This window comes from Sphingomonas sp. jy18, from assembly GCF_056931895.1.
On sequence record NZ_JBXPBT010000004.1, the window covers coordinates 223,094 to 335,221 of the forward strand.

General features: G+C 66.2%; 107 protein-coding genes, 1 tRNA gene and 1 pseudogene (2 of these 109 only partly in view). 62 read left to right on the forward strand and 47 right to left on the reverse strand.

Going from position 1 to position 112,128, the window contains the following annotated elements; translation table 11 throughout:
- Nucleotides 1-1,253 carry the 3' portion of a Na+/H+ antiporter NhaA gene (gene nhaA, locus AC0QC4_RS11865; protein ID WP_483660109.1) on the forward strand. It extends 28 nt beyond the left edge of the window, so the window shows 1,253 of its 1,281 coding nt (coding positions 29-1,281); its start codon lies off the left edge, out of view; the stop codon is at nt 1,251-1,253.
- Nucleotides 1,250-2,635: a hypothetical protein gene (locus AC0QC4_RS11870; RefSeq protein WP_483660110.1), complete on the forward strand. Its 1,386-nt coding sequence runs from the start codon at nt 1,250-1,252 to the stop codon at nt 2,633-2,635. Before nhaA ends, AC0QC4_RS11870 begins: the two co-directional genes overlap by 4 nt.
- 19 nt (nt 2,636-2,654) lie before the next feature.
- Here AC0QC4_RS11870 and AC0QC4_RS11875 read toward each other — a convergent pair whose 3' ends face one another.
- Complete coding sequence (locus AC0QC4_RS11875; protein ID WP_483660111.1) at nt 2,655-3,467, reverse strand: universal stress protein; 813 nt, start codon at nt 3,465-3,467, stop codon at nt 2,655-2,657.
- A gap of 147 nt (nt 3,468-3,614) precedes the next feature.
- On the opposite strand from AC0QC4_RS11875, the gene AC0QC4_RS11880 reads away from it, so the two are divergent.
- The 3 genes from AC0QC4_RS11880 to AC0QC4_RS11890 are packed head-to-tail and all read left to right on the forward strand — an operon-like array spanning nt 3,615 to nt 5,867.
- Nucleotides 3,615-4,322 (forward strand): CoA transferase subunit A, encoded by a 708-nt coding sequence (locus tag AC0QC4_RS11880; RefSeq protein WP_483660112.1) that lies wholly within the window; start codon nt 3,615-3,617, stop codon nt 4,320-4,322.
- Nucleotides 4,319-5,221 carry a hypothetical protein gene (locus tag AC0QC4_RS11885; protein ID WP_483660113.1) on the forward strand — a complete coding sequence of 301 codons (903 nt, stop codon included), beginning with the start codon at nt 4,319-4,321 and terminating at the stop codon, nt 5,219-5,221. Before AC0QC4_RS11880 ends, AC0QC4_RS11885 begins: the two co-directional genes overlap by 4 nt.
- Nucleotides 5,222-5,231: 10 nt before the next feature.
- Nucleotides 5,232-5,867: a CoA transferase subunit B gene (locus tag AC0QC4_RS11890; protein ID WP_483660114.1), complete on the forward strand. Its 636-nt coding sequence runs from the start codon at nt 5,232-5,234 to the stop codon at nt 5,865-5,867.
- Nucleotides 5,868-5,874: 7 nt separating this feature from the next.
- Here the strand turns inward: AC0QC4_RS11890 and AC0QC4_RS11895 are convergent, their stop codons facing one another.
- The gene (locus AC0QC4_RS11895) at nt 5,875-6,534 is read right to left on the reverse strand and encodes a DUF4166 domain-containing protein (protein ID WP_483660115.1); all 660 of its coding nucleotides are present in this window, start codon (nt 6,532-6,534) and stop codon (nt 5,875-5,877) included.
- Nucleotides 6,535-6,710: 176 nt separating this feature from the next.
- Here AC0QC4_RS11895 and AC0QC4_RS11900 point away from each other — a divergent pair, with 176 nt between their 5' ends.
- Together AC0QC4_RS11900 and AC0QC4_RS11905 are read left to right on the forward strand one after the other, a co-directional pair.
- Entirely contained in the window at nt 6,711-7,394 is a 684-nt protein-coding gene (locus tag AC0QC4_RS11900; protein ID WP_483660296.1) for a glutathione S-transferase family protein, read from the forward strand.
- Between the two features lie 48 nt (nt 7,395-7,442).
- A complete protein-coding gene (locus AC0QC4_RS11905) occupies nt 7,443-7,823 on the forward strand; it encodes a VOC family protein (protein WP_483660116.1) in 381 nt (126 codons plus the stop codon).
- Nucleotides 7,824-7,843: 20 nt separating this feature from the next.
- Here the strand turns inward: AC0QC4_RS11905 and AC0QC4_RS11910 are convergent, their stop codons facing one another.
- The gene (locus AC0QC4_RS11910; RefSeq protein ID WP_483660117.1) at nt 7,844-8,497 is read right to left on the reverse strand and encodes a c-type cytochrome; all 654 of its coding nucleotides are present in this window, start codon (nt 8,495-8,497) and stop codon (nt 7,844-7,846) included.
- 147 nt (nt 8,498-8,644) lie between these two features.
- On the opposite strand from AC0QC4_RS11910, the gene AC0QC4_RS11915 reads away from it, so the two are divergent.
- On the forward strand, nt 8,645-9,532 hold the full coding sequence (locus tag AC0QC4_RS11915; protein ID WP_483660118.1) for a prephenate dehydratase: 888 nt from the start codon (nt 8,645-8,647) through the stop codon (nt 9,530-9,532).
- Between the two features lie 36 nt (nt 9,533-9,568).
- Here AC0QC4_RS11915 and AC0QC4_RS11920 read toward each other — a convergent pair whose 3' ends face one another.
- From AC0QC4_RS11920 to polA, 3 genes are read right to left on the reverse strand one after another with little or no spacing between them, the layout of a single operon-like run.
- A complete protein-coding gene (locus AC0QC4_RS11920; RefSeq protein ID WP_483660119.1) occupies nt 9,569-10,453 on the reverse strand; it encodes a peptidase associated/transthyretin-like domain-containing protein in 885 nt (294 codons plus the stop codon).
- 58 nt (nt 10,454-10,511) lie between these two features.
- Complete coding sequence (locus AC0QC4_RS11925; RefSeq protein ID WP_483660120.1) at nt 10,512-11,846, reverse strand: cation:proton antiporter; 1,335 nt, start codon at nt 11,844-11,846, stop codon at nt 10,512-10,514.
- A gap of 45 nt (nt 11,847-11,891) precedes the next feature.
- Nucleotides 11,892-14,717, reverse strand: a complete 2,826-nt coding sequence (polA, locus tag AC0QC4_RS11930; RefSeq protein ID WP_483660121.1) for a DNA polymerase I — start codon at nt 14,715-14,717, stop codon at nt 11,892-11,894.
- Between the two features lie 97 nt (nt 14,718-14,814).
- On the opposite strand from polA, the gene thrS reads away from it, so the two are divergent.
- From thrS to infC, 4 genes are all read left to right on the forward strand, one after another.
- Nucleotides 14,815-16,818, forward strand: coding sequence for a threonine--tRNA ligase (thrS, locus tag AC0QC4_RS11935; RefSeq protein ID WP_483660122.1), 2,004 nt, complete (start codon nt 14,815-14,817; stop codon nt 16,816-16,818).
- A 57-nt stretch (nt 16,819-16,875) separates the two neighbouring features.
- The gene (locus AC0QC4_RS11940; RefSeq protein WP_483660123.1) at nt 16,876-17,538 is read left to right on the forward strand and encodes a hypothetical protein; all 663 of its coding nucleotides are present in this window, start codon (nt 16,876-16,878) and stop codon (nt 17,536-17,538) included.
- Between the two features lie 193 nt (nt 17,539-17,731).
- A complete protein-coding gene (gene copM / locus AC0QC4_RS11945; RefSeq protein ID WP_483660124.1) occupies nt 17,732-18,178 on the forward strand; it encodes a CopM family metallochaperone in 447 nt (148 codons plus the stop codon).
- 207 nt (nt 18,179-18,385) lie between these two features.
- Nucleotides 18,386-18,904, forward strand: a complete 519-nt coding sequence (infC, locus tag AC0QC4_RS11950; protein WP_483660297.1) for a translation initiation factor IF-3 — start codon at nt 18,386-18,388, stop codon at nt 18,902-18,904.
- Between the two features lie 93 nt (nt 18,905-18,997).
- Here infC and msrA read toward each other — a convergent pair whose 3' ends face one another.
- From msrA to AC0QC4_RS11975, 5 genes are all read right to left on the reverse strand, one after another.
- A complete protein-coding gene (gene msrA, locus AC0QC4_RS11955; protein ID WP_483660298.1) occupies nt 18,998-19,690 on the reverse strand; it encodes a peptide-methionine (S)-S-oxide reductase MsrA in 693 nt (230 codons plus the stop codon).
- The gene (locus AC0QC4_RS11960) at nt 19,690-19,821 is read right to left on the reverse strand and encodes a hypothetical protein (protein WP_483660125.1); all 132 of its coding nucleotides are present in this window, start codon (nt 19,819-19,821) and stop codon (nt 19,690-19,692) included. Before AC0QC4_RS11960 ends, msrA begins: the two co-directional genes overlap by 1 nt.
- Before the next feature lie 139 nt (nt 19,822-19,960).
- A complete protein-coding gene (locus AC0QC4_RS11965) occupies nt 19,961-21,166 on the reverse strand; it encodes a pyridoxal phosphate-dependent aminotransferase (RefSeq protein WP_483660126.1) in 1,206 nt (401 codons plus the stop codon).
- 105 nt (nt 21,167-21,271) lie between these two features.
- Nucleotides 21,272-23,047 carry an aminodeoxychorismate synthase component I gene (pabB, locus tag AC0QC4_RS11970; protein ID WP_483660127.1) on the reverse strand — a complete coding sequence of 592 codons (1,776 nt, stop codon included), beginning with the start codon at nt 23,045-23,047 and terminating at the stop codon, nt 21,272-21,274.
- A 139-nt stretch (nt 23,048-23,186) separates the two neighbouring features.
- Nucleotides 23,187-23,723 (reverse strand): hypothetical protein, encoded by a 537-nt coding sequence (locus tag AC0QC4_RS11975; protein ID WP_483660128.1) that lies wholly within the window; start codon nt 23,721-23,723, stop codon nt 23,187-23,189.
- A gap of 209 nt (nt 23,724-23,932) precedes the next feature.
- On the opposite strand from AC0QC4_RS11975, the gene AC0QC4_RS11980 reads away from it, so the two are divergent.
- The 5 genes from AC0QC4_RS11980 (at nt 23,933) to AC0QC4_RS12000 (ending at nt 28,122) form a co-directional block, all read left to right on the forward strand.
- Nucleotides 23,933-25,117, forward strand: coding sequence for an acyl-CoA dehydrogenase (locus AC0QC4_RS11980; protein ID WP_483660129.1), 1,185 nt, complete (start codon nt 23,933-23,935; stop codon nt 25,115-25,117).
- 112 nt (nt 25,118-25,229) lie between these two features.
- Entirely contained in the window at nt 25,230-25,757 is a 528-nt protein-coding gene (locus AC0QC4_RS11985; protein ID WP_483660130.1) for a GNAT family N-acetyltransferase, read from the forward strand.
- Nucleotides 25,754-26,917, forward strand: coding sequence for a CaiB/BaiF CoA transferase family protein (locus tag AC0QC4_RS11990; protein WP_483660131.1), 1,164 nt, complete (start codon nt 25,754-25,756; stop codon nt 26,915-26,917). The genes AC0QC4_RS11985 and AC0QC4_RS11990 overlap by 4 nt, the downstream gene beginning before the upstream one ends.
- Before the next feature lie 37 nt (nt 26,918-26,954).
- Nucleotides 26,955-27,377, forward strand: coding sequence for an RrF2 family transcriptional regulator (locus tag AC0QC4_RS11995; protein ID WP_483660132.1), 423 nt, complete (start codon nt 26,955-26,957; stop codon nt 27,375-27,377).
- Between the two features lie 88 nt (nt 27,378-27,465).
- Entirely contained in the window at nt 27,466-28,122 is a 657-nt protein-coding gene (locus AC0QC4_RS12000) for a hypothetical protein (protein WP_483660133.1), read from the forward strand.
- A gap of 25 nt (nt 28,123-28,147) precedes the next feature.
- Here AC0QC4_RS12000 and AC0QC4_RS12005 read toward each other — a convergent pair whose 3' ends face one another.
- The 7 genes from AC0QC4_RS12005 to AC0QC4_RS12035 form a co-directional block, all read right to left on the reverse strand.
- Complete coding sequence (locus AC0QC4_RS12005) at nt 28,148-28,615, reverse strand: DUF2721 domain-containing protein (RefSeq protein ID WP_483660134.1); 468 nt, start codon at nt 28,613-28,615, stop codon at nt 28,148-28,150.
- A complete protein-coding gene (locus AC0QC4_RS12010; protein ID WP_483660135.1) occupies nt 28,612-29,010 on the reverse strand; it encodes a gamma-glutamylcyclotransferase family protein in 399 nt (132 codons plus the stop codon). Before AC0QC4_RS12010 ends, AC0QC4_RS12005 begins: the two co-directional genes overlap by 4 nt.
- A gap of 24 nt (nt 29,011-29,034) precedes the next feature.
- Complete coding sequence (locus AC0QC4_RS12015) at nt 29,035-30,246, reverse strand: LL-diaminopimelate aminotransferase (protein WP_483660136.1); 1,212 nt, start codon at nt 30,244-30,246, stop codon at nt 29,035-29,037.
- A gap of 208 nt (nt 30,247-30,454) precedes the next feature.
- Entirely contained in the window at nt 30,455-31,081 is a 627-nt protein-coding gene (locus AC0QC4_RS12020) for a LabA-like NYN domain-containing protein (RefSeq protein ID WP_483660137.1), read from the reverse strand.
- 92 nt (nt 31,082-31,173) lie between these two features.
- Nucleotides 31,174-31,740, reverse strand: a complete 567-nt coding sequence (locus tag AC0QC4_RS12025; protein ID WP_483660138.1) for an HNH endonuclease — start codon at nt 31,738-31,740, stop codon at nt 31,174-31,176.
- Between the two features lie 158 nt (nt 31,741-31,898).
- On the reverse strand, nt 31,899-33,071 hold the full coding sequence (locus tag AC0QC4_RS12030) for an acyltransferase family protein (RefSeq protein WP_483660139.1): 1,173 nt from the start codon (nt 33,069-33,071) through the stop codon (nt 31,899-31,901).
- Nucleotides 33,072-33,120: 49 nt separating this feature from the next.
- Nucleotides 33,121-34,791, reverse strand: a complete 1,671-nt coding sequence (locus AC0QC4_RS12035) for a thiamine pyrophosphate-binding protein (protein ID WP_483660140.1) — start codon at nt 34,789-34,791, stop codon at nt 33,121-33,123.
- Nucleotides 34,792-34,873: 82 nt separating this feature from the next.
- On the opposite strand from AC0QC4_RS12035, the gene AC0QC4_RS12040 reads away from it, so the two are divergent.
- Nucleotides 34,874-35,674, forward strand: coding sequence for a dienelactone hydrolase family protein (locus AC0QC4_RS12040; RefSeq protein ID WP_483660141.1), 801 nt, complete (start codon nt 34,874-34,876; stop codon nt 35,672-35,674).
- Between the two features lie 43 nt (nt 35,675-35,717).
- Here the strand turns inward: AC0QC4_RS12040 and AC0QC4_RS12045 are convergent, their stop codons facing one another.
- From AC0QC4_RS12045 to hisS, 4 genes are all read right to left on the reverse strand, one after another.
- Nucleotides 35,718-36,602, reverse strand: coding sequence for a DUF4167 domain-containing protein (locus tag AC0QC4_RS12045; protein WP_483660142.1), 885 nt, complete (start codon nt 36,600-36,602; stop codon nt 35,718-35,720).
- Between the two features lie 230 nt (nt 36,603-36,832).
- Nucleotides 36,833-37,651, reverse strand: a complete 819-nt coding sequence (prmC, locus tag AC0QC4_RS12050; protein ID WP_483660299.1) for a peptide chain release factor N(5)-glutamine methyltransferase — start codon at nt 37,649-37,651, stop codon at nt 36,833-36,835.
- Nucleotides 37,652-37,770: 119 nt separating this feature from the next.
- On the reverse strand, nt 37,771-38,841 hold the full coding sequence (gene prfA, locus AC0QC4_RS12055; protein WP_483660143.1) for a peptide chain release factor 1: 1,071 nt from the start codon (nt 38,839-38,841) through the stop codon (nt 37,771-37,773).
- Complete coding sequence (gene hisS / locus AC0QC4_RS12060) at nt 38,838-40,148, reverse strand: histidine--tRNA ligase (RefSeq protein ID WP_483660144.1); 1,311 nt, start codon at nt 40,146-40,148, stop codon at nt 38,838-38,840. The genes prfA and hisS overlap by 4 nt, the downstream gene beginning before the upstream one ends.
- A gap of 112 nt (nt 40,149-40,260) precedes the next feature.
- On the opposite strand from hisS, the gene AC0QC4_RS12065 reads away from it, so the two are divergent.
- Nucleotides 40,261-42,174 carry a M61 family metallopeptidase gene (locus AC0QC4_RS12065; protein ID WP_483660145.1) on the forward strand — a complete coding sequence of 638 codons (1,914 nt, stop codon included), beginning with the start codon at nt 40,261-40,263 and terminating at the stop codon, nt 42,172-42,174.
- A 131-nt stretch (nt 42,175-42,305) separates the two neighbouring features.
- The gene (gene ppa, locus AC0QC4_RS12070) at nt 42,306-42,842 is read left to right on the forward strand and encodes an inorganic diphosphatase (RefSeq protein WP_483660146.1); all 537 of its coding nucleotides are present in this window, start codon (nt 42,306-42,308) and stop codon (nt 42,840-42,842) included.
- An 82-nt stretch (nt 42,843-42,924) separates the two neighbouring features.
- On the opposite strand, the gene AC0QC4_RS12075 is transcribed toward ppa, so the two are convergent.
- The 5 genes from AC0QC4_RS12075 to AC0QC4_RS12095 form a co-directional block, all read right to left on the reverse strand.
- Nucleotides 42,925-43,821 (reverse strand): mechanosensitive ion channel family protein, encoded by an 897-nt coding sequence (locus AC0QC4_RS12075; protein ID WP_483660147.1) that lies wholly within the window; start codon nt 43,819-43,821, stop codon nt 42,925-42,927.
- Nucleotides 43,818-45,062: a cystathionine beta-lyase gene (gene metC, locus AC0QC4_RS12080; protein ID WP_483660148.1), complete on the reverse strand. Its 1,245-nt coding sequence runs from the start codon at nt 45,060-45,062 to the stop codon at nt 43,818-43,820. The genes AC0QC4_RS12075 and metC overlap by 4 nt, the downstream gene beginning before the upstream one ends.
- Nucleotides 45,017-45,859: a 3-mercaptopyruvate sulfurtransferase gene (gene sseA / locus AC0QC4_RS12085; protein WP_483660149.1), complete on the reverse strand. Its 843-nt coding sequence runs from the start codon at nt 45,857-45,859 to the stop codon at nt 45,017-45,019. Before sseA ends, metC begins: the two co-directional genes overlap by 46 nt.
- Before the next feature lie 102 nt (nt 45,860-45,961).
- On the reverse strand, nt 45,962-47,500 hold the full coding sequence (locus AC0QC4_RS12090; protein WP_483660150.1) for a cryptochrome/photolyase family protein: 1,539 nt from the start codon (nt 47,498-47,500) through the stop codon (nt 45,962-45,964).
- Nucleotides 47,501-47,574: 74 nt separating this feature from the next.
- The gene (locus tag AC0QC4_RS12095; RefSeq protein WP_483660151.1) at nt 47,575-48,843 is read right to left on the reverse strand and encodes an LPXTG cell wall anchor domain-containing protein; all 1,269 of its coding nucleotides are present in this window, start codon (nt 48,841-48,843) and stop codon (nt 47,575-47,577) included.
- 76 nt (nt 48,844-48,919) lie between these two features.
- Between AC0QC4_RS12095 and queF the strand changes: the two genes are divergently transcribed.
- Entirely contained in the window at nt 48,920-49,378 is a 459-nt protein-coding gene (gene queF, locus AC0QC4_RS12100; RefSeq protein ID WP_483660152.1) for a preQ(1) synthase, read from the forward strand.
- A 50-nt stretch (nt 49,379-49,428) separates the two neighbouring features.
- Nucleotides 49,429-49,842 (forward strand): acyl-CoA thioesterase, encoded by a 414-nt coding sequence (locus AC0QC4_RS12105; RefSeq protein ID WP_483660153.1) that lies wholly within the window; start codon nt 49,429-49,431, stop codon nt 49,840-49,842.
- A 21-nt stretch (nt 49,843-49,863) separates the two neighbouring features.
- Here AC0QC4_RS12105 and AC0QC4_RS12110 read toward each other — a convergent pair whose 3' ends face one another.
- Nucleotides 49,864-50,481: a DNA-3-methyladenine glycosylase family protein gene (locus AC0QC4_RS12110; RefSeq protein ID WP_483660154.1), complete on the reverse strand. Its 618-nt coding sequence runs from the start codon at nt 50,479-50,481 to the stop codon at nt 49,864-49,866.
- A 123-nt stretch (nt 50,482-50,604) separates the two neighbouring features.
- Here AC0QC4_RS12110 and AC0QC4_RS12115 point away from each other — a divergent pair, with 123 nt between their 5' ends.
- On the forward strand, nt 50,605-50,922 hold the full coding sequence (locus tag AC0QC4_RS12115) for a 2Fe-2S iron-sulfur cluster-binding protein (RefSeq protein WP_483660155.1): 318 nt from the start codon (nt 50,605-50,607) through the stop codon (nt 50,920-50,922).
- 25 nt (nt 50,923-50,947) lie between these two features.
- Here the strand turns inward: AC0QC4_RS12115 and AC0QC4_RS12120 are convergent, their stop codons facing one another.
- A complete protein-coding gene (locus AC0QC4_RS12120; protein WP_483660156.1) occupies nt 50,948-51,700 on the reverse strand; it encodes a TrmH family RNA methyltransferase in 753 nt (250 codons plus the stop codon).
- Between the two features lie 120 nt (nt 51,701-51,820).
- Here AC0QC4_RS12120 and AC0QC4_RS12125 point away from each other — a divergent pair.
- Together AC0QC4_RS12125 and AC0QC4_RS12130 are read left to right on the forward strand one after the other, a co-directional pair.
- Nucleotides 51,821-51,906, forward strand: a tRNA-Tyr gene (locus tag AC0QC4_RS12125).
- Nucleotides 51,907-52,357: 451 nt separating this feature from the next.
- On the forward strand, nt 52,358-55,480 hold the full coding sequence (locus AC0QC4_RS12130; RefSeq protein WP_483660157.1) for a TonB-dependent receptor domain-containing protein: 3,123 nt from the start codon (nt 52,358-52,360) through the stop codon (nt 55,478-55,480).
- 69 nt (nt 55,481-55,549) lie between these two features.
- Here the strand turns inward: AC0QC4_RS12130 and AC0QC4_RS12135 are convergent, their stop codons facing one another.
- The 4 genes from AC0QC4_RS12135 to AC0QC4_RS12150 all read right to left on the reverse strand — a co-directional run bounded on the left by AC0QC4_RS12135 (nt 55,550) and on the right by AC0QC4_RS12150 (nt 58,927).
- On the reverse strand, nt 55,550-55,984 hold the full coding sequence (locus AC0QC4_RS12135) for a DUF4112 domain-containing protein (RefSeq protein WP_483660158.1): 435 nt from the start codon (nt 55,982-55,984) through the stop codon (nt 55,550-55,552).
- A 73-nt stretch (nt 55,985-56,057) separates the two neighbouring features.
- Nucleotides 56,058-57,557 carry an ABC transporter substrate-binding protein gene (locus tag AC0QC4_RS12140; protein WP_483660159.1) on the reverse strand — a complete coding sequence of 500 codons (1,500 nt, stop codon included), beginning with the start codon at nt 57,555-57,557 and terminating at the stop codon, nt 56,058-56,060.
- A 47-nt stretch (nt 57,558-57,604) separates the two neighbouring features.
- Nucleotides 57,605-57,988, reverse strand: coding sequence for a response regulator (locus tag AC0QC4_RS12145; protein ID WP_483660160.1), 384 nt, complete (start codon nt 57,986-57,988; stop codon nt 57,605-57,607).
- A 30-nt stretch (nt 57,989-58,018) separates the two neighbouring features.
- The gene (locus AC0QC4_RS12150; protein ID WP_483660161.1) at nt 58,019-58,927 is read right to left on the reverse strand and encodes an SMP-30/gluconolactonase/LRE family protein; all 909 of its coding nucleotides are present in this window, start codon (nt 58,925-58,927) and stop codon (nt 58,019-58,021) included.
- 116 nt (nt 58,928-59,043) lie between these two features.
- On the opposite strand from AC0QC4_RS12150, the gene AC0QC4_RS12155 reads away from it, so the two are divergent.
- The 5 genes from AC0QC4_RS12155 to AC0QC4_RS12175 all read left to right on the forward strand — a co-directional run bounded on the left by AC0QC4_RS12155 (nt 59,044) and on the right by AC0QC4_RS12175 (nt 63,543).
- The gene (locus tag AC0QC4_RS12155) at nt 59,044-60,198 is read left to right on the forward strand and encodes an acyl-CoA dehydrogenase family protein (RefSeq protein WP_483660162.1); all 1,155 of its coding nucleotides are present in this window, start codon (nt 59,044-59,046) and stop codon (nt 60,196-60,198) included.
- Between the two features lie 107 nt (nt 60,199-60,305).
- On the forward strand, nt 60,306-61,478 hold the full coding sequence (locus tag AC0QC4_RS12160; RefSeq protein WP_483660163.1) for an acetyl-CoA C-acetyltransferase: 1,173 nt from the start codon (nt 60,306-60,308) through the stop codon (nt 61,476-61,478).
- A 174-nt stretch (nt 61,479-61,652) separates the two neighbouring features.
- On the forward strand, nt 61,653-62,435 hold the full coding sequence (locus tag AC0QC4_RS12165) for an SDR family NAD(P)-dependent oxidoreductase (RefSeq protein WP_483660164.1): 783 nt from the start codon (nt 61,653-61,655) through the stop codon (nt 62,433-62,435).
- 156 nt (nt 62,436-62,591) lie between these two features.
- Nucleotides 62,592-63,104, forward strand: a complete 513-nt coding sequence (locus AC0QC4_RS12170; RefSeq protein ID WP_483660165.1) for a DUF1993 family protein — start codon at nt 62,592-62,594, stop codon at nt 63,102-63,104.
- Between the two features lie 4 nt (nt 63,105-63,108).
- Nucleotides 63,109-63,543, forward strand: coding sequence for an acyl-CoA thioesterase (locus AC0QC4_RS12175; RefSeq protein ID WP_483660166.1), 435 nt, complete (start codon nt 63,109-63,111; stop codon nt 63,541-63,543).
- Nucleotides 63,544-63,576: 33 nt separating this feature from the next.
- Here the strand turns inward: AC0QC4_RS12175 and gmk are convergent, their stop codons facing one another.
- The gene (gene gmk / locus AC0QC4_RS12180) at nt 63,577-64,248 is read right to left on the reverse strand and encodes a guanylate kinase (RefSeq protein WP_483660167.1); all 672 of its coding nucleotides are present in this window, start codon (nt 64,246-64,248) and stop codon (nt 63,577-63,579) included.
- A 56-nt stretch (nt 64,249-64,304) separates the two neighbouring features.
- Here gmk and AC0QC4_RS12185 point away from each other — a divergent pair, with 56 nt between their 5' ends.
- Nucleotides 64,305-64,910, forward strand: a complete 606-nt coding sequence (locus tag AC0QC4_RS12185; protein WP_483660168.1) for a DUF2585 family protein — start codon at nt 64,305-64,307, stop codon at nt 64,908-64,910.
- On the opposite strand, the gene AC0QC4_RS12190 is transcribed toward AC0QC4_RS12185, so the two are convergent.
- The 3 genes from AC0QC4_RS12190 to fumC all read right to left on the reverse strand — a co-directional run bounded on the left by AC0QC4_RS12190 (nt 64,885) and on the right by fumC (nt 68,608).
- Nucleotides 64,885-65,190, reverse strand: a complete 306-nt coding sequence (locus tag AC0QC4_RS12190) for a hypothetical protein (RefSeq protein WP_483660169.1) — start codon at nt 65,188-65,190, stop codon at nt 64,885-64,887. The two genes, AC0QC4_RS12185 and AC0QC4_RS12190, sit on opposite strands and share 26 nt — an antisense overlap.
- A 101-nt stretch (nt 65,191-65,291) precedes the next feature.
- Nucleotides 65,292-67,139: a DUF885 domain-containing protein gene (locus tag AC0QC4_RS12195; RefSeq protein ID WP_483660170.1), complete on the reverse strand. Its 1,848-nt coding sequence runs from the start codon at nt 67,137-67,139 to the stop codon at nt 65,292-65,294.
- An 80-nt stretch (nt 67,140-67,219) separates the two neighbouring features.
- The gene (gene fumC / locus AC0QC4_RS12200) at nt 67,220-68,608 is read right to left on the reverse strand and encodes a class II fumarate hydratase (protein ID WP_483660171.1); all 1,389 of its coding nucleotides are present in this window, start codon (nt 68,606-68,608) and stop codon (nt 67,220-67,222) included.
- A gap of 82 nt (nt 68,609-68,690) precedes the next feature.
- On the opposite strand from fumC, the gene AC0QC4_RS12205 reads away from it, so the two are divergent.
- Nucleotides 68,691-69,275: a YdcF family protein gene (locus AC0QC4_RS12205; RefSeq protein ID WP_483660172.1), complete on the forward strand. Its 585-nt coding sequence runs from the start codon at nt 68,691-68,693 to the stop codon at nt 69,273-69,275.
- A gap of 6 nt (nt 69,276-69,281) precedes the next feature.
- On the opposite strand, the gene AC0QC4_RS12210 is transcribed toward AC0QC4_RS12205, so the two are convergent.
- Nucleotides 69,282-69,767: an SspB family protein gene (locus AC0QC4_RS12210; RefSeq protein ID WP_483660173.1), complete on the reverse strand. Its 486-nt coding sequence runs from the start codon at nt 69,765-69,767 to the stop codon at nt 69,282-69,284.
- 76 nt (nt 69,768-69,843) lie between these two features.
- On the opposite strand from AC0QC4_RS12210, the gene hisB reads away from it, so the two are divergent.
- The 24 genes from hisB to AC0QC4_RS12330 all read left to right on the forward strand — a co-directional run bounded on the left by hisB (nt 69,844) and on the right by AC0QC4_RS12330 (nt 93,423).
- Entirely contained in the window at nt 69,844-70,479 is a 636-nt protein-coding gene (hisB, locus tag AC0QC4_RS12215) for an imidazoleglycerol-phosphate dehydratase HisB (protein ID WP_483660174.1), read from the forward strand.
- Complete coding sequence (gene hisH / locus AC0QC4_RS12220; RefSeq protein ID WP_483660175.1) at nt 70,480-71,103, forward strand: imidazole glycerol phosphate synthase subunit HisH; 624 nt, start codon at nt 70,480-70,482, stop codon at nt 71,101-71,103.
- Nucleotides 71,091-71,825, forward strand: coding sequence for a 1-(5-phosphoribosyl)-5-[(5-phosphoribosylamino)methylideneamino]imidazole-4-carboxamide isomerase (gene hisA, locus AC0QC4_RS12225; RefSeq protein ID WP_483660176.1), 735 nt, complete (start codon nt 71,091-71,093; stop codon nt 71,823-71,825). The genes hisH and hisA overlap by 13 nt, the downstream gene beginning before the upstream one ends.
- Nucleotides 71,822-72,610 (forward strand): imidazole glycerol phosphate synthase subunit HisF, encoded by a 789-nt coding sequence (gene hisF / locus AC0QC4_RS12230; RefSeq protein WP_483660177.1) that lies wholly within the window; start codon nt 71,822-71,824, stop codon nt 72,608-72,610. Before hisA ends, hisF begins: the two co-directional genes overlap by 4 nt.
- A 10-nt stretch (nt 72,611-72,620) precedes the next feature.
- Entirely contained in the window at nt 72,621-72,938 is a 318-nt protein-coding gene (locus AC0QC4_RS12235; RefSeq protein ID WP_483660178.1) for a phosphoribosyl-ATP diphosphatase, read from the forward strand.
- Nucleotides 72,939-72,998: 60 nt separating this feature from the next.
- A complete protein-coding gene (locus AC0QC4_RS12240; protein WP_483660179.1) occupies nt 72,999-73,376 on the forward strand; it encodes a histidine triad nucleotide-binding protein in 378 nt (125 codons plus the stop codon).
- A 78-nt stretch (nt 73,377-73,454) separates the two neighbouring features.
- Nucleotides 73,455-74,645 carry a BaiN/RdsA family NAD(P)/FAD-dependent oxidoreductase gene (locus tag AC0QC4_RS12245; protein ID WP_483660180.1) on the forward strand — a complete coding sequence of 397 codons (1,191 nt, stop codon included), beginning with the start codon at nt 73,455-73,457 and terminating at the stop codon, nt 74,643-74,645.
- Nucleotides 74,646-74,801: 156 nt separating this feature from the next.
- Nucleotides 74,802-76,667, forward strand: coding sequence for a DEAD/DEAH box helicase (locus tag AC0QC4_RS12250; protein WP_483660181.1), 1,866 nt, complete (start codon nt 74,802-74,804; stop codon nt 76,665-76,667).
- A 120-nt stretch (nt 76,668-76,787) separates the two neighbouring features.
- The gene (locus AC0QC4_RS12255; protein WP_483660182.1) at nt 76,788-77,264 is read left to right on the forward strand and encodes a YaiI/YqxD family protein; all 477 of its coding nucleotides are present in this window, start codon (nt 76,788-76,790) and stop codon (nt 77,262-77,264) included.
- Between the two features lie 152 nt (nt 77,265-77,416).
- Nucleotides 77,417-78,769: a phosphotransferase gene (locus tag AC0QC4_RS12260; protein ID WP_483660183.1), complete on the forward strand. Its 1,353-nt coding sequence runs from the start codon at nt 77,417-77,419 to the stop codon at nt 78,767-78,769.
- Nucleotides 78,757-79,347, forward strand: a complete 591-nt coding sequence (locus AC0QC4_RS12265) for an NIF family HAD-type phosphatase (RefSeq protein ID WP_483660184.1) — start codon at nt 78,757-78,759, stop codon at nt 79,345-79,347. Before AC0QC4_RS12260 ends, AC0QC4_RS12265 begins: the two co-directional genes overlap by 13 nt.
- A 31-nt stretch (nt 79,348-79,378) precedes the next feature.
- On the forward strand, nt 79,379-80,665 hold the full coding sequence (locus AC0QC4_RS12270) for an acyl-CoA dehydrogenase family protein (RefSeq protein ID WP_483660185.1): 1,287 nt from the start codon (nt 79,379-79,381) through the stop codon (nt 80,663-80,665).
- A complete protein-coding gene (locus AC0QC4_RS12275) occupies nt 80,662-81,159 on the forward strand; it encodes a hypothetical protein (protein ID WP_483660186.1) in 498 nt (165 codons plus the stop codon). Before AC0QC4_RS12270 ends, AC0QC4_RS12275 begins: the two co-directional genes overlap by 4 nt.
- Nucleotides 81,156-82,109, forward strand: coding sequence for a cyclic nucleotide-binding domain-containing protein (locus AC0QC4_RS12280; protein WP_483660187.1), 954 nt, complete (start codon nt 81,156-81,158; stop codon nt 82,107-82,109). The genes AC0QC4_RS12275 and AC0QC4_RS12280 overlap by 4 nt, the downstream gene beginning before the upstream one ends.
- A complete protein-coding gene (locus AC0QC4_RS12285) occupies nt 82,109-83,005 on the forward strand; it encodes a class II glutamine amidotransferase (RefSeq protein ID WP_483660188.1) in 897 nt (298 codons plus the stop codon). Before AC0QC4_RS12280 ends, AC0QC4_RS12285 begins: the two co-directional genes overlap by 1 nt.
- Before the next feature lie 232 nt (nt 83,006-83,237).
- Nucleotides 83,238-84,308 (forward strand): hypothetical protein, encoded by a 1,071-nt coding sequence (locus AC0QC4_RS12290; protein WP_483660189.1) that lies wholly within the window; start codon nt 83,238-83,240, stop codon nt 84,306-84,308.
- A gap of 121 nt (nt 84,309-84,429) precedes the next feature.
- The gene (locus tag AC0QC4_RS12295) at nt 84,430-86,178 is read left to right on the forward strand and encodes an N-acyl-D-amino-acid deacylase family protein (protein WP_483660190.1); all 1,749 of its coding nucleotides are present in this window, start codon (nt 84,430-84,432) and stop codon (nt 86,176-86,178) included.
- Nucleotides 86,179-86,353: 175 nt separating this feature from the next.
- Nucleotides 86,354-87,085: a DUF4129 domain-containing protein gene (locus tag AC0QC4_RS12300; protein WP_483660191.1), complete on the forward strand. Its 732-nt coding sequence runs from the start codon at nt 86,354-86,356 to the stop codon at nt 87,083-87,085.
- Nucleotides 87,082-88,470, forward strand: coding sequence for a DUF4350 domain-containing protein (locus AC0QC4_RS12305; RefSeq protein WP_483660192.1), 1,389 nt, complete (start codon nt 87,082-87,084; stop codon nt 88,468-88,470). Before AC0QC4_RS12300 ends, AC0QC4_RS12305 begins: the two co-directional genes overlap by 4 nt.
- Complete coding sequence (locus tag AC0QC4_RS12310) at nt 88,457-89,413, forward strand: AAA family ATPase (RefSeq protein ID WP_483660193.1); 957 nt, start codon at nt 88,457-88,459, stop codon at nt 89,411-89,413. Before AC0QC4_RS12305 ends, AC0QC4_RS12310 begins: the two co-directional genes overlap by 14 nt.
- A 56-nt stretch (nt 89,414-89,469) precedes the next feature.
- Nucleotides 89,470-90,801 (forward strand): DUF58 domain-containing protein, encoded by a 1,332-nt coding sequence (locus AC0QC4_RS12315; RefSeq protein WP_483660194.1) that lies wholly within the window; start codon nt 89,470-89,472, stop codon nt 90,799-90,801.
- Nucleotides 90,801-91,826, forward strand: coding sequence for a stage II sporulation protein M (locus AC0QC4_RS12320; protein WP_483660195.1), 1,026 nt, complete (start codon nt 90,801-90,803; stop codon nt 91,824-91,826). The genes AC0QC4_RS12315 and AC0QC4_RS12320 overlap by 1 nt, the downstream gene beginning before the upstream one ends.
- Nucleotides 91,823-92,725 (forward strand): RDD family protein, encoded by a 903-nt coding sequence (locus AC0QC4_RS12325; protein ID WP_483660196.1) that lies wholly within the window; start codon nt 91,823-91,825, stop codon nt 92,723-92,725. Before AC0QC4_RS12320 ends, AC0QC4_RS12325 begins: the two co-directional genes overlap by 4 nt.
- Before the next feature lie 2 nt (nt 92,726-92,727).
- Entirely contained in the window at nt 92,728-93,423 is a 696-nt protein-coding gene (locus tag AC0QC4_RS12330; RefSeq protein WP_483660197.1) for a nitroreductase, read from the forward strand.
- A gap of 86 nt (nt 93,424-93,509) precedes the next feature.
- On the opposite strand, the gene AC0QC4_RS12335 is transcribed toward AC0QC4_RS12330, so the two are convergent.
- From AC0QC4_RS12335 to AC0QC4_RS12350, 4 genes are all read right to left on the reverse strand, one after another.
- On the reverse strand, nt 93,510-94,508 hold the full coding sequence (locus AC0QC4_RS12335; protein ID WP_483660198.1) for an NADPH:quinone oxidoreductase family protein: 999 nt from the start codon (nt 94,506-94,508) through the stop codon (nt 93,510-93,512).
- A gap of 106 nt (nt 94,509-94,614) precedes the next feature.
- Nucleotides 94,615-95,211: a 3-isopropylmalate dehydratase small subunit gene (gene leuD / locus AC0QC4_RS12340; protein WP_483660199.1), complete on the reverse strand. Its 597-nt coding sequence runs from the start codon at nt 95,209-95,211 to the stop codon at nt 94,615-94,617.
- A gap of 209 nt (nt 95,212-95,420) precedes the next feature.
- Entirely contained in the window at nt 95,421-96,875 is a 1,455-nt protein-coding gene (cysS, locus tag AC0QC4_RS12345; RefSeq protein ID WP_483660200.1) for a cysteine--tRNA ligase, read from the reverse strand.
- 52 nt (nt 96,876-96,927) lie between these two features.
- A complete protein-coding gene (locus tag AC0QC4_RS12350; protein ID WP_483660201.1) occupies nt 96,928-97,308 on the reverse strand; it encodes a hypothetical protein in 381 nt (126 codons plus the stop codon).
- Nucleotides 97,309-97,568: 260 nt separating this feature from the next.
- Here AC0QC4_RS12350 and AC0QC4_RS12355 point away from each other — a divergent pair, with 260 nt between their 5' ends.
- Nucleotides 97,569-97,979, forward strand: a complete 411-nt coding sequence (locus AC0QC4_RS12355) for a glycine zipper 2TM domain-containing protein (protein WP_483660202.1) — start codon at nt 97,569-97,571, stop codon at nt 97,977-97,979.
- A gap of 100 nt (nt 97,980-98,079) precedes the next feature.
- Here the strand turns inward: AC0QC4_RS12355 and AC0QC4_RS12360 are convergent, their stop codons facing one another.
- The 4 genes from AC0QC4_RS12360 to AC0QC4_RS12375 form a co-directional block, all read right to left on the reverse strand.
- A complete protein-coding gene (locus tag AC0QC4_RS12360) occupies nt 98,080-102,738 on the reverse strand; it encodes an NAD-glutamate dehydrogenase (RefSeq protein ID WP_483660203.1) in 4,659 nt (1,552 codons plus the stop codon).
- 162 nt (nt 102,739-102,900) lie between these two features.
- Nucleotides 102,901-104,277: a PAS domain-containing protein gene (locus AC0QC4_RS12365; RefSeq protein WP_483660204.1), complete on the reverse strand. Its 1,377-nt coding sequence runs from the start codon at nt 104,275-104,277 to the stop codon at nt 102,901-102,903.
- A gap of 90 nt (nt 104,278-104,367) precedes the next feature.
- Nucleotides 104,368-105,519: a kynureninase/PvdN C-terminal domain-containing protein gene (locus tag AC0QC4_RS12370; RefSeq protein ID WP_483660205.1), complete on the reverse strand. Its 1,152-nt coding sequence runs from the start codon at nt 105,517-105,519 to the stop codon at nt 104,368-104,370.
- On the reverse strand, nt 105,516-106,277 hold the full coding sequence (locus AC0QC4_RS12375) for a tryptophan 2,3-dioxygenase (RefSeq protein ID WP_483660206.1): 762 nt from the start codon (nt 106,275-106,277) through the stop codon (nt 105,516-105,518). The genes AC0QC4_RS12370 and AC0QC4_RS12375 overlap by 4 nt, the downstream gene beginning before the upstream one ends.
- Nucleotides 106,278-106,645: 368 nt before the next feature.
- On the opposite strand from AC0QC4_RS12375, the pseudogene AC0QC4_RS12380 reads away from it, so the two are divergent.
- A pseudogene (locus AC0QC4_RS12380) lies at nt 106,646-106,732 on the forward strand (toxin-antitoxin system HicB family antitoxin); the annotation flags it as partial.
- A 38-nt stretch (nt 106,733-106,770) separates the two neighbouring features.
- Entirely contained in the window at nt 106,771-107,583 is an 813-nt protein-coding gene (locus tag AC0QC4_RS12385) for a hypothetical protein (RefSeq protein WP_483660207.1), read from the forward strand.
- A 78-nt stretch (nt 107,584-107,661) separates the two neighbouring features.
- On the opposite strand, the gene AC0QC4_RS12390 is transcribed toward AC0QC4_RS12385, so the two are convergent.
- Nucleotides 107,662-108,414 carry an SDR family NAD(P)-dependent oxidoreductase gene (locus AC0QC4_RS12390; protein WP_483660208.1) on the reverse strand — a complete coding sequence of 251 codons (753 nt, stop codon included), beginning with the start codon at nt 108,412-108,414 and terminating at the stop codon, nt 107,662-107,664.
- Between the two features lie 273 nt (nt 108,415-108,687).
- Here AC0QC4_RS12390 and AC0QC4_RS12395 point away from each other — a divergent pair, with 273 nt between their 5' ends.
- The 3 genes in view from AC0QC4_RS12395 to AC0QC4_RS12405 are tightly spaced (at most 2 nt apart) and all read left to right on the forward strand, a layout consistent with a single transcriptional unit that may run on beyond the window.
- On the forward strand, nt 108,688-110,061 hold the full coding sequence (locus tag AC0QC4_RS12395; protein ID WP_483660209.1) for a M20/M25/M40 family metallo-hydrolase: 1,374 nt from the start codon (nt 108,688-108,690) through the stop codon (nt 110,059-110,061).
- A 2-nt stretch (nt 110,062-110,063) separates the two neighbouring features.
- Entirely contained in the window at nt 110,064-111,239 is a 1,176-nt protein-coding gene (locus AC0QC4_RS12400; RefSeq protein WP_483660210.1) for an aromatic ring-hydroxylating oxygenase subunit alpha, read from the forward strand.
- Nucleotides 111,236-112,128 carry the 5' portion of a phytoene desaturase family protein gene (locus AC0QC4_RS12405; RefSeq protein WP_483660211.1) on the forward strand. Its footprint extends 715 nt past the window's final position, so only the first 893 of its 1,608 coding nucleotides appear in the window; the start codon lies at nt 111,236-111,238; the stop codon falls past the right edge of the window. The genes AC0QC4_RS12400 and AC0QC4_RS12405 overlap by 4 nt, the downstream gene beginning before the upstream one ends.

The following is a 112,128-nucleotide window of genomic DNA, read 5'->3' on the forward strand; positions in this document are numbered from 1 at the left end:
CCTTCCTTTCGAGCGAAGCCGCTGGCGGCATCGTGCTGATGCTTGCTGCCGCCCTTGCGATGATCGTCGCCAACTCGCCGCTGGCCGATGGCTACCACAGCCTGCTGCATACGCCGGTCAGTCCGGCGCTGACCGACAAGCTTGGGCCGATGACCGCGCATCTGTGGATCAACGACGGGCTGATGGCGATTTTCTTCCTGTTCGTCGGGCTGGAGATCAAGCGCGAGCTGGTCGACGGGCGGCTGTCGACCTGGAGCCAGCGGCGGCTGCCGGTGCTGGCGGCCGCCGCCGGCATGGCGGTTCCGGCGCTGATCTATCTGGTCATCACCTCGGGCGATCCGGCGCTGGCCAACGGCTGGGCCATCCCGGCGGCGACCGACATCGCCTTTGCCATCGGCGTGCTGGCGCTGCTCGGCCCGCGCGCGCCGACCTCGCTCAAGCTGTTCCTGGTCACGGTCGCCATCGTCGACGACATGGGGGCTGTGGCGATTATCGCGCTATTCTATACCGCCGGCCTCAAGATCCCGGCCCTGCTGGCTGCGGCGGCGATCCTCGCCGCCATGCTGGTCGCCAATCGCATGGGCGTACGGCAACTCGCCTTCTATCTGATCGGTTTCGCGCTGCTGTGGTACGCCACGCTGCTGTCGGGCGTGCATGCGACCATCGCAGGCGTGCTGGCCGCCTTTGCGGTGCCCATCGTCCGCACGCCGGGCAGCCCCGATTCGCCCGACTCGCCGTTGCACAAGCTGGAACATGCGCTCGATGCGCCGGTCGCCTTTCTGATCGTGCCGCTGTTCGGATTTGCCAACGCCGGCGTCAGCCTGGCGGGCATGACGGTCGACGATGCGCTCTCGCCGCTGCCGCTGGGCATCGCCGCCGGGCTGTTCATCGGCAAGCAGCTGGGCATATTCACGGCGGTGTGGCTGGCCGTGAAGAGCGGCTTCGCGGCCAAACCGCGCGGCGCGACCTGGCTGCAGATGTACGCGGTTGCGGTGCTGTGCGGCATCGGCTTCACGATGAGCCTGTTCATCGGCGGCCTCGCCTTTCCCGATCCGTTGCTGATCGAAGAGGCGAAGCTCGGCACGCTGGCCGGATCGGTGGTTGCGGCGCTGCTCGGCTACGCCCTGCTGCGGGTCGCCCCGCTCGCTGCGGATCATGACCGGGAGGAAGCCGAGCAGGCCGAAGAGATTGCGCGCGACGGGGATGTCGAGGATATCTGCGACGATGGCGCCCAAGGAGAGATGGCCCGATGACCCGCTTGACCCCGCTGGCGTTGCCGCTGGTTGCCCTCGTCGCGCTGGCGGCCTGCGCCGCGCCGCGCAATGCCACCGACGCCGATGTCGCCCGCCTCGCTGCGCAGTCGGACGCCTGGCCTTCGGCCCGGCAGACCGCCGACGCGCTGGCGGCCGCCTATGTGCGGCTCACGCTCGAAGCGGGCACCTATGAGGCGGAATATGTCGACGCCTATTATGGTCCCGCCGAGCTACGCGACGAGGCGACGGCATCGCCGCGCAGCCGGGAAGCGCTGATCGCGGAGGCGCGGGCGATGGTCGCGGCCATCGACCATCATCTCGGACGGCCGGCCTTCGCTGCCGCTGCGATGGCCGGTGGCCCGGACCAGCGGCAGCGCCTGCTCGCGCTGCGCGGCATGCTGGTTGCCGCCGATACCAGGCTGCAGATGATCGGCGGGACGCGCTTTGCCTTCGATGCCGAGGCGCAAGGGCAGTTCGCCACCGTGCCCACGCTGCACCCGCTGGGGCATTATGATGCGATCCTCGCCGATCTCGAGACGCTGATCCCCGGTACCGGCCCGCTTGCCGCCCGGGTCGACGCCTTCAACGAACGCTACACCATCCCCGCCGACCGGCTGCGCCCGGTGTTCGATGCCGCCATCGCCGAATGCCGTCGGCGGACTGCGCAATATATCGCGCTGCCTGTGGGCGAGAGCTTCACGATGGAATTCGTCACCAACAAGCCATGGTCGGGATATAATTATTACCAAGGCAATTTCCGCAGCCTGATCCAGATCAACACCGATCTGCCGATCCGCATTTCCCGCGCGGTCGATCTGGGCTGTCACGAGGGCTATCCCGGTCATCATGTGCTCAACCTGATGATCGAACAAAATCTGGTGCGCGGGCGCGGCTGGCGCGAATATGAGGTCAACCCGCTCTATTCGCCGACCAGCGTGATCTCCGAAGGCAGCGCCAACTACGGCATCGATCTCGCCTTTCCGGGGGAGGAGAAGCTCGCCTTCGAACGCGACGTGCTCTACCCGCTGGCCGGTCTGGATCCCGCGACCGCCGCCGATTACGCGCGGGTGCAGGCCGCGACCGAGGCGCTGGGCGGAGCCCGGCTGACCATCGCCAAGCTGTATCTCGACGGAGAGATCGATCGCGCCCGCGCGGTCGAGCTGACCCAGCGCTATCTGCTGCTCAGCCCAGCGCGCGCCGAGCAATCGGTACGCTTCACCGACCATTACCGCAGCTATGTGCTCAACTATGGCTGGGGCAAGGATCTGGTCCGTGCCGCCATAGAGGCCGGCAATCCCGACCGGGCGACTCGCTGGCGCCGGATGGAGGCGATATTGAGCGAGCCGACGCTGCCGGCCGACCTGGTCGCCGCCGCGCGCTGACGGCGGCGGCCTGCCCGTGTCAATGCACCAGCAGCAGCGGGTATCGGGCGCCATCGATGAAATAGCGGGTGACCCCGCCGAACATCGTCTCGCGCAGGCGGCTGTGGCCATAGGCGCCCATCACCACCAGATCGGCGCGCAACTCCGCCGCGACCGCGTCGAGCGTTTCCTCGATGGTCGGGTGGGTGCGCGGCCGCTCATGAAGTTCGGGACGCAGGCCATAGTGGCCGAGATAGCGCAGCGCTTCGGTTGCGGGAAAGCGGGTCTGCTTTTCCGTGATCGTCACCAGATGCACCTGCTCGGCACAGGCCAGTATCGGCACTGCGGCGCGCAGGGCGTGGGCCGATTCGTGGCTGCCGTCCCAGGCGACCATCGCCACGCCGCCGAGCGTGAAGCGCTGAAGGTCCGATGGCAGCGCCAGCACCGGCGACCGGCAGTTGACGACCAGTCCGCCGACATCCATCCGCGCCGCCACTGCGTCTGGCAGGAGCGGTGCCGGCATGCTCACGATCACGACATCGGCCAGCCGCGCCGCACTGGATAGTGCGTCGACCGGTTCGGCACTGCTCGATTCGATCGACCAGGGCACGTCTTCACCGCCCATCCGCTCGCTCAGCCGGTCGGTCAGCGCCGCGTCCTGTTCGGTGGCAGCGCGCAGGGCGGCTTCGGCCAGATAGGCGCCGCCGAACGGATCCATTGCGACGAAGCGCTGGAAGGGCGTGTTGATGTGCAAGGTGACATGGCCGCTGGCCGTGCGTGCGAGGTCGAGCCCCGCCTGCAGCCGGGCTTCGAAGGCCGGACCGGTGTCGGCATGGATCAAGATCGAACGCATGGGCTTCTCTCCTCGGGTTGATGGCCGGATGCTGCGCCGATGCGGCTGTGCCGTCCATGACCCAGATCAAAAGCACACGTTGCCGCGCCAGCCCGCCGGGCCTATGGACAGCGCTGCCGGACATGGACCGACCGAAAGAGGCAGCCGATGAACAAGCTCTTCCCCGATGCCGCCGCCGCCCTCGACGGGCTGCTCAGCGACAACATGCTGATCGCTGCCGGAGGCTTTGGCTTGTGCGGGATTCCCGAACGGCTGATCGATGCGATCGTTGCATCCGGCGTGACCGGCCTCACCGTCGCCAGCAACAATGCCGGCATCGATGGCGAGGGGCTCGGCAAGCTGCTGCGCACGCGGCAGATCGCCAAGATGATTTCCAGCTACGTCGGCGAGAACAAGGAATTCGAGCGGCAGTATCTGGCCGGCGAGCTGGACGTGGAATTCTGCCCGCAGGGCACGCTGGCGGAGCGGATGCGTGCCGGCGGCGCAGGCATTCCCGGTTTCTACACCCGCACCGGCGTCGGCACGCTGGTGGCAGAGGGCAAGGAGGTGAAGACCTTCGACGGGCAGGACTATATCCTTGAGCGCGGCATTTTCGCCGATCTCGCCATCGTCAAGGCATGGAAGGCCGATGCCACCGGCAATCTGGTGTTCCGCAAGACCGCACGCAATTTCAACCTGCCTGCTGCGACTTGCGGCAAGGTCTGCGTGGTCGAGGTCGAGGAGGTGGTGCCGGTCGGCGCGCTCGATCCGGACAGTATCCACCTGCCCGGTGTCTATGTGCAGCGGATGATCGTTGGCGCGCCCTACGACAAGAAGATCGAGTTCCGCACGGTGCGTGAGCGGGAAGCGGCATGATGCGCCGGTCGGCCGTGATTGCCGCCTCGCTCGGCATCGCGCTGAGCCTGTCGGGCTGCGTCGCCGCGCTGATCCCCCTGGCGGCGATGGGCACGGTGACGGCCACCAGCCGCAACCAGATCCGCGAAAGCCGCGAGCAGCGCTTTGCCGAACGGCTGGCGCGCGAGGCGCGGGAGGAAGCCGCGAATGGAGAAGCGGCGCTGGCAAGGCCGCTCACGCCTGCGCCTGCCGGTTCTTCGCCCGGTCTCGCCGCGCTGGAGGCGATGGGCGGGCCCAGCCGCTATGGCGAGCTCACCCGCTTCGCGCTCGACCGGCTGGCGCGGCGCAATGCCGGAGAAGCGCTGACCTCCGTGGTCACGGTCGAAAATTTCGACATTACCCGTCCTGCCTTCATCCCCTGCGGCAACCTGCCGCCTGCGGTGGTGATCGATCTCGACGATGCCAATGCCGGGCTCGATCCCGCGCTGGCGACCAACCAGTCGGCCGAGCGCCTGCGCGCCGAGCCCGGCCTCGCCGCCGAGCTGGCGCGGCTGCGTGCGGCGGGTATTGCGGTGTTGTGGCTGTCCGATCAGGGGTTCGAGGTCGACCACGCGGTCTATGCCAATCTCCAGACCAGCGGTCTCGATGCGGACGGCCGTGACCCGCTTTATGCCCAGATGGTGCCCGACGATCGCAAGCAGGGGCGGCGGCAGGAAATCGCCTCGCGCTACTGTGTCCTTGCCATCGCGGGCGACAAGCGCGGCGATGCCGAGGAAGCCTATGACTATCTGGTGCGGCCCGAGCTTGCCGCGCCGCTGGAATCGCTGTGGGACAATGGCTGGTTCATCCTGCCGCTGCCGCTACGCACGCTTGCCGTCGATCCGCCCGCGCCGGCGCAGACCCCCGCTCCCCAACGCTGAGAGGTAAATCATGCCCTGGACCCGTGACGACATGGCCGCGCGTGCGGCCAAGGAGCTGCAGGACGGCTATTATGTCAATCTTGGCATCGGCATACCGACCCTGGTCGCCAACCATGTACCGGCCGACATCACCGTCACGCTCCAGTCGGAAAACGGCATGCTGGGTATCGGCCCCTTCCCCTACGCCGGGGAAGAGGACCCGGACCTGATCAACGCCGGCAAGCAGACGATCAGCGAGCTGCCGCACAGCGCCTATTTCGACAGCGCTGCCAGCTTCGCGATGATCCGCGGTGGCCACATCGACCTGACGGTGCTCGGCGCGATGGAGGTCGCGGAAAATGGCGACATCGCCAACTGGATGGTGCCCGGCAAGATGATCAAGGGGATGGGCGGCGCGATGGACCTGGTCGCCGGGGTGAAGAAGATCATCGTCGTCATGGAACATATCGCCAAGGACGGCAGCCCCAAGTTCATCCCCGCCTGCACTCTGCCGCTCACCGGGCGCAATGTGGTGGATATGATCATCACCGATCTCGCCGTGTTCCAGCGCCCCGATCACGACAGCCCGTTCCGGCTGATCGAATTGGCGCCTGGCGTCAGCGCGGAAGACATCGCGGCGAAGACGACGGCGCATTACCTCATCTGATCGCGGGTCAGGGCCGGTCGCTGAATTCGGCGCGCTGATGGACCAGTTCGCCCAGCCAGGCATGGGTCAGGGTGAGGTCGAAGGCGAACCGGCCATCGCCGAGGTCGCGGTGGATGACGAGGGTTCTGCCGGGCGCCAGCCAGCGGGGCAGCCTCAGCCGCCAGCGCCCGACTCGCCAGGCATAATGGTCGCTTGTGAAGCGCAGCTCGGTGGGCGTCGCATCGATCCGCAGCGCCATGATCATGCCGCCGCCGACATGCTCCTCGATCCCGGTCGGACCGGCGAAGACCTTGGCGGTGACGATGACCTGCGGCGGGCCGCGATGGCGCTGGTAGATGCGCGTCCAGCATTGGCCTTCGCCACCTGCATCGCGGCTGACGACGACGGTCGCGGGCACGCCCGTGTCGCCGTGCAGCGGCAGGGGGCCGCCGATCAGGCGGCATAGCTGGCACAGCAGCCAGCCGATGACGCTGGTGCGCGTGCTGACGATCCTGCCGCAATAGACGATCGGCGCGGAGTCTCCCAAATGTCCGCTGAAGCGCTGGCGGATGGCCGGAGCCAGCCGATCCCACGCAGCGCGTGGCAACAGCCGCCGATATCGGTGATCGCGCGGGGCTTCCGGCGGATGCAGGGGTCTGTCGAACAGCCGCTCGATGTCCAGTCGCATTGCGTCGCCTCCTGGATGGCCACGTCAGGCAGGTGCAGCATTGCGCGTCCGATGAACGCAGACTGCGTCGGCTAGGCGGGTCTGATTTCAATCATTCCGTCATTTCTGTCATGACAGAATATACGGCAATGTTTGCAGCTTTGCAATCCATGATCGGCTCACGCTATGCCGCGCGCATGCAGACCATATTGATCACCGCCAATCGCAATTATTCGAGCTGGTCGCTGCGGCCCTGGCTGCTGATGCGCGCGCTCGGCATAGCGTTCGAGGACCGCATCGAGCCCTTCACCAAGCCGAGCAACTATGCCGAGTTCCGGGCTTTTTCTCCCACCGGGCAGGTGCCGGTGCTGCTGCACGATGGCCGCACCATCCATGATTCGCTGGGGATCGTGCTGTATCTGGCGGACCGCTACCCCGCGGTCTGGCCGCAGGACGGCGATGCCCGCGCCTGGGCGCAATGCGTTACCGCCGAAATGCACAGCGGCTTTTCCGCCCTGCGCAACCAGTGCACGATGAATGTCGGGGTGCGCGTCGCGCCCAAGCCGATGACGGCCGCGCTCGAGGCCGATGTGACGCGCATCCGCGAGATTTTCGAACAGGGACTGGCACGGTTCGGCGGGCCGTGGCTGGCGGGGACGGCATTCAGCGCGGTCGATGCCTTCTATGCGCCGGTCGCCTTCCGCATCCGCACCTATGGTCTGGACGTCGGTGCGGGGCAGGCGTGGGTCGAGCAGATACTGGCTCACCCGGCGATGCGCGACTGGGAACAGCAGGCCCTCGCCGAAAGCTGGCGGGAGGAGAGCCACGAGGCAGAACTGCTCGCTGCCGGGCGACTGGTCGCGGATTACCGCAGCGTGTAGCCTGCGTCCCGCGACTCGCATCCGCGAAACGCGCAGGGAGGGCCGGTCATGCTCGGCACTGCAGCTCCGATATGCTTTGTCCTGTCAGCCGACATGGCCAAGGCGCGGCATTTCTATTCCGATATCCTGGGCCTGACCGAAACCGGTGAGGATCCGTTTGCGATCAGCTACGATCTTGCCGGCACGCGGCTGCGGCTGACGCAGGTCGACGGGCATCAGCCGGGGCCGCACACCGTGCTCGGCTGGGCCGTTCCCGATATCGCGGCGGCGATCGATGCGCTGGCGACCAAGGGGGTCAGCTGCGCCATCTACGAAGGCTTCGGGCAGGATGCGCGCGGCATCTGGACCGATCCGGGGAGCGGCACCCGCATCGCCTGGTTTCACGATCCCGAGGGCAACAACCTCAGCCTGACGCAATTCCCCGGCTAGGCCCGGGGAGTCCGGACCGTTCAGTTGGTGGTGGCGGGCTGGTTGGTCTGCGTGGCGGCACCGCTGGTCGCGTCGGCGGCCGCAGCGGCGTCAGCCGGCGGCGCGGCGCCTTCGGCAGCTGGGGCACCTTCGGCCGGAGCGGCAGCGGCGGGCGCGGCCGGCAGCGGCAGGTTGGACCCCTGCGCGTTCAGATAGGCGATCAGGTTGGCGCGATCCATCGGATCGGAAAGGCCGGCGAACGACATTTTTGTGCCGTCGGCAAAGCGGCGCGGGCTGGCGAGCCAGGCATCCATCTGTTCGAAGGTCCAGGTGCCGCCGACCGCCTTGAGTGCGTCGGAGAAGGCGTAGCCGCCGCGGCCGGTGGCGATCGATTCACCCATGACGGCATAGAGGTTGGGGCCGATGCCGTTGGCGCCACCCTGGTTGATGGTGTGGCAGGCGGCGCACTTCTTGAACACCTGCTCGCCAGCGGCGACGGCCGCAGACTGCATGCGCACCGCAATCGGATCGACCGCAGCAGCGGCGCTGCCGCCTTCGGCTTCACCGGCGACGGCATAGCCCGGTGTTTCCGGTTCATGGGCTTTCCACAGATGACCGGTCAGGCTGCCGAGACCCAGGGCGACGATGCCCGCACCCAGTACCCATCCCATGATCGTGTTGTTCCGGTCGTCCATGCCCGTTGCCATCTCTTTGCGATAAGAAGGCGCAGGGTCTGGACCGCTGCGCCCGGTGGAATCTGCGGCTCCCTTAATGGCACCACCGCATGGGTGCAAGCATCAAGCCTTGCCTGCCCGCGCCGTGACGCGTAAGCGCGCCAGCCCATGGGCAGCTATTCCCCTTCCGCGCAGAAACTGGTCGACACCATGGTCGCTGCGGCCCAGGCGGCGCCGGCCCGGGCCATGGCGTTCCAGGGCGCGCCGGGGGCCAACAGCGACATCGCCGTGCGGCAATATGATGCCGATGCGCTGCCGCTGCCCTGCTACAGCTTCGAAGATGCGATCGATGCGGTGCGTGGCGGTGCTGCGGCGCGGGCGATGATCCCCATCGAAAACAGCCTGCATGGCCGGGTGGCGGATATCCATTTCCTGCTGCCCGAATCGGGCCTGTCGATCGTCGGCGAGCATTTCCTGCGCATCCGTTTTGCGCTGATGAGCCGCAATCTGGCCGCGCCGACCCGGGCCATGAGCCACGCGCAGGCGCTCGGCCAGTGCCGGCGCTGGCTCAGGGCGCAGAATATCGCGCCGCTCGCCTATGCCGACACCGCCGGGGCCGCGGCGCTGGTGGCTGACTCGGACGAGCCCGGGCTGGCCGCCATCGCCCCGCCGCTCGCCGCCGACATCTATGGCCTGACCGTCCATGCCGACGGCATCGAGGATGCCGATCACAACATGACCCGCTTCGTGGTGCTGGCGCGCGAGCCACTGCAGCCCGTACCACCGGCCCCGGTGATGACCACATTGGTGTTCCAGGTGAAGAATGTGCCCGCTGCGCTCTACAAGGCGATGGGCGGCTTTGCCACCAACGGCGTCAACATGACCAAGCTCGAAAGCTACCAGACCGGCGGCAGCTTTGCCGCGACCGAATTCTACGCCGACATCGAAGGCGCGCCCGGCGATCTCGGTGTCGACCGCGCGCTCGAGGAATTGCGCTTCCACTGCAACAGCGTACGCCTGCTGGGCAGCTATCCGCAGGCCCGCAAGCGCGGCTGAGGCGCCTGTCCGGTCGAGGGCGCCCCTCGCCGCCGCTCAGGTAGCAGCGGGGCCGGGAATGCCGATGACCAGGCTTGCGGTAAAGCCGCTGCCGGTCCCACCGTTGAAGCTCGGCGTCAGCAATGCGTTCTGCGCGCTGCTATTGTCTCCGAATACCGGATCCGCCGCCAGCGACACAGCCGCCAGGCGCGTCGCCTGACCGCCATAGTTGGTCGGATCGGTGTAGGAAGCCTGCGCGACGCTCAGCGGCACGATCAGCTGGGTGGTGAGGATGGCCTGCGCACCCGACGTTGCTTCGGCTGCGGTCCGGAAGACCTGGATGTGGAAATGCGGGAAACGGTTGGTTTCGACTCCGGGGATGATGGTGGTGAAGGTCACCTGCCCGCTGCTGTTGGTCACCTGCACCCCGCGCAGCCAGCTTTCGGCCGGCACGTCGTACAGCGAATACTGGCCTTGCGCGTTTGCCGACCAGATATAGACCGCATAGCCCACCAGCGCCGCGCAGTTGGCGTTGTTGTTCTGCAGCGCCAGCGTCAGCGCGACCGGGATGCCCGGCGTCGCCGTGGTCGATCCGATGAAGCTCGCGCGGACGTCGGTGCGGGTCACGCCGGTCTGGGTCAAAACGTTGGATGTGGCGCCCGGCGCGGTGTTGGTGCCATTGGCCGGGAAGGGACCGGCGGCCTCACCCGGCGTGGTGACGCAAGTCGGCGTCGGCGTCGGGGTCGGCGTGGGAGTCGGCGTCGGGGTAGGGGTTGGCGTCGGTGTCGGTGTCGGGGTGCCGCCGCCATTGCCGCCGCAGGCAGACAGCAGCGCCGCGGTGCTGGCGGCGGTCAGAAAGGTCAGCGCCTGACGGCGACCGATGACGCTGCCCATGGCCAGCGGGGTTGCAGCCTTGCCCTGGCCATGATTGTCGTTGCTCACCGTGCGTCCTTTTCAAATTCCCTGTCCTGCCAGCCGTTAGCCGCTCGGGCCGCAAGGTTCAATCCGGCGGGGAGCGGTTCGTCGCAGCGCCATGCATCCGGTCCAGCCGCCGCATCGCCGGGGTGACGAGGATGCCGTGCAGCAGGATCGAGGCGAGGATCACCAGCGCCAGTGTCGCCCACATGCTCTCAGCGCCGGCAAAATCGGCGTGGTTGAGCCCGTAGGCGAGGTAATAGACCGATCCCAGCCCGCGAATGCCGAAGAAGGCGATGATGCCCTTTTCGAGCCGGGGACGGTCCACCCCGGCCATGCCGATCAGCGCGGCGAACGGACGCACGACCAGCAACAAGGCAATGGCAAAGGCGACATGGCCGGGCCCCAGCCCTGCGAAGATATCGTCGGATGCCAGCATGCCACCGAACAGGATGAGCAAAAGCAGCATCAGCAGTCGCTCGGATTCGTCGGCAAAGTCATGCATGCGATGGTTGTAGCCATCGTCGGGCGCCGCGCGGCGCAGCATCAGGCCGGCCACGAATACGGCGAGGAAGCCATAGCCGTGCAGCAGCTCCGTGCCGGCATAGACCGCGAGGGTTGCACCCACCGCGACGAAGCCGGCGCCGGACCTGGCAAGCCGGCTGTGCGAGGGCAGGCGGTAAATGACGGTGCCGAGCAGCTTGCCGGCGGCGATCCCGACCAGGCTGCCGACCGTCAGGCGTAGCAGCACCGCATCGAGCGCCCATTCGCTCCACATCGCCACGCTCCATCCCGAAAGACTGGCGGCGATGGCGAGGTGGACGAAGGGAAAGGCGAGTGCATCGTTGAGGCCTGCCTCCTTGGTCAAGGCAAAGCGTGCCTCGTCGTCATATTCGCTGTCGGGTCGCTCGACCTGGATGTCGGAGGCCAGCACCGGGTCGGTCGGCGCCAGTGCCGCAGCCAGCAGCAGCGCTGCGGGTAGCGACAGAGCGAGCAGGCCGACGCCCAGCGCCATCGCGGCGAGGATCGTCAGCGGCATGGCAATGGCCAGCAGCCGCACCGCTATGCCCCAATTGGCCCAGGTAAAGGCGCGATCGATCTTCAGGCCAGCGCCGAACAGCGAGACGATGACGATCAGTTCGGCGGCGCGCTCGATCATCACCGGCGAGCGCAGCGGGTGCAGCGAAAACCGCGACAGCGCCGTCCATTCGAACAGCGCCCAGCCCAGCCCGACGCAGACGATCGGCACCGACAAGGGCAGGCGTTTGAGGATCAGCGGCAGCCATGCGATCAGCAGGATCAGCAGGCCGATCAGGCCCAGCGCCTCGACATAATGGGTCTCGAGGAAGCGGCCGCCCTCGGACGTCACCAGCGTGTCGGCAATACCGCCGACCGGTTCGGCGTCGCGTCTCGCCTGCATTGTCGCCCCTTGTCGCTTCGGCACAGCCGAAGGGGCGGCGCACGGTCAGTGGGCGCTGCCCCAGCTTGCGCCCATGCCGATCTCAACGTCGAGCGGCACGGACAGTTGCACCGCAGGCGTGGCGGCCGACATCATGACCGACCGGATCACCGGCATCGCCGCCTCGGCCAGGCCTTCGGGCGCTTCGAAGACCAGCTCGTCATGCACCTGCAGCAGCATGCGCACCTGTTCCAGCCCGGCGTCGGCCAGCGCCGCGTCCATCCGCGCCATGGCCCGCTTGATGATGTCGGCGCTGGTCCCCTGGATCGGGGCGTTGATCGCGGCGCGCTCGGAACCGGCACGTTCGTTCTGGTTCTTGGAATTGATACGCGGGAACCAGGTCTTCCGGCCGAACAGGGTCTCGGTATAGCCCTTGCTGCGCGCATCCTCGAGCGTGCGCTGCATATAGTCGCTGATACCGGGGAAGCGTTCGAAATAGCGGCTGATGATCGCCTGCGCCTCGTCCGAGGGGATTTCGAGCCGGCTGGCTAGGCCGTAGCGCGAGATGCCGTAGAGAATTGCGAAATTGACGGTCTTGGCCTTGCCGCGCGTGTCACGATTGACCTCTCCGAACAGTTCGATCGCGGTGCGGCTGTGGATGTCCGCGCCTTCGGCAAAGGCGTCCTTGAGCTGCGGCACATCGGCCATGTGTGCCGCCAGGCGCAGCTCGATCTGGCTGTAGTCGGCAGCGATCAGCACATTGCCCGGCGCGGCAACGAACGCCTCGCGGATCTGTCGGCCGGTTTCGGTGCGGATCGGGATGTTCTGCAGATTGGGATCGGTCGAGGACAGGCGCCCGGTCTGCGCGCCGACCAGACTGTAGCTGGTGTGCACCCGCCCGGTCACCTTGTTGATCTGCTGCTGCAGCGCATCGGTATAGGTGGACTTCAGCTTGGCCACCTGTCGCCACTCGACGATCATCCGTGCGATCGGGACGCCATCGCGCTCGAGCCGTTCGAGCTCGCTCTGGTCGGTCGACCAGTCGCCCGACTTGCCCTTGCGCCCGCCCTTCAGGCCGAGCTTGTCGAACAGCACCTCGCCGAGCTGCTTGGGGCTGCCGATGGTGAAGGGCCCGCCCGCTTCGGCATGGATCTCCGCCTCCAGCCGCGCCATGTCCTGCGCGAACGTGCCGGACAGGCGCGACAGAACATCGCGGTCGACCATGATGCCGCACCGTTCCATGCGGCAGATCGCGGCGACGACCGGGCGGTCGACCATCTCGTAGACGCGCGTGCCGCCCTCCTGCCACAGCCGGTGCTTGAGCAATTGCCACAAGCGCAGCGTCACCTCGGCATCTTCGGCAGCATAGTGGGTGGCGAGATCGAGCGGCACTTCGGCGAAGCTGATCTGCGCCCTGCCGGTGCCGCACACGTCCTTGAACGCGATGCAGTCATGGTCGAGGTGCAGCTTGGCGAGTTCGTCCATGCCATGGCCATGTGCGCCGGCATCGAGCGCAAAGCTCATCACCAGCGTGTCGTCGAACGGCGCGATGTGGACGCCATGCTGCGCCAGCACCGCCATGTCATATTTGAGATTGTGGCCGATCTTGAGCACCGCATCGTCGGCGAGCAGCGGGCGCAGCGCGTCGAGCGCCTGCGTCATGTCGAGCTGCTGCGGGCGTTCGGAGAGCAAATCGTGTCCGCCATGGCCGAGCGGGATGTAGCAGCCATTGCCCGGCGCAGTGCACAGCGACACGCCGACCAGCGCGCCGGTGATGCAATCGAGGCAATCGGTCTCGGTATCGACCGCGAGGACCCCGACCCGGTATGCCTCGGCGATCCAGCGTTCGAGCGCGGCCATCGTCGTCACCGTCTCATAGACGCTGCGGTCGATCGGCGGGTGGCTGGGCAGGGCCGGCGCAGCCGGAGCGATGGCCGTTGCCTTGGGCTGCCATGCCTCGCCCAGCACCCCGCCCGACTGTGCGGCGGAGCGATTGGCTGGCGCAGCGCTACCACCGCCGACCCGCGCGGCCATGCTCTTGAAGCCATGCTCCATCAGGAAGGCGTGCAGCGGCTCGGGCGGGATGCCATCGAGCTTGAGCGAATCCAGCGTGTCGGGCAGCGGGCAATCGCGGCACAGTTCGACCAGCTGGCGCGACAGGCGCGCCATTTCCGCCTGCTCGATCAGGCTGTCGCGCAGCTTGCCGGCCTTCATCTCCGGCGCGGCGGCGAGCGCGCCTTCCAGGCTGCCATGCTCGACGATCAGCTTGGTCGCAGTCTTGGGGCCGATGCCGCGGATGCCGGGGACATTGTCGACCGCATCGCCCATCAGCGCCAGCACGTCACCGACCAGTTCCGGCCCGACCCCGAATTTCTCGAACACCGCCTCCGGCCCCAGCCGCACATTCTTCATCGTGTCGAGCATGTCGACCTTGGGGGCGACGCCGTCGGGGGTGACGAGCTGCATCAGATCCTTGTCGGAACTGACGATGGTGACATCCCACCCCTGCGCGGTCGCGGCGACGGCGTAGCTCGCGATCAGATCGTCGGCCTCATAGCCTTCCATCTCGATGCACGGCAGCGAGAAGGCGCGGGTGGCATCCCGGATCAGCGGGAATTGCGGGCGCAGGTCCTCCGGCGGCTCGGGCCGGTTGGCCTTGTACTGGTCGTACAACGCGTTGCGGAACGACTGCGACGAATGATCGAGGATCACCGCCAGATGCGTCGGCCCCTCCGCCTTGTCGAGCCCGTCCGCCAGCTTCCACAACATCGCCGTATAGCCATAGACCGCCCCGACCGGGGTGCCCTGCGGGTTGGTGAGCGGCGGGAGGCGGTGATAGGCCCGGAAGATATAGCTGGAGCCGTCGACGAGGTAGAGGTGGTTGCGCGCCATGCGGGCGGGATAGCAGGGGGTGACGGGGCGGGGAAGGGTGGCAATATTCGACCCTCTGACTTGACTAAACGCCCCTCCCCCCGCCATGCGCTCGCGCATGAACGCACCTGCACATATTCGCATCACCCTGCCCGATGGTTCCGTCCGCGAAGTGCCAAGCGGGACTACCCCGGGGGATATTGCGGCGGCGATCGGGCCCGGCCTTGCCAAGGCGGCGATTGCGGCGCGGGTGGACGGCGAGCTGGTCGATATCTTCCGTCCGTTGGAGGCCGATGCATCGCTCTCGCTGGTAACGGCGCGCGACGAGGCGGATGCGCTGGATCTGGCGCGGCACGATTTCGCGCACATCATGGCCGAGGCGGTGCAGTCGCTCTATCCGGGCACGCAGATCACCTTCGGTCCGTCCACCGACGACGGTTTCTACTATGACTTCGCCCCGGCACCCGATCGCGGCCCGTTCACCGACGAGGATCTGCCCGCAATCGAGGCGGAAATGCGCCGCATCATCGCCGCAGACCAGCCGCTGCGCCGCGAGGTGTGGAGCCGCGCCGACCTGATCGCGCGCTGGCAGGCGCAGGGCGAATCGTTCAAGGCGGAGTGGGCCGCCGAACTGCCCGAGGGCGAGGAGCTGAGTGTCTATTGGTCCGGTGACCAGTGGATGGACATGTGCCGCGGCCCGCACCTCGCCTCGACCGGCAAGCTCGATCCTGCGGCGTTCAAGCTGATGCGCGTCTCCGGCGCCTATTGGCGCGGCGACCAGAAGAATGCGCAGCTTTCCCGCATCTACGGCACCGGCTGGCTCAACAAGAAACAGCTCGACGCACATCTTACCCGGCTGGAGGAAGCGGCCAAGCGCGACCATCGCCGGCTGGGGCAGGAGATGGACCTGTTCCACCTCCAGTCCGAAGCACAAGGCTCGGTGTTCTGGCATCCCAAGGGCTATGTCATCTACCGCGCGCTCGAGGACTATATGCGCCGGGCGATCAAGGCCGCGGGCTATGACGAGATCAAGACCCCGCAGTTGATGGACGTGCGCCAGTGGGAGCAATCGGGCCACTGGGGCAAATATGCCGAGAATATGTTTGCGGTGCCCGACATCGTCCCCGATGGCGAGGGCGCGCCCTCAGTCGCCGCCGACGCCGACTGGATGGCGATGAAGCCGATGAACTGCCCGGCGCACATCATGGTGTTCCGCCAGGGCATCAAATCCTACCGCGACCTGCCGCTGCGTTTCTACGAAAATGGCTGCTGCCACCGCAACGAGGCGCATGGCGCGCTGCACGGCATCATGCGCGTACGTCAGTTTACTCAGGATGATGCGCACATCTTCTGCCGCGAAGACCAGATCGTCGACGAGGTGCGGGCCTTCTGCGCGCTGGTCGACCGCATCTACAGGGACTTCGGCTTTACCTATGCGATCAAGCTGGCGCTGCGCCCCGAAAAGCGTTTCGGCAGCGATGCCGACTGGGACAAGGCGGAGAGCGAGCTGCGCGACGCGGTGACCGCCGCCGGGCTTGCCACGTCCGAATTCGGCTGGGAGGAACTGCCCGGCGAAGGCGCTTTCTATGCGCCCAAGCTGGAATGGCATCTGACCGACGCGATCGGCCGCACCTGGCAGGTCGGCACGCTGCAATCGGACCGGGTGCTGCCCGAACGGCTCGACGCCAGCTATGTCGGAGAGGATGGCGCACGCCACCGCCCGGTGATGCTACATCGCGCGATCTTCGGCACCTATGAACGCTTCATCGGCATCCTGATCGAGGAATATGCCGGTCGCTTCCCGACCTGGCTCGCACCCGTGCAGGCGGTGGTGGCGACCATCGTCTCCGACGCCGACGATTATGCGCGCGAGGTGGCTGCAAAGCTGGAAGCCGCCGGCATCCGCGTCGAGGCCGATCTCAGGAACGAGAAGATCAACTACAAGGTGCGCGAACATTCGCTGCAAAAGGTCCCCCACCTGCTGGTGGTGGGCAAGCGCGAGGCCGAGGAAGGCAAGGTGGCCATCCGCACGCTGGGCAGCGAGGGGCAACGCATCATGTCGGTCGACGAAGCGCTGGCGATGCTGCGCGCAGAGGCGACGCCGCCGGATCTGCGGGGGTGAGCATCGCTTTCTGGTGACGGAGCGAGGTCATTACAACGAAAATGGGGGGTAAGAGGCATGTTGATCTGGGGTTCGGGCGGCAAGATCGTTGCCACCGGTGAGAGCGCAACAGCCTATTGCGACCTGTGCAAGGAACGGCGGAGCTTCACCTATTTTGTCAGCTATACGGTGCGGCATATCTGGTATCTGATCCGCTGGTCTACCGGCCTGCGCTGGCATCGGCGGTGCGGTACCTGTCACAATATGTTCGACATGGATCCGCCGACGGCTACCGATCTGCTGTCCGGCGAACCCGCCAAGCGCAAGAGTCCTATCCCGGCCTTTGACCGCTGGGGGTGGGCATTCGCGCTGGGCGGTCTGGCATTGCTCATCGGCCTGGGCGCCATCGCCAGCAATCAGGACAAGGCGGAAGAGGCCGAGTTGGTTGCGAACCCGCAACGGGGCGATCTCTACGAGGTGGCGGTCGACCGTTTCCTGCCGGGTGCGGAAAGCCAGAGCGTCGGATCGGACTATGGCGTTGTACGCGTCGAACGCGTGAGCGGCGGGACAGTAACATTGGCGCTGCCGCGCATGGTATATAGCCGGATGCGCGGGACGAGCGAAGACATTCGAAACGGCGATGCCCGAGCCGATAGCTATTATGACGGCACCATCGATCTGCCGCTGAGCACGATCCAGGCGCGCCACGCCGACGGCAGTATTAGAGACGTCGTGCGTTAGCGGCAGAGAACAGGGCATATCGGGCGAAGAGGTGCACGCGATGTTGCGCACCGTCGCCCGGCATTCTGGGTCCGCGAGGGGAAGAACCCGGTTCGACGCAAACATGCAATTCTGTGCGCCGCCCGATGTGTGGCTGGTGACTTTGGGGCCTGTCGGCGCTAATCCCTCTCGCCGACAGTAGACGGAGAGAAAGATGCGCACCATCATCATTGCCGGATTGCCGATGCTTCTGGCGCTGACCGCCTGCGGCGCGGCGGCAGACAGCTTCAATGCGGTGGGCGAGGAGATGGAGGCGCAGGCAGCGGCCGATGCCAAGCGTGCGGCCTATACGCCCGCGCAGGCCGCTTATGCTGCCGCCAATGACCGGATGCACGCCGGCATGGGCGCGGACATTCCGGTTGATCCCGACGTCGCCTTCATGCGCGGCATGATCCCGCACCATCAGGGCGCGGTCGATATGGCGCGGGTGGTGCTGGAGCATGGCGACGATCCCGAAGCCAAGGCGCTGGCCGAGCGGGTGATCGCGGCGCAGGAAGCCGAGATTGCCGAGATGGAGGCCTGGCTGGATCGCAAGGACGAGGCGGCGCCTGCTCCTGCGAGCGATGCTGGTGCGGTCGATCACAAGGCGATGGGCCATTAGGGCTGCGGCCACTGCGGCACCGGTTCCAGCTACGCGCAGGGCCACAGGCGTGGCGGCAGCGCAACAGGGGCGGCGCGATTTGCGGCGGGCCCCCTCGCACAAGCTTTGCCCTTTCCCCATATTGCATTATGTAAGCGATGAGATCGCCCAGAGTTCAACCATGCAGGAGTCACTCCTATACCACCGCCACCCGTTCGCCGTCCGATGATGTCCGCCCCGCCCCGTGGCGGCCCGCGTTTCAACCATTTCATCACCGTCCCCAAGGTCCGCGTCATCGACGATGAAGGCGAGAATCTGGGCGTGATGCTGACCGCCGAAGCTATCGAGGCGGCTGCCGACGTCGGACTGGATCTGGTGGAAGTGTCTCCCAACGCCGATCCGCCGGTGTGCAAATTCCTCGATATCGGCAAATACAAGTACGAAGCCCAGAAAAAGGCGAACATCGCCCGCAAGACCCAGAAGACGCAGGAGATCAAGGAGATCAAGATGCGTCCCAACATCGATGATCACGACTTCGACACCAAGATGAAGAAGGTCATCGATTTTCTGGAGGAAGGCGACAAGGTCAAGCTGACCATGCGTTTCCGCGGGCGAGAGATGTCCCACTTGGAGCTCGGCCTTGCCGTGCTCAAGCGCGTCGCCGAGCAGACCGAAACCATCGCCAAGATCGAGGCGCACCCGCGCACCGAGGGCCGTCAGATGCTGATGGTCATCGCGCCCAAATAAGCGTCGTCATCGCAAGGACAGACAAACACCCAGGGGGGGCTTCCTCCCTGGGTGTTTTCGTTCGTCGACAATGCGGCGGGGCGTGCGCGGCGCTCATGGCGCCCAGCGGTTGCTCACCAGCTGCGGATAGAAGCGCTGCAGCGCCGCCAGCTTCGGCGCGTCCCATGCGCGGATATAGCCATGGTTGGGGTTCAGCCGCATGAAATCCTGGTGATAGGCCTCGGCCGGATAGAAGGTGCGCGGTTCTTCGATGCGGGTGACGATCGGCGCGTCGAAATGGCGGCCGCGTGTCAGTTGGGCGATGTAGGCGCTGGCGACCCGGCGCTGGTTCGCGTTCACCGGCACGATGGCGCTGCGATACTGGGTGCCATGATCGGGACCCTGATAGTTGAGCGTGGTCGGGTCCATGCCGACCGAGAACAGGACGCGCAGCAAGGTGCCGTAGCTGACGACGCGCGGATCGTAGGTGACGCGCACCGATTCGGCATGGCCGGTGGTACCGGTGCCGATCTGGCTGTAAGTGGCGGTCGCCGCCGTTCCGCCATGGTAGCCGGATTCGACCCGCGTCACGCCGCGGACGCGGCTGAACACGCCTTCGATGCCCCAGAAACAGCCGCCCGCAAAGATGGCCGTGGCGCTGGTGCGCCCATCGGCCGGATCGAGCGTCGGCGCGGGCAGGCGGACCGGCTCTTCGGCGGCAACCATCACCGGTGTGACGGTGAACATCGTCCCGATCACCGCCGTGGCGAGACCGCCGGCAGCAACCACCGACAGCAGTCGCCGCATCATCGCGACACCTCGGCGGCCTGCGCCGTGCCATCGTGCGAAACGATATTGGTCAAGCCGATTGCCACCGAGCCCAGCATGAAGCCGGCCAGAATCAGCAGCGTCGGTTCGGAACGGAAGAGACGGAACATGGGGGGTGTCCTGATCGATTGGCTTGGTCATGCCGCTCTATTCGCTGCCGCGCGCCTGTCAGTGACAGGTCGCACAGCAGCAGGAGCATTTTTCTTTTTTCGACCGTTCAAGCTGAGCGAGGCGTGAATGGCGCCGCCGTCAGCCCTTCAGCGCGGCACACGCGCGCTGGATGCGCCGGCAGGCTTCCTCGAGAATGTCGAGCGAGGTCGCATAGCTGATGCGGAACGCGGGCGAGAGGCCGAAGGCATGGCCGGGCACCGCTGCGACGCGGGCGCTGTCCACGAAATAGTCGATCAGCGCCGAATCGCTGTCGATCAGCGTGCCATCGGGTGTGGTCTTGCCCATGCAGCCCGACGCATCGGGATAGACATAAAAGGCGCCTTCCGGCGTCGGGCAATCGAGCCCCGGCGCGTCGTTGAGCATCGCCACCACCGTGTCGCGCCGCTGCTGGAAGGCGATGTTGCGCTCTTCCAGAAAATCCTGCGGACCGTTGAGCGCCGCAGTGGCCGCCGCCTGCGCGATCGAGCAGGGGTTGGAGGTCGACTGCGACTGCAGCTTGGCCATTGCCTTGATGATCCACTGCGGGCCGCCGGCAAAGCCGATGCGCCAGCCGGTCATGGCAAAGGCCTTTGAGCAGCCGTTGACCGTCAGCGTGCGCTCGTAAAGGTCGGGGCACACCTCGGCGATGGTGGCAAAGGGCGTGTCGGCGTACCAGACATGCTCGTACATGTCGTCGGTCAGGATCAGCACCTGGGGGTGACGGCGCAGCACCTCGCCCAGCGCGGCAAGCTCGCTGGCGCTGTAGGCGGCCCCGGTCGGGTTCGAGGGCGAGTTGAGGACCAGCCAGCGCGTCGCCGGCGTGATCGCGGCCTCGAGCTGTTCCGGGCTGATCTTGTAACCCTGACGCGCGCCGGCCGCGATGAACACCGGCGTGCCGCCTGCATAAGCGACGATATCGGGATAGCTTACCCAGTAAGGCGCGGGGATGATCACCTCGTCACCGGCATCGACGGTGGCGCACAGCGCATTGAACAGCGTGTGCTTGCCGCCGACGCTGACGATCACCTGATCGGTCGAATAGGTCAGCCGGTTGTCGCGCAGGAACTTCGCCGCAACGGCTGCGCGCAGCTCCGGGGTGCCACCGACATCGGTATATTTGGTCTTGCCGGAACGGATGGCGGCAATCGCCGCTTCCTTGACGAAATCGGGGGTGTCGAAATCGGGCTCGCCCGCCGACAGGCCGATGATGTCGATGCCCGCCCGCTTCAGTTCGCCGACGCGCTGGGTCATCGCCAGCGTGGCAGAGGGCTGGATGCGGTTCACGGCGGTCGACAGGCGGGTCATCGGCAAAGGTCCTCAGGGGCGCGCCCGCAAGCACAGGCCGGGCGCTGCAACGCGGCGGGCCTTACCGGCGATGATGCAATGCAGCAAGCGTGAGCGGGGCCATTCTCACAACAAAGTTGCGGGAATCAGGTCGCGCAGGGAATTGCCGATCAGGAAGCCGCCCGCCAGATCCTCGCGCCGCACCTCGTGCTCGACCGCGCGGCCTTGCGCGATCAACTCGGCGCGAAGCACCCCTGCCTGCAAGCCGCGCGCCAGCGGCGGCGTCAGCAGCATGCCATCGCGCTCGACGAACAGGGTGGTGAAACTGCCCTCGGTCAGGAAGCCGTCGCTATCCTCGAATAGAGTCTCGAACGCGGCCGATCGGATGCGCGCGCTATCGTAAAAGGCGCGGTCGCTGGTCTTGTGGCGCAGCCGGAAATCGGCCGAAGTGACCGGCAGGCGCACGATTGCGACCGGTACCGGCGCGTCCGGCATCGGCGGCAGCGGGTCAAGCGCGACGGCGATGTTGCCGGCGGGCGAGAGGCGCAGGCGAATGCGCGCCGGGGTCTTCTGCCGGAAGCTCGCCTGTTGCAGCCGGTTGCGGATCAAATGGCGGTCGAAGGCGAACCCGAAGGTGCGGGCGCTCGTCCCCAGCCGTTCGAGATGGTGGTCGAGCCGTATGACGCCATCGAGCGGATCGAAGCGCATCGTCTCGATGAGGTCGAAGCTGTCGCGGCCCACGCGGATATATTCCCCCTTGGCCAGGCATTCCTGCCATTCCGCCGCCGCATTGCTGTCCGCGACGATGCCTGAGCCCAGCCCCACGGTGGCGCAACCCGCGCCGTCGCGCAACGCCAGCGTGCGAATGGCGACGTTGAACGCCGCTTCACCGCCCGGTGCGATGAAGCCGATCGACCCGGTATAAGCGCCGCGCCGTGCCTGCTCCAGCCGGTCGATGATCGCCATCGCGCTCAGTTTCGGCGCGCCGGTGATCGATCCGCACGGGAAGATGGCCGACAGGATTGTGCCGATGCCGGTTCCTTCGGGGATCGTCGCCGAAATGTCGGACACCATCTGGTGGATGGTCGGATAGCTCTCGACCCGGAACAGTGCCGGCACCGCCACGCTGCCGGGTGCGGCGACGCGCGACAGATCGTTGCGGATCAGATCGACGATCATCAGATTCTCGGCGCGTTGCTTGGGGTCGCCGGCGAGGCCGGCCTGCGCGGCCGTGTCGGCGACGGGATCGGGCAGCCGGGCGGCGGTGCCCTTCATCGGCCGGGCGACGATATGCCCTTCACGCAGGGAAAAGAACAGCTCGGGGGACAGCGACAGCAGCCAGTGCGTTCCCGTCCACACCACTCCGCCATAGCCCGCCCGGGCGGAGGTGCGCAGCCGCCGGTAGACGGCGAGCGGATCGCCGGCGATAGCCACCGATGCGGCAAAGGTGACATTGGCCTGATAGATGTCGCCAGCGCGGATATGCTCCAGCACCTCCTCGATCATCCCGGCATAGTCGGCAAAACCGATGTGCGGTTCGGGCATGCCGACCCATGCACCGGCAGGGTCGGGCAGCAATCGAGGCACGGCATCCGATGGCAGCCGCTCGCACCGGGCAAAGCGTGCGAACCAGGCCAGCGGCCAGCCATCGGGCAGCGGTGCCGCCAGCGGGGCCAGCTTGGCATCGAGCGCATGGCCGGCCTCATAGGCAAGAAAGCCGGCGGCGTGCGCACCGTCCGCCTGCCACCGGTCGAGCGTGGCGAGCAACGCGGGCAGTTCGTCGGGCTGCAATGCGACAGCGATGTCGAGCGGATCGCACAACAGCCGCGCATCGACGGCACCCTCCACCCGCGCATCGTCGAGCAGCACGAACGGCTGCGAAGCGTGAATCGAAGAGGCCATGGTCTCTAACCCTTCGTCACTTCCGCGCAGGCGGGAATCCAGCTGTTGGTGGTGCCAGATTGCACCGACGGGCGATGGATCCCCGCCTTCGCGGGGCTGACGACTGAAAGTATCGCGGCACCGCCAAAAGCGTGATGCACTATTGTTGGCGCAGCACGCGAACGGCCGGTCGGTCGTTGATGTTGGCCAGATAGCTGCCCAGCGTGCCGCGCCGGATGGTGATCGTCATCCCCACCTGCGGCCGCCGCCCGCGCGGGGGGTCGGTCTGCAGCCAGCGCTGCTCGTTGGCGAGGGTGAAGACGAACTTGCCCTCGCTGTTGGTGGCGATGCCGGTGATCGTCGAATCGATCTGGGTGACCGCCTCTGCCTCTTCCTCATCGTCGTCGCCGCCACCGAAGATGTTGAGGTTGCCCAGGCTGAAGCCGAACAGACCACGCCGTGTCTCGCGCACCGCCTCGCGGTCGACGATCCGGATGTCCCGCGCGCCCTCGGCGGTTTCCATGGCGGCGACCTGCCGGTCGTAACAGGCAAGCCGCTCGTTGGGGTCGGTGATGCTGCGGCAGTCGTAAAGCTGCTGGATCAGCGGCACCCGGCGCGGGGCGTCGTCATCGTCCTGGGCCGTCGCGGGGCTGGCAATGAGGATTGCGGCCAGAAGAGCAGCAGTGAAGCGGGCCATGACAATGATCTCCCTTTTGGCGCGGTCATAACTCGTAGCCCTGAGCTTGTCGAAGGGCGTTTCGCGTAACTGCCTGACGCCCTTCGACAAGCTCAGGGCTACGGGATTTTCCCGTGGTGTGCTGGGGCTAGACGCCCGCGCTACAGGCTGGCAACAGGCACCGCATTTCAGGGGCGAGAGAGACCCCGGCACACGCAAGGAACATGGAAATGGCGGGCATGGGCAGTTTCGACTGGGCGGATCCCTTTCTGCTGGAGGACCAGCTGAGCGAAGAGGAGCGGATGATCCGCGATGCCGCGCACGGTTTTGCGCAGGAGGAATTGCAACCGCGTGTGATCAAGGCGTTCCGGGAGGAAGTCGACGCGCCCGAACTGTTCCCGCTGATGGGCCAGGCCGGGCTGCTCGGTGCCACCATTCCTGAAAGCTATGGCGGTGCCGGCGCCAGCTATGTCGCCTATGGCCTGATCGCGCGCGAGATCGAGCGCGTCGATTCGGGTTATCGGTCAATGGCCTCGGTGCAGTCCAGCCTCGTCATGTATCCCATCCATGCCTATGGCTCGGAGGAACAGCGCCGCAAATATCTGCCCGGCCTCGCCGCCGGCACGCTGATCGGCTGCTTCGGCCTGACCGAGCCCGATGCGGGCAGCGATCCCGCCGGCATGCGCACCGTCGCGCGGCGGGTCGAGGGCGGCTATGTGCTCAATGGCAGCAAGACCTGGATTTCCAATGCGCCCTTCGCAGACGTCTTCGTTGTCTGGGCCAAGAGCGAGGCGCACGGCGGCGGCATTCGCGGCTTTGTGCTGGAAAAGGGGATGAAGGGGCTGTCCGCACCCAAGATCGAGGGCAAGCTGAGCCTGCGCGCTTCGACCACCGGCATGATCGTGATGGACGATGTCGAAGTGGGTGAAGAGGCGCTGCTGCCGGATGTGCAGGGGCTAAAGGGCCCGTTCGGCTGCCTCAACCGCGCGCGCTACGGCATCAGCTGGGGTGCGCTGGGTGCGGCGGAATTCTGCATGCACGCGGCGCGGCAATATGGGCTCGACCGCCACCAGTTCGGCAAGCCGCTCGCTGCCAACCAGCTTTACCAGAAAAAGCTGGCGGACATGCTGACCGACATCGCGCTCGGCCTGCAAGCGTCGCTGCGCGTCGGCCGGTTGATGGATGAAGGCCGCTTCCATCCGGACATGATCTCGATCGTCAAGCGCAACAATGTCGGCAAGGCGCTAGATATCGCCCGTGCCGCGCGCGACATGCATGGCGGTAACGGCATTTCGGAAGAATATCAGGTGATCCGCCACATGGTGAATCTGGAAACGGTCAACACCTATGAGGGCGCGCATGATGTCCACGCACTGATCCTCGGTCGGGCGGTGACCGGGATTGCCGCGTTCTGATGCTGAATCCATGCTTCACTCCGTCATTGCGAGCGCAGCGAGACAATCCAGGGTCGGCGCAAACCGCCCTGAATTGTCTCGCTGCGCTCGCAATGACGAGGGAGCAATGAGGGTGTCTTTCGACATGCAGCCGACTTTGGTCGGCCCGACGGTGACGCTGTCGCCGACCGTCGAAGCCGACTGGCCCGAACAGTTCGCGGTCGCTGCCGACCGCGAACTGTGGGCCGGGCACCCCGCTTCGGACCGCTGGCAGGAGCCGGTTTTCCGCGCCTATTTCGAGGATAATTTGTCGAGCGGCGGTGCGCTCACCATCCGCACCAACGATGGCGGCCGGGTGATCGGCCACAGCCGCTTCGATGCGCGCAAGGTCGAGCCCGGAGAGATAGAGATCGGCGGGACCTTCCTTGCCCGCAGCCACTGGGGCGGCGCCACCAACCGCGAGGTCAAGACGCTGATGATCGCGCACGCGCTCGCGCATTTCGACCGGGTGGTCTTCTACATCGGCGAGGACAATCTGCGCTCGCGGCGTGCGATGGAAAAGATCGGCGGACGGCTGATCGAAGGTCGCATCGAGCGCTTTGCGATGGCCGGCGTGGTGCGCGACCATCTGGTCTATGCCATCGAGGCACCACTGGCATGACCGACCCCCGCACCCCGCTCGCCGGTATCAAGGTGCTCGAACTCGCCCGTATCCTCGCCGGACCCTGGGCGGGGCAGCTGCTGGCCGATCTGGGCGCGGAAGTCATCAAGGTCGAAAGCCCGGCGGGGGACGATACCCGCACCTGGGGGCCGCCCTTTGTCGACAATCCGGACGGCAGCCGCGACAGCGCCTATTTTCATGGCTGCAACCGCGGCAAGAAAACCATCATCGCCGATTTCACCAATGCTGACGACATCGCCCGCGTCACGGCGCTGGCGGCCGACGCCGATGTCCTCATCGAGAATTTCAAGCTCGGCGGGCTTGCCAAATATGGCCTCGATTATGCGAGCCTGTCCGCGCGCAACCCGGGCCTCATCTATTGCTCGATCACCGGCTTCGGGCAGGATGGCCCCTATGCCCCGCGCCCTGGCTACGACTTTGTCGTGCAGGGCATGTCCGGCCTTATGGACCTGACCGGCGACCCATCAGGCGAGCCGCAGAAGGTTGGCGTTGCCTTTGCCGACGTCTTCACCGGCATGTATGCGACGGTGGCTATCCAGGCTGCGCTGCTGATGCGCACCCGCACCGGCACCGGCCAGCATATCGACATGGCGCTGCTCGACGTGATGACCGGGGTGCTCGCCAACCAGGCGATGAACGCGCTGTTCGGTGCGCATCCGACGCGGATGGGCAATGCCCACCCCAATGTAGCGCCTTATGCGGTGTTCCCGGTCAGCGACGGCTGGTTCATTCTCGCCGTCGGCAACGACAGCCAGTTCCGAAGCTGCTGCGACGTGCTGGGGCTCGCGGCAGAGCGGGACGATCCGCGCTATGCCACCAACGGCGGGCGCATCGAGCATCGGGCGTCGCTGACGGACGCCATCGCCGCTGCCACCCGCCAGTGGAAGCGCGACGAGCTGCTTGCCGCGCTGGAGGCGGCCAATGTGCCCGCCGGTCCCATCAACACGGTCAACCAGGCGCTGGCCGATCCGCATCTGGTGGCGCGTGGCATGGTGGTGGAAAGCATCGCTGCCGATGGCCGCCGCTTCCCCGGTATGCGCGCACCGATCCGTTTTTCCGACGCGACGCTGGCCGAAGGGCGCGCTGCGCCGGTGCTGGGTTGCGACGATGCCACAGTGACCGGTTTTTCGTCCACGTGACGTTGCACTGACACAATGTCGCGCCCATAGGTAGACAATGCTGTCGCAGAAAACCCGCTACACGATCCGCGCGCTCCAGCATCTCGCCGATCATTATGGCGAGGGGCCGATCCAGCTTACCGCGATAGCAGAAAAGCAGAATATCCCGGCCAAGTTCCTGACCGTCATTCTCTCCGAGATGGCGCGCGCGGGCATCGTCGCGTCGATGCGCGGGCGCGATGGCGGGTATTGGCTCGGCGTGCCGCCGGTCGATGTGCGCTATGGCGACATTGTCCGTTTGACGCGTGGATCGCTGGCCCTGGTGCCCTGCGCCAGCCGCTTTGCCAGCGAAACCTGCAAGAACTGCCTGCCCGAAGAAGAATGCCGGCTGCGGTCGCTGATGCTGCTGGTGCGCGACGAAACCGCAGCGGTGCTCGACCGGCTGACTCTGGCCGATCCGATCGCCATCGCCGACGACTGACCGGCCGTTTCCGGCAACGTGACAAACATCACGTCCGATTGCTGGTGCATCGTCTATGCGTAGGCTCGAGTGAGCGAGGGAGGTGGCCATGTCGCTGCAAAAGAAATTCGATAGCGCCTTGAGGAATGCCATCGGAGCAAGGGCGGTCTGGTTGCCGGGCTCTCCGATCACCGTCGGGGATATCCTGGTCCGCCGCGATGGTGGCTTCAGCGAAGGCGGGTCGCTGGCCGATTTCGGCATCGAGCCCCGGATTGCCGCCCATGCGCCGATCAACGGAGTCAATCTGCGCTCGACCAAAACGCGACAGTCGATATTTCAGCTCGGTGCGGAAGTGACCAATATCGAGGCAATTGCCGAGGATATCGAGGCCAAGGTGAAATATGAATTCAATGGCGAAACCGAATTCATTGCCAAGACGCCGAAACTAACCGGCGACTCAATCCAGAACATGATCGCCATCGCCGCCCAGTTGGCAGGCGACTCCCGCTGGAAGCACGATAAGTATTTCATTGTCGAGCAGAGTCTGGGCGCCGAAGACTGGAGCTTCATCGGCACCGACAAGGCCAGCAGAAACTTCGAGTTCAGCGGCAAGGGCAGTGCCATCAAGCAATTCCTGACCGTCGGTGCCAGTCTCGGTTTGTCGAAAACCACCAACGTGACGCTCGATCTGTCCGGGGTCACCGGGAACATCGGCATGAAGCTGGTGCGCATCAGGAAGGACGGCACGCTCAATCACGGCAACTGATCGGCTGCTTTGGCGCAGGGTGGTGTCAGAGCCCGAGCAGCCCGCGCCGCTTGCGTTCGGCATCCTCGCGTTCGAGCAGTTCCATCGGCACGTGGATGGTCTTGATGGCGAGCCGCACCTCGAGGAGGAAGGCGACCAGCCCGGCCATCAGCAGCAGCATGGCGATGATGAAGGCGGCGGCAATCGGCACGCCCAGTCCGTCGCGTCCGCTGCCGGCAAAGAAGATCATCGCTACCAGTACGCACACCACGATTCCGCAGGCGACGCACAGCGCGATCGACCAGTTGATCACTGTCATCCGCCGGTCGAGCCGACGCAGTTCGGTGACCACCCGTTCATGCTCCAGCCCCTCGGTCTCGGCATGGCGCTGCTGCAGGGTGCGCGCGCGGTCGATGACGCGGGCGAGGCGCCCGGTGATGACGTTGAGGATGCTGCCGGTCGCCACCAGCAGGAAGGCCGGGGCGAGGCTGAGCTGGATGGTTTCCGCGATCATCGCCGATCCGCCGGTGTGCCGGGGTCGATTTCCTCGCTGACGCGCAGGCTCCAGTCATTGCCCGGCACCGGTGCCGCGCCGTCGATGCTGCCTTGCCACAGCCACACCAGCGCCTCGCCGGCCGGTTCGATCAGCCGCACGGTGGCACGGGCATAGCCGTCGCCTTCATAGGCATCGAGCTCGTCGAGCAGCGCCGGATCGTCGAAGGCGAGCAGATCGCCGGCCACCGCGTCCTCTCCGGCGACCAGCCCGGGGTAGCCACCCAGGTCGACGATGCGCCCGGCAATGCGGCACGGGCCGACATGGCGCGTACGCTCGGCCAGGCGAAAGGCGGCGTATGCGCGCCCGCCCGGGCGCAGGGTGCCGTAGACGGCGAGTTGCGTCATGTCAGTCATGAGCCGCGCCATTTCCGCTGCGCCTTAGGCCGCATCCCTCGCGCCCGCGCTGTTCACCCCGCGCGACTGGAACCAGCGCTTGATGTTGCGCGCGGCCTGCCGGATGCGCTGCTCATTCTCGACCATGGCGATGCGGACATGGCCTTCGCCTTCTTCGCCATAGCCGACACCCGCCGCTACCGCGACGCCGGCTTCGGTCAGCAACTGCTTGGAGAACTCAAGGCTGCCCATGTCCTTGAAGGCGGGCGGTAGCGGGGCCCAGGCGAACATCGATGCCTTGGGTGCCGGAATATCCCAGCCGGCGCGGCCGAAGCTTTCGACCAGCACATCGCGGCGCTTGTGGTAGAGCAACCGGTTGGCCTCGACGATATCCTGCGGCCCGTTGAGCGCGGCGCAGGCCGCGGCCTGGATCGGCGTGAACGCACCATAGTCGAGATAGCTTTTGACCCGCGTCAGCGCGGCGATCAGTTGACGGTTGCCGACCGCGAAGCCGACCCGCCAGCCGGCCATCGAAAAGGTCTTGCTGAGCGAGGTGAACTCGACCGCGACATCCTTGGCGCCCGGCACCTGCAGGATCGACGGGGTCGGGTTGCCGTCGAAATAAAGCTCGGAATAGGCCAGATCGGACAGCACCCACACCTTGTTCTCCCGCGCCCAGGCGACCAGCCGCTCGTAGAAGGCGAGGTCGACGGTCTCGGCGGTGGGGTTGGAGGGATAGTTGACGATCAGGATCGACGGGCGCGGCACGGTGTAGGCCATCGCCCGCTCGAGGCTGCGCCAATAGTCCTCATTGGGTGTGGTGGGCACGCTGCGGATGGTGGCCCCGGCGATGATGAAGCCGAAGGTGTGGATGGGATAGCTGGGGTTGGGTGCCAGCACCACGTCGCCCGGCGCGGTGATCGCAGTGGCCAGGCTGGCAAGGCCCTCCTTCGATCCCATGGTCATCACCACCTCGCTGTCGGGGTCGAGATCGACCCCGAAGCGGCGCTGGTAATAGGCCGCCTGCGCCTTGCGGATGCCGGGAATGCCCTTGGACGCGGAATAGCCATGCGCATCGGGTTTCATCGCCACTTCGCACAGCTTCTCGATGACGTGCGGCGGCGGGGGCAGATCGGGATTGCCCATGCCCAGATCGATGATGTCCTCTCCCGCAGCCCGCGCGGCGGCCCGCATCGCATTGACTTCAGCGATGACATAGGGCGGCAGGCGCTTCATGCGGTAGAATTCGTCGGACATTTTTCCCTCTGACCTTCCCCCAGCGCAGGCGCTGGCGGCAGTTTTCCTCTGACCTTCCCCCAGCGCAGGCGCTGGCGGCTGGTATGTTCGCCCTTGGCTGACTGTAGCGTCAGCGGCGGGGCCCTGACCGGGATTGGTCAGGTACCGGGGCTATACGCCGGAATTGCGCCAGCACAAATCCTCCCCGCCAACGCCAGGGCGACGAGCCTCAATCCTCGTCGTCGTCCCAGTCGTCGTCTTCGTCGTCCCAATCATCGTCGTCGTCATCATCGTCGATGTGACGCTGGCCTTCGGTGACGTCGGGTTCCAGCTCGCGGAAGAAGGGCTTGAGGTCGATTGCCTGGTTGACCGCGCGCTTGAGTTCGGCGGACATCGTCCCGGGAAGGGCGGCGGCCTCGACGCGGATGCCGCGGCGGCGCAATTTGGTGGCGAGGTAGGAGAAATCGCCGTCCCCGGTGACGAGCACGACCACGTCCGGCCGCGCCTCGATGGAAAATTCCAGCGCGTCCATTGCCATCAGCATGTCGATGTTGGCGCCGAAGCGCGGCGGCTCGTAGCCGAACAGCTGCTTGCCGCGCCAGGCGATGACCATGATGCCATGGTTCTCCAGCGCCATCCGCAAGCGGTGCTTGCTGTCATAGGCGCGGGCCCAGTTCTCGGGCATGTCGTCAGGTCGCCGTTCGGGAGGGAGGCCCAGATAGACGACCATCTCGACAATCTGCCGCCGCCCGCCGTCGCGCAGCCAGTTGCGCAATGCGACGATGTCTGGGCGGTAGCCTGCGGCCCTCGCGCCTTTCTGGAAATTGGCTTCGTCGACGAAAATCAGCGTGCGCATGACAATGGCTCCTGAGGACAATCACGTAGGAAAGATCCCCAGAATGGCGCGGCCAGCGCCAAATGAAAAGAGGGCAGTCCCCCCCCCGGTGCTCAGGCCTGCAATTCGACGTCCCAGTAGAGCCAGTCGACCCAGCTATCGTGCAGATAGTTGGGCGGGAAGCGCCGTCCATGGTCCTGCAACTGCCAGCTGGTCGGCCGGTAGGGCGTCTCGTGCAGATGCATATGCGCCTGCTTGGGCGTGCGGCCGCCCTTCTTGAGATTGCAGGGCGAGCAGGCCGTGGTGACGTTTTCCCAAGTGGTCCGGCCGTTGAGGCGGCGGGGCACGACATGGTCGAACGTCAGATCCTTGTGGCTGCCGCAATATTGGCACTGGAAGCGGTCACGCAGGAACAGGTTGAAGCGGGTGAAGGCCGGATATTCGGACGGTTTCACATACTGCCTCAGCGCGATCACCGACGGGATCTTCATGGTCTGCGTCGGCGAATGAATCTCGCGCTGATAGGTGTCGACGATGTCCACCCGATCCAAAAAGACCGCCTTTACGGCGGTCTGCCAGGGCCAGAGGCTCAGCGGGTAGTAAGAGAGCGGCGTATAGTCTGCATTGAGGACCAGCGCCGGGCATTGTTCGGGATGTCGGATGAGGTCAGGATGGAACATGGCCGTCGCGCGCGCTGCCTCCCAGGTGCGTCCTCTTGCGGCGGGAGTGCCACGCCGCTGTGACAGCCTCTTTACAGCGCATCGGGAATCATGACGTCAAGGGGGATTGCGCAGGGCAGGGCACAATATGTTGTAGCCTCAAGTCCCCTTGTGGCGCTTCATGCGGTGAGCGGTAGCGCCGAAGGCTTATGTACGCCCGCCGCCTCATAGCCCAGGACCATTCCGGCCCACCTGTTGCTTCGGGCCAACGCCCAGGTCGCCCCGCAGGCGGCGACCGTGCCCGCCAGAACCAGCATGGCTTCGGCGGCAGCCGGCAGTCCCCGATCGCGCAGGGTGTATACCAGCATCACTATGGCGGTCTGGTGGATGATATAGGCGGGGAACACTGCCTGCGACAGCGGCCGGCGCCAACGATGGTCATGGTTCAGGAACCGGTCGGCCAGCACCGGCAGGATCAGCAGCATCGCCCAGGCAAAGCCGCTGTCGGCGCTTTCGAACAGGATCATTTGCGCATCCGACCACAGCCGCTTGTCCGGCGTGTCGATCTCGATGGCCAGCACGGTAGCGAACAGCACTGCGGCCATCGCGGCGGCGATCGGCAGGCACGCATGCAGCGTCGTCCACAGGCTGCGGTCGCGCGCCAGCACGAAGCCCAGCATGAAGGGCGGGATATAATGCAGATGTCCCAGCCAGTCGTCGAACAGTCCATGGTCGGTGCCGATGGTTGCATCGAGCAACAGCCTTCCGCCGGCCAGTCCCGCTATCGGCAGGGCAAGCAGCAGCGCAGGCCGACGCAGCCAGTCCGGCAGCTGCAACTTGGCACCGAGCGCCAGCAGTGCGACCAGCCCGGCGGTATACAGCCACAGATAGCCGACGAACCACAGATGCTCCCAGTGCGGCAGCGTCTCCCCGGCGCGTTGGCCGAAGCGGAAATAGTCGCCCAGCCAGAAATGGAGGTAGCTGTCGGCATAGCCGTGCCCCGCCACCTGCCGCACCCAGCTTTGCGGCGGCACGATGACCGCGACGGCAAAGATCAGCGGGATCAGCAAGCGGCGGCTGCGCTGCGCCATGAACGCGGCAATGCCATCGAGCCGGGCGAGCAGCATGGCCGATGCATAGCCTGACACCAAAAACAGCAGCATCAGCCGCCATGGCGCGATGGCCTCCATCGCATGGGCCAGCCAGCCGAAGCGATGGTGGCTGTTGATCACCCACGCATGCGGGGAATAGGCCATGGCGACATGATAGCCGATCAGCAGCGCGAACGCGCCGATCCGCAGCCAGTCCAGGCCGAAGTGGCGCTGCCGGGTCATGCCGCTGTCCTGCTCCATCACCGGCTCCTTGCGCCAGCAGGGGGTAAGGAGCGGTTAAGAGCCAGTCTCAGCCGCGCGCGCCGCGCAGGGTGGAAATGGTCGTCCCCGCACTGATGCGCTCGACATCGGTCTTGAGGTGGAGCAGCCTGACGCCGCGTTGCTGCATGGCCTCGGCGAGTGCAGGCGCGAAAGCTGCGGTCGTCTCGACCGTCGCCGCCCACCCGCCGAACGCCCGCGCCAGCACCGCAAAGTCGGGATTGTGCAGCGTGGTGGCGGACAGACGCCCGGGGAACTCGCGTTCCTGATGCATGCGAATGGTGCCGTAGCTGCTGTTGTCGACGACAATCACCAGCATGTCGCAGCCATATTGCACCGCCGTCGCCAGTTCCTGTCCGTTCATCAGGAAGTCGCCATCGCCGGCCAGGGCCACCACCATGCGGTTCGGGTAGCGCTTGGCCGCCGCGACCGCGGCCGGCAGGCCATAACCCATCGCTCCGGCGGTCGGCGCAAGCTGGGTGGTCATCGGCCCATAGACCCAATGACGGTGCCACCAGCCCGAATAATTGCCGGCACCGTTGCACAGGATGCTATCCTCAGGCAGCGCCTCGCGCATTGCCTCCACGCACTGGCCGAGGTCGAGCGGCGTGTCGAAGGGCGTGACCCGGTTCCACGCCTGCCACTCCTCATGGGCGATGGCGCCGGCATCGAAGGGGATGATGTCGTCATCCGGCCACAGTGCCGCCATCTCGGCAAATTCGTGCGGATAGGCGCAGATCGGCAGGTCGGTGCGGTAGACCCGGTTGAGCTCATTGGGGTCGGGGTGGACATGCACCAGCAACTGGTCGGGATGATCGGGGGTGATCAGGCTGTAGCCATCGGTGGTCGCCTCCCCAAGCCGCGCGCCAACGGCGACGATCAGATCGGCCTTGCGGATGCGCTCCAGCAGCTTGGGGTTGGGGCCATAGCCCAGGTTGCCGGCATAGATGGGGCAGCGGTTGTCGAGCGCGTCCTGGCGGCGGAACGCGGCAGCGGTGGGCAGGCCGACGCGGGTCGCAAACAGCCCCCAATAATGCGCGGCGCCAGCCGTCCAGCCAGCCCCGCCGACGATCGCGATCGGGTCGGTCGCATCCTTGAGCAGATTCATGAACACGGCCATGGCCTCGCCGTCGGGGTCCTGCTCGGGCGGGGCAACGCGCGGCCGGTCGCGGGCAACCGCCACGTCGAGCAGCATGTCCTCAGGCAATGCCAGCACCACCGGGCCGGGCCGCCCGGCCATCGCGGTGGCATAGGCGCGCGCGACATATTCGGGGATCCGCTCCGCGCTGTCGATGCGCGCCGCCCATTTGGCTAGCGGCGCAAACATCGCCTGAAAATCGACCTCCTGAAAACCCTCCCGGTCGCGCATCGACCGGTCGACGTCACCGATGAACAGGATCATCGGCTGGCTGTCCTGCATGGCTACATGGACGCCGATGCTGGCATTGGTCGCGCCCGGCCCGCGGGTGACGAAGGCCACGCCCGGCCGCCCGGTCATCGCCCCATCGGCGCAGGCCATGTAGGCGACCCCGCCTTCCTGCCGGCAGACCACCGTCTCGATCGCCGGGACGTCGTGCAACGCATCGAGCACCGCAAGGAAACTTTCCCCGGGCACGGTGAAGATGCGGTCGCATCCCTGAATCAGCAGCTGGTCGACGAGGATGCGGCCGCCGGTGCGCGGCGTGGGGGTGGCTTGGGTCATGACGCTCCCTAACGCGTCGCCGCGCTTGACGGAAGGCATCGGTGCGTCATGCTGGCGCAACGACATGGGGAAAGGGGCGGCGATGGCCGATCGAGCGATGGACCGGGACGATGCGCTGGAGGATTTCGAGCGGCGCATGATCACGCTGCTGGGAGAGACCCGCCGCGTCTATGTCGCGGGCAGCGGCCCGGCCGTGATCGTGATGACCGAGATGACGGGCATCAGCCCGCAGGTCGCCCGCTTCGCGCGCTGGGTGCGCGATGCCGGCTTCACCGTCTACATGCCGCACCTGTTCGGCAAGGACGGGGCGGTGGCGGGCACGCTGCGGGGCATACCGACCTTGATCCGCGGCTGCATCAGCCGGGAATTCCGTGCCTTCGCCAGCAATGCGTCGAGCCCGGTGACCCGCTGGCTGCGCGCCCTGGCGGCGCACGCCCATGCCGAGGCCGGCGGCAAGGGCGTCGGCGCGATCGGCATGTGTTTTACCGGCAATTTTGCCCTGTCGATGATGCTCGAATCCAGCGTCATCGCGCCGGTAATGGCGCAGCCCAGCCTGCCGCTCGGCAACCCCGCCGGCATGCATATCGCGCCCGACGAACTGGCCACGGTCAGGCAGCGGCTCGAAGACGAGGATCTGACGGTGCTGGCCTATCGCTTCGACGGGGACCGGCTGTGCCGCGCTGCCCGGTTCGATGCCTTTGCTGCGGCGCTAGGGGATCGGTTTGTCGGGCGGACCCTGCCCGACAGCGCAGCCAACCCCGATGCGATCATGAAGAACCCGCACTGCGTGGTGACCCATCACCTGATCGATGAGGAAGGCCAGCCGACCCGCATGGCGCGCGACGAGATACTGGATTTTTTCAGGATGCGGCTGGCGGGGTAGCGATCACCGCCACCCCGTCCGATTTCAGGTTATGATCTTGTGCTCAGGCGGCGGCGTCTTCGCCTTCGCTCGCTACCTTGCGCGGGCGGCCGCGACGCTTGGGCGCGGGCGCCTCGCCGTCGACATCATTGGCAGCCGGTGCGGCGGGCACCTCGGCGGCGGTATCGCTGCGCGCCGGCTCGATGCCGATGGCGGGCGGCAATACCGCCAGATCGATACCCATCGGCAGATCGTCGCCGCCGCTCTCTTCGCGATCGCGCCGCGCCGGACGTTCCCGGCGCGACAGGCGCTCGCCCTGTCCGGCATCGTCGCGATTGCCCCGGTCGCGACGCGGCTGCGCCTCAACCCGATTGTCGCGCTGACGGTCTTCACGCGGACGTTCGTCACGGGGACGGTCCTCACGGGGCCGGTCGTCGCGGGGACGATCATCGCGATTGCGGTCCTCGCGCGGGCGCTCATCGCGGTTGCGCTCTTCGCTGCCGCGCTCGTCGCGCCGGGCGTCGCGATTGCCATTTCCATTGCCATCGCGACGTCCGTCGCGGTTGCGGGTGGCGCGGCCGATCATGTCGATATGGTCGAAATCGTCGATGTCTTCGCTCTCGTCGCCGGTTTCGGCCGACTGCGGTTCGCGGTCATCGTCGCGCTCATCCATGCGCGAGCGCTGCTCGTCCTGGCGGGAGCGGGTATCGGCGAGCACGCGGTAGTAATGGTCCGCGAACTGCAGATAATATTCGGTCATCACCCGGTCGCCGGACATTTGCGCGTCGCGGGCCATGTTCTTGTATTTTTCCAGAAGCTGGGCGGCGTTGCCGCGGGCGCGGCTATCGATCCGGTTGCCCTGGTCGCCACCGCGCCCGTTACCCTGGGGGCGCTGACCATTGTTATTGTTGCGACCGCGACGGCGGCCACCACCCTGGCGATTGTTCATCGACTTTGGCTATCCTCGAAGAGAGAGTATCGGTATCCCGTATGCCGCTTTCATTTGCACAGGCGCGCGGGCTTTGTGGCCCTCTCTCTCGCGCCAGACCTTGGGACCGGGGCGATGCGCGACTTGCCGCTTGGGAGCTGTAAGGCGGCTAATGGACCCCAGATGGATGCTTCAGCCAGCGATTACCCCTCCAGCCCTAGCCATTGCGCACGACAAAGCAAGCAAAAACGTCAGCCGCGCGACAGGAGCAGCGCCCGGTCACGCCCCGCCAGATCCTGCCTGCACGCCACTGCGAACCCCGCAGCTTCAGCCAGTTGGGTGACGGCCGCGCGCTGGGACCAGCCGATTTCGAGGATGGCGATCCCCTCTGCCGCCAGCAGTGCGGGCAGCGCGGGGATGATGCGGCGGTAGTCGTCGAGACCGTCGGGCCCGGCGAAGAGCGCGACATGAGGTTCGTGATCGACCACGCTTGGCATCAGCGCTTCGGCCTCCGCGATGTAGGGAGGATTGCAAAGTATGAGGTCGAATTGGCCTTGGAGCCCGGTTGTCCAATCACCCAGCCGAAATCGAGCACGGCCCTCAAGGTTCAAATCCACGGCGTTATCTTCGGCGTAGGTTATGGCCTTTTCAAAATCATCGATACCGAGCCCATGCGCTTGCGGATACTCGCTCAGCGCCGCGAGCAGTAGCGTGCCCGGGCCGGTGCCGAGATCGAGGATACGCAAGGGTGCCTGACGGTCGGGGAAATGCTCCAGCGCCGCTTCGATCAGCGTTTCGCTGTCGCTGCGAGGAATCAGGACGCCGGGGCCGACGCTCAGCCGGATGGTCCAGAAATCGCGATAGCCGAGGATATAGGCAATGGGCTCATGCGTCAGGCGGCGGTCGACCAGCGCGTCGAAACCGGCGGGGACGGCGAAGCGCGCAGGATCGAGCAGCAGAGCCTCGCGCTCGACGCCCAGCGCATGCGCCATGAGCAGTTCGGCGTCGAGGCGCGGGGTATCGCTGACCGGGGTGAGGTGCGCGGCGGCAGCGGCGAGGGCAGGGCTGATAGCTGACAACGGCACCTCCCCTTCATCATTGCGAGCGGAGCGAAGCAGTCCAGTGTCGTGCAGCGCCGCCCTGGATTGCTTCGCTCCGCTCGCAATGACGGCCAACTCGAGATGCGGCGCTACCCATCGCCCATTGCCGCCATGCGCTCCGCCTCATCTTCGGCGATCAGCGCGTCCACCAGTTCGTCGAGCGCGCCTTCCATGATCTCCGGCAGACGGTGCAGGGTCAGGTTGATGCGATGGTCGGTGACGCGGCCTTGCGGAAAGTTATAGGTGCGGATGCGCTCGGACCGGTCGCCCGAGCCGACCATCGCCTTGCGCTCGCCCGCGCGCTCGCTGGCGATGCTGTCGCGCTGCACCTCATAGAGGCGCGCGCGCAGCACCTGCATCGCCTTTTCCTTGTTCTTGTGCTGGCTGCGTCCGTCCTGACAGGTGACGACGGTGCCGGTCGGCAAATGGGTGATGCGCACCGCCGAATCGGTGGTGTTGACATGCTGACCGCCCGCGCCGGACGCCCGATAGACGTCGATCTTCAGGTCATTGTCGTTGATCTGGACATCGACCTCGGTCGCCTCGGGCAGCACGGCAACAGTGGCGGCGCTGGTGTGGATGCGCCCCTGCGCCTCGGTCGCCGGTACGCGCTGGACGCGGTGGACTCCGCTCTCGAACTTGAGCTTGGCAAAGACGCCGCTGCCGGTGACGCTGGCGACGACTTCCTTGTAGCCGCCGACATCGGCGGAGGCAGCGGAAACCAGCTCGACCCGCCAGCCCTGGCCTTCGGCATATCGCGAATACATGCGCAAGAGATCGCCCGCGAACAGCGCGCTCTCGTCCCCGCCGACCCCGGCGCGGATTTCGAGCATGGCGGAGCGTTCGTCAGCGGCGTCGCGCGGCAGCAGGGCGATCGCAAGCGCATGTTCGGCGGCGGCGAGCGCCTCCTCGACGGCGGGAATTTCCTCCTCCGCCATCGCCTTCATCTCGGCGTCGGCAAGCATCTCTTGCAACGCCGCCAGCTCGGCGCGCAGGCGCGCCACCTCTTCCGCGGCCTTGGCGACCGGCTCGATCTCCGCATAATCCTTCGACGCTTGCACAAACGCCGCGCCCTCCAGCGCGCCCGACGCCATGCGCGCGGCAATCTCATCGCGCCGGTTGGCGATCTGGCCGATGCGTTCGTCGGAAATGCGGGTCATTGCGGTGCGATCAGCGGCGATCCGTCGGGCGGAAGGTTGGAGGGTGACACATCGGTCAGCGCAGCCACCGCTTCGCCCAAGTCGCCATGCAGGGGAGCAGAGTAGCTCCTTCCAGTAGGCAGATGCTTGATCTGGACAACGCCTGCATCAAGCTCTTCATCGCCGAATATGAGCGCAACTTCTGCCTTGATTGCATTAGCGCGCTGCATGCGCTTTTTGACATTGCCCTTATACGCGACGTCGCACCGCCATTGAACTGAGCGTAGCTCAGCTACCATCTTGACCGAGGCTTGTTCGGCACGACTACCGATTGGGATGATAGCGACGTCGATCAACGGTGCCTTGGGCTCCTCCAACAACATCGCTAGCCGCTCGATCCCCGCAGCCCAGCCGACCGCAGGCGTCACAGGCCCGCCCAGCGCCTCGATCAGCCCGTCATAACGTCCGCCGCCGAGCACGGTGCCTTGCGCACCCAGCCGGTCAGTGACGAACTCGAATGCCGTGTGGCGGTAGTAGTCGAGGCCGCGCACCAATCGGGCATTGCGGGTCCAGGTGACGCCCGCCGCATCCAGCCCTGCCGTGACTGCACCGAAGAAATCCTGCGCCTCGCTGGTCAGGAATGCGTCGATATCCGGCGCGCTGTCCGCCGCCGGGCGGTCGCGCGGGTCTTTGCTGTCGAGGATGCGCATCGGGTTGCGCTCCAGCCGGGTCAGGCTGTCCTCGCTCAACTCCGCGCGATGCGCCTCGAAATGGTCGATCAGCCCGGCGCGCCACGCCTCGCGGCTGGGCGCATCGCCCAGCGTGTTGAGCGTGCAAGTCACGCCCTCGCTGATGCCGAGCTCGCGCAGCAGCTGGTCGGCAAAGCACAGCAGCTCGACATCGGCGGCAGGTTCGCCCGCACCGAGCACCTCGGCGTCGAGCTGGTGGAACTGCCGGTAGCGGCCCTTTTGCGGGCGCTCGTAGCGGAACAAGGGCCCGTGCGTCGCGACCTTCAGCGGCGCATGCTGCTGCCAGCCGTTGGTAATATAGGCGCGGGCGATGCCGGCGGTGAATTCGGGGCGCAGGGTGATGCTGTCGCCGCCGCGATCCTCGAAGCTGTACATTTCCTTGGAAACGACATCGGTGGTCTCGCCCAGCGAGCGGGCGAAGACCGCGGTCGGCTCGATCACCGGGGTTTCGATGCGCTTGAAGCCGTAGAGCTTGCGCACCCGCTCGAACGTATCGACGACATGCTGAAAGCGATCCGCGCTGTCGCCGAGCATGTCTTGCGTGCCGCGCACGGGATGAGGGGTCTGAACCTTGGCCATGGCCGCGCCGCTAGCGGATGTGGGGCGCTTTTGCCAGTGGCGGGGACTGCTGGACAAGGACGGGGGTTGGCGGGCAAGACGCTGGTCAACACCGCTGTACCGAGGTCGCCTGATGCCCAGCCCCCGCCTGCTCCTTGCTGCCACCGCGCTCGCCCTGATCGCGCCTGCCACTGCGCCCGCGCAGAACAGCGCGCCGCCGGTGCCTGCGCCGCTTCTCGATACGCCCTATCCGGGCACGATGCTGCTGGAAGTCGATGCCACCGATGTCGCGCGCGCCATCTATTTGGTGCGGCAGACGATTCCCGTGGCCCAGTCCGGGCGGCTGACGCTGCGCTACCCCGAATGGCTGCCCGGCAAGCATGCCCCGCGCGGGGAGATTTCCGCCATCGCCGGGCTGACCTTCACCGCCAATGGCCGCGCGCTCGAATGGCGGCGCGATCCGGGCAATGTCTATGCCTTTAACGTCGAGGTGCCCACAGGCGTGCGCAGCATCGAAGCGCGCTTCCAGTTCCTGTCGGCCACCCGACCCGCTGAGGGGCGTATCGTCATCACCCCGGCGATGCTCAACCTGCAGTTCGAACAGGTTTCGCTCTACCCCGCCGGCTATGCGACCCGCGCGATTCCGGTGCAGCCGACCGTCATCCTGCCCGAAGGCTGGACGGGGGTTGCGGCGCTGGACGGGGCGCAGGTCAGCGGCAATCGCATCCGTTATGGTGTCACAGATTATGAGACGCTGATCGATTCGCCGATGTTTGCCGGCGCGCATTTCCGCCGCTGGGACTTGGGCAACAATGTCACGCTCAATGTCGTGGCGGACGAGGCGCGCTTTCTCGAGGCGCAACCCGACCATATCGCCGCGCATCGTGCGCTGGTCGAGGAGGCGATCGCCCTTTTCGGCAGTCGCCCGTTCGATCGCTATGAATTCCTGCTGGCGCTGACCGAGGAGCTGGGCGGCATCGGGCTGGAGCATCACCGCAGCTCCGAAAACAGTCGCGAGACCGATTACTTCGTCGACTGGGACAGCAACGGCTCCGAACGCGGTCTGCTGCCGCACGAACTGACGCATAGCTGGAACGGCAAATATCGCCGGCCCGAGCGGCTGTGGACGCCGGATTATGATGTGCCGATGGATGGCCGCCTGCTGTGGGTCTATGAAGGCCAGACCAGCTATTGGGACCTGTTGCTGGCCGGCCGGTCGGGCATGCAATCGCCTGAAATGCTGCTGGGGGAGATGGCGCGCCACGCCGCAACATATCAGGTGCAGCCCGGGCGCGCCTGGCGCAGTGTCGAGGATACGACGCTCGATCCGGTGATCGCGGCACGTCGTCCACGCCCCTATGCCTCTGCCACCCGCACCGAGGATTATTACAACGAGGGCGCGCTGGTCTGGCTCGAAGCCGACATGATGATCCGCCAGATGACCGGCGGGCAACGCAGCCTCGACGATTTTGCGCGCCGCTTCTTCGGCGGGCGCGATGGCGATTATGGCACGGTGACCTACAGCTTCGACGATGTCGTCGCTGCGCTGAACGCGGTTGCGCCGCACGATTGGGCGACCTTCCTCGACACCCGCATCAACCAGCCGGGCCAGCCGGCGCCGCTGGGCGGCATCGAGCGGGGCGGATACCGGCTGGTGTTCCGCGACACAGCCAATGCCTTCGATGCCGAGCGGATGAAGGAGGGCAAGACGCTCGATCTCACCTTCTCGCTGGGGATCACCCTCGACAGCAAGGGGGAGGTGACGGCGGTGCAAGTCGACAGCCCGATGTTTGCAGCTGGCATTACCAACGGCACCAAGATCCTGGCGGTGGGCGGCATGGCCTATAGCGAGGAACGGCTGAAGGCGGCGATCACCGCTGCGGCGAACGGGCGCACGCCGATCGAGCTGCTGGTGCAGCGCGGCGACCGCATCCGTACGATCACGCCGGAATGGACCGGCGGCCTGCGCTATCCGCATCTGGAGCGGATCGGCGACGGTCCGGCCTTGCTTGACCGGCTGTTCGAGCCTAGGCGCGCGGGCACATAATCCGAGTCCCGTCATTGCGAGCGCAGCGAAGCAATCCAGTGTTGCGCGGCGCCGCCCTGGATTGCTTCGCTGCGCTTGCAATGACGGGTAACACTGCCTCTCTCTCCCCAGCCAAGAAAGGACGATAGTCCATGGACATTTCCGTCATCCCGACCGGCGGCAACCCGCCCAACAACGTCAATGTCATCATCGAAGTGCCTGCGGGCGGCGAGCCGGTGAAGTATGAATTCGACAAGGCATCGGGCGCGCTGTTCGTCGACCGCATCCTGCACACGCCGATGCGCTATCCGGCCAATTACGGCTTCATTCCGCACACGCTGTGCGGTGACGGCGACCCGCTCGACGCGCTGGTGGTGGCGCGCTCGCCGTTCCTCGCCGGCTGCGTGGTCCGCGCCCGGCCGATTGCGGTGCTCTATCTCGAAGACGAGCATGGCGGTGACGAGAAGCTGGTGTGCGTGCCCGACACCAAGACCTTCCCTTATTACACCAACGTCCGCGAGAAGGAGGATCTGCCCGACATCGTGTTCGCGCAGATTGAGCATTTCTTCACCCACTATAAGGATCTGGAACCGGAAAAGTGGGTCCGTGTCGGTCGCTGGGGCAATGCCGATGAAGCGCGCGCGGTGGTGCTGCAGTCGATCGCGCTGGCCAATAGCAAGGCCGAATAGTCACATCGTCCCGGGCTCGACCTGGGGCCGCCGGCAGCGTGGTGCCACGCCGAGGCGGCAGCGGATCAAGTCCGGGGCGACGTCAGGCTGAGGATGAGATCGTCTCGATCTCGATCCGCGGCCGGGGCAGTGCGATGCCCGCGGCCTTGAACGCGTCCCAGATGGCGAGAAACACTTCGCCCTGGATATTGCCGAGACCGCTTTCAGGGTCTGCAATCCAGATGCGCAGCTCATGGTCGACCGCGCGTTCGCCGAAGCCGGTGATCCATACCAGCGGGGCGGGGCTGTCCAGCACCCGCGGATTGGCGCTTGCAGCGTCGACGATCAGCCGCTGCGCCTGCCGCAGGTCGGCATCATAGGGCACGGGAATGCGCATTCGCACGCGCACGTCGGGGTTGGAATAGCTCCAGTTTTCGACCGGCTGCGTCATCAGCAGCTCGTTGGGAATCAGATGCTTGCGCCCGTCGCGGGTGACGACGCTGACGGCGCGCACGCCGATCTTCACCACCCGCCCGACATTCGGCATGGTCGCGTTGGGCGAGGGCGATCCGCCCATGCTGTTGCCATCGCCGACGACGATGACATCGCCCGGCTTGATCGACCGGTCCATCAGCAGGATGATGCCGGCGATCAGGTTGCCCACCGTCTTTTGCAGGCCGAAGCCGATGGCGAGGCCGAGCGCGCCGGAGAAGACCGCGAGCGCGGTGAGATCGATGCCGAGCAGATCGATGCCGATGAAGGCCGCGAGCGTGAACAGCGCCACGCCCAGCAGCTTTTCGGTCAGGATACGCTGGGTATCGTCGATGCCGGGGTTGCGGCGCAGCACCCATTTGATCGCCCGCAGCGTCAGCCGGACCCCGAAATACAGCAGGACGGCGACGATGATCGCCGAGACGAGGCCGTATAACGACAGCCGATAGGCGCCGACATCGACACCGATGGTGCGGGCTGCCTCGGTAATGCGGTCGAGCGTGGTCACGCCAGCCCCGCTGCCGCCAGCGCCCTCTCGAGATCGGCGATCAGGTCGGCCGGGTCTTCCAGACCGATCGACAGCCGGATCAGCGGACCGTCGCCGCGCCATTTGACTGCGCTGCGCGGCGGGTTGGATGGGACGGCCAGGCTTTCGAAGCCGCCCCAGCTGTAACCCAGCCCGAACAGGCTCAGCGCGTCGATGAACGCATCGCGCTGCGGCTTCGACGCGCCCTTGAGCGTGAAGCCGAACAGGCCGCTGGTGCCGGCAAAGTCGCGCGCCCAATGCGCATGGCCAGGGCAACCGGGCAGCGCGGGGTGCAGCATCGTCCCCACCGCCGGCTGCGCGGCGAGCCAGCGCGCCACAACCAGGCCATTTTCGCCATGCCGCTGCATCCTGACATCGAGTGTCCTCAGCCCGCGCAGCATCAGCGCGCAATCGTCTGGCCCGACCGCTTGGCCGAGCTGATAGGCGGAGGCGCGCAGCCGCTCCCACAGCGCTGGTGCGACGGTGAGCGATCCCATCATCGCGTCGCTATGCCCGCCGACATATTTGGTGAGGCTCATCATGCTGATGTCGACGCCATGCGCCATCGCGCCGAACAGCAACGGCGTCGCCCAGGTATTGTCGAGCATGGTGGCAATGCCATGCGCTCTGGCCACCGCGACAATGGCAGGAATGTCCTGCACCTCGAAGGTCAGGCTGCCCGGGCTTTCGAGGAAGATCGCCCGCGTTTCCGGGCGGACCAGCGCGGCGATGCCGCTGCCGATCAGCGGATCGTAATAGGTGGTGGCGATGCCCATCCGCTTGAGCAGCCCGTCGCACAGGCTGCGCGTCGGGTCATAGACTGAATCGACCATCAGCAGATGATCGCCGGGGGAGAGCAGGGCGATGAGGCCAGCGGCAATCGCCGCCACCCCGGATGGATAGAGCAATGTGCCCGCCGCGCCCGGTTCCAGCTGGGTCAGCGCGTCGGCGAGCGCCCATGTCGTCGGCGTGCCACGGCGCCCGTAGAACAGCTTGTCGTGCGTGTTGCGCCCGCGCGATTCGAGGTCGGCGACGCTGTCGTAAAGGATGGTCGACGCACGCCACACCGGCGGGTTGACGATGCCGCCGCCGAGGCGGGGATCGCCGGTCCATTCGGGACGCCGCCCGCCCGTGACCAGGCGGGTGGCGGGTGACTGGGGATGATCCGGGGTTTTGCTCAAGCCGAGCCGGTGGCCTTGGGCGTGGCCGGGTCGGCACCCCATTCGGTCCAGCTGCCGTCATAGACGGCGACATCTTCCTTGCCGAGCAAATGCGCGGCAAAGGCCAGTGCGCTGGCGGTCATGCCGCTGCCGCAGGTGGTGACCAGCGGCTTCTCGAGGTCGATGCCGGCGCCGGCGAAGGCAGCGCGCAGGTCTTCGCCCTGCTTCCAGGTGCCATCGGCATTGAACAACTGGCTGTGCGGCAGGTTCTTGGAACCCGGAATATGGCCCGGCGCCATGCCCGGGCGCGGATCGCGCTCTTCGCCGGTGAAGCGCTTGGCCGGGCGGGCGTCGAGCACCTGTTCGGTGCCGCTGTCGACATTGGTCAGCATCTGCGCCTTGGTGCGGACGACGTTGGCATCGCGCCACACGGTGAAGTGGCGGTGACGCAGCTTCTGCACACCCATTTCGAGCGGGCGGCCCTCGGCCTTCCATTTGGCGAGACCGCCATCGAGCAGCGCCACGTCATGCGCGCCGAACAGCTTGAGCAGCCACCAGGCGCGGGTCGCGCTGGCCAGCGGGCTGTCGTCATAAAGGACGATGCGGCTGCCATCGCCCAAGCCAAGGCTCTGCATGCGGCTGGCAAACTTCTCGGCCTTCGGCGCCATATTCTCGATCGGGTCGGTCGGGTCGACCATGTCGGCCAGATCCATGAACACCGCACCCGGGATGTGCCCCGCCTCATATTCGGCACGGGCATCGCGGTCAGACCCGCTCATGAAGCGCGTCGCATCGACGACCCTCAAATCGCTCGCGCCCAATTCCTTTGCGAGCCATTCGGTGGTTACCAGCGAGTCCATGTCCTGCTCCCTTGTTGCGCCGTTCCTGCGAGATGTTGGCGCTGTTGCTGTTTCGCTTTTTTGTCCCGGGGAGGGGGTATTTCCAATCAAACCTGCGGCAACCTATGCCGCAGCATCGAGCTTGGCAAGGAAGCTCGCGGCGGAGTCGCGGATTTTCTGTTGCGTTGCAACATCGAATTTGTCCCAGCTGCGAAACGGCATCGCCAGCCGCGGGTTGCTGCCCAGCGCGTCACGATTGCGCACCAGAAAATCCCAGTAGAGGGCGTTGAGCGGGCAGGCGGTCGGCCCGGTGCGCTGCTTCACATCATAGCGGCAGTCGCGGCAGTAATCGCTCATCCGGTCGATATAGGCCCCGCCCGCCGCATAGGGTTTCGAGCCCAGCAAGCCGCCATCGGCGAACTGGCTCATACCGATGGTGTTGGGCGCCTCCACCCATTCATAGGCGTCGACATAGATTTCGAGATACCATTGGTGCAGCGCGTGCGGGTCCAATCCCGCAATCAGCGCGAAATTGCCGGTCACCATCAGTCGCTGGATGTGGTGCGCATAGCCATGATCGAGCGTCTGACGAATCGCCTGGCGCAGGCAGTTGAGGTCGGTTTCGCCCGTCCAGTAAAAGTCCGGCAGCGGGCGGCTGGCCCCCAGATGGTTGCGGCGAACATAGTCGGGCCCCTCGCGCCAATAGATGCCGCGCACATATTCGCGCCAGCCGATGATCTGGCGGATGAACCCCTCTGCGGCGTTCAGCGGCACCCGGCCGGCACGATATTCGGCCTCGACCGCATGGCAAAGCGCCAGCGGGTCGAGCAGTCCAAGGTTGAGCGCGGGACTGAGCAGCGAATGGAACAGGAATGGCTCGCCCGTCACCATCGCATCCTGCCAGTCGCCGAAGCGGGGCAGGGCGTGGGAAAGGAACCAGCGTTGCTGTGCAGCGGCATCCGCGGCCGTCACCGGGAAAGCGAAGTGCGCCAGGCTGCCGGGATGGTCGGCAAAGCGGTGCTCGACCAGCGCCAGTACCTCCCGGGTGATCGCATCGGGCGCATAGCGCGGCATGGCTGGCGGCACCGGTGCCTGCTTGCCCGGCTTGCGGTTGTCGCCATCGAAATTCCACTGTCCGCCTGCCGGATCGTCACCGTCCATCAGCAGGCCGGTCGTGCGGCGCATGACGCGATAGAAATATTCCATGCGCAGTTGCTTGCGGCCGTCGCCCGCCCAGTCGTTGAACAGCGCATGGCCGGCAATGAAGCGGCGGTCCTCGCGAATGTCGACCGGCATGCCGAACAGCGTTTCCCAGCTTTCGATCGCCGCCATCACCCGCCATTCGCCGGGCTCGGTGATCACGATGCGGTCGGGGCTGTGCCGATCGATGGCGCGCGCGACCTCCCCGGTAAAGCTGCCGCTGTTCCCGGCATCGTCGAGCCGGATGTAGTCGACCGTCCAGCCGGCACCGCGCAGCGCCTCGGCATGATGGCGCATGGCCGACAGGATCAGCGCGATCTTGGCCTTGTGGTGCCGGACATAGAGTGTCTCTTCGGCCACCTCCATCAGCAACAGCACGCTGGAAGAAGGGTCGGCATCCGCCAGCGAAGACAGGGTGGGCGATAGCTGGTCGCCCAATATGGGGATGAGGGTTTTTACCAACTCTGCCGTTCCCGTCCGCGATGCGCGTCAAAGGCTGCGGGTTAGCGGCAGCGACCGGAGGGGCAATACCGGCCTCAGGCCACCTTGCCGATTCCGGTGTCGCGCTGGCCGAGCGGCGCGAAGCTGGTCGGCCCCTGGTCGAGCCGGAAGGGTGCGAGCTTCGCCCCTTCCCGGCCGGGTTCGCGCCCGATCACGAATGCGCGGGCGCTCTGGCCATCGATCGGCGCTTCGCCTGCGCCATGGCCATAGCGGGTATCGACCGCGACCAGCGGTATCGCCAGCACGCGGCCCTCGATCGTCACCGGATTGAGCGCGTCGAGCGGGGCCGCAAGCTCCCCTTCGAAGCGATGCTCGGTCCCTGCCGGCAATGACACGACGCCGTGATGCACCGGCTGTTCGGCCAGAGCGAACCATTGGGCAATGCCCTGCGGGTGCACCTGCGATCCCGCGAACAGCCCGATCCTGACCGTCACCGGTTCGGCGGCGATGGCCCCTCGGTTGCGCACGGTTACCGCATAGCGGATCCGCAGATTGAGCAGCGTCGACTGCGCCGAAAGCGCCTCGAACGCGATGTCCAGATCGGCGCGGCGGCCCAGCGCCGTGGCCGGCGAAGCGGGCGGAGCAGGCACCGCCGTCGCGGTCGGCTGCGGATGTGCGGGCGCAGGCGGCACGGGCTTGGGTCCGGGCGGAGGGGCGGCCTTGGGCGGCTCGACGGCCGGTTTCGGTAGCGCCAGCGGCCGACGACGGCGACGCCAGCCGAACCAGCCGGCCAGCAGCAGCAGGACTGCGCCGACGACAGCCGCCAGTGGCAGCCATTCGGGGGTCGCGTCGGGCGCGGCAGCCGGAGGTGCGCTCGGCTCGACAGGAGCGGCCGCCTGCGGCTCGACTGTGGCGGGCAGTGTCGCTGCGGGCGCATCGACCGACGGCGCGGTGCCATCCTCGGGCGGAAGCGCACGCTCTGGCTCCGGAGCGGGCGTTGCAGCGGGGGCTGCAGGCCGCGCGGCCGGTGGGGCGGTACGGGTCGCCGGCGCCGACGGACCGGCCGGCACCGCCGTCCGCCCGGTCGCTGGCGCACTCTGCCGTGGCTGCGCCTGGCCGTTGGGCGGCGGCTGCACCGGAAAGGGCGTGAGATTGGGCAAAGGCCGTTGGTTCTGCGGCGGCGGCGGCGCGATCAGCCCGTCGGGAGGGCCGGCAACACCCGCGGCAGGCGGGGCAGGAGCGGGTGCTGGCGCGGGCGCCGGGGTCGGCGCCGGCTGGGCGATGGCCGACGCGGCAGTGCCAGCCGCCAGTCCTGCCAGCGACAGCGGGAGCACGGACGAAAGGAGAAGGGTTCTGGGCGTCATGAGCTGGACATCGATACAGGGGTGCGCGGCAGGGCGTGCGCGTGACAAGCCCCGCGCCTGTGGCTAAAGCGCGCCGATGGTCAACCCCCCCGCTCCCAAATATCTCGGCCAGACGAGCGCCCTGCCGGACAGTCCGGAACAGGCGGTGCTGGATTATGTGCCCAACCCGCGCATCGGCGAACTGTTCTGCGTACGATTCGTCTCGCCCGAATTCACCTCGCTCTGCCCGGTCACCGCGCAGCCCGACTTTGCCCATATCGTCATCGATTACGCCCCGGCCGAGACCATCGTCGAAAGCAAGTCGCTGAAGCTGTTTCTCGGCAGCTTCCGCAATCACCAGGCCTTTCACGAGGATTGCACGGTCGGCATCGGCCGGCGCCTGTTCGACGAGATGCGCCCGCGCTGGCTGCGGATCGGCGGCTACTGGTATCCGCGCGGCGGCATTCCGATCGATGTCTTCTGGCAGTCGGGTGAACCCCCGGCGGGGCTGTGGCTGCCTGATCAGGGCGTGCCGGGCTATCGCGGGCGCGGATAAATCTGCGCTGGCGACTTGGAATAGCAATATATCGACACTAGTGTCAGCAGATGCCCGTCGCCGTTTCCCATTCCCACCCCATCAGGGTGCTTGCCACCGACATCGATTTCATGGGGCATGTCAACAATGCCAACTACCTGACCTGGGTGCAGGAAGCGGTGCTTGCCCATTGGCGGCACATCGCGCCGCCGCAGGCGGTGGCCGAGCATTTGTGGGTCGCGCTCAAGCATGAGATCACCTACCGCCGTCCCGCGTTCCTCGATGACGAGGTGATCGCCACCGTGGTGCTGGAACGGGTCCAGGGCGCCCGCGCCTTTTACGAAACCATCATTCGCCGCGGCGAGGATGTGCTGGCCGAGGTCAAGTCGAGCTGGTGCTGTGTCTGCGCCGATACGCTGCGCCCGGCGCGGCTGGCGCGCGATGTCGTGGCGCGTTTCTTCGGCGGAGACATGCCTCAACCGTGACCGGCGGGCGGCAACGGCCGGTCAGAGAGCGGGATTGCTGTAGGCGTGCCAGGCGAATATCGCCGCCGCGCCGCGGTACGGTCGCCAGGCGTCTGCCATTTCGCGCGTCGCCTTCTCGGCCGGGCGCGCGTCGAGCCGCTTGATCCGCCCCACCGCCTCCTGCACCGCCAGGTCGCCGGCGGGCCAGATGTCGGGCCGACCTTCGGCAAACAGCAGATAGATTTCGGCGGACCAGCGGCCGATGCCCTTGATCTTGGTGAGCAGCGCGATCGCCTCCTCGTCGTCGGCCGGCAACGCCGAAAGATCGACCTCCCCCGACAGCACCAGTCCGGCGAGACTGCGGGCATAGCCCTGCTTCTGGCGGGACAGGCCACAGGCGCGGAGCGCTTCTTCGCTGGCGGACGACAGCGCCGTCGGGGCGCAGCCCTCGCCCAGTTCCGCCTCCAGCTTGCGCCACACCGATGCCGCGGCATGGATGCTGACCTGCTGACCGACGATCGTCCGCAGCATGGTGGTGTAGCCGCGCTCGCGGATGCGTGGCTCAGGATAGCCCACGGCGGCGAGACAGCGGGCGATGTCGGCATCGCGCCCGGCCAGGGCATCGAGAGCGGTGGTGAGTTGCTCGGCCGTCAGGCCCATGGGCTGATCCTTACTGACAGTGTTGTGACTTGATTCGCTTCTGCCCGCCGCGCATAGGCACAAGCGCGCAGCGGGCGGCCGTCCCGTTTCTTGCGCGCAAAGCAGCGGAAGGGAAAGAGCGGCATGGCAAAGCTGGTGGTGGTGACGCGCGATGGCACCGAACATGAGATCGAAGGCGATCCGAAGCTGTCCGTGATGGAAATCATCCGCGATGCCGGCTTCGACGAGCTGCTTGCGCTGTGTGGCGGCTGCTGTTCGTGCGCGACCTGCCATGTCCATGTCGACCCCGCCTTTGCAGATGCCGTCGGCAAGATGGGTGAGGACGAAAACGACCTGCTCGATTCGAGCGCGCACCGCGACGCCACTTCGCGCCTGTCCTGCCAGTTGCAGTTCAGCGAATCGCTCGACGGTCTGCGGGTGACCATCGCCGCAGAAGATTGATCGCAGCGCTTGGTACGCGTGCGGCTCAGCCGCGCGCCTCGGCAGCGGCATAGAGCGCAATCGCTGCCGCATTCGACACATTCAGGCTTTCCATGCGCGGGCTGATCGGCAGCCGGGCGAGCTGGTCGCAATGCTCGCCGATATTGTGGCGCATGCCCGGCCCTTCGGCGCCCAGCACCAGCGCCGGTCGCACCCCGCCCGAAAGCGCGCTGCCGATCGTCTCGCTCGCCTCTCCCGCCAGACCGATTCGCCAATAGCCAGATTCGGCAAGCTCATCGAGTGCACGGGCCAGATTGACCACGCGCACCCACGGCACGGTCTCCAGCGCGCCCGAGGCAGCCTTGGCGATCGTCCCGCTTTCCGGCGGGCTGTGCCGATCCTGGGTGACAATGGCGACCGCATCGAAAGCGGCGGCGGAGCGCAGGATCGCGCCGACATTCTGCGGGTCGGTGACCTGATCGAGCAGCAGGATCGGCCGCTTGTCCTCGTCGGCGGGATCGCGGAACTCGTCGAGCCAGCGATCGGGCAGCGGCTCGAACTCTGCGACCAGCCCCTGATGCGGCGCGTTGGCCGGCACCAGCCGGGCAAGGTCGGCCGGACCGGACGGAGTGATCGGCAGGACCGGTGGCAGCGCCAGCGCGTTCAGCGCCTCGTGCGTTCCCCACATGCGCAGCAGGGTGCGTTCGGGGTTGGCCATCGCAGCGATGATGGCATGCTTGCCCCACATGCGGACGGCTTTGGTGACGGTGCTGTTGCGGCGATCGGTCTTGCGGGTCATTTTGCGCCCATTCCATGCTGGCCGTTGACAGGCAAGCGCCCTTTCGCCATGGCGCGCCTCTCCCGTTGCGCGGCACTCTAACCGGCCGCACCGGATGGTGCCATCGCGCACCGCAATCGGGGACAGGTGGCCGAGTGGTTAATGGCAGCAGACTGTAAATCTGCCCGCGAGAGCGTACGCTGGTTCGAATCCAGCCCTGTCCACCATTTTCACTCCCGCTACCTAGGCCTCGCCACGCCCGAGCGGCAGCGGGAAATTTCCAATCGGGATCGGAACTGCTGCGCTGTCCGCGCGCTTCCATGGCCGTGGATCAAGCTGGGCGACCTCGATCTCGCTACAAACAGTCCTCGAATGGGGAGTCTACTCGCGCAAGCGCGGCCGGCCGCGAGATTGCTACAGTGGCGTAATATTCATGACCGTAACGACAGGACCTATTTTTGTCAGACCGAATGATGTGAATTTCACTTGCATGTCAGCTATTGTAAGCATTGTTACGGTTTCCAAACAATAGCAATTGATGCATTTATGCTACACTACCGTACAAGCGATTTTGGCTATGGATCGTCTCGGGGCAAGCCGGGTTTATCGCGTGAGGGCAGGGGTGCAGATGCGCCCGCCTGACACGAGAAACCCCGGTTGCACTGGAGACACCCCCCGATGACCAAAAGCAGACTGATGGCTGGAACGACGCTGTTCGTTACCGCTGTTGCCCTTTCCCAGCCGTCGCTGGCGCAGCAGACCGCCAGCGAGGCGGCGCAGACCAATCCCGCCGAAGCCAACTGCCTCGATGACAATGGCAACGGCACCTGCGACGATCAGGAAGTCGACAACGGCGATCCCATCGTCGTCACCGGCTCGCGCATCGCCCGCCCAAATCTCGAATCGACGGTGCCGATCACCTCCCTGCAGGGCGAGGAATTCTTCCAGACCGGCCAGGTCGCGATCGGCGACGTCATCAACGAACTGCCGGCGCTGCGCAGCACCTTCGGCCAGTCGAACTCGACCCGCTTCCTCGGCACCTCGGGCCTCAACCTGCTCGACCTGCGCGGCCTCGGCACCCAGCGTACGCTGGTGCTGGTCAACGGCCGCCGCCATGTCGGTTCGGACATTCTCAACAACGCGACCTCGCCTGACGTCAACACCTTCCCGACCGATCTGATCGAGCGGGTCGACGTGGTGACCGGCGGCAATTCGGCCATCTACGGGTCGGACGCGATTGCCGGGGTCGTCAACTTCGTGCTCAAGCGCAATTTCGACGGCATCAGCGCGCGTGCGCAGGGCGGCGTCAGCGAATATGGCGATGCTGCGGCCTATTTTGCCAGCATAACCGCCGGCACCAACTTCGCCGAGGATCGCGGCAACATCGCAATCAATGCGGAATATGCGCGCCAGAACCAGTATTTCGCCGATGGCCGCCCGCTCGGCCGCCAGGATGGCTTCGTGGTGGTCGACACCGATCCGGCGGGCAGCGACGGTACGCCGGATCGCCTCTTCTATCGCGACATCCGCTCGGCGACGCTGACCAACACCGGGCTGGTCCGCTTCGGCGGCACCGCTGCCAATAATTGCGGGACGGCGGCCAACGGCAGCTTCTTCAACTGCCCGTTCACCTTCCAGCCGGATGGCACGCTGGTGCCGGTCACCGGAACGCGCATCGGCATCGGTCCCAACGGCAATTTCGTTGGCGGCAATGGCGAGAATTTCCGTGGCGGTCGCCAGTTCCAGCTGTCGCCGCGGCTTGAGCGCTACAATGTCAATCTGATCGGCCGGTTCGCCATCAGCGAAGCGTTCGAGCCGTTCGTCGAAGCCAAATATGCCCGCACCGACAGCTTCGGCAGCGGCAGCAGCGGCCCGGCCTTCATCACCGGCACCACGCTCGGCGATGCGCGCGAACAGCCCCGTCTCGACAATCCCTATCTGTCAGCCCAGGCCCGCGCGCTGATCACCCAGCAGCTCACCCAGCAGAATGGCGTCGCTCCGGCACCCAACGCACGTTTCTCGCTGCGCGAAAACCTGCTCGGGCTCGGGGTGCGTTCGGAAGAAGCGACACGCGAAACCTATCGCATCGTCGCCGGCCTGCGCGGTACCTTCAACGACGACTGGACCTACGAAATTTCCGGCAACTATGGTGAGTTCAAGGAACGCACCAAGGTGCTCGGCAACCTCAACGTCCAGCGCTTCCTGCTCGCGGCGGATGCGGCGACCAACCCGGCCACGGGCCAGATCCAGTGCCGCTCCAGCTTCGATCCGGCGGCGCGCATCGGCTATATCGACGAAGGCGATATCTTCGCTGCCGACGTCGCAGCCTGCACCCCGATCAACCTGTTCGGCGGCCAGTTCACCCAGGCACAGCGCGATTATCTGCTCGCCGACACGGTCTCTACGGGCCGGATCAAGCAGTTCGTCGGCAGCGCCTTCGTCTCCGGCGACAGCAGCGACTGGTTCGAGCTGCCCGGCGGTCCGATCGGCTTCGCCCTCGGCGCCGAATACCGGCGTGAGCGCAACTTCTACCAGCAGGATCCGCTGGTCGAGGCTGGATACACTTTCTACAACGTCATCCCGACCTTCGACCCGCCGGCGTTCGAAGTGAAGGAAGCGTTCGGCGAATTGCGTATCCCCATTCTCGCCAACGTGCCCTTCGCACAGGAATTGACGATCAGCGGCGCAGGCCGGATCGCCGACTACAAGGGTGCGACCGGCACGGTCTATTCCTACAATGGCGGGATCGACTGGGCGCCGGTCGAAGGCCTGCGCCTGCGCGCAAACTATTCGCGTGCGGTGCGTGCGCCGAACCTCGTCGAGCTGTTCAGCCCTCCGGGCCAGAATTTCGCGACGATCGCCGATCCCTGCTCGGCGCGCAACATCGGCACCGGCTCGGCCAACCGCGCCGCCAATTGCGCGGCGGCGGGCGTGCCTACCGGCTATGACTTCGTCTATTCGCAGAGCCTGGAAATCGTCAGCGGCGGCAACCCGGCGCTGCGCGAGGAAACGTCGAACAGCTTCACCATCGGCGGCGTGTTCCAGCCCAGCTTCGTGCCCGGCCTGACGCTCTCGGTCGATTATTACGATATCGAGGTGAAGAATGTCATCGCCGCGGTCGGCGCGCAGACGATCGTCGATCAATGCTATGACTCGGCGAGCCTCGACAACCAGTATTGCGCCCTGTTCCAGCGCAACACGACGGGTGCGGTCGGGCCGCGCGGTGAAATTCCGTTCCAGATCCTGGAAGGGTCGCTGCTCCAGTCGAGCCTCAACTTCGCCAGCCTGCGGGCTCGCGGGATCGATGCCGAACTGTCCTATCGTTACCGCTTCAGCGAATCCGCTTCGGTCGACACGCGGGTGACCTACACCCACGTGTTCCAGCGCGACGATTTCCTGAACCCGGACGATCCCGGCTTTGCCGACCAGCAGCTGCTGGAGCTCGGCACGCCGCAGGACGAGTTCACCTGGAATGTCGACGCGAACATCGGCGATGTCACCGTCGGTTACCGGATGCGCTACATCGGCAAGCAGGTTCTCAATGCCTATGAGGACTTCTTCAGCGTCGATGGCCGCGACCCGGAGAATGCCGATTATGCGGATCGCCGCTTCTACCCGGCGGTGTTCTACCACAATCTGCGGGTCGGCTTCGATGCCGGGCGCGATTTCAACTTCTACGTCGGCGTCGACAACATCACCAACCGTCAGCCACCGCTCGGCCTGACCGGTATCGGTGGCGGCAGCGGCATCTATGATGTGCGCGGACGCTACTTCTACTCGGGCATTGCCGCAAAGTTCTGATCGGGCGTCGATCTTTGGTTACAACAGGAAACGGGGGGCATCTGCCCCCCGTTTTTTTGGTGCCATCCGTCAGCGGACGAGCTTTCCCTCGATCACGCCGGTGGCGGGATGATGCTTGTCGAGATGACGCCGGATGATCCTGAGGTTGCGGCTGTTGGAACGGAACATCAGGTCGAACAGGTCGCCGGCCACCGGCACCGCGCCGACCAGCGCGTCGAAGCCGATGTTGCCGGCCATCCGCCACAACTGCCATTTCGGCATGCCGAGGTTGCGGGCTTCCCAGACGATATAGGCGCCCATCGCCGCGGTGATGACGTCGCCGACGACCGGCACCAGGCCGACGATCGAATCGAGGCCGATGGCACGGTTGACGCCGGGGATGACGAAACTGCGCTCCAGCAGCATTTCCATCGCCTCGATACGGCGGCGGATCGCGGCTGGATCGCGCGCGTCGATGCCCGCTGCGGCAAAAATCTGGGTAAACTGGTCCTGGGTGGTGGGCATGGTAAGGCGGCACTCCTGTTGCGATCGACGCCGTATCGGGATCGATACGGCCCGTGGCCAAACCCTTGCCGCCTCAATCTGGGGATTGTCGCAGACGAATCAAGCTGTGCCGCCCGCGGACGTTGCCGCGCACGCCGGTGGTCCTCTGGCTGGTCAGCGACCAGCGCAGCGGTCCGCCGATCGGCATGAACGCGCCATGACGGACAATCGCCGTTTCGGCATTGATCAGCGCCGCAGCGCGCGCGCGCGGATCGTCGGCGAGGTCGATGGCGTTTACGAGCGTGTCGCTGTCGGGATTGCAGGCAATGCCGCGCCGGCAGGTCAGCCGCCGGACATACCAGCCGGGGTCGCTGCTGGGTGCCACTTCATCGATCAGCCTGAGGTCGGCATTGGCGGCCAGCGCGACGCGTTGCGTCTCTATGCCGCCGCGCAGCAGATCGGCTCGCAGTCGCGCGAACAGCATCCGCGCACCGGGGCCAGCGGGCAGGGCAATCCGCAGACGCGGCGTCGCGCCCTGACCCGGGCCGCTGCGCCAATTGCGCACGATGGTGGCGGCGGTGCTGCGCCGTTCCTCGGGCGACAGAGTGACCCAGGCCGGGAACAGGCTGTCGGGCAGCACCTCGCCCTGCGCGGCCCGCCGCAGCGTCAGGCGCGGCGTCCACGCCCCGCCCATCGCGTCAGCGAGCGTGGCGCGGTCGATCAGCATCGACACCGCCGATCGTCCGGTCTCGGTAGCCAGCAGCCCTTCGGGCTCGACAACGGCCAGCCCGAACAAGCCTTCGACCGGATCGATCAGCCTGCGGTCCTGCGGTATGCCGGCGGCGACGACCAGTGGCCAATCCTCGAAACGGCCGCCGAACACGGCGGCAACGTCGCCTTCCTCGAACTGGGCGATGGCGGCAGCAGCCGTCGTGCCCCACAGGATAACCGCCGGTTCGAGCTCGGCTAGCGGCGTCCCCGCAGCCTCCTCTGCCGATCCCGGCAGTGGTAGTGGCACCAGGCGGGCGACACTGCGCGTCCACAGCGGCCGCCACGGGCCCCAACCCTCGCCATTGCGGGTGATGGCCATGTCGGGCTGGGCCAGAAGATCGAGCAGGTCGGGTTGCGGACGGGTCAGGCGGATCTCGATGACCCGCGATGTCATCGCGCGGATGTCCCGCACGGTGCGGAATTCGCCGCGCAGCAGCATGCGCAGCCGCGGCGAGTTGATCTTGCGGCGGACGATGGTCGCCACATCGACGGCGCGCACGGGCGATCCGTTTGCCCAGCGCGCCTCGCGAAGCCGGAAAATGTAGGATCGGCCGCCGTCGATGACCGTCCAGCGCTCGGCGAGGCCGGCCTCGATCTGGCCATCGGCGGCGAAACCGACCAGTCCCTGTGCCGTCGCGTCGAGCAACAGCCGGTCGGGCAGGGAAATGGGGGAGGGCGCCCGGTCAGGGTTGCGGTGGAGCTGGCCGATCGCCGCCACCGGGATAGGGCCGCTGTCGCCCAGCAGCCCGCAGCCGCCGAGCAGCGCCGCCATCGCCGCGACTGCCGCCACTGCTTTCCACCGCCCGGATATGCGCCTGACCATCGCCGATGGGTAACCGAGCCGCAGCACCGGTGCCAGTCGATTGTTGATCAGGCTGTAGCGGTCAGCAGGGCGGCGACACGCTCCAGCAGATCGCTGTCGCTGTAGGGCTTGGCCAGAACCGGGAAATCGGAGCTTCCGTCGTCGGCGTGGCCGGTGGCCATCAGGATTGCGGACATGGCATGATCGTCGCGTGCGGCGCGCGCCAGTTGCTGCCCGGTCATGCCCGGCAGGCTGTAATCGGTGATCAGCAGATCGTGGCGCTCGCCCGCCTTCAGCCGCGCAAGCGCCTCTTCGGCTGATCCGAACTCACGGACGCAATAGCCGGCATCATCGAGCGCGGCGCTGGCCGCCATGGCCAGCAGCGCCTCATCCTCGACCAGCCAGACCACGGCTCCGCGGTCGCGCAAGCTGCGCTCTTCGTCAGTCTGCATTGCCTTCCCTCATTCCACGCGCCGGAGGACCTAGCCGCCAAAGGTGCGCTCCGCCACCCCCGGCGTATCGACACGAAAGGCGAACACACCGCCCGCGCCGGGTTGGTCCGCCAGCGCCCCGGGATCGAGCCCGGTGCGGGCGGTGGTGACGAAGGCGGTGCGCAAATCCTCGCCACCAAAAGCAATCATGGTCGGCCGCTGCACCGGCAGCCGTACCTCGCGCAGCAGGGTGCCATCGGGCGACAGCCGCACCACGCGCCAGCCGTCGAACAGCGCCACCCAATAGCAGCCCTCGGCATCGAAACTGCCGCCGTCGGGCCGCCCGAGGCCGGGGCCGACACCACGTTCGAACTGATGGAACAGGCGGCGGTTGAGCAGCGTGCCGTCCGCCGGATCGACATCGTAGAGGCGCACGGCGTGGCTGGGCGTGTCGCTGTGTGCGAAGCGGCGCCCATCGGCGCTGAACGCCGCGCCGTTGCACGTGGTCATCCCGCTTTCGATCCCGGCTAGGGCGCCGTCGGGGTCGAGCCGGTACAGTGTCGCATCCTCGACATCCTTGGCGCCGTTGAGGCTGCCGACCCAGAAGCGCCCCAAGCTGTCGGTGCGTCCATCGTTCATCCTGTGGCGCGGCTTGCCGCCAAGCACCTGCTTGCCGAACGGCTGCGGCGCACCCTCCCACGCGTCGATCAGCGCGCACCCGTTCTTCATTCCCAGCACCAGCCCGCCCCGCGCGCGGAAGGCGAAACAGGCGACGGGGGCGTCGAAATGGCGGGCTTCGATCCTGCCATCGGCTGCGCTCCAGCGGTATAGCTGACAGGCGTCGATATCGACCCAGTAGAGCCGCTGTTCGCCGCTGTGCCAGCGTGGCCCTTCCCCCAGCGTGCAGGCGCTGTCGATCAGCAGAGTCGGGGTGTCGCCAAGCGCGGTCAGTGCGGTCATGCTGCGCTGCTAGCACAGGGTGATTCGCGCTGTCAGGGGCATTCACAACTTGACGTTTGCGTAAAGGTAAGGTTCAGTCGCGCGCAGAAGTGCACAAAGCCGCATCAGGAGAGAATATGTCCCTCGATATCATCCCGCGCTCTGCCTACAGCGAGGATCATGAGGCGTTCCGCCGCACGGTGCGGCAGTTCCTCGAAAGCGAAGTCGCCCCCAACGCGGCGCAGTGGGCGGAGGACGGCATCGTCCCCAAGTCGATCTGGCCCAAGGCGGGCGCGCTCGGCATGCTGTGCCCGACTGTGCCCGAGGAATATGGCGGGCTTGGCCTCGATTTCGGCTACAACGCCATCGTCGATGAAGAGAGCGCCTATTATGGCCGCGCCACCACCGGCTTCTCGCTGCAGTCGGACATCGTCGTCAATTATCTGGTCAGCTACGGTTCGGAAGAACAGAAGCGCGAATGGTTGCCCAAGATGGTCTCGGGCGAAGTCGTCACCGCCATCGCCATGACCGAGCCGGGCACCGGTTCCGACCTGCAGGGCATACGCACTACCGCCAAAAAGGACGGCAACCACTACGTCATCAACGGCAGCAAGACCTATATCACCAACGGCCAGAATGCCGATCTGGTGCTGGTCTGCGTCAAGACCGACACCGAGATCGAGCCCAAATGGAAGGGCGTTTCGATCGTGCTGGTCGAGGCGAATCGCGAGGGCTTCCAGCGCGGTCGCAACCTCGACAAGATCGGGCAGGACGAGGCGGATACGTCGGAACTCTTCTTCAACGACGTGCGCGTGCCGATCACCAATTGCCTCGGCGAAGAGGGCAAGGGCTTCATCTATCTGATGAGCGAGCTGCCGCAGGAGCGCCTTTCCATCGCCGTCTCGGCGCAGGCTAGCGCGCAGCGGGCGTTCGACGACACGGTCGAATTCACCCGCGACCGCAAGGCGTTCGGCAAACCGGTGCTCGATTTCCAGAACACCCGCTTCGTCCTTGCCGATCTCAAGACTAAGCTGCAGGTCGGCTGGGCGCACCTCGACTGGGCGCTGGGCCGGCATCTTCGCAAGGAACTGACCGCAGAGGAAGGTGCTGCCGCCAAGCTGTGGCACACCGAGCTGCAGTGGGAGGTAATGGACAAGTGCCTGCAGTTGCATGGCGGTGCCGGCTATATGAACGAATATCCCATCGCCCGTGCCTGGCGCGCGGCACGCGTGACACGGATCTTCGGCGGCACGAACGAGATCATGAAGGAACTGATCGGGCGGAAACTGTGACCATGGCGTCGCCCCGGACTTGATCCGGGGCCGCTGGCACCCTTGCGCACCATCGATAGCGGCCCCGGGTCGAGCCCGGGGCGACGTTTCAGGAGAGGAATTTACTCATGCCCACTGCCTATATCGTAGACGCCGTCCGCACTGCCGGCGGCAAGCGCAACGGCAAGCTGGCCGGCTGGCACCCGGTCGACATGGCCGCCGCCACCCTCGACGCGCTGGTCACCCGCTCCGGTGTCGATGGCAAGGCGATCGACGATGTCATCATGGGCTGCGTCAGCCAGGGCGGGCAGCAGGCGATGCAGGTCGGCCGCAATGCCGTGCTCGCCGCCAAGACGCTCGGCGAAAGCGTGCCCGCTGTCACCATCGACCGGCAGTGCGGCTCCAGCCAGCAGGCGATGCAGTTCGCCGCGCAGGCGGTGATGTCTGGCACGCAGGACATGGTCATCGCCGCAGGCGTCGAGAGCATGACCCGCGTGCCGATGGGCTCGACCGCGATGTTCCATATGAAGGAGGGCCTCGGCAATTATAAGTCTCCGGGCCTCGAGGAAATCTACCCAGGCATCCAGTGGTCGCAGTTCATGGGCGCCGAGATGATCGTCAAGAAGCATGGCTTCACCAAGGATGACCTCGACCGCTTCGCGCTGCGCAGCCACCAGAATGCCAAGGCTGCGACCGAAGCTGGCCTGTTCGAGGACGAGATCGTCCCCCTGACCATCGAAACCCCCGAGGGGTCGGCGGTGCACACCGTCGATGAAGGCATCCGCTTCGACGCGACGCTGGAAGGGATCGCCGGGGTCAAGCTGCTGATGCCCGAAGGCAGCATCACCGCCGCTTCGTCGAGCCAGATCTGCGATGGCGCATCCGCGGTGCTGATCGTCTCGGAAGAGGCGCTGAAGCGCCACGGCCTGACGCCGATCGCCCGCATCCACAACCTCACGGTCACCGCCGGCGATCCGGTGATCATGCTCGAAGAACCGCTGTTCGCGACCGACCGCGCCTTGCAGCGCGCGGGCATGAAGATTTCGGACATCGATCTCTACGAGGTCAACGAGGCCTTCGCTTCGGTGCCGCTCGCCTGGCTCAAGCACACCGGCGCGGACCCGGACAAGCTCAATGTCCACGGCGGCGCGATCGCGCTCGGCCATCCGCTCGGCGCTTCGGGCACCAAGCTGATGGCAACGCTGCTCGGCGCGCTGAAGGCGCGTGGCGGCAAATACGGTCTGCAGACGATGTGCGAAGGCGGCGGCGTCGCCAACGTCACCATCGTCGAGCGGCTTTGATCGAACCCTCTCCCGCCTTGCGGGAGAGGGACAGCCGCAAAGCGGCAGGGTGAGGGTGTCTGAAGGCAGCGAAGTTCTGTGCCGCGAACCCTCACCGCTGCGACTGGCTCGCTTCTCTCTCAAATCTCGCTCCTCTTCCGCAGGCGGGAGAGGGGAACTGGAAAGGAACCATCCATGAAACTCGATTCCACCGTCTCCGCTGTCGTCACCGGTGGCGCCTCCGGCCTCGGGGCCGCCACCGCGCGCGCGCTCGCCGCCAAGGGGGTCAAGGTCGCGATCTTCGATCTGCAGGAAGAAAAGGGCCTTGCCGTCGCCGCCGAAATCGGTGGCATCTTCTGCGAATGCAATGTCACCAGCGACGAGAGCGTCGATGCTGCCTTTGCCAAGGCACGCGAAGCGCATGGGCAGGAGCGTATCCTCGTCAACTGCGCGGGTACCGGCAATGCGATCAAGACCGCCAGCCGCTCGAAGCAGGACGGCAGCATCAAGAGCTTCCCGCTCGACGCGTTCAACTGGATCATCCAGATCAATCTGGTCGGCACTTTCCGCTGCATCGCCAAGTCGGCGGCGGGCATGCTCACCCTCGATCCGCAGGAAGACGGTGATCGCGGCGCGATCGTCAACACCGCGTCGGTGGCGGCAGAAGATGGCCAGATCGGTCAGGCTGCCTACTCGGCATCGAAGGCCGGCGTGGTCGGCATGACCCTGCCCATCGCGCGCGATCTTTCGGGCGAGGGCATCCGCGTCAACACCATCCTGCCGGGCATTTTCAACACCCCGCTGCTCGCCGCCGCGCCGCAGCCGGTCAAGGATGCACTCGGCGCGTCGGTGCCCTTCCCCAAGCGGCTGGGCGATCCGGTCGAATATGCGCATCTCGCCATGACGATGATCGAGAACGCTTATTTCAATGGCGAAGACGTGCGGCTGGACGGCGCTATCCGCATGGCGCCGAGGTAAGCCGGCCCCCTCCCGCCTGCGGGAGGGGCAGCGAGACTTGGCAGCTTGCTGCCTAGTCGCAGCGGGGTGGGCACTTGCGGGAGAAAACGCTCGCTACGCTCGCCCCACCCCTGACCCCTCCCGCCAGCGGGAGAGGGATATGACTGGAGTACTCGCATGACCGTCACCCTCCACAGCTTCATCGACATCTACACCCGCGCCATCGACGCTGCCGTCCACCTCATTGGCAAGGCGGAGGCGTTCGCGCAGGAGCGCGGCATCGGCGAGGCCGAGATGCTCGGCTGGCGGCTGGCGGAAGACATGCACCCGCTGTCCTTCCAAATCGCCGTGGTCGCCGATTTCACCGCCGGCTGGGCGGCGCGGGCGGCCGACCTGCCGGTGCCTGAACGGACCAGTTGGTCAGAGACCGATCTTGCCGGTTTCAAGGCGGCGCTGGCAGCATCACGCGCCTCGGTCAGCGCCATTTCCGCCAATCAACTGGCGGGGCGAGACACGGTGCCGCTGACGGTCGAGCTGGGCAATGGCATGCAGCCGACGCTGCCGGTCGAGCGCTGGATCGCCAGCTTCGCCACCACCAACATCCATTTCCACCTGTCGATGATCTACGCCATCTTCCGGTCGAAGGGCGTGCCGCTCGGCAAGATCGACCTGTTCCCGACCGGGCTCTGACAGCATGGCCAAGCCCGAAGCCTGGCGGTTCGATGCAACGCGTTATCCGGTGCATGAGACGATCCAGACCCGCTTTCAGGATATGGACATCAACGGCCATCTCAACAATGTCGCCTTTGCGGCATTGTTCGAGACCGGCAGGGTATTGCTCAACCGCAAGGTGCGCCCGTGGGCCGATCGGCCCCGGAATGAGCGCACCATGGTCGCGGAAGCGACCATCACCTATCTCGCCGAGGGGCGTTTCCCGGGCGACGTCACCATCGGCAGCGGTGTCGGCCACATCGGCACGTCGAGCTGGAGCTTTCTCCAGGCAATGCACCAGAATGGTCGCTGCATCGCCACCTGCGATACCGTCATCGTCTGCCGCACCGACGAGGCGGCCAAGCCGCTGCGCACCGAATTGCGCGAGGCGCTGGAAGCTCTGCTGATCGAAAGATAGCGCCCCCCGGAGGTCATCCGGGCGACGACGAGCTCAGTTGCTTTGCTCTTCGGTGGTCAGCCGACGAACGAATCCGATCAAGCCCTGCTGGCGGCTGCGCTTCAGCCGCTCGGCGTCGAGGATCTTCTGCACATCGGCGTAGCAGCGCTCGACATCGTCGTTGAGCAGCACATAGTCGTAACCGTCCCAGTGGCTGATTTCTGCGGTGGCGCGGCTCATCCTGCGGGTTATAACCTCGTCGCTGTCGGTCCCGCGATCGCGTAGTCGCCGTTCCAGCTCGGCCAGTGACGGCGGGAAGATGAAGATGCGCACAACGTCGCCACCCGCCTGCTGATACAGCTGCTGCGCGCCCTGCCAGTCGATGTCGAACAGGACATCGCGCCCGTTCTTCAGCGCGCGCTCGACCGGCGCGCGGGGCGTGCCGTAGCGGTGGCCGAAGACGTGGGCCCATTCGAGGAACTGGCCCTTGGACGCCATCTCCTTGAACCGCGCCACATCGACGAAGCGGTAATCGCGCCCGTCCTTCTCGCCCGGGCGCGGCGGCCGGGTGGTCGCGGACACCGACATCGCCAGCTGCTTGTCGGCCTTGAGCAGCATGCGCGAGATGGTCGATTTGCCAGCGCCGGACGGCGAGGACACCACGAACAGGATGCCGCGACGGCGAAAATGGTCAGGGTGCGGCGGGGCGGAATCGTTGGCGGCCATGCGCGCTCTTGCAACGCAGCGTCTGCCCCGTCAATCAGGCGCAGGGGCGTGACGACATGGCAATCGGCAGAAAATGGTGGATCATCGTCGCAGGCCTGATGGCCGGTGCCGCGCTGATTCTGTGGTGGATGGGCCGTCCGCCGATCTGCACCTGCGGATACATCAAGCTATGGGAACCGGGCATCAATAGCCCGGGCAACAGCCAGCATATCGCGGACTGGTACACCCCCAGCCACATCATCCATGGCACGATCTTCTACTGGTGGACGCATCTGCTGATGCGCTGGAAGCAATCGGGCCCGCGCCCGATCGGCATTGTGCCTTATGGCGATCTTGCACTTGGCCCGCGCCTCGCCCTCGCGGCAGCGCTGGAGCTGGCGTGGGAACTGCTGGAAAATTCGCCGTCGGTGATCGACCGTTACCGGCAGGCGACGCTGGCGGTGGGCTATTCGGGTGACAGCGTGCTCAATTCGATGGCCGATTGCGGCTGGATGCTGCTCGGCTTCTATGCCGCGCACAGGCTGCCGTGGCGGGCGACGGTCGGGTTCGCGATCCTGTTCGAACTGCTCACCCTGTTCGTCATCCGCGACAATCTGACGCTCAACGTGTTGATGCTGCTCTACCCTGTGGAGGGGATCAGGATGTGGCAGGCGGGCGCGTAGCCGACGACTGCACCGTGGCCGGTGCGTTCGCGGCGGCCGGTGCGGGGTCGGGAGATGGCAACAGCTTCATCGCCGCTTCGCGCCGCTCGGCTCGCTGGGCCAGCTTGCGCGTGACATAGCCAGCGGCAATCGCAGCGCCTAGCGTGGCAACCCGTGCCGGCAGGAACCGCCGTGCGACGAACATTGTCGCGGCACCGATGACAGCGCCCTTGACGGGGTCCGCCCGCTGTTCCTTGCTGATCGCGCCACCCAGCGCTGCGCCAACGATTTGTCCGATCACGGCCACCGGCCCCTTCATTGTTTCCGTCTCCCCGCCCTACGCACAGCCGTGGTGTCTTGTTCCATAGGTCCCGCCACCGCGCCGGCAGTGGCGGGCATTGCTCATCTCGCCGCCCAGGTCGCGACGTTGCGGCTGAGCAGTTCGAGCGGCTGCGATCCCTGGCGCAGCACGATGTCATGGAAACCCTTGATGTCGAAGCGCGCACCCATCGTGCGGCGGGCCGCTTCGCGTGCACGGACGATCTCGCTATGGCCGAGCTTGTAGCTGGTCGCCTGACCCGGCCAGACGATATAGCGGTCGATCTCATTCTCCGCCGCGCGCTGCGCCAGCCCGCTGATGTCGATCATATAGGCCAGTGCGCGCTCCTTGCTCCAGCCCAGTGCATGCATGCCGGTGTCGACCACCACGCGCACCGCACGGTAGAGCGCGGCCTGCAGATAGCCGATGCGGCCCAGCGGCTCATCGGCATAAAGGCCGAGCTCGTCGGCGATCTGCTCGGCATAGAGGCCCCAGCCCTCGCCATAGGCAGCGATGCCCAGGCTGCGGTGCAGCAGCGGCAGATCGGTGCCGAGCAGCACCGCGCCCTGGAAGACGTGGCCGGGGATGCCTTCATGATAGACGAAGGTCGGGATGGCGAAACGCGGCCAGTCGGTGGTGTTGCGCAGGTTGATGTAGAAAGCGCCGGGGCGGGTACCATCGAGGCTGCCGCGCTGCGCATAACCGCGTGGCGCGCCCAGCTCGATGGCGGGCGGCACGCGGCGGATCTCAAGCCGCGCGGCGGGCGGGTTGTTGAACATCTGCCCCAGCAGCGGCCGGACGGCATCGTTGCGCTCGTTGCAATAGGCCAGCATCGCGGCGCGGCCTTCATCGGTGTTGGGCCAAAGCTGGTCGGCGCGCTGGCCCAGCGCCGTCAGCCGCGCGCCGGTGCTGCCGGTGGTCAGCCCTTGCGCTGCCAGCAGCGGCTCCAGCCGCGCCTGATAGTCGGCGACTTCGTCGAGCCCGCGCTGGTGCGCCTCCTGCGGCGTCAGCGCGGTGGAGGTGTGCTGGCGCAGGCAGGTCGCATAGAAAGCCTCGCCGCCGGGCAGGCGCGAGACGCCGGCTTGGTCGGTCGCGCGCGGTGCCAGCCCTTCCAGCAAGGCGATCTGCCGGTCGAGGGCCGCAGCGATGGGACCATCGACCAGCGCCGCAGCACGCGCGCCCCAATTGCCCGCTATACTCGCCTCGGCCGTACGCCGCGCAAGGCTGGTGGCCAGCCCTGAAGCCTCGCCCTGCTGCGCACGCAGCGCCCGGGTCTGGGTCAAAGTCTTGGCGATGATGAAGGCCGGCGGGATGACGCCCATCGCCGCTTCGGCGCGGGACCGTTCGACCTCATGGTCGATCTCCACCGCCATCTGCGCCATGCGCTGCAACGCCGCCTCGGCATCGGCGCTGGTGGCGATCGGGTGGGTGCTGTCGAGGAAGTCGGGCACACCCTGATAGCTGCCCGTCAACTGCGTCAGCGTGTAGGGAATCGGATAGCCGTCGAACCCGCCATAGGGGGTGCGGACGATCTCGGTCGCCCGCGCGGCGAACCAGCGCAGCACTTCCAGCCGGGTCCGATGGGTGGCGTCCATCGCGCTGGCATCGATGGCGTCGATGGCCGGCTTTTCCTCGACCAGAACACTGGCAAAACCGAACCGGTCGGCCGCTGCGGAGCTGCCCAGCTTGCCGCGCAATGCCGCGCGGTCTCCGGTATCGAGGCCCAGCGAGGTCGCGCTTTCGGGGCTGTTGACCAGCAACCGGTCGAACAGGCGCACGTAGAGCGCGTCCGCCTGTGCCGCAGGGCCGGACTGCATCGCGGCGCGCGTCACCGAGGGGACCGCTGCGGAGCCGGCCAGAACGGTTCCGCCCAGCAGCGCAGCCATGGTCTGGCGGCGGTCGAAATGGGCGATGGGGCGGGGGGTGGCCATGGATGCGCTCCTGTATGATGTTGCTGACACGCTAGGTCGGGGAAGGAGCGGGGGCAAGTCCATAGCCGTTATCGCGAGGGTCAGTGCCCCACCATCGCCTTGGGATCCATAAGCCGGTCGAACGTCTCCGCATCCACCGCCCCCAGCGCCAGCGCCGCCTCGCGCAGCGTCGTGCCTTCCGCATGTGCCTTCTTGGCAATCGCCGCTGCCGCGTCATAGCCGATGGCCGGGGTCAGCGCAGTGACCAGCATCAGCGAGCGCTCGACCAGTTCGGCGATCCGCGCCTCGTCCGCCTGCAATCCCTCGATGCAATGCTCGGCAAAACCGTTCATGCCGGTGGCGAGCAGATCGATCGAGCGCAGCACATTGGCGGCGATCAGCGGCTTGAACACATTCAGCTCGAGATGCCCCTGCATCCCCCCCACCGTCACTGCCTGATGATTGCCGATCACCTGGGCCGCCACCATCGTCAGCATCTCGCACTGCGTCGGATTGACCTTGCCCGGCATGATCGAGCTGCCCGGCTCGTTGGCCGGCAGGATGAGCTCGCCAAAGCCGGCGCGCGGGCCGGAGCCGAGCAGGCGGATATCGTTGGCGATCTTGGTCAGCGCGACAGCGAGCGTGTTGAGCTGGCCGGAGAGTTCGACCAGCGCATCGTGCGTCGCCAGCGCCTCAAACTTGTTTTCCGCTGCACGAAACGCCAGCCCACCGATGGCGCTCAGCTCGGCAGCCACCGCGACGTCGAAACCGGCAGGTGCGTTGAGCCCGGTTCCTACCGCCGTGCCACCCTGCGCCAGCGCATGAATGCCGCCCTCGGTCGAGGTATCGATGCCCAGCTGCGCCATCGCAATCTGACAGGCATAGCCGGAAAAGGCCTGCCCCAGCGTGACCGGTGTGGCATCTTGCATATGGGTGCGGCCGATCTTGACCAGCTCCGCCCACTGCCGCGCCTTGAGGTTCAGCGCGGCGTGCAGTCGGGTCAATGCCGGAGACAGGCGATTGTGCACCGTCAGCGCCACTGCGACATGCATTGCCGTCGGGAAACTGTCGTTCGACGATTGGCTTAGATTGACATGATCATTGGGGTGCACTGGCGTCTTGCCGCCACGCTTTCCCGTCAGCATTTCGTTGGCGCGGCCCGCAATCACCTCGTTGACGTTCATATTGGTCTGGGTGCCGCTGCCGGTCTGCCAGATGACGAGCGGAAACTGGTCATCGAGCGGACCGTCGATCACCTCACGCGCAGCGGCCTCGATCGCATCGGCGATGGTCGCATCCAATCCATGCCGCCGATTGACCCGCGCTGCCGCCAGTTTGACCATGGCGAGGGCGTGGACGATCTCGATTGGCATCCGTTCGCGCACACCGAACGGAAAGTTGCCGATGCTGCGTTGGGTCTGCGCCCCCCAATAAGCGTAGGAAGGAACCTCGACGGGGCCGAGCGAGTCGGTTTCGGTGCGGCTGGTCATGCGCGCTGCTATCGCATGGCGCAGAGACGGCCTCAACCGCTCCGGGCTTGCGCGCAGGCCGCTCGCAGGACACAGCGCAGCCATGCCGCTCCTGCGCCGCATCCTTGTCTGGACCGTGATCGTCCTGTTTTTCTGGTGCGCCGGGCTCGCGCTCAGGATCGACGCGGTCGGGCGCAGCGTGCCGCAAGGCAGGGCCGATGTCGCCATCGTGCTGGGTGCTGCCGCTTATGATAGCCGCCCGTCGCCGGTGTTCGCCGCGCGCATCGACCATGGCATCGCGCTCTATCGCGCTGGCCGGGTCGAGCGCTTGCTGCTCACTGGCGGCTACGGCACCGGCGCACGCTTTGCCGAATCGCAAGTGGCGCGGCGCTATGCCATGGCGCGCGGCGTGCCCGCATCGGCCATTCTCATCGAAACCCGATCCCGCACGACACGGCAGAATCTGGACGAGGCGGCTGCCCTTATGCGCCGCCACCAGCTGACCAGCACGTTCATTGTCAGCGATCCCGCTCACCTGATGCGCGCCGGCTGGATGGCGGATGCCGCAGGCATAGGCGCGCAACCGGCAGCGACGCCGACCAGTCGCTATCGCGGATGGCAGGCGCGCGGCGGCTTTGTGCTGCGCGAAATCTGGTTTTCGACCCTATTCTTGCTGACCGGACGGTAGCCTGCGCTACTTCTTCCGCCCGAAATCCACCGTCACGACATTGGAGCCGTCGTCGGCTTCGCGCACCACCGGGTCGTTTTCCGCCTGTTCATGGTCGGGCAGTGCGTCGTCGGTCACATCGACCTGGAACTGCAGGCCGAACTCGACCGATGGATCGACAAAGGCGGTGATCGCGCTGAACGGAATGTGCAGCATCGATCCCACCTGATTGAACGACAGGCCGACCGAAAAGCCGTCTGGCCGGACGCTGAGGTCCCAGAAGCGATTCTCCAGCACGATGGTCATCTCGTCCGGAAACCGCTGGATCAGGTGGACAGGGATGTCGACGCCGGGGGCCTGCGTCTTGAAGGTGATATAGAAATGGTGCCCGCCAGGCAGATGGCCGCCAGCCTTTTCTACCTGGCCGAGAACGCGGCCCACCACGGCGCGCAGGGCTTCCTGCACGATCTCGTCATAGGGGATCAGGCTGTCGGGCGGGGTCTCGTCAGTCATAAGCCGCTTGGTGGCGGGGAGCGGCGTGACGGTCAAGAGGCTTGTCGCGATGCGCGGGCGGCCTATAGGGGCGCGCATGCGTAGCTCAGAAGACTCCCGCGCAGCGCGGGTCGGAACCATCCAGCGTGATACGCGCGAGACGCGCATCCGTATCGAGGTCAATCTCGACGGGACCGGTGCCTATGCCGTGTCGACCGGCATCGGCTTTCTCGATCATATGGTCGAACAGCTCTCGCGCCACTCGCTGATCGACGTGACCATGGACGTCGAGGGCGATCTGCACATCGACCAGCACCACACCGTGGAAGACAGCGCGCTGGCGCTGGGGCAGGCGATATCGGATGCGCTGGGCGACCGGCGAGGCATCGTCCGCTACGGCCATGCTTATGCGCCGATGGACGAAACGCTGAGCCGCGCCGCGCTCGACATATCCGGTCGCCCGCATTTCGTCTGGAAATCGGGCTTCAGCCAACCGCGGCTGGGGGAGATGGACACCGAGCTGTTCAGCCACTGGTTCGCCAGCTTCGCGCAGACCGCCGGGATCACGCTCCATCTCGAGACCCTGTACGGCGAGAATAACCACCACATCGCCGAGAGCCTGTTCAAGGCACTGGCGCGGGCCTTGCGCGCCGCTGTCGCCATCGATCTGCGCGTGGCGGATGCCGTGCCCTCGACCAAGGGCATATTGGGCAAAGGCAGCCTCGCCGAGTAAATGTCCACGACTATCGCCCTCATCGATTATGGCGCGGGAAATCTGCGCTCGGTGGCAAACGCGCTGCAGGCGGCGGGGGCCGAGGGCGTCGCGGTGACCGCGGATCCGGATGTTGTCGCGCACGCGGATCGCATTGTCCTGCCCGGGGTCGGCGCGTTCAAGCATTGCATGGACAATCTGTCCGCCATCGACGGCATGATCGAGGCAATGGCGGCGCGTACTTTTGCCGATGGCCGCCCCTTCCTTGGCATTTGCGTCGGCATGCAACTGATGGCGGACTATGGCGTCGAACATGGCGAGCATGCCGGCATGGGCTGGGTGACCGGTTCGGTGGTGGCGCTGGAGCCGTCTGCGGCCGCCCGTGTCCCGCACATGGGCTGGAACGATGTCGTCCCGTGCGGCGCGCCGACCCTTATCGAGCCGGGCGAGGCCTATTTTCTGCACGGCTATGCGATGATGGCGGACGAGGCTAACCCGGCGATCTGCGCGGTGACCCGCCACGGCACGCACGACGTCGTCGCTGCAGTACAGCGCGACACCGCGCTGGGTGTCCAGTTCCATCCGGAAAAAAGCCAGCGTTACGGCATCGCGTTCTTGGAGAGGTTCCTTGCATGGCGGCCCTGACCATCTTCCCCGCCATCGATCTCAAGTCCGGCCAGGTCGTGCGCCTTGCCGAGGGCGATATGGACCGCGCCACCGTCTATGGTGACGATCCCGCCGCGCAGGCGCGGGCGTTTGCAGACGCAGGCGCGACCCACCTCCACGTTGTCGATCTCGACGGTGCGTTCGCCGGTGCCAGTATCAACGGCACGGCCGTGGAGAGCATCATCGCCGCCTTCCCCGGCAAGGTACAGGTCGGCGGCGGCATCCGTGATCGTGCCGGGGTGGACCGCTGGCTCGCGCTTGGCGTGGATCGCGTCATCATCGGCACCGCCGCGCTCAAGGACCCCGACTTCGTGCGTAGCGCCGCGCGAGACATGCCGGGACGCATCGTCGTCGGCGTCGATGCGCGCGACGGTTATGTCGCGACCGAAGGCTGGGCCGATGTCTCCGACGTGGCGGTCACCGATCTCGCCCGCCGCTTCGAGGATGCCGGCGTCGCCGCGCTGCTGTTCACCGACGTCGGGCGCGATGGCCTGCTCAAGGGCTGCAATGTCCCCGCGACCGTGGCGCTGGCCCGCGCGGTCTCGATCCCGGTCATCGCATCGGGTGGCGTTGCCGGCATCGCCGATATTCACGCGCTGCTGCCGCATGTCGCGGACGGTATCGAAGGCGTGATCACCGGCCGCGCGCTCTACGACGGACGGCTGGACCTGGGTGAGGCAATCCGGGTGGCAAGCCGGTGACCGTCCGCACCCGCGTCATCCCCTGTCTCGACGTCAAGGACGGCCGCGTCGTCAAGGGCATCAATTTCGTCGATCTGCGCGACGCCGGCGATCCGGTAGAAGCCGCACGCGCTTATGATGCCGCCGGGGCAGACGAGCTTTGCTTCCTCGACATCACCGCCAGCCATGAAGGACGCGGGACGCTGCTCGACATGGTCGCGCGCACGGCGGAAGTCTGTTTCATGCCGCTCACCGTCGGCGGCGGCGTGCGCACGGCCGAAGACGCGCGGGCACTGCTGCTGGCAGGCGCGGACAAGGTCGCAGTCAACAGCGCCGCTGTCGCCCGGCCGGAGCTGGTCGCCGACATCGCGGAGCGCTTCGGCAGCCAGTGCTGCGTCGCCAGCATCGACGCGCGCAGCGTGGCATCCGGCCGGTGGGAAATCTTCACCCACGGTGGCCGCACGCCCACTGGTATCGACGCGCTGGCCCACGCCATCCGGCTCGCGGAACTCGGCGCGGGCGAACTACTGGTCACGTCGATGGACCGCGATGGCACGCGCGACGGTTATGACCTCGCCCTGGTCCGCGCCATCGCCGAGGCGGTCCGCGTCCCCGTCATCGCCTCGGGCGGCGTCGGCACCCTGCAGCATCTGGTGGAGGGGGTGACCCTGGGCGGGGCGAGCGCGGTTCTTGCCGCCTCGATTTTCCATTTCGGCGAAGCCAGCATCGCCGACGCGCACGCGGCGCTCGCTGCGGCGGGCTTGCCGGTGCGGCGACCCATTGACTCTGCCGTGCGCACGGCCTGACAAGACCGGCATGACCGACCGTTTCTCCGCATTGGAACAGGTGATCGCCGACCGTCTCGCCGCGGGCGATGCGGCTTCCAGCTATGTCGCCAGCCTCGCTGCCAAGGGCCTGTCCAAAGTGGCGCAGAAGGTGGGTGAGGAAGCGGTCGAAACCGTCATCGCCGCGCTGGGCGAAGGTGACGGGGCGCTGGTCGGAGAAGCGGCCGATCTCCTCTTCCACCTCACCCTGCTGCTCAAGCTGCGCGGCCTTGGTCTGGACGATGTCGCGGCCGAGCTGGCGCGCCGTCACGGCACCTCGGGGCTGGTCGAAAAGGCCGCCAGAACGTGATGATTGAACGGCTCCGTCATTGCTTCGCTGCGCGCGCAATGGCGGGATGAAGGATGCACCATGCCCATCGACCCGACGCTGCCCTATGACGACACCAACATCTTCGCCCGCATCCTGCGCGGCGAGATACCGTGCCGTGAAGTCTATCGCGACGAGCATGCGCTGGCCTTTCACGACATCAATCCGCAGGCTCCGCATCACATCCTGGTTATCCCCACCGGCGCCTATGTCAGCTTGGACGATTTTTCCGCTCGCGCGTCCGAAGGCGAAATCGCGGGCTTCATCCGTGCGGTCGGCCATGTCGCCCGCGCTGCCGGCTTCGTCGAGCCCGGCTACCGGCTGCTCGCCAACATCGGCAAGCATGGCCATCAGGAAGTACCCCATCTCCATGTCCACATCTTTGCCGGCCAGCCGCTGGGGCCAATGCTGGCGCGGTAGCGCCGAGCATCTACAGGCAAGCTGGCGCGGTAGCGCCGAGCATCAATCGTTTGGCTGGCGCTGCGCCGGGGCGAGCCTATGACCACGCATGGTTTCGACGCCATCGTCCTCGGCGCCGGCGCGGCCGGGCTGTTCTGCGCAGGCCAAGCCGGGCAACGCGGGCGCCGGGTGCTGCTGGTCGATCATGCCGACGAACCGGGCAAGAAGATACTGATCTCGGGCGGCGGACGCTGCAATTTCACCAACATCCATGCCGCGGCACAGAATTTCATCTCCGCCAATCCGCATTTCGCCAAGTCCGCGCTCAGCCGTTATGCGCCGCAGGATTTCATCGATCTGGTCGATGCCTATGGTATCGCCTGGCACGAAAAGACGCTCGGCCAGCTGTTCTGCGATGGATCGGCCAAGCAGATCGTCGCCTTGCTGATGGAGGAATGCGCCAAGGGCGGGGTGACTCACTGGTTCGGGGAAGGCATCGGTGCCGTGGCTCACGCCGATGGCCTGTTCTCGGTTTCGGTCGGTGGTCGCACGGCAGCCGCTCCGCGCCTCGTCATCGCCACGGGCGGCCTTTCTATCCCCAAGCTGGGCGCCACCGGTTTTGCCTATGATCTCGCCCGCCGGTTCGGGTTGAAAGTCGTCGAACCGCGGCCGGCGCTGGTGCCGCTGACGCTGGGCGGGGACGAAACATTGTTCCGCGAACTGGCCGGGGTGGCCGCATCGGTCGAGGCCAGGGCTGGCAAAGCCGCCTTTCGCGAAGCCGCGCTGTTCACCCACAAGGGGCTGTCGGGTCCTGCCATCCTGCAGGTCTCCTCTTACTGGCGCCATGGCGAGGCGATCGGCATCGATTTCATCCCCGCCGCAGAATCTGGCTGGCTGATCGCCGAGAAGCGGACGCAACCGCGCACCACGGTTCGCAAGCTGCTCGACACGTACCTCCCCGCACGATTGGCCGATGCGCTGGCCGACAAGCTCATGGATATTGTGCAGTGCGACATAGCACTCGCCAATATCACCGATACTGTGCTAGGAGCGGTGCAAGCTCGGATTTCCGGCTGGCAATTCCACCCCAATGGCAGCGAAGGTTTTGCCAAGGCGGAAGTGACCGTTGGCGGTATCAGCACCGCCGAGCTGTCCTCGAAAGACATGGAATCGCGGCGCGTGCCGGGGCTTCATGCCATCGGGGAAGCCGTGGACGTCACCGGCTGGCTCGGTGGCTATAATTTTCAATGGGCGTGGGCGAGCGGATGGGCCGCAGGCCAGTCGCTCTGACACCTGATCCTCCCCCTTTGGGGGAGGGGGACCACGAAGTGGTGGAAGGACAGATGCGGCGTTTCCGGACGTCGCGCCACGCCGCACCTGCCCCTCCACCATCCTTCGGATGGTCCCCCTCCCCGTGCCGGGGAGGACCTTCTAATTGGAACTCCCATGTCTTTTTCTACCCTCTCGCCGATCCTCGCGGAGGCGCTCTCCGAACGGGGCTACGAATCCCCCACCCCGGTGCAGGCTGCCGTCCTCGAACCCGAAGCGCATGGCCGTGACCTGATCGTCTCGGCGCAAACCGGTTCGGGCAAGACCGTCGCATTCGGGCTCGCCATGGCCGACGAACTGCTGATGGACGCCGCGACTCTGGCTGTCACCCGCGCTCCCGTAGCGCTGATCGTCGCGCCGACCCGCGAACTCGCCTTGCAGGTCAGCCGCGAATTGCTGTGGCTCTACCGCGCCTCCGGCACCCGCATCGCCACCTGCGTCGGCGGCATGGATGCCTCGCGTGAGCGCCGGATGCTCAGCCATGGCGCGCATATCGTCGTCGGCACGCCGGGTCGCCTGCGCGATCACCTGGAACGTGGCGCGCTCGACCTGTCGGCGCTCAAGGTCGCGGTGCTCGATGAGGCCGACGAAATGCTCGACATGGGCTTTCGCGACGATCTCGAACAGATTCTCGACGCAACGCCGGAGAGCCGGCGCACGCTGCTGTTCTCGGCAACCATGCCCAAGCCGATCGTGGCGCTGGCCAGGCGCTACCAGCGCGACGCGCTGCGCATCGAAACGCTGGGGCAGGATCGCGGTCATGGCGACATCAGTTATCAGGCGGTGACTGTCGCCCCCGCCGATATCGAAAATGCCGTGGTCAACCTGTTGCGCTTGCATGAGGCGGAGACGGCAATGCTGTTCTGCGCGACGCGCGACAATGTCCGCCACCTCCATGCCAGCTTGACCGAGCGCGGCTTTGCCGTGGTGGCGCTGTCGGGCGAGCATAGCCAGAGCGAGCGCAACCACGCGCTGCAGGCGCTGCGCGATCGTCGCGCCCGTGTTTGCGTCGCCACCGATGTCGCGGCGCGGGGCATCGACCTGCCGACGCTCAGCCTCGTCATCCATGTCGAGATTCCGCGCGATCCAGAAACGCTGCAGCACCGCTCGGGCCGCACCGGCCGCGCGGGCAAGAAGGGCACAGCGGTGCTGATCGTCCCCTATCCGCGCCGCCGCCGGGTGGAGATGATGCTGCGCGACGCCAAGGTGCAGGCCGAATGGCTGGGTGCCCCGACGCCCGAACAGATCCGCGAGCAGGACCGTGCCCGGCTGATCGAGACGCTGATGGCTCCGGTCGAGACCGATGAAGAAGACGCGCTGCTCGCCGAGCGACTGCTGGAACAGAAGTCGGCGCAGGAAATTGCCGCGGCGCTGGTTCATGCGCATCGTGCGCGACTGCCAGCGCCAGAGGAGCTGATAGTCGATACCGGTCCGGCCCCGCGCGAACGCGGCGAGCGCCCCGACCGTGGTCCGCGCCCCGGGTTCGAGGACACCGTCTGGTTCCGCATGGACGTCGGCCGCCGCCAGAATGCCGATCCGCGCTGGATGCTGCCGCTGATCTGCCGTCGCGGCCATGTCACCAAGGGGGAAATCGGCGCGATCCGCATCGGCCAGACCGAGAGCTTCGTCGAAATCCCGCGCGCCATTGCCGACCGCTTCGCCGATGCGCTGCGCCGCACCGCCCGGCCGGATGCGGAGGATGAGAGCGGCATCGCCATCACCCCCGCACCGAATGGCCCGCAGCTAGAGCGCGGCGGCCGCGGCGATGGCCCGCGTGGCGCTGCTCCGCGCGGCACACCGCCGAGGGGCCGTCTGGCACCCAAATATGGCGAACGCGGCGATGGCCCGCGCCATGACGGCCCGCCGCGTGGTCCGCGTGGCCCAGGAGCGGGGCGTCCGGGTGCCAAGCGCACGCCGGGCAATTTCCCGCCGCAGGCCGGGGCTGGCCGTGCTCCGTTCAAGGGCAAACCGCCGAAGCGGTAGGGCTGAGGCGCCCCACCAACCGAGTTCCCTGAGCTTGTCGAAGGGCTGTACTTGTCTGCCCGTGTAGAAGGAAAGTACAGTGCTTCGACAAGCTCAGCATAGTCAGGTTATGGGGATGGCATGAATGCAGCCCCTCCCATCCGCATCCTCGTCGATGCCGATGCCTGCCCGGTCAAGGACGAGGTGTACAAGGTCGCGTGGCGGCATGCGGTGGAGGTGGTGATCGTCGCCAACAGCCACCTGCGCATCCCCGATCATCCACTGGTCAGTCGCATGGTGGTGAGCGACACGTTCGACGCCGCCGACGACTGGATTGCCGGACAAGCCGGCCCCGCGACGCTGGTGGTCACCGCCGACATTTTGCTCGCCGACCGATGCCTGAAGGCGGGCGCATCGGTGCTCGCTCCCAACGGCAAGCCGTTTACTGGTTCCGGTATCGGTAGCGCGGTCGCCGTCCGCGCGATCATGGCCGATTTGCGGGCCGGCGCGGTTGGCGCACCCATCGGCGGTCCTGCGCCGTTCAGCAAGGCAGATCGGTCGCGCTTCCTGTCAGAGCTCGACACGATGCTGGTGCGGATGAAGCGGGTGACTCGTTAGCCTCATTCTCGTTGTTTCCGCAAAGGCGGGAATTCATCTTCCTACCCGTCATGGGGCAAAGGTAACGGTTGGATTCCCGCCTTCTTGAGAATGACGATGGCCGCGATAAGTTGACGTTGACGAAAGCGTCACCTTGGCCAACACTTGGCGCCATGCTCACCGATGCCGATTTCCAGACCCGCCTTGCCGCCGTGCTGGCGCGCATCGCGCCGGGGCACATTCTGGCGCTCAACCGGTTGTCGGGCGGCGCGAACATGGAAAGCTGGTCGATCGACTGGGGTCAGCCGGGCGATGTGCGCGGCTTGATCCTGAGGCGCGCGCCATCGGCCGAGTGGATGGCCGGGCGGCCGTTCGGGCTCGATACCGAAGCCGCGCTGGTCCGCGCCGCGCGTGCAGGCGGTGTGCTCGCGCCACATGTGGTGGCCGAGCTGAAACCGGACGACGGGCTCGGCGAAGGCTATGTGATGGTGCGGGTCGAGGCCGAGGTCAGCCCCGCTGCGATCCTCGCCGATCCCGCGCCGCAGCTCATTGAGGATGTCGCCCGCGAACTGGCGCGCATCCACGCGCTGCAGCTGGACCGTCTGCCCGCCGACATCCCGCTGATGGACACCGCAGAGGCGCTCGCGGCACTCAAGGCGCGTTTCCTCGATTACGGCGGCGATCGCCCGATCATCGCCGCCGCGCTGCGCTGGCTGGAGGAGCATCTGCCCGCAACCGCGCCGCCTGCGCTGGTGCATGGCGACCTGCGCATGGGCAATATCATGGCGACGCGCGATGGTCTCGCCGCCGTGCTCGACTGGGAACTGGCGCATATCGGCGACGCGCATGAGGATCTCGCCTATGGCTGCATGACCGTGTGGCGCTTCGGCCGGATCGACCGGCCCGCCTTCGGCCTCGCCGATCTCGACCGCTATTTCGCTGCCTATGAAGCCGCAGGCGGTGGCCCTGTGGATCGCGCCCGCTTCCGCTTCTGGCTGGTCTATCGCACAGCCTGGTGGGCGCTCGGCTGCCTGCAGATGGGGCAGATCTGGCGCAGCGGTGTCGACGCCAATCTGGAACGTGCGGTGATCGCTCGGCGCACCAGCGAGAATGAGCTGGACCTGCTGTTGCTGCTGGAGGAGGAACTGCCCGAATCCCTCCGTCGCCCCGGCCTTGAGCCAGCGCCGCTAACGGTGGCCCCGACACCCGCTGGAGAAACTACCGCCAGCGAAATCCTCGGTGCCATCGCTGACTGGCTGGCAACCGACGTCAAGGCACGCGCCGAGGGCCGTGACAAGTTCATGGCCGCTGTCGCCATCAACGCGCTCGGCATGGTCCGCCGCGAGCTGGAGCATCCTGTCGCCTTCGCCGACAAGGCGCTGGCCGACGACCTGCTCACCGGCCGCGCCACCCTCGCCACCCCCGGCCTGCTGTCGCGCCTGCGCCGCATGGCGCTCGACAAGCTCGTCAATGACGTTCCCAAATATGCTGCGCTGGCCAAGGCGAGGGCGCTGTGGGGCGGCTAAGCGATCGGCATATTCTGCTGGTCCTCGATCTCGACGAGACCCTGATTCACGCCCGCGAGGAACCGCTTCGTCGCCCAGCAGATCATGTCATCTATGACTATCACATCTATCGTCGCCCGCATCTGGATGCATTTATGGAGGCGTGCTTCGACAGTTTTGCGGTCGGTATCTGGTCATCGGCTTCCGACGCCTATGTTCAGGCCGTGGTCGAACAAGTCATACGCCAGACAGACAGGCTGCAGTTCATTTGGGGTAGAAGCAAGGCCAGTTTCAGCCGAGTATCCCGCGACGATGGCTCGTCATTCTTCGACCCCTGGAACCACAGACATTATCTCAAGCCGCTCGCCAAACTGAAGCGTTTCGGCTGGCCGCTCGAGCGCATGTTGATTGTCGACGACACGCCGGAGAAGTGCGCCTGCAACTACGGAAATGCCATTTATCCCAGCGAGTATGAGGGGCAACTCCATGATGACGAACTTCTGCTTCTCGCCCGCTATCTGGAATCAATCAAAAATGTCGCGAATGTTCGAATAATCGAAAAGCGTGGGTGGAGAACAAGCATCGCCGCTTCATCCTAATCAAAACCAATAGGAAACATCGGAGAGAGACATGGATTTCAGCCTGCCGCAGGATCTGCTCGCCTATCTGGACGAGCTTGACGCCTTCATCGCCGCCGAGATCAGACCGCTGGAGCAGGCGGACGACAATATCCGCTTCTTCGACCATCGCCGCGAATGGGCGCGCACCGACTTCGAGCAGGGCGGGCTGCCGCGCCATGACTGGGAGCAACTGCTCCGCGCCGCGACCCGCAAGGCCGATGCGGCGGGGCACTGGCGCTTCTCGGCGCCCAAGAAATATGGTGGCAAGGATGGCAGCAATCTGTGGATGGCGGTGATCCGGGACCGGTTCGCAGCCAGGGGGCTGGGCCTGCACAACGACCTGCAGAACGAGCACAGCATCGTCGGCAACTTCCCCTTCGTCGCCATGTTCGAGGAATGGGGCACCGAGGAGCAGAAACAGGAGTTCATCCTCGGCGGCTTTGCCGGTGAACGGCGCACCGCCTTCGGCCTGACCGAGCCGCATCACGGCTCCGACGCCACCCATATGGAAACCCGGGCGGTGCGCGAGACGCGCGACGGCGTCGATGGCTGGCGCATCGATGGCGAGAAAATGTGGATCACCGGCATGCATGTCGCGACCCACTGCGCCACCTTCGCCCGCACATCGGGCAAGGATGGCGATGCGCGCGGCATCACTTGCTTCCTCGTCCCCAACCCCTCGCCGGGGCTTAGAATCGAGGAATATCTGTGGACCTTCAACATGCCGACGGACCATCCCCGGCTGAGCTTCAACAACGTCTGGGTGCCGGACAGCGCGATTCTGGGTGTCGAAGGGCGCGGCCTCTCCCTCGCGCAGAGCTTCGTCCACCAGAACCGCATCCGCCAGGCAGCATCCTCGCTGGGCGCAGCGACCTTCTGCGTCGAGGAGAGCGTGAAATATGCCCGAGCCCGCAAACCGTTCGGCGAGGAGCTGGCGCGCAATCAGGCGATCCAGTTTCCGCTGGTCGAGCTGGCGACGCAGTGCGAGATGCTGCGCATGCTGATCTACAAGACCGCGTGGGAGATGGACCATATGGAGCACAGCGCCATCGAACATGAGCTCAGCGACAAGATCAGCATGTGCAATTATTGGGCGAACCGGCTGGTGTGCGAGGCGGCGGACCGGGCGATGCAGGTGCACGGCGGCATCGGCTATTCACGGCACAAGCCGTTCGAACATATCTATCGCCACCACCGCCGCTATCGTATCACCGAGGGCGCGGAGGAGATCCAGATGCGCAAGGTGGCGGCCTATCTGTTCGGCTATCTCGGGCCGCGCAAGGCGCTGTTCGCGTGAACAAGGGCGGCAGCACGATGCTTGCCGCCGCCCTGACATTGATGTCGTGTGTCGGCTGCAGCCGGATGCAGCCCGGCTTCCTGCCGCTCGATACCAGCGCGCTGCGTATCCCGCGCGAGTGCGGCGTGCAGTTGGCGATGATGACGGGGCGGCCCGCACGCTATCGCCAGATGCCCCCCGCTTGCGCACTGCCGACGGTGGAAGAGGTGGCGCGCTCTTGCGCGGTGCAGGACCGGATCAGCGCGCCTGCCGGGTTACCCCTGCCGGACTATCGTGTGTCCGCCCTCGACTGCCGCTACACCAACAGCGACGAGAGCACCGCCACCTGTCGCTTCAGGCTGGCGTTGCCGGGAGAAACGGGGGAAGGAACAATGGTCGAAGTACCATTCGACCATCGCTTCTGGGCCGATCATGGCCCGACCCACCATATGTACGGCACGATGTGGATGCTTGGTCGAGGTGCGGACTGCACCCGGGACGAAACACCGCAATGATCCCGACGCTCTTCCCTGTCTTGGCCGGGTTGGACAGCGCCGCTCTTGCGGCGCTCGGCGTCGACCAGCCTGCGCTCACTTTGGCGGCGGGGGACAGGTTGTTCCGGCAGGGCGACTCCCCGACCGGGCTTTACCTGATAGAGAGCGGGGAACTGCGGTTGACGGGGCGCACGCCGGGCGACGGCATGGTGGAACTGGCGCGACTGGGGCCGGGCGATATGGCCGGCGCCTTCAGCCTGCTCGATCCCGCGCCGCGCTCGGCGACGGCGACAGCGATCGGCCCGCTGGTTGTCCGCCGCATCGCCCGCGAGCATTTCAGCGCGCTTGCCGCCAGCGGCGATCCGGCAGCGCTCGCCGTGACCGACCGGCTGCGCTGCGAGGTCGCGGAGCGAACGCGAGCGACCGTCGGCGACATTGCCTTGGCCTTGGGTCGTGGCGCTGGCACCGCCCGCGCACTTGGTACAGCGCCGATGCCGGAAACAGTCGCCGCGCGCGATCTTTCGGCCTTGCTCGGCAGCTTTCCTGGCTTCGACCAGCTGCGTGCCGAGGAATGGCCGCAGATCGAGGCGATGGCACGCATCGTTCATGCTCCGCGCGGCACTTTGCTCTGCCCGGCCGGCCAATCCGCGGGCCATATGCTGATCGTCGCGCGCGGCGCGATCCGCGTCGGCGTCGCCCATGCCGCTGGCGGCATCGAGCAGCTTCTGCTGCACGGGCCCGGCAGTGTCTCGGGCGTGGCCGCGATGCTCGACGACCGGCGCTCGGACCTGATCCGGGACGTGCGAGAGGATGCCGTGCTGCTCCTCCTCGGCCGTTCGGCCTTCGAAGCGCTGCGCGGCGGTGCGACCCCAATCGGCCGCAAGCTGTTTGCCGCCATCGATGCCCAGTTGGTGCGCGATTTGCGGCGCCTGTCGCGCCTCCTCGGTCGCCTGCACGGGGAGCAGGGCTGATGTGCAGGATGCTGGCCTATGCCGGTCCGCCGGTGCTGCTCGACCAACTCATCGTCCAGCCCGATTCAAGCCTGGTGCACCAGGTGATCGATGCCAAAATGCTGGCCATGCTCAATCTTGCCGGCTTCGGTCTTGCCGCGTGGGACGATGGCATGGCCGATCCCGTTCAGCCGCTGCTGTTCCGCTCGACCGAGGTGGCGATCTTCGATCCCAATCTGCGCAGCCTGGCGGCCAAGCTCAACGTCCGCATGGCGGTCGCGCACCTTCGCGGCATCCCCTATTCGGGCCAAGTTGCGGTCAACCGGGAGAGTCTGCATCCCTTCCGCATGCCGGGCTCGCCACTAGTGATGGCGCATAATGGCGATCTCGCCGATTTCGCGGCGATGCGCTACGATCTGGTCGAGCATATCCGGCCGGACATCCGCCGCGCCATCCCGGCGATGACTGACAGCGCCTGGCTGCATGCGCTGATCTTGTCCGGCCTGTCCGACCCCGCCGGCCCCTTCACCGCCGATGAGATACTGCGTGCGATCGACCGGGCGCTGTCCATCATCCGGGAAGTGCGCGACCGGCTGGGTATCCGCCGCTCGTCCTCGGTCAATCTCACCATCGCCGATGGCCGCAACCTCATCGGTGTGCGCTTCACCTTTGATTTCGGAGTATTCGAGAAGCCACCGTTCCAGGGCGGCATCGAGTTTCTCAGCCTGTGGTACACGCTCGGTGCGCGCTATGGCCATGCCGATGGCGAGTGGAAGATGACCGGCGGCTCCGGGCCGGCGACGATCATCGCCAGCGAGCCGCTGACGCGCGACGTGTCGACCTGGGTGGAGGTGCCGGAATACAGCGCCTTGCTGGTGGACGGCGGCAAGCGGCGGGTGGTGCCCATCGACGTGTAACGCAGAAAGCGCGGCAGATTATGTCACGCGCGCAATAAACTGAAAGCGTCCGGGCAGCGATTCTTGGCTCGCAGCGGCTCTGCGTGGTTAACGCAATCGTGGCCCGCGCCGCTTGCCGCATTTTGCTGAAATCGATCTTAAGAATTCGATAACCATCGGATTTTCCTTCATAATCCCGGCTGGCCTTACCTATTGGGCAATGCGCTTTGCGCACAGCAATAGGAGCGAAATCATGGTGCAGATTGCCCAACTCAGCCGCACGACCCTCAACTTCGAACAGATCCTGCTCAGCGAAGGCGCGGAGACCCGCATCCCAGACGGGTTCGGCGGTTTCACCTGGTTGCAAGCCGGTGTTTACAACCCCAACGGCGCTATTCCCGGCTATGCCGCGACTTCTGGGCAGAACCTGCTGTTCGTTGCCGAAGCCGGCGGGCAGGACATTGCCGGATATGACGATGCCGCACCCGGCAGTCCGCTCACGCTGATCCGCGAACAGGCGTTCGAGCTGGAATCGGTGCGCCTGTCGTCTGCTTTCCAGACCGCCCAGACCATTGTCATCCGTGCCTATGCCGATGCGGCCGGCCAGGTGTTGATCGGTCAGAAAACCGTGGTCGTCGGCCTCGGTGACCAAGCGCTGGTATCCTTTGCCGATGGCCTCGACTTCGGCACCTTTGCGGGGGCGCTGCGGGTCGAGTTCGACGGCAATGACGGCAATGGCGCGACGCTCGACTATTTCGGCATCGACGATCTCACCTACAGCCTCACCGCCAACACCGTGCTCGATTTCGACGCCATCGATCTTGGCAATGGATCGGAAGCGGTCTTGCTCGACTATGACGGCTTCAGCTTCTCGCAGACCGGCGTCTATGATCCCGACGGCTCCATCCCCGGGTATGCCAACACATCCGGTGACAATCTGGCGTTCATAGCCGAAGCCAATGGCAACGAAGTGTCGGGCTACGAAGGGCAGGCCGCTGGTGCGCCGGTGGTCATCACCAACGACGTCGCGTTCGACTTCCTCGGCGGCTCCTTCGCGTCGGCCTTCCGCGACGATCTCGACATCGTCATTCGGGGCTATGCCGATGAGGCCGGCACCCAGCTGGTGGGCGAATTCACCATCAGCGTCGATCGTTTCACTGCGCAGGATTTCACCTTCCTGCAGGGCGAGCTGGTCGGCCTGCGTCGGCTCGAGTTCGATTCGAACGACGACAACCCGCTGACCAACGATTACTTCGGCTTCGACGATCTCGCCTTCTTCGTCGCCAACCCGCCGGCAACGCTGCCCGACGATTCCCTGCTCTAAAGGCCGGGATGCCGATGTCGCACGCCGTCTCCGCCTGACGGCGTGCGGCATCGGCGCTTTCCCTGTGGGCAGGTTTATGGCAGCATGACTGCCAGAACAAAGTCAGGCAGGAGAGAGGCTTGTGAACACAGTCCATGATCTGGTCATTCGCGGTGGCACCATCGTCGATGGCACCGGCGGCAAGCCCTTCGCCGGCGATGTCGCCATAGACGGGGACCGCATCAGCCTGGTGGGCGAGGTCAAGGGCAGGGGGCGCGAGGAGATCGACGCCACCGGCAAGATCGTCACGCCCGGCTTTGTCGACATCCACACCCATTATGATGGCCAGGCGACCTGGGATGCGGAGATGGCGCCGTCGTCCTGGCATGGCGTCACCACCGTGGTCATGGGCAATTGCGGCGTTGGTTTCGCGCCGGCCAAGCCCGACAAGCATGACTGGCTGATCGGCCTGATGGAAGGGGTCGAGGATATTCCCGGCACCGCGCTGGCCGAAGGGATGACCTGGGACTGGGAGACGTTCCCCGAATATCTCGACGCGTTGGAAAAGCTGCCGCGCACCGTCGACGTTGGCACGCATGTGCCCCACGGCGCGGTGCGCGCCTATGTGCTGGGCGAGCGCGAGCGGCCGGGCGCGGTGCCGACCGAAACCGACATCGCGCAGATGTCGAAGATCGTCGAGGAAGGGTTGCGCGCCGGCGCGCTCGGCTTCTCGACCAGCCGCACCATTCTCCACAAGTCTATAGATGGAGAGGTCGTCCCCGGGACCACCGCCACCAAGGAGGAACTGATCGGCATCGGCCGGGCGATGGGCCGGGTCGGCTATGGCGTGTTCGAAATGGCGTCGGACATGAAGCGCGACTGGGGCGAATTCGGCTGGATGGGGCAATTGAGCCGCGAAACCGGCCTGCCGGTCACCTTTGCCGCCCTGCAGAGCATCGCCAAGGAAATGCCGCTGGAAGAGCAGATCAGCGAGATGCGCGCACAGAACGCAAATGGCGCGAACATCGTCGCGCAGATCGCGCTGCGCGGCAACGGCATTGTCATGGCGTGGCAGGGGACAGTGCATCCCTTCCGCTTCAAGCCCGCCTGGGTCGAGATTGAGGCGCTGCCATGGGAGCAGCAGCTCGCCCGGCTCAAGGACCCCGCCTTCAAGGCACGGATGCTGGCGGAAGACAATGTCTTCCCCGAATCCGACGTCGTCGATCTGCTCCACGTCGTCGCGGGCGGCTGGCCGGTCCAGTTCGAGATGGATCCGGACTTCAATTATGAACCGACCGCATCGGAAAGCATCGCCGCTCGCGCTGCCGCAGCCGGTGTTTCCGGCGCCGAATATGCCTATGACCTGCTGATGAAGGACGAGGGCAAGGGCTTCATCTACTTCCCCATTCTAAACTATCGCGACGGCAATCTCGATTTCCTCGAAGCGCTTCAGGAAAGCGATGATACCGTCAACTCGCTGTCGGATGGCGGTGCGCATTGCGGTACCATCTGCGATGCGGCCTCGCCCACCTTCATGCTCCAGCACTGGGTGCGGGACCGCAAGAAAAAGCGGATCAGCCTCGAAAACGCGATCCGGCGCCAGTGCCGCGATACGGCGGTGCTCTATGGCCTGCATGACCGCGGGCTGTTGCAGCCGGGCCTGCTTGCCGACGTCAATGTCATCGATCTCGATCGGCTCAAGCTCGGCAAGCCGTGGCTGGCTTTCGATCTGCCGGCGGGCGGCAAGCGCTTGCTGCAAAGGGCCGAAGGTTATGTCGCGACGATCAAGTCGGGGCAGATCACCTTCCGCGAGGGCGTGATGCAGGGGCCGACGCCGGGCGGTGTCATCCGCGGGCCGCAGCCAGCAGAAATGGCTTTGGCCGCCGAATAGCGCCGCTGCCATCCACGGTCAGGATCCATTTCACCGCGTCAAACACGCATTTAACGGGTCCTGACCCTAGTTGCGCTGGTACGCAGCGGGACACATTATTCTTAGGCTCGTCTTGCCATTGTTCACCGGCAACGGCATTCATCGTGTAATGACCGGGCGAGGCTCTGCATCAATAATGGCATTCGCCCTTGCGTTCGCGGCGGTGGTGGCCTCACCGGTTGCTGCGCGTCCGCCTGCGACCGCTGTTGCGCCGGCGCAGCCTGCGGTCGACCCGCGCATTGCCGACACCATCGCCGAGCTGAAGGCAGATGGCAGCCATCAGTTCGCCATCGCGCCCGCGCCCCCGATCCCCAAGCCCGGCTGGCTGGCGCGCGTGCTGGGCGACTTTTTCGAGTGGCTGGGCAAGGGCGGCAAGCAGGGCGTGACCGTGCTGGGCTGGATTCTCATCGGCGCCTTCCTGCTGTTCCTCCTCTATCTGTTCGTGCCGGTGGTGCGGGAGACGGTCGACAACGCCATCGCCAGACTGCGCGGACGGCGCGGGGGAGAAGACTCCGCCGACGATGCCTGGCAGCCCGATCATACCGCCGCGCGCAATCTGCTGGCGGAGGCCGATGCGCTCGCCGCCTCCGGCCGGTTCGACGAGGCGGTGCATCTGCTGCTCGGGCGCAGCCTTGAAGACATCCACTCGCGCCGTCCCGGCCTGCTCAAGCCGGCGCTGACCGCCCGCGCCATCGCTGCGATGCGCGATCTGCCCGACGCCGCCCGCGCTGCTTTCGGCCGCATCGCCGAAGCCGTGGAGCGCAGCCGCTGGGCGCGCCGGGCACTGGCCGAGCCGGACTGGCAGCAGGCCCGCGCCGCTTATGAAGCCTTCGCCTTCGGCGAGCATTGGCGGGCGCGTGCGGCATGAGCGGCGCCGCGTCCGGCCGCACGTTCGATCCGCGCCTGATCGGCGCGGTCATCGTCGCCGCCATCCTCGGCTTCATCGGCTACTGGCTGCTCACCGCTTTCTCGCCCGAATTGTCGAATGGACAGAATGGGCGCGCACATGCCCTGTCGCGCAGCGCCATCGGCTATTCTGCGCTGGTCGAGGTGGTGCGGCAGCGCGGGGACGATGTGCAGATCGGCCGCCGCATCGCCGAATTTCCGGTCCAGCGCAGCCAGCAGGGCCTGCTGGTCCTGACGCTCGATGGCGGCTTCGGCGCGGCTTCGCTCACCGACACCCTGTCGCGCTATCCGCAGCGCAATGTGCTGATCGTGGTGCCGAAATGGTTCGTCGCCCCGCACAAGCAGCGCCGCGGCTGGGTGCAGCATTTTCCCGGCATGGGTGACGATGGTCCGCTGCAGCCCACTCCGTCGGACACCGCAGGGGGTGACGAAGACGCCATGGCCGATGTGCCGGTGATGCCGACGATGTCGAACGGGGCGGCGCTCGGCCCGCACCGGCTGTTGCCTGTCGCCAGCGCGCCGGCACGAGTCAGCGGGCTGGTCGCCGGGCGCAGCATCACGGTGCCGGTCGCCCGCCACCGCCCCCGCGCCATTTCCGGGGATCGCTTTACGCCGGTGCTGCCGCTTGGCGATGGCAGCTTGCTGGCGATCTGGGACCAGCCGGTCGGAGACAGCGCCGATGACGATGGCGAGTCCGGCTTCAACCCCGACACCGGGCTTTACGAGGAATCGACAGGTCCCCTGCCGGGGCGCACCATTTACGTGCTGTCCGATCCCGACATCCTCAACAATATCGGCATGGCCGATCCCGCCCGCGCCACCGCCGCGGTCGCGCTGCTCGATGCGCTGGGCACCGCCGACGAAGGCGTGACCTTCGACGTGACGATGAACGGGCTCGGCGCATCGGATCGTTCGCTGCTGCGGCTGGCCCTCACTCCGCCCTTTCTTGGCCTGACCATGTGCCTGGTCATCGCCGGACTGCTGGCCCTCTGGCAAGGGTTCGTGCGCTTCGGCCCGCCGCTGCGCGAACTGCGCGCGATCGCCTTCGGCAAGGCGGCGCTGGTGGCCAACAGCGCCTTGCTGATCGTCCAGGCGCGCCGCCTGCCCGGCTTTGCCGATCGCTATGTGGCGATGGTGCGCGAAGCGGCGGCACACCGGCTGCACGCGCCGACCGGGCTCGCCGGCGCTGCGCTCGACCGCTGGCTCGATCGCTTCATCGACAGTCAGGGCCGCACTTTTTCGGAACTCGCCGCCGCGCTCGAACGGGCACGGTCGGTCAATGACATCGTGGCCGGCGCGCAGGCGCTCGGCCGTTGGCGAAAGGACATATTGCGTGACAGTCACTGAAGTCGCCGAACTCGGCCAGCGCATTACCGCAGAGGTCGGTAAGGCGGTGGTCGGCCAGAAGAAGGTCGTCGATCGCCTGTTGGTCGCCCTGATGGCGGGCGGCCATGTCCTGCTGGAAGGCCCCCCGGGTACCGCCAAGACCCTGCTTGCCCAAAGCTTCGCGCGCGCCTCCGGCCTGCAATTCGGGCGTATCCAGTTCACGCCCGATCTGATGCCGGGCGATATCCTCGGCTCCAACCTGTTCAATTTCCAGACCTCGACCTTCACGCTCACGCGCGGGCCGGTGTTCACGGAAATGCTGCTGGCGGACGAAATCAACCGCACCCCGCCCAAGACGCAGGCGGCGCTGCTGCAGGCTATGCAGGAACGGCGCGTCACGCTCGATGGAGAAACGCACAGCCTGAGCCAGCGCTTCACCGTGGTCGCGACGCAGAACCCGATCGAGAGCCAGGGCGTCTATCCGCTGCCCGAGGCGCAGCTCGACCGCTTCCTGTTCAAGCTCGCCATCCCCTATCCGGATCGGGCCGAGGAAGAGAAGATCGTCGCCTCGCATGGCAGCCTGTTCGAACGGATCGATGCCGACCGCATGGGCGTGACCGCCGTCGCCGATGCCGCAGCGCTCGAGGCAGCCATCGCCAGCGTGGCCGGTGTGACCATGGCGCCCGAAATTTCCGCCTATGTCGTCTCGCTGATCCGCGCGACCCGGGAAACGCCCGATCTGGCGAGCGGCGCATCGCCGCGCGCCGGTGCCCTGCTCGCGCGCGCAGCCGCAGCGCAGGCGGCGCTGCAGGGACGGGGCTATGTCATCCCCGACGACGTCCAGAGCCTCGCGCCCGATCTGCTGCGCCATCGGCTGCTGCTCTCTCCATCGGCCGAGATCGACGGACGGCAGATCGACGCCATCGTTGCCGATCTCGTCGCATCGGTGGAAGCGCCGAGGTGATGCACCCCATCCGCCTGCTTGCGTTGCCCTGTGGTGGATAGCGGAGAGCTGACGCCGTGATTGCGCCCACCGCCCGTGTCATTGCCTTTATTGCCATCGGCGCGCCGCTGGCGCTGGCGCTCGGCCTGTACCGGCCGGACCTGTGGTGGGCGGCGGCGGCCTGGGCGGGGCTGGGCTTGGGCCTGTTCATCTTCGACGCGCTCGCTGCCGCGCCGCTCGGCCGCGTGCGGCTCGCGGTGTCGGTTCCGCCCGCCGTGGGCGTGGGAGAGCCGTTCCCGCTCGAGCTTGCGGTCGATACGCGAGGCGCCGGCGTGCCGCCGTCCGCGCGCATCTCTGTCGATGCCGACCTGCTGGTCGCGCCCGGCGGGCGGCTCGATGCCCCGCTGGCGGCAGACGGTGCCAATGCCGGCTCGGCGTTCACGCTCACCGCGGCAAAGCGGGGGCTGGCCCATATCGTCGCTGCGTGGGTAGGCTGGACGGGGCCGCTGGGCTTTGCCCGCAAGCAGCGCCGCATCGCCATCGATCGCGAGGTGCGTGTCGTCCCCTCTATCCGCGCGGTGCGTGAGGACGGTGCAAAGCTGTTCGCGCGCGATGCGCAGATCGGCCAGCGGCTCAACGCGCGGCTGGGCGAGGGCAGCGAGTTCGAATCGCTGGTTCGCTTCATGCCGGGGCTCGACCGGCGCGCGATCGACTGGAAGCAATCCGCCCGCCACGCCGATCTGCTCGCCAAGCAGTTCGAGACCGAGCGCGACAACCGCATCGTCCTTGCCATCGATTCCGGGCGGATGATGTCCGATCCGCTGGTGACTCCGGACGGCGTTTCGGAGCCCCGGCTCGACCGCGCAGTCTCTGCCGCGCTGACACTGGGCTATGTCGCGCTCAGGCTGGAAGACCGCGTCAGCCTCGCCAGCTTCGCCGCGCGGCCAAGGGTCACGGGGCGCGAATATGTCCGCCTCGCCGATTTCGCGCAGCTGCGCCGCGCCGCTGCCGATATCGATTATGCCGCAGAGGAAACCAACTTCACCCTCGGCCTCGCCAGCATCGGCGCCGCGCTCAAGCGCCGGGCAATGATCGTGCTCTTCACCGAATTCGCCGATGCGACCAGCGCCGAGTTGATGATCCGCGCCGCCGAACGGCTGGTGGCCAAGCATCTGCTGCTGTTCGTGGTGATGACCGACAGCGAGCTGGAGAATATCTCGGCACGCGTACCCGCCACTGCGGACGATGTGGCTGGCGCCACCATCGCCGCCGAGCTGCTGCGCGACCGCCGCGTCGTGCTCGCCCGGCTGCGGCGCATGGGCGCGCATGTGCTGGAGGTGCCGCCGCAGGGCCTCGCCGCCGGTTTGCTGGCCACCTACATCCGCATCAAGCGCCAGGGGATGATCTGATGCCCGCCACCGCCTCTGCCGCGCCCGCCGTCGGCTATTCGACCGCTGCTTTCCGCAGGGAACGGGAAAGCGACTGGCACGCCTTCGAAGCATTGGTGCTGCGGCTCGAGAAAGGTTCGATCAGCCGCCTCACCGACGAGGAGCTGGTGGCGATGCCACGCCTGTATCGCGCCACCCTGTCCTCGCTCAGCCTCGCCCGCGCCACCAATCTGGACGCGGCCCTGGTCGACTATCTCGAAGGCTTGGCGACGCGCGGCTATTTTCTGCTCTACGGCATACGAGAGTCACGGCTGCGCCGCATCGTCGGCTTCTTCGCTTATGGCTGGCCCGCCGCGGTGCGCAGCCTGTGGAAGGAAACGCTGGTCATCGCCATCCTGCTGCTGCTCGGCGTCGCCACCAGCTGGTCGCTGGTCGCCAGCGATCCGGTCTGGTTCGACCGGCTGATGCCTGAAGAGCTGGCCGGCGGGCGCACGCCCGGTGCCGGTACGGAGGCGCTGCGCGACACCATCTACGGGCTGGAAGACGAGGAGAAGAGCAGCCTGCATATTTTCGCCACCTATTTGTTCACCAACAACAGTCGCGTCTCGATTCTGTCCTACGCGCTCGGCTTTGCCTTTGGCGTCCCGACGATGATCCTCGAATTTTATCAGGGCGTCCCGCTCGGTGCGCTGTTGTGGGTATTTTTTGATGCGGGCCTGGGGGTGGACTTCCTCGCCTGGCTGTCGATCCATGGCACCACCGAATTATTCGCAGCGGTACTGTCCGGTGCGGCTGGTCTGCGTGTCGGCTTCGCCTGTGCCTTCCCCGGCGCACGATCGCGGATGGCGGCGGCATCCGAAGCGGGCAAGGCCAGCGGCGCAGCGATGATCGGCGTCATCCTGATGCTGTTGCTTGCCGGGTTGCTCGAAGGATTCGGGCGACAGTTGATACAATCGATTGAGTTGCGCTTCGCCGTTGGCGGGACGTTCCTCGTCTTTTGGTTGGCCTATTTCTACGCACCACGCCGGAAGCGGGCGACCGCATGAACAGCCCCGCACCCGTCAAAAGCGCGGCCGCGCACGCATCCCGATTTGCCGCTACCCGCCGCAGCAAGAAGCGTACATTCATCACCCCCGAAGGCACCGATCTGCAGCTGGAGATCGCCAGCGCCGGACTCAGGTTCGGCGCGCTGGCGCTCGATCTGCTTCTGATGCTGATTATCCTGATCGTCGCGTGGATTATCCTCGCGTATACCGCCTTTGCCCAGCAGAATGACGGTGCCGCCAGCATCGTGCTGATTGTCTGGATGCTTGGTTTTTTCCTGCTGCGCAATTTCTGGTTCGTCGGTTTCGAATTGGGTCCGCGCTCCGCGACGCCGGGCAAGCGCGTGGTCGGCATCCGCGTCGTCGCCCGCGATGGCGGCCAGCTCACCGTTGCGTCGGTGGTGGCGCGCAATTTGGTGCGCGAGGTCGAACTATATTTGCCGCTCCAGATGCTGATCGGCGCGGCGATAGAGGATTTGGTCACCACCGGCCTTGTTGTTGCCGGTCTGCTGTGGATGCTGGCGATGAGCCTGTTCCTGCTGTTCAACAAGGACAGGATGCGGCTGGGCGATCTGGTCGGCGGTACCTGGGTGGTGGTGGCGCGGCGGCAGAAGATGGCGCAGGATCTGGCGGAGAGCAGCGTCCAGCCCGGTGAGCCGCAGTTCACCGCTGCCGAGCTTTCGGTCTATGGGGTGTTCGAGCTGCAGGAACTGGAGAAGGTGCTGCGGCGCGGCGAGCAGAAATCGATGATGGTGGTCGCCGATACCATCCGCGCCAAGATCGGCCGGCCGATTATCGAGGACGATCGCGTGTTTCTGCTGGCCTATTACCGCCAGGCCCGGGCGCGCATGGAGCGTGACCTCTTGTTCGGCAAACGCCGGGAGAACAAATATGAGGTTTAGACATGACTGACGTTCCAGCCGCTGCCAGCGTGACCGAGGCGATGCTGTCGCGCCGCTCGATCCGCGCTTTTGCCGACCGGCCCGTCGACCCGGCCCTGTTGCGCCGCATCCTGGAAACGGCGCAGCGCGCGCCGTCCGGCGGCAATGTCCAGCCGTGGATGGTCAGCGTCGTCGGCGGGGAATCGCTCGCAGCCTTGATCGACAAGGTGGGTGAGCGGCGGGCGATGGGCTTCACCGGCCTTCAGCCCGAATATGTCATCTACCCGGCCGATCTGACCGATCCGTGGACCAGCCGTCGCCATGGCGTCGCCCACGCCATGTATGCGGCGATGGGCATCGAGCGGCAGGACCGCGCCGCGCGCGATGCGGCGATGGCACTCAACTTTTCAGGGTTCGGCGCGCCGGTGGCGCTGTTCGTCCACTGCCCCAAATTCATGGGCCCGCCGCAATGGGCGGACATGGGCATCTGGCTGCAATCGGTGATGCTGCTGCTGCGCGAAGCCGGGCTGGACAGTTGCCCGCAGGAGGCCTGGTCGGTCTATGGCAAGACCATCCGCGACCACCTCGGCCTCGATGACGAGCAGATCATCTATTCGGGTCTGGCGATCGGCTGGCGCGATGCCGAGGCGCCGGTCAACACCTTCCCGGTCGACCGCGCGCCGCTCGATGAAGTGGTGCGCTGGTTCGGGGTCGAGTGATGCCGTCGCCCCGGGCTCGACCCGGGGCCGCTTGTAAACGGGCACCCCGCCGATAGCGGCCCCGGATCACGTCCGGGGCGACGCGACTACCGAACCTCCACCACCAGCTTGCCCACGGCCTTGCGGTCGCCCAGTGCGGCAATGGCTTCGCCGCCGCGCTCGAGCGGATAGGTACCGGTGACGCGCGGCGCGATCTTGCCTTCGTCCCACCAGTGGAACAGCTGCGCGATATGCGCGCGGTTGCGGTCCGGCTCGCGCATGGTGAAGGCACCCCAGAACACGCCGCACACGTCGCAGCTCTTCAGCAGGGTGAGGTTGAGCGGCAGGCGCGGGATGCCGGCGGGGAAACCGACCACCAGGAAGCGGCCTTCCCAGGCGATCGAACGCAGCGCCGGTTCGGCATAGTCGCCGCCGACCGCGTCATAGATCACGTCCGCGCCGCCGGGCCCGACCGCAGCCTTGAACTGTTCGGCCAGCGCCTTGGACTGGTCCTTGTCGAACGGCTGATGCGGATAGACGATGCAATCGTCCGCGCCCGCCTCACGCACCAGCGCGGCCTTTTCCTCGCTCGACACCGCGCCGATCACCCGTGCGCCCATCGCCTTGCCGATTTCGACCGCGGCTAGGCCGACACCGCCGGCTGCGCCCAGCACCAGCAGCGTCTCTCCTGCCTTCAGCCGGCCGCGATCGACCAGCGCGTGGATGGAGGTGCCATAGGTCATCAGCAGCGCCGATCCTTCGGCGAAGCCGAACTTTTCGGGCAGCAAATAGGCGTTGGAGGCGCGGGTCGCGACCTGCTCGGCCAGCCCGCCATTGCCGCACCCGGCGATCACCCGGTCACCCACCTTGAGGTGCGTCACGCCCTCTCCGACAGCGGCGACGATCCCCGCCACCTCGCCGCCCGGCGCGAACGGGCGCGGCGGCTTGAACTGGTAGCGATCCTCGATGATCAGCGTGTCGGGGAAGTTGATCGCGCAGGCATGCACGTCGATCACGATAGTGCCCGCATCGGCCGCAGGAGCCGGCAGATCGCCGAGGGTCAGCGTCTCGGGTCCGCCGGTGGCGGTCGACAATAATGCGCGCATCGATCTTTCTCCCATTCACATTGTCGTCATTCCCGCGAAGGCGGGAACCCATCTGATTCCATGTCAGCTGGATTCCCGCCTTCGCGGGAATGACAAGAATTGCAAGTCACGCCTGAGCCGGCACCAGCCATGGTTCCGCCGCTACCCGCCGCGCCTCATAGCCCGCGATTGCTGCATCCTCCGCAAGGGTCAGCCCGATCTCGTCGAGTCCTTCCATCAGACACATTTTGCGGAACGGATCGATGGCAAAGCTGAACCGGTCCTGGAATGGTGTCGTCACCACCTGGTTCTCAAGGTCGATGGTCACGGGCTGTCCTTCGCCGGCGACCGCCTGCAGCCGGTCGATCACCTCTTGCGGCAGCACCACGGTCAGCAATCCGTTCTTGAACGCGTTGCCAGAGAAGATGTCGGAAAAGGATGGCGCGATCACAGCCTTGATGCCGAGGTCGAGGATGGCCCAGGCGGCATGCTCGCGGCTCGATCCGCAGCCGAAATTGTCGCCGGCGATCAGGATGGTCGCCCCCGCCGCAAGGCCTGCATCGATGACATTGTCGGCATCCGCCCGCACGCTCTCGAACGCGCCCTTGCCCAGCCCCTCGCGGCTGACCGTCTTCAGCCAGCGCGCGGGAATGATGACGTCGGTATCGACATTCTTCTGCCCCCAGGGAATCGCGCTGCCGCTGATGGTGGAGACGGGGGTCATGCGGTTTCTCCTGCGTCCATTGGCGGGAGGCCAGCGCCTGTCCCGCTGTGATTGGGCCGTAGTGCGGCGCCTGTCGAAGCACGCTTGGCGGACAAGCGCCGTTCGGCAGGCGCAGGGCTACGGATCCGATCTGCCTTGGTCAAGGCAGGCCTCGGCGCAGCGGCCCGGCCCAAGTCCATCACCCTGTGCCGCGCCTGCCCCTCGACTGGTCATATATCCAGCCGCCAGTCCCACCCCAGCGGATCGCCATCCATCACCTCGACGCCCTGCGCGATAAGGCTGTCGCGCAGGGCGTCGGAGCGGGCGAAATCCTTGTCGGCCCGTGCGGCCTTGCGCTCGGCGAGGATGGCTTCGATCTCGTCCTCGGTGATGGTGGCGGATTTGGGCCGGATGCGCAGAGCGGCGCGGGTGAGGGTGAGAAGATTGAGGCCGAGGACGGTGTCAACTTTGGCGATTGTCCCAAGTCGCTCCTTGGCGTCGACCTTCTTCATGGAGAGGATCGCTTCAAGTGACGTAAGCACAACGGCTGTATTGAGATCGTTCGAGACGGCATCGTCCAACGCTGTGATCGCAGACGCTTCGACCATTTCGTTACCAGTCCGGTCGCGCAGCGTCTCCACCCCCATCACCAACCGCTTTAACCGCACGAATGCTGCCGCCAGCCCCTCCCACGAAAACTCCAGTTCGCTGCGATAGTGCGCCTGCAGGCAGAGCATCCGGTAGGCGAGCGGGTGGAAGCCCTTGTCGATCAGCAGTTGCAGCCGCAGGAACTCGCCTGACGACTTCGACATCTTCCCCGATCGTTCGACCAGGAAATTATTGTGCATCCAGATGCGCGCGCCGCTGTGTTCCGCGCAATCGAGGCTCCCGCACCCCGTCACCGCCTGGTTCTGTGCAATCTCGTTGGGGTGGTGGATTTCGCGATGGTCGATGCCGCCGGTGTGGATGTCGAACGGCAGGCCGAGCAGTTCGCGGCTCATCACCGAGCATTCGAGGTGCCAGCCCGGCGCGCCGCGGCCCCAGGGCGAATCCCACTCCATCTGCCGCGTCTCGCCCGGCGGGGTGGTGCGCCAGATGGCGAAGTCCGCGGCATGGCGCTTGCCGTCGACCGCCTCGATACGGCCTTCGCCCTCCTCGGTCACCGCGCGCGCCAGCCGGCCATAATCGGCGACGGTCGAGGTGTCGAAATAGAGGCCGCTGTCGAGCTGGTAGCAATGCTTGTCGGCAATCGATTCGGCGAAGGCAATCATCGCCGGGACATAGTCCGTGGCGATCGACCAGTGCGCCGGCTCGCGGCAATTGAGCGCGCGGAAATCGGCCCAATAGGCCTCGGTATAATGGCGTGCGATGTCCCAGATCGACTGCGCACGCTCCGCCGCCATCTTCTCCATCTTGTCCTCACCGGCGTCGGCATCGTCGGTCAGATGTCCGACATCGGTGATGTTGATCACGTGCCTGAGCTGAAAGCCCTTGAAGCTCAGCACCCGCCCCAGCGTGTCGGCGAAGATATAGGCCCGCATGTTGCCGATATGCGGATAGTTATAGACCGTCGGCCCGCAGCTATAGACGCGCGCTTCCCCGGCATGGACGGGGACGAACGGCTCGACCGTGCGGGTCAGGCCGTTGAACAGGCGCAAGGGCGCGGCGGTGGACGTATCGGTCATCCCCGCGCCCATGGCGCAAGCCGCGGCGTTGCGTCAATCGGGCGCGGACGGCTCAGCTTCGGTCTATGATGCGCGCGGCGATCAGCAGCAGCACCACCGACACGCCCTCTGCGATCATCGAGGTGCGGACGATGTCGTCGATCGGGTCCCCGAGCAGGACGCCGATGGCGCGGCCGACCAGCGCCATGGCGAACAGCGCGGCGGGCACATGCAACCATTCGGCCTTGCCCGGCGCCAGCGCGCCGACGGCGGCGGCCCCGGCCGAAACCAGGAAAAAGGCCGAAAGATCGGCGCGGACGGTGTTTTTGGCCGCCCCAGCCAGTTCAGGCAGGCCGATGGCAGCGTAGCTTGCCGGATCAATCAGCCCCATCACCCCGGTGTAGGCGAAGAATGCCGCCCAAAGCAGCACGAGACCCTTCATTATCACAGTCATCTGTCATTCCCCGAGACGCCCCTCCGGCACGAAGGCTACCCCGCCCGTCGCAACAGCGCAACGCTTCATCGATACGGCTACGTAACAAAAACTGTGTTTTGGCGGCGGTCGGCGCAGCAAAGCATCGCATTTCCGCCGATCTTCGACAGGAAACTGCGGCTTTCGCGCCGATGAACCGGCCTGTCGGCGACTGTTCATGCAACCCGCAGCCGCAAGGCCCGTTCTTGCGGCACAGGTTCCACGGATGAAAGGACTGAGCCATGAAGAAGACATTCCTGACGTTCGCCGCCGCCGCAATGCTGGTGCCGACCGTCCCCGCCATTGCCGCTGGCGGCCCCATCGCCCCGGCGGCCAGCGATTATCGCATCGACTATGGCACCACCATGCAGCATGATCGCGGTCGCCACCGCGGGCACTATGACCGCCAGGGGCGCTATTATGAGCCGCGCGTGCTGAGCCGCAACGAGCGGATCTGGCAGGACGAGCAGGGCCGCTATCGCTGCCGCCGTGGTAATGGCACCACTGGTCTGATCATCGGTGCGGCGGGCGGTGCCTTGGCCGGCCGGGCGATCGACACCCGCGGCGAGCGTACCACCGGTACCATCCTCGGCGGCGTTGCCGGCGCATTGCTGGGTCGCGAGATCGACCGTGGGTCGGCCCGCTGCCGCTAAGCCGGATGGCTGAATGAGAAAGGGCCGGAGCAGCGATGCTCCGGCCTTTTCGATGCGAAATGCCGTCGCCCCGGATCAAGTCCGGGGCGACGCGTGCCGGTTAAGCCCGCGCCAGCAGGGTCCGCGCCTGCCCGGCAAGCTGCGCCAGCATCGCCGGTAGCGGCTGCGGGGATAACCGCGCGCGATCGATGAAGTTGCGATACTGCCGCACCCGGCCCTCGTTGCGCGCCAGCCACTCGGTGACGGCCTCTTCCGGATCGCCGCCCAGCCGGGCGATGGTGTCGAGCCGCATCTGCTGGAAGTCGCGGGCGAGGCCGGCGACGAGCAGCCGTTCCCACGGGTCGCTCGGCGAAAGCTGCATTGCCGCACCCTGCGCCCAATCGAGCCCGGTGACCTGCCCCAGCATGCCGAAGGCCCCGGTCAGCTTGGTGGCATCCGCGCCCGAGCGACGCGACAGCGACACGATGCCGACCGCCCCGTCGACCTCCGCCAGATGCACGATCGCCTGCGCGAGCGACGGCGGCGTGCCTTTTTCCTCCAGCCGCCGGGCAAAGGCCCCGGCCTGTTCGCGCGCAGTCGAGCGCAGCAGCCGGTCGCTCTGCCGGTCGAGCTCGGCAATGCCGGGCGCGAGATCGGCGACGCATTGCGCCAGGCTGCGCCCGGCCACGCTGTTGCGCATCAGATCGGCCATGTGCGCGCGCAGCTCGATGGCGACCTCGCCATAGAGAGACAGGCGCACGCCCTCGTCCATCGCCTCGGTGTCGATGCGCGCCCACAGCGCGGGCAGGTCGAACAGCCGCTCGGCGACCACGAAGGCTTCAGCGACATCGGCGATGCCGACCCCTTCCTCCTCCGCCAGCTCGAACGGGTGGATCAGGCCCATGCGGTTGATCAGCCGGTTGGCGACCTTGGTGGCGACGATTTCACGGCGCAACTGGTGCGCCAATATCGCCTCGCGCTGGGTTTCGACCATTTCCGCAGGGAAGGCCGCGAGCAGCTCTGCATCCATCAGCGGATCGTCGCCAAGCCGGGACTCTTCGGCTGCGGCCTGGATGCCGAGCTTGGCGGTCGACAGGATCACCGCCAGCTCGGGCCGGGTCAGCCCGCGCTGCTCCTGCCCGCGCCGCACCAATATGTCGTTGGCGGCGAGGCCCTCGACACGCCGGTCGAGCTGGCCCGCGCCTTCGAACATCTCGATCAGCCGGATCATCGAGGGCAGGGCGGTGGCGCCGCCCTGCTCGGCGATTGAGAGGCCCAGCGCCTGCAGGCGATTGTCCTCCAGCACCAGATGCGCGACATCGTCGGTCATCCGCGCCAGCAGCTGATTGCGCGGTTCCGCGCCCAGCCGGCCTTCGCGCACCTCGTTGTTGAGCGCGATCTTGATGTTGACCTCATTGTCCGAGCAATCGACGCCGGCGCTGTTGTCGATGAAGTCGGTATTGATGCGGCCGCCGCGCAACGAAAAGGCGATGCGCGCTGCCTGGGTGATGCCCAGGTTGGCCCCTTCTCCGACGGCGCGGACGCGCAACTGCTCGGCATCGATACGCAGCCGGTCGTTGGCGGGGTCGCCGACATCGGCGTTGTTTTCCGCCGCCGCCTTCACATAGGTGCCGATGCCGCCGAACCACAGCAGGTCGGCCGGCGCCTTGAGGATGGCGGACATCAGCGCGGCCGGCTCCATGCTGTCCTCTGCCACGCCGAGCGCGGCCTGCGCTTCGGGCGAGAGCGGGATGACCTTCTGGCTGCGCGGGAACACGCCGCCACCCGGGCTGATCAGCGATGCGTCATAATCCGCCCAGCTCGACCGGGGCAGGGCGAACAGGCGCGCGCGCTCGGCCCAGCTTGCCGCCGGATCGGGCGTGGGGTCGATGAAGATGTGGCGATGATCGAAGGCGGCGACGATCTTGAGCGTCTTCGACAGCAGCATGCCGTTGCCGAACACGTCGCCGGACATGTCGCCCACACCGACGACGCTGATGCTGTCGCTCTGAACGTCGATGCCGAGTTCGCGGAAATGGCGCTGCACCGAAAGCCACGCGCCCTTGGCGGTGATGCCCATCGCCTTGTGGTCATAGCCGTTCGAGCCGCCGCTGGCGAAGGCATCGCCCAGCCAGAAATCGCGCTCCAGCGCGATGCCGTTGGCGACATCGGAGAAGGTGGCCGTGCCCTTGTCCGCCGCGACGACGAAATAGGGGTCAGGCCCGTCACGCACCACCACCGATGCCGGATGCACCACCTGGCCGGTGACGCGATTGTCGGTGATCGACAGCAGGGTGCGGATGAAGATGCGGTAACATTCGGTGCCCTCGGCCAGCCACGCATCGCGGTCCATCGCAGGATCGGGCAATTGCTTGGGGTAGAAGCCCCCCTTCGCGCCCGTCGGCACGATCACCGCATTCTTGACCCGCTGCGCCTTCATCAGGCCGAGAATTTCGGTGCGGAAGTCGTCGCGTCGGTCGGACCAGCGCAGGCCGCCGCGCGCCACCGGTCCGGCGCGCAGGTGAATGCCCTCGACCCGCGGCGAGTAAACGAAGATTTCGCGCCACGGCAGCGGCTTGGGCAGGCCGGGCACCTTCGCGCTGTCAATCTTGAAGGCCAGCGCCTCGGCTGCTGCAGGGGCAAAGGCGTTGGTGCGCAGGGTCGCTTCGATGACGGCGAGCATCAGCCTGAGGATGCGATCCTCGTCGATGGCGGCCACCGCGTCGAGCCCGGCAAGGATGTCCGCGCGCACGGCGGCAGCGCCCTCGGCGTCGTCATGACCCGGCGTGTGGAGGGCGGCGAACAGCGCGACCAGCCCGCGCGTCACCGACGGCGCGTTGCGCAGCGCGGTGACAAAGGTACCCATCGAATAGGTGACACCGGTCTGGCGCAGATAGCGGAACCAGGCGCGCAGCCAGTCGGCCTGTTGCGGATCGACCCCGGCACGCACGACCAGCTGGTTGAACAGGTCATTCTCGGCCACGCCGCGCAGCACCGCGGATATGGCGGCCTCGACGGTCGCGATGCGGGCGGTGTCGATCGCGCTGCCACCATCGGACAGGCGGAAATCGTGGATATAGCCGCCGCGTTCGTCGGTCAGCGCGGTCGGCATCTCCTCGAGCACGGTGAAGCCGAAATTCTCGAGCGTCGGCACCAGCCGGGACAGCGGCAGCGCGCCGTCGGCGCTGTAGACCTTGAGCCGCAGGCCATCGTCGGCGCCATCCGCGCCGCTGACCAGGCGGACATCGACGCGCCGTTCCTCGTCGAGATCGCGCAGGCGCAGAATATCCCGCGCGGCATCGTCCGGCGTGTGGTCGAGCCGGTAGGATTGCGGGAAGATGGGGGCATAGCGATGCGCCAGCGCGTTGGCGCGGCCTTCCTCGCCGAGCGCGGCCAGCGCCGCTTCGATGCCCGGCGCCCAGCCGCGCACCATGGCTTCGAGCTCGGCGTCGATCGCATCGGCTTCAGGCACGATGCCGCCGTCGCGCAGGTCGAGCGTGAAACGCAGCACCGCAGCGCCGCCTTCTTCCATCGCAATGCTCCAGCTCAGCAGACGCGCATGGGCGCGCTCGCGCAGCAGCGTTTCGACTGCGGTGCGCCGGCTGGTCGATACCTCGTCGCGCGGCAGCCACACGAAGGCGAACAGGTGGCGTTTGAGCGGGGAGAGGATCGCCGCATATTTGGGGCGCGGCCGGTCGGCGATCGACATGGCTGCGAGCGCGATGGATTCGAGCTGCGCGCCATCGGTGGCGATCAGCAGATCGTGTGGCAGCTGGGTCAGCACGTGTGCCAGGGCCTTGCCGGCATGGCCCGAGGGATCGAAACCGAACTTTCGGGTAAGCTCGGCGAGCGCGGTGCGCAGGATCGGCACGCGCTCCGGCGCAGTAGCCAGCGCGGCGCTGGTCCACAGGCCGCCGTGGATGGAGAGGCCGGTCAGACCGCCGTCGCCATGGATCGGGGTGATGATGACATCGATCAGAACCCGCCGGTGAACGGTGGCGATGCGGTTCGACTTGACGATCAGCGGCACGCGCCCGCCGCGCTCGAACCATTCGAAGGCGGTGGCGACAGTGCTGTCGGCGAGCAGCGGTGTCGTGTCGGAGCGGCAGATGCCGAGCTGCGCGGTCGGCGCACCGCTGCGATCGCGCTGTTCGTGACCGAGCAGTGTGAAGTTGCGGTCGAGGAACCAGCGCAACAGCGCGGTGCCTTCGCCATCGCCGAGCCGGTCGGCATCGGCCTGCATGGCCGCCTGCAGCTTGAGCCAGTCGCTGACCGCGGCGCGCACGTCGGCCAGCACCGAGGCGAGGCTGGCGAGCAGCTCGCGGCGGCCGCGCGCATCGGCGCGCTCAACCTCCATGTAGATCATCGATTCGCGGCGCTCGCCGCTCGCGTCGCGGTCGAGGATGGCGGACAATGTGCCGTCGCCATCGCGGCGGACGGCGAGCACGGGGTGGACGATGCAATCGACGGCGAGGCCGGCGGCAGCGACGGCGCCGGCGACCGAATCGACCAGGAACGGCATGTCGTCGTTGACGATGGCCAGTCGCATGCGCCGCGCAGAGCCGCTCGTGCCCATCGGTTCGAGCGCCATCACCGGCTTGCCGGGCTCGCGGACCAGACCGGTCTGCGCGACGAACTGAGCTGCGGCCTGCAGCGATTCCGCTGCATCGGCCATGGCTTCGTCAGGCAGTGCGCTGCTGTTCAATGCGCCGCAAATGGCGGTGACGATCGCGTGCGGTACAGCGGCGCGATCGGTGGTCGGAGTATCGGCTTGGGACATTGGGCACCCGTTTGCTGCGCACGCACGGACAGGACCCATCGCCGCGTCCGGACGCGGCAGCCCAGCTCCTCCCCAGCGCGTGCCTCTCTGGTGCCAGCCTATGCGCCTGTCGTCCGTGCGGCTCAACCCCGCGACGGCCGGAAAACCCAAGATGCTGTAATTTTATTGCGCGCTGCGGCGGGCGACCTGCGCCATCAGACGGGTGGTCTGCACACTGCCTTCGGCCTCGGCCGCGACAATGGCGAGCGAGCCGTCCGCTTCGCGCCGGACAAGCAGCGCCAGATAGGCGCCGTCGGGTGCATCGGGCCAGTCGACGGTGCCGAGCGGGGCAAGCCCGCTGAGCACGCAGACCGGATCGACCGCAGGCGCCACCGGGCGGGCGGCGCGTTGGGCGGCGCGAATATCCTTGAGCAGTGCTTTCAGGCCACCCGCATAGCCCGACAGATAGCCGGGCAGCGCGGCCGGAGCGATGTCCTCGCGCTGGGCATGGCCCAGCACGGCCGCATATTCGGCGAGCCGCGTCTTGTCGTGATTGACCCCGAACACCAGCTTGACCACCGGGGTCAGCGGCGCGCGCGGGTTGGTCTGGATGCCGGCCTCGTCGAGCAGTTCGGCATAATCCTCGGGTGCTTCGGCGGCGGCGCGCGCAAAGCCCCAAGCGCGGCCGATTGCCTGATAGAGCGCGCTGTGGCCGCGGGCATTGGCCTGCTGGGCGTTGTCTGCAAGCATCCGCGCGGCGGCCAGCCAGTCGGCGAGGCTCGACGGCTCCTCTTCCAGCGCGGCCAGCGTATCGAGCTGCAGCGTATCGTCGAGGTCGAGCACGTCTTCCTCGACCATCGGGGCGAGCCGCGGGCGCACCAGCGCGGCGAGCGACGGGGTGGGCAGCGGCATCAGCGATTCCGCATCGCTGTCATCCACCGTCTCGGCATCGTCGCTCCAGACCGGCAGGGTCGGGCGCTGGTGCGGTGCGGCAGCGGATGCGGCGGCCATTTCCTCGGCGATGGCTTCGACCAGCGCCGGCTCGGCCGCGCGCTTCCAGTTGATCACGCCCAGGATGAAGTCGATGGTGTCGTCATCGGACGAGAAGGGCAGCAGTACGCCGCGATAGAGGATGGTCGCGCCGTCGCCATCGACGAACTCGGCCTCGAAGCCGATCGGGGCGCGGTTGGCGATGATCTGCAGATAATGGTCGGTCAGCCGCGACAGCAGCGAGCGGCGCGGTACATCCGCGATATAATGCACGCTCTCGTCGAGCTTGCATTCGCGCGCCAGCGCTGGGCCGACGAAGCCGAGCGCGGGATTTTCGATGCCCGAGGTGAAATCGAGCAGCACGGCGTTGGGGCCGAAATCGCCGAGATCGTCGAGATCGAGCGATTCGATCGAGGGAAAGGACCGGCCATCGAGCAGCCGCGCCCAATGATTGTAGGCGCGCACATGCATGCGCCGCTCGTCGTGCCCGACGACAGTCGGCGTTTCTATGCCATGGCTGTCGGCAGACCCGCTGTCGTCATTGCCATAGCTGCTGCGCTGCGTGTCCATGTGGCGGTGGCCCCGTTATTACTCCCGGGGACCATGGCGCAAAAGCGGTAAACAGCCGGTTAAACATGCCGTGCATCGCGGAGGCACCGGTTACAAAATCGCAATTTCCTGCAGCAGTGCCTCCACATCGCGCGCGGTCTGGTAGAGGCCGAAGCCGATACGCAGCACATCCCCGCGCACGTCGGTAACGATGTCGCGTGCCAGCAGCGCCACCTGCCAGCGCGCGGCATCCGGGTGGCGGAAGGCGAGGAAGCGCGCCTGCGGCTGGCCTGGCGCGGCGGGGTTGAGCAGCTCCGCCTCTGCCAGCGGCCCGCGCAAGCCGCCCAGCAATTGCGCCTTCAAGGCATCGGCATGCGCGCTGATCGCCGCCGTATCCAGCCCTTCGCCCGCCAGCATGTCGCGCACCGCGACGAAGCGGTAGAGGCCGGAAGGGTCGAAGGTCGAGCCGAGGAACCGCCGCGCATCGGGCGCGTAGCCGACCGCGCCGGGCGGCGCCGCCAGGTCGTCGAACTCGGCATACCATCCCGTATTCACCGGGCGCGGTGCAAAGCCCGGCGGGCAGTGGAGGAACGCCACCCCTTCGCCCGCCATCGCATATTTATAGCCGCCGGCGGTGTAGAACAGCCGCGATGCGTGCGCCGACAGGTCGGTCTCCACCGCCATGAAGCCATGATAGCCGTCGATCAGCACCCATGGGCCGTCGGGATGCGCCAGCGCGGCGAGCGGCGCCGGGTCCCCCAGCAGCGCCCCGCTGGCAAAGCCGACCTGACTGGCAACGATGAGATGCGGCGAGAAGCCCTGCGCCGCCTCCGCCATCCGCGCGGCCAGACCCGGCCCGGCGGCCACCGTCTCGACCACCGCTTCCCCCGCCTCCACCCAGCGCGCGGCCTGGCGGCGGAAGCTGTGAAACTCGCCATCGCTGGCGAGGATGCGCAACGGGCGGCCGGGGATGGCGGAGGCAATGCGCAGCAGGAAATCATGTGTGTTGGGCGCAAAGACGATGGTGGACGGATCGGGCAGGTGCAGCTCTGCGGCGACATGGGCTTGCGCCGCCGGCCACAGCTCGTCCATCACCCGCCCCCATTTGCGATCGGCGAGCCGCGCCGCATCCTGCCAGGCGGCGATCTGCCCGACGTAAGACGCATCCGGCCACAGATGATGGCTGTGCGCGGCGAAGTGCAGCCGGTCCGGCGCGGCGGCGAGGCTGCGCTGGAACAGATGCCTGTAATCGCCGGCGCTCACAGCATCGTCCTCAGCGACCACAATTCGGGGAAGGCGCGCTTGGAGAGGGTGGATTGCAAATAGGGCACGCCCGCCGTGCCGCCCGTTCCGCGCTTGCCGCCGATGATGCGGCTGACGGTCAGCACATGGCGGTGCCGCCAGCTTGCCATGGCATCGTCGATATCGACCAGCTTCTCGGCGAGCTGGTAGAGCGGCCAGTGGGTCTCGGGATCGCGATAGACCGCCGCCCACGCCGCCTCGACCTCGCCGCTCGGCCGATAGGGCGTCGGCCAGTCGCGTGCCAGCGCCGCCCGGGGCACGGCAAAGCCCGCGCGCGCGAGCGCCGCATTGGCCTCGTCCCACAGACTCGGCAGCGCGGCGGCGGCCAGCGTCTGCTCGCCCAGATACGGCCCCTCGCGCACGCCCAGCATCACCTCGACCGTGCGGAACTGGTCCGACTGGAAGCCGCTGCTCGTCCCCAGCACATGGCGGAAGCGGGTGTAGTCTGACGGGGTCATGGTGGTCAGCACGTCCCAGCTCAGCGTCATCACCGCCTGGATGCGGCTGACGCGGGCGAGGCCCTTGTACGCTTCGACCAGCCGGTCCCCGCGCACCATCTCCAGCGCCTGGGTCAGCTCGGCGATGGTCTGCTTCAGCCACAATTCCTTGGTCTGGTGGATGACGATGAACAGCAGCTCGTCATGCAAATCCGACTGCGGATGCTGCGCGCCGAGAATGGCGTCGAGGCTGAGGTAGCGGTCGTAAGTGATGTCGGTCATGCGGCGGGGTGTAGCGCCGGGGGATGGGAGCGGCAAACGCCAAGCGCGCTCCCGGCACGGTGAGGGGGACCACCCGAAGGGTGGTGGAGGGGTGCACGCGCCGGATCGCATCGCCCTGCGTGGTTCCACCCGAGACAAGGGCTCGCACAAAGCCACGAAGACACAAAGACGGGCAACGGCGCGCAAGCCCCCGCATTGATGAAGCGGTGAAGGAGCAACACGGCGTCCACCCCAACCTTCGTTTTGTGGCTTCGTGGCTTCGTGCGAATCTATTTCACGCAGAGGCGCGGAGAGTCCGCTAAGGCACTGCCCCGCCCCGCCCCGCCCCCGCCCCGCAGGCGCCCGGCCAATGGCGCCAGCGCGTCCCCCGCTCGCTACACGAAAAGCTGAAGATCGTCGCGGCGCGGGAGGGGGTTTCTCTAAACGCCTATGTGGCGAATCGGGCAAGATTGTGATAACCTAGAAGTCATCTAAAAAGCTGCGGAGACTTTAGATGACATGTGAGCAAGCAATTACGCGTAGGACTGCTCTTGCGGCCGGTCTAGCAGCTACCACGGTAGGGTGTAATAATAGCAATCCAGGTGCCAATGGCGATGCCTTAGATGATATTGTGGCATCACCGCTCTGGATAGCCGGTGGCGTTTTCATAACGCTTGCCCCTTTAGCGCTTCCACTCGCGGCTGTTGCAGCGAAAAGAATTGGATTGGGCATTTTGGCGAATTTTTTACGCAGCAGAAACGCCTATAATCTGGTTGATTTTGCTGACAATATTCAGAATGCGATTGAGCTTTTCGTAAATACTAGGTCTATAATTCACGCCAAACCGGCGGACTATTCGGTACCTAGACCATTTTTGGCGAGTCCATCAACAAATGTGAACGAATTCGATTTCGTTCCAATAATGAATATGAGTAGCAACATAAAAACAGATATTATCAATGATCGAAGAGTAAGGTATGGTGAATATAGCATTCTTACTTGTATAGGGCGTGTTCAGGACGGACCGCCTCGTACATACGCTGAGGCACTAGGTGATGGCGATCTCCCCCATGCCTATGTGACACCTGCCCCGGATGGCAGCTATAGCGGAGACTTGCCTGTTACATTTCGATCGCCCGGTGCTTTTGTGCCTTATTGTTGGCTGGCGCCTAGGGGGCAAATGCCTACCGATGATCAGATAGCGTCTGAGCCTTTCATTGGAGCGCCGTTTATCGTTACAGATGACTTAGATTACAATATTGATACAAATTCCCCGTTGGAGGATGGCGGCGTGGTTGCTAAGTTTCATTTGCCGAATTTGGTCTAAGATATTTCGGTCCGAATCTCGGGAACTCTGAAGCCGCGACATCAGGAATTTTGGGGACGCTCTACCATATATTTGCCCTCACCCCTCCCGCGCCACCTGAAACCCCGCAAAGCTCTGGCTCACCGGCATCAGCTCCAGCGTGTTGATGTTGAGGTGCGGCGGGGCTTCGGCGACCCAGCGGATGGTTTCGGCGATGTCTTCTGCCGTCATCGGGTTGGCGCCGCCGTAGAGTGCGTCTGACGCGGCTTTGTTGCCGCCGGTTCGCACGACAGTGAATTCGGTTTCGACCATGCCGGGCTCGATCGAGCAGACGCGCACGCCGGTGCCGTGCAGGTCGCTGCGCAGGCCCAGACTGAACTGGCGGACGAAGGCCTTGGTGCCGCCATAGGTGTTGCCGCCGGTATAGGGATAGGTGGCGGCGACCGAGGAGAGGTTGATGATCGCGCCGCGCCGCTCGACCAGGCCGGGCAGCAGCCGGTGGGTCAGCGCGACCAGGCCGGTGATGTTGGTGTCGATCATCTGCCGCCACTGGTCGAGATCGGCCTTCTGCGCCGGCGCGGTGCCCAGCGCCAGACCGGCGTTGTTGACCAGCAGGTCGACCGCGTCGAACGGCCCGGGCAGGCTGGAGATGGCCGCATCGAAACTGTCGGCATCGCGCATGTCGAGGGTGAGGGGGTGGAAGATGTCTGCGCCCAGTTCCGCCGCCAGCGCCGCCAGCCGCTCCTGCCGCCGACCGGTGCCGACAACCCGCCACCCCCGTGAGGCGAGCAGCCGCGCGGTCGCGGCGCCGATGCCTGCGGTGGCTCCGGTGATGAGGGCGGTTCTGGTCATGGAAGGCTCCGGTCGTTGGTTCTTGCTGTCCTCTAGCCGTGCATCCTCAGCTTGTCGAAGGACTGTCCTGCCACCTTCACGCGATGAAGAAGGCGGGTCGCGCCAAGCCGCCAAGCCGCCAAGAAGAAAGCGAGATGGTTTCCGGCGCTCCCCCTTGGCGATCTTGGCGGCTTGGCGCGAACCCTTTGGAACGCGTGCCCACACCGCAACCTTTCCGCTTGAAACCCCGCCCAGCCCCCCGCATGGAAGGCGCATCGTTTCGGGGGATACGCCATGCTCAAACGCCTCATCGCCGCCGCCGCGCTGTGCTCGCTCGCGCCTGCGCAGGCTCAGGATGCGGCGCATCAGGTACAGGCGCGGGCGATCCTCGAGCGGCTGGTGGCGTTCCGCAGCGCCGAAGGGCAGGGGCAGGTGCCGGCGATGGCGGCGTGGATCGCCGACTATCTGCGCGCCGCGGGCGTGCCCGATGCCGACATCGTCACCATCCCATCGGGCGAGACTGTCGCGATGCTGGTGCGCATCCCAGGCAGCGATACGGCCGCGCGGCCCATCCTGTTTTCCGCGCACATGGACGTGGTCGATGCCCGGCCCGAGGACTGGGAGCGCAGCCCGTTCACGCTCGTAGAGGAGAATGGCTATTTCTTCGGGCGCGGGGTGGAGGACAACAAGACCGGGGTGACCGCGCTCGTCTCCACCATCGCCCGGATGGTGCGCGATGGCGAGCAGCCGCGCCGCACGCTCGTCTTCGCCTTTGTCGGCGACGAGGAGACCGAGCAGGAGAGCACTGTTCTGATCGCCCGGCACGCATGGGTGCGCGGGGCGGAATATGCCATCAATACCGATGCCGGCGGCGGCGCTCTCTCTGCCGAGGGTCGGCCGCTCGCCTATTTCGTGCAGGTGGCGGAAAAGAGCTACGCCAGCTTCCGCATCACCGCGCGCAACCCCGGCGGGCACAGCAGCGTGCCGCGCGCGGACAATGCCATCTACGATCTGGCGGTGGCCTTGCTGCGCATCCAGGCGCATCAGTGGCCGGTCGAGGTCAATGATCTGACACGCGGCTTCCTCGCCGCCTCCGGGCGGGTGGAAAGCGGCAGCATAGCCGGCGCGTTGACCCGCTTTGCTGCCGATCCCGCCGATGCCGCGGCGCTGGCGGAAATCCGCGCGACGCCCGATTATGCCAACATGGTCGCCACCACCTGTGTCGCGACGATGCTCAGCGCCGGCCATGCCGAAAATGCGCTGCCGCAGCGCGCCGAGGCGACGGTCAATTGCCGCATTTTCCCCGGCGCGCCCCGCGATGGCGTGCAGGCGGAGCTGGCGCGGCTGGCGGGCGATGGCCTGTCGGTCGAGTTGATCGGCGATTTTCCGCAAGGGCAGATGTCGCCGCTGCGCGACGATGTCGCCGCCGCCATCACCGCATCGGTGCAGGCGCGCTACCCGGGTGTGCCTGTCGCCCCCAGCATGAGCGCGGGCGCGACCGATGCACTGATCTATACCAATGCGGGCATCCCCACCTATGGCACCTCGGGCATCTTCGCAGCAGGCAGCGAGGGCTTTGCCCATGGCCTCAACGAAAAGATCCGCGTGCCGAGCTTTTACGCAGCGGTCGATCATGTCCACGATCTCGCGCTGGCGCTGAGCCGCTGACCATGGCGCGCGACGATCTCCACGCCGACACCGCAGTCGACCCCGACGCCGACTGGAGCCTTCCGGGCTGGCTCTATCATGACGCGGAATATCATGCGCTCGAGATGGAGCGGGTGATCCGCCCGGCGTGGCAAATCGTCTGCCATGACAGCGATATTCCGAAGGCGGGCGACTGGCGGACACTGGAGCTGCTGGGCGAGAGCATCATCGTTCTGCGCGGCGCGGATGGCGTTGTCCGCGCCTTTGCCAACACCTGCCGCCACCGGGCGATGCGTCTCGTGGATGGCGATGCGGGCTGCGCCAGGAAGCTGGTCTGCTCCTATCATGCCTGGGTCTATGAGCTCGACGGGCGCCTTTCCGGCGTGCCGATGAAGGCGGATTATCCGGCGCTCGACATGGCCACCAACGGCCTCATCCCCATCGACATCGACCAGTGGCAGGGCTTTCTCTTCGTCCGCCTGTCGAACGACGGCGGCCCATCGGTCGCGGAGATGATGGCGCCGGCCGAAGCCGAAATCGCGCCCTACCGTTTTGCGGAGATGCAGCCGATCGGCACCCCCTGGGCGCGGCCGCGCCGCGTCAACTGGAAGAATGTGGGGGACAATTATTCGGACAATCTGCACATTCCGGTGGCGCATGACGGGCTGACGCGATTGTTCGGCAAAAGCTACCGCATCTCCGCGCACGGTTGGGTCGACCGGATGTCGGGGGAATTGCAGGACGGGGTGTCCGCCAATCTGTGGGAGCGATTCTACCAGGCGCATCTGCCGCACGTCGACCATCTGCCGGCCGAAGCGCAGCGGCGCTGGCTCTATTTCAAGCTGTGGCCGAACATGGCGTTCGACATCTATGCCGACCAGATCGATTTCATGCACTGGGTGCCGACATCGCCGACCACCTGTCTGCTGCGCGTCGCGGCCTATGCGCTGCCGGATGCGCGGCGGGAGATGAAGCTGGTGCGCTACGCCAATGACCGGATCAACCGTGTGGTCAACGCCGAGGACACCTGGCTGATCGAGCGGGTGCAGCGCGGCATGGAGGGCGGCCACTATAGCGCCGGGCCGATCGGCCGCAGCGAGGTGTGCCTGCGCAATTTTGCGGGGCGGATACGCAATTTGATCCCCGAAGCACGGCTGCATCATGCGCCGGCGGCGGGGTGGAGCAAGGGACGGGCATGACCAAATCCTACGACGCGCTGATCATCGGCGGGGGGCATAACGGCCTCGTCTGCGCTTTCTACCTGGCGCGCAGCGGCATGAAGGTGCGCGTGCTCGAACGGCGCGACGTGATCGGCGGCGCTTGCGTGACCGAGGAATTTCACCCCGGTTTCCGCAACTCGACCGCGAGCTACACGGTCAGCCTGCTCAGGCCCAAGGTGATCAGGGACATGCGGCTGCACGAGCGCGGCTGGCGGATCATCGAACGGACGATCAGCAATTTCTTCCCGCATGAGGACGGCTATCTCAAGCTCGGCGGCGGCACTGCGCGCACGCAGGCCGAGTTCGCGCGCTTCAGCCAAAAAGATGCGGACATCTTCCCCGCTTATGAAGAGGCGCTGGAACGCGTCGCCGAGGTGCTGCGCGACATGGCGCTGAAGACCCCGCCCAATGTCGGCGGCGGCCTGCGGGCGCTCATCGCAGCGGCAGCGCAAGGCAAGCGCCTTGCGGCGATGGACATCGAGGCGCAGCGCGACGTGATGGACCTGTTCGTCAAATCGGCGCGCGGTTTCCTCGACCGCTGGTACGAGAATGACTTCATCAAGGCGGCGTTCGGCTTCGACGCGGTGGTCGGCAACTATGCGTCCCCCGACACGCCGGGCAGCGCCTATGTGCTGCTCCACCATGTGTTCGGCGAGATCAACGGCAAGAAGGGCATGTGGGGCCACAGCGTCGGCGGCATGGGCGCCATCACGCGCTACATGGCCGAAGCGTGCGTCGAGGCGGGGGTAGAGATCAGCCTCGAAAGCCCCGTTGCCAAGGTGCTGGTCGATGGCAAGCGGGCAGTCGGCGTCAAACTGGAGAGTGGCGAGGAGATTGCCGCGCCGGTGATCGCCGCCAATGTCGGCCC

Bases quoted from the DNA above. Each gene is read 5' to 3' on its own strand.
- AC0QC4_RS12035 (WP_483660140.1), bottom strand. From the start codon at position 34,791: ATGACCCAAGCCACCCCCACGCCGCGCACCGGCGGCCGCATCCTCGTC.
- AC0QC4_RS12145 (WP_483660160.1), bottom strand. From the start codon at position 57,988: ATGCAGACTGACGAAGAGCGCAGCTTGCGCGACCGCGGAGCCGTGGTC.
- infC (WP_483660297.1), top strand. From the start codon at position 18,386: ATGTCCGCCCCGCCCCGTGGCGGCCCGCGTTTCAACCATTTCATCACC.
- AC0QC4_RS11960 (WP_483660125.1), bottom strand. From the start codon at position 19,821: ATGTTCCGTCTCTTCCGTTCCGAACCGACGCTGCTGATTCTGGCCGGC.
- AC0QC4_RS12280 (WP_483660187.1), top strand. From the start codon at position 81,156: ATGATCCCGACGCTCTTCCCTGTCTTGGCCGGGTTGGACAGCGCCGCT.
- hisH (WP_483660175.1), top strand. From the start codon at position 70,480: ATGTCCACGACTATCGCCCTCATCGATTATGGCGCGGGAAATCTGCGC.
- AC0QC4_RS11910 (WP_483660117.1), bottom strand. From the start codon at position 8,497: ATGGACGACCGGAACAACACGATCATGGGATGGGTACTGGGTGCGGGC.
- AC0QC4_RS12130 (WP_483660157.1), top strand. From the start codon at position 52,358: ATGACCAAAAGCAGACTGATGGCTGGAACGACGCTGTTCGTTACCGCT.
- hisB (WP_483660174.1), top strand. From the start codon at position 69,844: ATGCGTAGCTCAGAAGACTCCCGCGCAGCGCGGGTCGGAACCATCCAG.
- AC0QC4_RS12350 (WP_483660201.1), bottom strand. From the start codon at position 97,308: ATGACTGTGATAATGAAGGGTCTCGTGCTGCTTTGGGCGGCATTCTTC.
- AC0QC4_RS12390 (WP_483660208.1), bottom strand. From the start codon at position 108,414: ATGACCAGAACCGCCCTCATCACCGGAGCCACCGCAGGCATCGGCGCC.
- AC0QC4_RS11905 (WP_483660116.1), top strand. From the start codon at position 7,443: ATGCTCGGCACTGCAGCTCCGATATGCTTTGTCCTGTCAGCCGACATG.
- AC0QC4_RS12000 (WP_483660133.1), top strand. From the start codon at position 27,466: ATGTCGCTGCAAAAGAAATTCGATAGCGCCTTGAGGAATGCCATCGGA.
- AC0QC4_RS12135 (WP_483660158.1), bottom strand. From the start codon at position 55,984: ATGCCCACCACCCAGGACCAGTTTACCCAGATTTTTGCCGCAGCGGGC.
- AC0QC4_RS12170 (WP_483660165.1), top strand. From the start codon at position 62,592: ATGACCGTCACCCTCCACAGCTTCATCGACATCTACACCCGCGCCATC.
- AC0QC4_RS12260 (WP_483660183.1), top strand. From the start codon at position 77,417: ATGCTCACCGATGCCGATTTCCAGACCCGCCTTGCCGCCGTGCTGGCG.
- AC0QC4_RS12270 (WP_483660185.1), top strand. From the start codon at position 79,379: ATGGATTTCAGCCTGCCGCAGGATCTGCTCGCCTATCTGGACGAGCTT.
- AC0QC4_RS11990 (WP_483660131.1), top strand. From the start codon at position 25,754: ATGACCGACCCCCGCACCCCGCTCGCCGGTATCAAGGTGCTCGAACTC.
- AC0QC4_RS12150 (WP_483660161.1), bottom strand. From the start codon at position 58,927: ATGACCGCACTGACCGCGCTTGGCGACACCCCGACTCTGCTGATCGAC.
- AC0QC4_RS12240 (WP_483660179.1), top strand. From the start codon at position 72,999: ATGCCCATCGACCCGACGCTGCCCTATGACGACACCAACATCTTCGCC.
- AC0QC4_RS12360 (WP_483660203.1), bottom strand. From the start codon at position 102,738: ATGTCCCAAGCCGATACTCCGACCACCGATCGCGCCGCTGTACCGCAC.
- AC0QC4_RS12040 (WP_483660141.1), top strand. From the start codon at position 34,874: ATGGCCGATCGAGCGATGGACCGGGACGATGCGCTGGAGGATTTCGAG.
- AC0QC4_RS11895 (WP_483660115.1), bottom strand. From the start codon at position 6,534: ATGCGACTGGACATCGAGCGGCTGTTCGACAGACCCCTGCATCCGCCG.
- AC0QC4_RS12020 (WP_483660137.1), bottom strand. From the start codon at position 31,081: ATGCGCACGCTGATTTTCGTCGACGAAGCCAATTTCCAGAAAGGCGCG.
- AC0QC4_RS12005 (WP_483660134.1), bottom strand. From the start codon at position 28,615: ATGATCGCGGAAACCATCCAGCTCAGCCTCGCCCCGGCCTTCCTGCTG.
- AC0QC4_RS12210 (WP_483660173.1), bottom strand. From the start codon at position 69,767: ATGACTGACGAGACCCCGCCCGACAGCCTGATCCCCTATGACGAGATC.
- gmk (WP_483660167.1), bottom strand. From the start codon at position 64,248: ATGGCCGCCAACGATTCCGCCCCGCCGCACCCTGACCATTTTCGCCGT.
- pabB (WP_483660127.1), bottom strand. From the start codon at position 23,047: ATGGCCTCTTCGATTCACGCTTCGCAGCCGTTCGTGCTGCTCGACGAT.
- AC0QC4_RS11875 (WP_483660111.1), bottom strand. From the start codon at position 3,467: ATGCGTTCGATCTTGATCCATGCCGACACCGGTCCGGCCTTCGAAGCC.
- queF (WP_483660152.1), top strand. From the start codon at position 48,920: ATGGTCAACCCCCCCGCTCCCAAATATCTCGGCCAGACGAGCGCCCTG.
- AC0QC4_RS12185 (WP_483660168.1), top strand. From the start codon at position 64,305: ATGGCAATCGGCAGAAAATGGTGGATCATCGTCGCAGGCCTGATGGCC.
- AC0QC4_RS12195 (WP_483660170.1), bottom strand. From the start codon at position 67,139: ATGGCCACCCCCCGCCCCATCGCCCATTTCGACCGCCGCCAGACCATG.
- AC0QC4_RS11980 (WP_483660129.1), top strand. From the start codon at position 23,933: ATGGCGGGCATGGGCAGTTTCGACTGGGCGGATCCCTTTCTGCTGGAG.
- AC0QC4_RS12115 (WP_483660155.1), top strand. From the start codon at position 50,605: ATGGCAAAGCTGGTGGTGGTGACGCGCGATGGCACCGAACATGAGATC.
- AC0QC4_RS12045 (WP_483660142.1), bottom strand. From the start codon at position 36,602: ATGAACAATCGCCAGGGTGGTGGCCGCCGTCGCGGTCGCAACAATAAC.
- copM (WP_483660124.1), top strand. From the start codon at position 17,732: ATGCGCACCATCATCATTGCCGGATTGCCGATGCTTCTGGCGCTGACC.
- AC0QC4_RS12300 (WP_483660191.1), top strand. From the start codon at position 86,354: ATGGCATTCGCCCTTGCGTTCGCGGCGGTGGTGGCCTCACCGGTTGCT.
- AC0QC4_RS12175 (WP_483660166.1), top strand. From the start codon at position 63,109: ATGGCCAAGCCCGAAGCCTGGCGGTTCGATGCAACGCGTTATCCGGTG.
- AC0QC4_RS12160 (WP_483660163.1), top strand. From the start codon at position 60,306: ATGCCCACTGCCTATATCGTAGACGCCGTCCGCACTGCCGGCGGCAAG.
- AC0QC4_RS12105 (WP_483660153.1), top strand. From the start codon at position 49,429: ATGCCCGTCGCCGTTTCCCATTCCCACCCCATCAGGGTGCTTGCCACC.
- AC0QC4_RS12010 (WP_483660135.1), bottom strand. From the start codon at position 29,010: ATGACTGACATGACGCAACTCGCCGTCTACGGCACCCTGCGCCCGGGC.
- AC0QC4_RS12245 (WP_483660180.1), top strand. From the start codon at position 73,455: ATGACCACGCATGGTTTCGACGCCATCGTCCTCGGCGCCGGCGCGGCC.
- AC0QC4_RS12015 (WP_483660136.1), bottom strand. From the start codon at position 30,246: ATGTCCGACGAATTCTACCGCATGAAGCGCCTGCCGCCCTATGTCATC.
- metC (WP_483660148.1), bottom strand. From the start codon at position 45,062: ATGGGGTGCCGACCCGGCCACGCCCAAGGCCACCGGCTCGGCTTGAGC.
- AC0QC4_RS12250 (WP_483660181.1), top strand. From the start codon at position 74,802: ATGTCTTTTTCTACCCTCTCGCCGATCCTCGCGGAGGCGCTCTCCGAA.
- AC0QC4_RS11880 (WP_483660112.1), top strand. From the start codon at position 3,615: ATGAACAAGCTCTTCCCCGATGCCGCCGCCGCCCTCGACGGGCTGCTC.
- polA (WP_483660121.1), bottom strand. From the start codon at position 14,717: ATGGCGCGCAACCACCTCTACCTCGTCGACGGCTCCAGCTATATCTTC.
- hisA (WP_483660176.1), top strand. From the start codon at position 71,091: ATGGCGGCCCTGACCATCTTCCCCGCCATCGATCTCAAGTCCGGCCAG.
- fumC (WP_483660171.1), bottom strand. From the start codon at position 68,608: ATGACCAGCCGCACCGAAACCGACTCGCTCGGCCCCGTCGAGGTTCCT.
- AC0QC4_RS12095 (WP_483660151.1), bottom strand. From the start codon at position 48,843: ATGACGCCCAGAACCCTTCTCCTTTCGTCCGTGCTCCCGCTGTCGCTG.
- AC0QC4_RS11965 (WP_483660126.1), bottom strand. From the start codon at position 21,166: ATGACCCGCCTGTCGACCGCCGTGAACCGCATCCAGCCCTCTGCCACG.
- AC0QC4_RS12285 (WP_483660188.1), top strand. From the start codon at position 82,109: ATGTGCAGGATGCTGGCCTATGCCGGTCCGCCGGTGCTGCTCGACCAA.
- AC0QC4_RS11925 (WP_483660120.1), bottom strand. From the start codon at position 11,846: ATGCAGGCGAGACGCGACGCCGAACCGGTCGGCGGTATTGCCGACACG.
- AC0QC4_RS12255 (WP_483660182.1), top strand. From the start codon at position 76,788: ATGAATGCAGCCCCTCCCATCCGCATCCTCGTCGATGCCGATGCCTGC.
- AC0QC4_RS11975 (WP_483660128.1), bottom strand. From the start codon at position 23,723: ATGGCCCGCTTCACTGCTGCTCTTCTGGCCGCAATCCTCATTGCCAGC.
- prfA (WP_483660143.1), bottom strand. From the start codon at position 38,841: ATGACCCGCATTTCCGACGAACGCATCGGCCAGATCGCCAACCGGCGC.
- AC0QC4_RS12065 (WP_483660145.1), top strand. From the start codon at position 40,261: ATGCCCAGCCCCCGCCTGCTCCTTGCTGCCACCGCGCTCGCCCTGATC.
- AC0QC4_RS12155 (WP_483660162.1), top strand. From the start codon at position 59,044: ATGTCCCTCGATATCATCCCGCGCTCTGCCTACAGCGAGGATCATGAG.
- AC0QC4_RS11940 (WP_483660123.1), top strand. From the start codon at position 16,876: ATGTTGATCTGGGGTTCGGGCGGCAAGATCGTTGCCACCGGTGAGAGC.
- AC0QC4_RS12365 (WP_483660204.1), bottom strand. From the start codon at position 104,277: ATGGACACGCAGCGCAGCAGCTATGGCAATGACGACAGCGGGTCTGCC.
- AC0QC4_RS12335 (WP_483660198.1), bottom strand. From the start codon at position 94,508: ATGCGCGCATTATTGTCGACCGCCACCGGCGGACCCGAGACGCTGACC.
- AC0QC4_RS11870 (WP_483660110.1), top strand. From the start codon at position 1,250: ATGACCCGCTTGACCCCGCTGGCGTTGCCGCTGGTTGCCCTCGTCGCG.
- leuD (WP_483660199.1), bottom strand. From the start codon at position 95,211: ATGACCCCCGTCTCCACCATCAGCGGCAGCGCGATTCCCTGGGGGCAG.
- AC0QC4_RS12400 (WP_483660210.1), top strand. From the start codon at position 110,064: ATGGCGCGCGACGATCTCCACGCCGACACCGCAGTCGACCCCGACGCC.
- sseA (WP_483660149.1), bottom strand. From the start codon at position 45,859: ATGGACTCGCTGGTAACCACCGAATGGCTCGCAAAGGAATTGGGCGCG.
- AC0QC4_RS11885 (WP_483660113.1), top strand. From the start codon at position 4,319: ATGATGCGCCGGTCGGCCGTGATTGCCGCCTCGCTCGGCATCGCGCTG.
- AC0QC4_RS12140 (WP_483660159.1), bottom strand. From the start codon at position 57,557: ATGGTCAGGCGCATATCCGGGCGGTGGAAAGCAGTGGCGGCAGTCGCG.
- AC0QC4_RS11995 (WP_483660132.1), top strand. From the start codon at position 26,955: ATGCTGTCGCAGAAAACCCGCTACACGATCCGCGCGCTCCAGCATCTC.
- AC0QC4_RS12025 (WP_483660138.1), bottom strand. From the start codon at position 31,740: ATGTTCCATCCTGACCTCATCCGACATCCCGAACAATGCCCGGCGCTG.
- AC0QC4_RS12205 (WP_483660172.1), top strand. From the start codon at position 68,691: ATGCCGCTCCTGCGCCGCATCCTTGTCTGGACCGTGATCGTCCTGTTT.
- AC0QC4_RS11900 (WP_483660296.1), top strand. From the start codon at position 6,711: ATGCAGACCATATTGATCACCGCCAATCGCAATTATTCGAGCTGGTCG.
- AC0QC4_RS12395 (WP_483660209.1), top strand. From the start codon at position 108,688: ATGCTCAAACGCCTCATCGCCGCCGCCGCGCTGTGCTCGCTCGCGCCT.
- AC0QC4_RS12165 (WP_483660164.1), top strand. From the start codon at position 61,653: ATGAAACTCGATTCCACCGTCTCCGCTGTCGTCACCGGTGGCGCCTCC.
- cysS (WP_483660200.1), bottom strand. From the start codon at position 96,875: ATGACCGATACGTCCACCGCCGCGCCCTTGCGCCTGTTCAACGGCCTG.
- AC0QC4_RS12320 (WP_483660195.1), top strand. From the start codon at position 90,801: ATGCCCGCCACCGCCTCTGCCGCGCCCGCCGTCGGCTATTCGACCGCT.
- AC0QC4_RS12330 (WP_483660197.1), top strand. From the start codon at position 92,728: ATGACTGACGTTCCAGCCGCTGCCAGCGTGACCGAGGCGATGCTGTCG.
- AC0QC4_RS12325 (WP_483660196.1), top strand. From the start codon at position 91,823: ATGAACAGCCCCGCACCCGTCAAAAGCGCGGCCGCGCACGCATCCCGA.
- AC0QC4_RS11915 (WP_483660118.1), top strand. From the start codon at position 8,645: ATGGGCAGCTATTCCCCTTCCGCGCAGAAACTGGTCGACACCATGGTC.
- thrS (WP_483660122.1), top strand. From the start codon at position 14,815: ATGAACGCACCTGCACATATTCGCATCACCCTGCCCGATGGTTCCGTC.
- ppa (WP_483660146.1), top strand. From the start codon at position 42,306: ATGGACATTTCCGTCATCCCGACCGGCGGCAACCCGCCCAACAACGTC.
- AC0QC4_RS12375 (WP_483660206.1), bottom strand. From the start codon at position 106,277: ATGACCGACATCACTTACGACCGCTACCTCAGCCTCGACGCCATTCTC.
- AC0QC4_RS12290 (WP_483660189.1), top strand. From the start codon at position 83,238: ATGGTGCAGATTGCCCAACTCAGCCGCACGACCCTCAACTTCGAACAG.
- hisS (WP_483660144.1), bottom strand. From the start codon at position 40,148: ATGGCCAAGGTTCAGACCCCTCATCCCGTGCGCGGCACGCAAGACATG.
- msrA (WP_483660298.1), bottom strand. From the start codon at position 19,690: ATGCGGCGACTGCTGTCGGTGGTTGCTGCCGGCGGTCTCGCCACGGCG.
- AC0QC4_RS12305 (WP_483660192.1), top strand. From the start codon at position 87,082: ATGAGCGGCGCCGCGTCCGGCCGCACGTTCGATCCGCGCCTGATCGGC.
- AC0QC4_RS12120 (WP_483660156.1), bottom strand. From the start codon at position 51,700: ATGACCCGCAAGACCGATCGCCGCAACAGCACCGTCACCAAAGCCGTC.
- AC0QC4_RS12030 (WP_483660139.1), bottom strand. From the start codon at position 33,071: ATGGAGCAGGACAGCGGCATGACCCGGCAGCGCCACTTCGGCCTGGAC.
- AC0QC4_RS12385 (WP_483660207.1), top strand. From the start codon at position 106,771: ATGACATGTGAGCAAGCAATTACGCGTAGGACTGCTCTTGCGGCCGGT.
- AC0QC4_RS12235 (WP_483660178.1), top strand. From the start codon at position 72,621: ATGACCGACCGTTTCTCCGCATTGGAACAGGTGATCGCCGACCGTCTC.
- AC0QC4_RS12355 (WP_483660202.1), top strand. From the start codon at position 97,569: ATGAAGAAGACATTCCTGACGTTCGCCGCCGCCGCAATGCTGGTGCCG.
- AC0QC4_RS11890 (WP_483660114.1), top strand. From the start codon at position 5,232: ATGCCCTGGACCCGTGACGACATGGCCGCGCGTGCGGCCAAGGAGCTG.
- AC0QC4_RS12110 (WP_483660154.1), bottom strand. From the start codon at position 50,481: ATGGGCCTGACGGCCGAGCAACTCACCACCGCTCTCGATGCCCTGGCC.